This is a genomic window from Streptococcus australis, assembly GCF_901543175.1.
In the GTDB taxonomy this organism is placed as follows: Bacteria; Bacillota; Bacilli; order Lactobacillales; family Streptococcaceae; genus Streptococcus; species Streptococcus australis_A.
This window is the reverse complement of the sequence record NZ_LR594040.1, coordinates 634,388-749,730: the sequence shown is the minus strand read 5'-3', so window position 1 is coordinate 749,730 and position 115,343 is coordinate 634,388. Positions and strand designations below refer to the sequence as shown.

Below are 115,343 nucleotides of genomic sequence, written 5' to 3'. Positions count from 1 at the left end.
ATGCCTTCTTTCACCGTTTATCTATTACATTAGCTAAAAAGGATTCAGCCAGTCTGATCTGCTTTTCTCGTTCTTGTCTCACGAGTTCTAACTTGTCTGCCTCTTGGAGATTCCTCACTTTGATAGCATAATCAGAGGAAACGATGGCGTGTCCTCTCATATGGGCTGTTGAAATAGCTTGTACAAAGACTCTGGCAGCGTACTTAGCGATTTGATTTTGGGCATTTTTAGAGAGGAGATTTGCTGCGAAACCTGCTTTTCTCAACTCATGAGGTGAGATCTCATTTCTCAATCGTGCATCAAAAGCCTCATAAGCTTGCCGAATTATTTTATTTTTCTCACTTTCATCACCGATATCAATTAAAGATAAGAAATCTCGCGAGTTCTCTAATGCCCATTGAGCTAGTTCTTTCTGAGGAAGTCTTTCAAGTATTTGTTCTAGTTCCAATCTTTTCTCAGAATCATCCCAAACGGCAACTTTGTAAGGACTGGGCAGGTGATTCATTTTAGTCTTATAGGCAGTTCGTTCAAACTCATTCCATGCATAATCCTCTGGTTTCATGCTTTCTCTTTCTCTCTTACTAGCTAGTCTAAACAAGGTGAAAAACTCATTTATTACTGAAAAGAGATCATTCCTAGTTTTCTTGGAGATTTTCCAAAAATCCTTCTAAATTTGAAATCTATAGATATTTTTATCGAAACTACAAAATAGTATCATTGATATCTTCTAATATCTTAAAACTGAATGAGATAGTCTTATCACCTATGCTACATTGTATATTTCTATATTTTATTCTTTGCGTAATCAATTCTCTTTTATGATTTGATTGTGAAAGATTTAATAATTGATCAATAGTTGCTTCACCAGAATATAATTGAGGCAATATACCTATAGAGTGTATATTACCTTTTTCACTAATATGAATCTGAGGAGTTCTCCTATTCATAAAATTAGAAAAATCAATCTCATCAATAATATATACTTCACCTTGTTTCGAATTATACTGACTAACATTGGAAACCAACATATTTATCACTCGTTTAATATCACTACTATATATCCCAAGTTTTTTTGCCATTATTTTTTTCTCATTTTCAGTAAAATATTTAGAATTTCTTTTAAATTTTTCTATGTAATTATTTAACTCAACTTGATTCTTGTAGAACTCAATGATATTAGTTGGTTGATTTTGTGTTTTAGCTTCTAGAATAACTAATGTCCCATCTTTAAAAAAAATTCCGTCAATTTCAAATGTCTCCCCATCAATACTCCGTTTTATCCCACCAGACTGTTTAGAAAATTGTTTTTTTGCTAAGCTGTTAATATGAAGTTCAAAATTTCTTCCTTTTTGATTTATTCCAGTCTCTTTACTTTGTTGGTTTCTTGATATAACAGATAAAATTGTTCTTGAAAAATCTGTATACAAAACCAAACTAGATAGTAGAACATAAACTTCTTCAAACTCTATAAGTGGACTATCATACAAATCTCTAGAAGAAGTTTTAAAAATCAGTTGCTTAAGCAAGTATTCTGGCAGTCCTTTATCAAAAAATAGCTCTCTTAATTTGTTCTTTGAAATTACTACAATTCTTTCATCGGATTCAAAGCATAATTCGTATAAAAGCCAATAAGCATCCATCCACTGTCTTAGTTTAATGCCATCATATTCTTCTTCAAAATTTTTAGTATAAAAATATTCTTTAACCTGCTTCTCTAATAATTTATATAAATTTCGTTTTTCATCAAGTTTTTCTAATTTAGTATCAAAATCAAGATTAGGTTTTCTAGCCAAAAGAGCTCTAAAATCTTTTAAATCTAAATAAGTCGCTAAAGTATATAATCGTTTTATACTAAAATCACCTATCTCTTTAATATGAATTTGGTTATCATAAATCTTAAATTCAATGTCACTGTATGTCCATAAGTCAATTATTAAACTAAAAATATTTAAGCGACTAAAAATAGAAAAAATATTTTCAATTTCTGACTGAGTTAAACTAGCGCCTTTTTCCCATTTAAAGACTGTCTTTTTTCGAAGTGAGTCTTTTAAAACATCTCCTAATCTTAACCAAATTTCTTCAATTCCATCACTTAAATCTGTAAGCCTGTTGTTACCATTCTTAAAAGATTCATAGTACGCTTGTGCGTAGTATAATGATGACTGTAGAACATTTTTCTTTGTGCTATCTAAAAGAGATTTTTTTTCAATCTGAATCATCTCATAAAGTTGATTCAAGATTGAGACCTCATATAGAAATTTATTTACAATCTGTTCATTCAATATATAAAATTTCTTCACTAAAATATATTTAGCTATAAGTTTAGTACCATCACTAGAATTTCCACTTGTAAAAACCCCAGATAATTTCAATAACTTGATGTAGTCATTGACATCATGAGCCTCATATAAATGTTTATAAAATTCAACAGTATTAATTTTGTTTTTATATTTATTAGTATTCCAATATTTCATAAATTTTTAAAACCATAAAATAGCAAGAAAATAGCAAGAAAATAGCTTCCGCTCCTCACAAAAAAGCGAGACTTCTGTCCCGCTTTTCTTATTTTTCGTCGATAACGATTCTTACTTTCTTGTCTTCAGTTGGGACAGAGTAGACAATCGTTCTTATCGCAGAAATAGTGCGACCCTTACGACCGATTACACGACCTACATCGCTTTGATCAAGATCCAAATGATATTCCAAAAATTCTGGTGTGTCTTCAATCTTGATAGTTAAGGCATCTGGTTGTGAAATCAAAGGTTTCACAATCGCAATAATGAGATTTTCAATCGTATCCATCTGTCAACCTACTTTAAACTTATTTTGAGAATTTAGAATCGTGGAATTTTTTCAATACGCCTTCTTTTGAAAGAATGTTGCGTACTGTATCTGAAGGTTGAGCTCCATCAGCCAACCATGCAAGAACGCGGTCTTCTTTCAAAGTCACTTGGTTTTCAGCAACAAGTGGGTTGTAAGTTCCAACTGTTTCGATGAAACGTCCGTCACGTGGTGAACGTGAATCTGCTACGTTGATACGGTAGAAAGGTTTTTTCTTAGAACCCATACGAGTCAAACGGATTTTAACTGCCATTTTTTAATGTCTCTTTTCTTATTTTTTATTTCGGTGAAATAGCTGAGCTATTTAGCACATGTTCTATTATAGCAGATTTTTGACAGGTGTCAAGAAAAAAACTTGACAGTGTTTTATTTTTTTTTTAAACTTATGATATTCTCCTAAATCATTAACATTTGAAATCACCTCCCTTTTAGGGTACAATGATAGAAATGAATTTTTGAGAGGAAAACAATGAAAAAACTAGCAACCCTTCTTTTACTATCATCTATTGCCCTTGCTGGATGTACTAGTATCCAACGTGGTCTCCGTGGTGATGACTATGTCGATTCTAGTCTTGCAGCAGAAGAAAGCTCAAAAGCAGCTGCTCAGGCTGCCAAAGATTTGAATGACGCTTTAACAAATGAAAATGCCAACTTCCCTCAACTTTCTAAAGAAGTTGCCGAAGATGAAGCCGAGGTCATTTTACACACAAATCAAGGCGATATACGCATCAAACTCTTTCCAAAACTAGCACCTCTAGCAGTTGAAAATTTCCTTACTCACGCTAAGGAAGGCTACTATAACGACATCACCTTCCATCGTGTAATTGATGGCTTTATGGTCCAAACTGGAGATCCTAAGGGAGATGGTACAGGTGGCCAATCCATCTGGCATGATAAGGATAAAACGAAGGACAAGGGAACTGGTTTCAAAAACGAAATTTCTCCTTACCTATACAATATCCGCGGAGCTCTTGCTATGGCTAACACTGGTCAACCAAACACCAACGGTAGCCAATTCTTCATCAACCAAAACTCAACAGATATTTCAGCTAAACTCCCTACCAGCAAGTATCCTAAGAAAATCATCGAAGCCTATAAAGAGGGCGGAAATCCTAGCCTAGATGGCAAACATCCTGTCTTTGGGCAAGTGATTGAGGGCATGGATGTTGTCGACAAGATTGCCAAGGCTGAAAAAGATGAAAAAGATAAACCAACTACTGCTATCACCATTGACAGTATCAAAGTGGTTAAGGACTACGATTTCAGCAAAAAATAAGCCATCAACAGATAAGGAGACGATGTTATGATTCTATTTTGGGGTTCTAAAGGTTATGTAAAAGAATTAGGACATACACAAAGTTCTATTGAGTGCGGACACTGCAACAATACAGACACTTGGAAAATTGTAGAAACTGGACGCAAGTTTACACTCTACTGGATTCCACTCTTCCCATATGGAAAATCTTACTATGTCTCTTGTCCTGTATGCAAATATGGACATGAAATTGAAAAATCTGAAATTGAAAGCTATTTAAAATACTAGTTAAAAAGACCAAGTCTAATGACTTGGCCTTTTTTAGTACTTTTAAGTTAGCTTATTAAAGTCCCAGATTTGGTCCATCCAGCCTTCATAAAAGTCAGGCTCGTGGCAGACCATAAGGATACTACCTCTGTACTCTTTGAGAGCCCGTTTGAGTTCTTCCTTGGCATCCACATCCAAGTGGTTGGTCGGCTCGTCAAGTACTAAAACGTTGTTTTCACGATTCATCAAGAGACAGAAACGCACCTTGGCTTGTTCCCCACCTGACAAGACCTGGATCTGGCTTTCGATGTGCTTAGTCGTCAAACCACAACGAGCAAGGGCTGCCCGAACTTCTGCTTGGTTGAGAGCAGGAAAGGCATTCCAAACAGCTTCGAGTGGTGTCTGACGATTGCCCCCTTCTACTTCCTGCTCAAAGTAGCCGAGTTCAAGGTAGTCGCCACGTTCAACTTCTCCAGCGATTGGTGGAATAATCCCCAAGAGAGACTTCAAGAGAGTTGTTTTCCCAATACCATTTGCCCCAATAATGGCAACCTTTTGATTGCGTTCAAAGGTGAGGTTTAAGGGTTTGGTAAGTGGACGGTCATAACCAATCTGCAAGTCCTTGGCTTGGAAGATAAAGCGCCCAGGTGTACGAGCTGGTTTGAAATCAAAGGATGGTTTTGGCTTCTCACTTTGGAGTTCAATGATGTCCATCTTATCCAATTTCTTCTGACGAGACATGGCCATGTTTCGTGTTGCAACACGCGCTTTATTTCTAGCAACAAAGTCCTTAAGGTCAGCAATTTCTTTCTGCTGGCGTTCGTAGGCTGCCTCCAGCTGAGATTTCTTCATAGCATAGACTTCTTGGAACTGGTAGTAGTCTCCTGAGTAACGGGTCAGCTGTTGGTTTTCCACATGGTAGACGATATTGATAACATCATTCAGGAAAGGAATATCATGCGAAATAAGGACAAAGGCATTCTCATAGTTTTGGAGATAGCGTTTGAGCCAGTCAATGTGCTCGGCATCCAAGTAGTTGGTTGGCTCGTCCAGTAACAAGATATCTGGCTTTTCAAGGAGGAGTTTGGTTAAAAGCACCTTTGTTCTTTGTCCACCTGACAAGGCTGTTACGTCTGTATCCATACCATAGTCCATGACACCGAGGGCACGCGCTACTTCATCAATCTTGGCATCTAGAGTGTAAAAATCACGACTCTCCAAACGATCTTGAAGCTCCCCGACTTCTTCCATCAGCGCATCGATATCTGCTCCTTCTTCTGCCATTTCCATGTAGAGGTCATTGATACGAGCTTCTGCTTTAAAAAGCTCATCAAAGGCTGTACGCAAAACATCACGCACGGTTTGGCCTTCTTTTAGTACAGCGTGCTGGTCCAGATAGCCAGCAGTCACATACTTAGACCACTCCACCTTCCCTTCATCTGGTAGCATTTTACCAGTCACGATACTCATAAAGGTTGATTTTCCTTCACCGTTGGCACCGACAAGACCGATATGCTCTCCCTTGAGGAGACGGAAGGAGACATCTTCAAAAATTGCACGGTCACCAAAACCGTGACTCAGATTTTTAACTTCTAAAATACTCATGTTAATTCCTTTGTATGTTTAGTTACATTTAATTTTCTGTAAAGAACCCAAGCTAGGTAGCCCCCCAAGGTATTAGTCCATAAATCATCTATCTCAAACACACGATTAAAATCAAAGAAAAAGTCTAAAACTAGTTGTGTGCACTCGATTCCCAAGCTCAGTATAAAACTAAGAAGAAGAACCCTTTTAGTTTTTCTTAGAGAGGGAAAGAGATAGAGGAGTTGAAAGACCAGAGGGAAGAGCAAGAAGACATTTAAGATGTTCTGCAAAAAGATCCAAATAACTTGTCCCAAACTAGTCACTTCACCCAGATTCCTAAGGGAGTTTAAGGGAGTTAAAAGAAAAACCAGGCGTCCAAAAGTTTGAATACCTGGAGTTTCCACTCCTGTAGGAAGTTGAGGTTGGGGAGTAAAACAAAAACAGATAATGCAAAGGCTGTAAGTAGCCACTCCCAACCTTAAGATTAATTCTCTTTTTCTAGTCATTTTATGGATTCACCGCTGCGACTGCCTTCTGGCGGTCACGCTTCATAGTATTGGAACGCAATTGTCCACAAGCCGCATCAATATCTGTACCATGTTCCTGACGGACAACACAGTTGATTCCTTTTTTCTTTAGTGTATCATAGAAGGCCATCACGCGCTCTTTAGGACTACGGCTATATTGGTCATGTTCACTAACTGGGTTATAGGGAATCAAGTTTACATAAGACAATTTCTTGATGTTCTTGAGCAATTCAGCCAACTCCAAGGCTTGTTCAACACCATCATTGACTTCATTCAGCATGATGTATTCAAAGGTCACACGGCGATTGGTTGTTTCGATATAGTACTCAATAGCAGCAAAGAGCTTTTCAATCGGAAAGGCACGATTAATTTTCATGATGCTTGAGCGCAATTCATTATTGGGTGCGTGAAGGGAAACAGCGAGATTAACCTGAACACCTTCATTAGCAAAGTCACGAATTTTATGGGCCAAACCTGAGGTAGAAACAGTGATGTGACGGGCACCAATTGCCATCCCCTTGTCGTCATTGATGGTACGGACGAAATTCAAGACATTGTTGTAGTTATCAAATGGTTCACCAATTCCCATGACAACAATATGACTGACACGTTCATCCTGACCACGCTCATCAAAATATTTCTGAACCAGCATGATCTGCGCTACAATTTCCCCGTTATTAAGGTCACGTTGCTTCTTGATCAAGCCTGACGCACAGAAGGTACAACCAATATTACAGCCGACCTGAGTGGTCACACAGACTGACAGCCCATAGTGTTGACGCATCAGTACTGTCTCAATCAACATACCATCTGGCAGCTCAAAAAGATACTTAACAGTACCGTCGGCTGACTCTTGTACGATGCGTTGTTTCAAGGGATTTACCACAAACTGGTCATTGAGCTTGGCAATCAAATCCTTGGAAAGGTTGGTCATTTCCTCAAAGGACTGGACACGTTTACGGTAGAGCCATTCCCAGATCTGATCTGCTCGGAATTTCTTTTCTCCTTGTTCTAATACCCATTCTTGCATGGTTTGACGTGTTAAACTATAAATAGACGGTTTCATCTCTTCTCCTTATTCTCTATCTATTTCTGACGAATGACAAAATGGCGCTGTCCCTTGTCCTCTTTCTGAGACTTTTGTTCCTTATGACGACGTCTATTTCTCTTATCCGCATTTGGTTTTCTCTTGTTTTGCGAAGGTTTCTTTCCTCTTCTAGGAAGGTTTTCCTCTTCCTTTTTACGCATTTTCTTGTCAAATGACGCACGCTTAGGTGCTTGGTTTTCTAAGACAAAATAAGCACAACCATAACTACAGTACTCCAAAAGATAATCTTGTAAGCGACTAATCTTTTCAATTTTTGCCTCAGTACGTTCATCTTTGTAAAAACCTCGTAAGCGAAGCTGTTCATTGCTCCAGTCCCCCACGACATAATCAAACTTGGTCAACACTTCTGAGAAGCGCTGATTAAAGACGGTCACATCGAAAGCCTCCTTGATATTTTCAACCAAGGTAAAAGCAATCCCTTCAGTCTCAACCTTATCCCCATTTACCTGAAATTCTGGGCCAGGAAACTTGTTATAATTGTATAATTCAGGTGCAATTTCTTTACGCATAGTCTTCCTTTTCCATGATTACTTAACACTCTATTCTACCATATTTTCTACAAGTTGGCACGAATATCCTCTAAATGAAAAAAGTCTGACGATTCTGTCAGGCTTCTGCTTTATAACCTTAAAAAGAGAAGATTGACTCTCCCCTCCATATTTTATTATTTAGCTGCTGCGTATAGCTCGTCTACTTTGTTCCAGTTAATCACTGAGAAGAAAGCTTTGATGTAGTCAGGACGCACGTTGCGGTATTTCACGTAGTAAGCATGTTCCCAAACGTCCAAGCCCAAGATTGGTTTTTTACCTTCTGAGATTGGGGTGTCTTGGTTTGCTGTTGAAGTCACTTCAAGCTTCCCTTCTTTGTTAACAACCAACCAAGCCCATCCAGAACCAAAGCGAGTTGTAGCTGCTGCTGTAAAGGCTGCTTGGAACTCTTCAAATGAACCAAATGTTGCATCGATTGCTGCTGCAAGTTCTGCTGAAGGAGCTGTTTTTTCAGGAGTCATCAATTCCCAGAAAAGAGCGTGGTTCAAGTGCCCACCACCGTTGTTGATAAGCGCTTGGCGGATATCAGCTGGGATAGATTCTACATCAGCAAGCAAAGCTTCAAGGTCTTCACCGATTTCAGGGTGTTTTTCAAGAGCAGCATTCGCATTGTTGACGTAGGTTTGATGGTGCTTGTCATGGTGCAAGTGCATTGTTTCAGCATCGATATATGGTTCCAAGGCGTCATACGCGTATGGAAGGTCTGGTAAGATAATAGCCATCTGTAATACCTCTTTTTCTTTCTATATGAAAATGATAACGCAATCATCCTCTTTTTTCAAGTTTTTTGCTCAATTTGCCTCTGTCGCAATCTGCAAGAGTGCCTTTTCAAACAAGTAACTTTTTTCATAGACACCTGTCTTAATCTGGTAGTCCGTTTCAATCAAATAAGAAATCGCTCGCTTGAGAAAAGCCAAGGAAATTCCTCTCGAATCTCTTAATGCGAACTTGATTTGATAAGGATTAGGATTGCGTCCCAAATAAGTTCCCAGACTACTTACAATCTGTGATTCCGTCTGACCAGCCTCTGATAAAATCTTCACTTGGGTAAAGGTTCGGAACTGTCCTAACATGACAGCTATGAGCTTGATTTCATCCTCCCCTTGCAAGGTCAAGTCTCTAACCAAGTCACGGGCCTGATCAATCTTCTTAGCCAAGATAAACTGAGTTAAGTCGAAAATATTGTCTTGCAAAGTCTTTGGAATCGCTTCGACAATGTCCTTCTCCTCAATCAGGCCGTCTGACTTATAAGACTGTAAAAAGAGGAGATTTTTCTGGATTTCGCTAAATTGAAAACCAGATTTGATAAGGAGATTTTCAAAAGACTTTTCTGCAAACTGCATACCTTGTGTCTGGCTCCATTTTTGGAAATACTGGCGAAGTTCTTGTTCTTTAGCTTCTACTGCATCAAAGATCTTGGCATCACGCTTAAGTAATTTGACCAATCGTCTCTTGCTATCCAGTTTTCCTTCTGCAAAGATTAATAACTTGGTTGTTGGTGAAGGATTGTCAAGATATTCCTCAAATGACTTGAGCTCGTCATCTGTTAAAAAGCGTTTCTTGGCTGTTGTAATATCGACAAAATGGTCTAATATCACGATTTTCTCATCTGCAAAGAAAGGGAGACTGACTAGCTCCAGTTCCACATCCTTATAGGCTACTTCTTTCATATCAAAGTAGGCAAAATTGAGGTCGGCTGGATCATAACCGATCTGTTTCAGCACCTGGTCCTTCATAACTTCAAACTGACCTTGGTCCGAACCAGTAAATAAGGTCAGGCTAGATAAGTTTGATAGAGATAATGTCTGACTCTCCTCTACTGCTAGCATCTTCTCTCCTTTCTTCTTGATTTTCGAGTTCATTTAGTCAATATAGCGCAATTTCCCACGGAAATCTTCTAGGTTTTCATACCCTTTTTCCGCCATGATTGCCTTTAGTTCATTGGTAATGCGCTCAAAAGCACCGACGCCTTCTTTGTGAAGGGTGGTCCCCACCTGCACCATACTCGCTCCACAGAGGATATGTTCAAAGGCATCGCGACCAGTCAAAACGCCACCTGTTCCAATGATTTGGATTTGAGGATTGAGACGTTGGTAGAAAGCATGTACATTCGCTAGAGCGGTTGGTTTGATATACTCTCCACCAATGCCACCGAAACCATTTTTAGGACGAATAACAACCGATTCATCTTCAATATAAAGGCCGTTCCCGATAGAGTTAACACAGTTGACAAACTTGAGCGGGTACTTGTTGAAAATTGCTGCTGCTTGGTCAAAGTGAACAATATCAAAATAAGGAGGCAGTTTAATTCCAAGAGGTTTGGTAAAGTAGGCAAATACTTCAGACAAGATACGGTCTGTTGTCTCAAAATCATAGGCAATCTGAGGTTTACCTGGAACATTTGGACAGGAGAGATTGAGCTCAGTCAATCCTTTAAACTCACTCTCTTGGACTTTTTTCAAGATGGTATGTGTTTCCTCTGGAGACATGCCGACTAGAGAAAGGAAGAAGGTTCGGTTTGGCTCTTTTTCCTGCAAATCCAAAAGATAGTCCAAATAATAGTCTAAGCCATTATTTGGCAAGCCCATAGAGTTGATAGAACCAAGTGGAACATCTTGGTAACGTGGCTCAGGATTTCCCTGACGAAAGTCCAAAGTAGCTGTCTTCGTCACAAAGGTTCCTGCTGCTGAGTCTTTGACACCATCTAACTCCTCTATCGTCATACAAGCCACACCCGCTGCATTCATCAAGCAATTGTCAAACTCGAAGCCAGCTATTTGTGTTTTCGTTGATACCATGATTCTGATCCTCCAGATTCCTTTTATTTCTAATATTATACCATACTTTCAAATTTTCTCTTTGAGAAAGTTATTTCTAGAGAAAACGTTCGTTTTTTATCTGTTTTCAAAAAATCCGAAAAACTAAATTGAAAGAATTTTTAGAAAATTTCTGTTTTTTTCTTTACAGTAAAAAAAAATTCTGCTATAATGACTCACGTAATAAAATATGACAACAAAAGGAGAACGATATGACATCTGCTAAAGAATATATCCAAAGCGTGTTTGAAACTGTAAAAGCTCGTAACGGACACGAGGCTGAGTTCCTCCAAGCTGTTGAAGAATTCTTCAGTACCTTGGAGCCTGTATTTGAAAAACACCCTGAGTATATCGAAGAAAATATCTTGGCACGTATCACAGAACCTGAGCGCGTGATTTCTTTCCGTGTTCCTTGGGTTGACCGTGATGGAAAAGTACAAGTCAACCGTGGTTACCGTGTTCAATTCAACTCAGCTGTTGGACCATATAAAGGTGGACTTCGTTTCCATCCAACTGTAAACCAAGGAATTTTGAAATTCCTCGGATTTGAACAAATCTTTAAAAACGTCTTGACTGGACTTCCTATCGGTGGAGGTAAAGGTGGATCAGACTTCGATCCTAAAGGTAAAACAGATGCTGAAGTGATGCGCTTCTGCCAAAGCTTCATAACCGAATTGCAAAAATATATCGGACCATCTCTTGACGTACCTGCTGGTGATATCGGTGTTGGTGGACGTGAGATTGGTTACCTTTATGGTCAATACAAGCGTCTTAACCAATTTGATGCTGGTGTCTTGACTGGTAAACCTCTTGGATTTGGTGGTAGCTTGATTCGTCCAGAAGCAACTGGTTACGGTTTGGTCTACTACACTGAAGAAATGCTCAAGGCTAACGGTAACAGCTTTGCTGGTAAGAAAGTCGTGATTTCAGGTTCTGGTAACGTGGCTCAATACGCTCTTCAAAAAGCGACTGAACTCGGTGCAACTGTTATCTCTGTATCTGACTCAAACGGTTATGTCATCGATGAAAATGGTATTGACTTTGATCTCCTTACAGATGTTAAAGAGAAACGTCGCGCTCGTTTGACTGAGTATGCAGCTGAGAAAGCAACTGCTACTTACCATGAAGGCTCTGTCTGGACATACACTGGTAACTATGACATCGCTCTTCCATGTGCGACTCAAAATGAAATCAATGGTGAAGCAGCTAAACGATTGGTTGCCCAAGGGATCTTCTGTGTATCTGAAGGTGCCAACATGCCAAGTGACCTTGAAGCTATCAAAGTCTACAAAGAAAATGGTATCCTCTATGGACCAGCAAAAGCTGCCAACGCTGGTGGTGTTGCTGTATCTGCTCTTGAAATGAGCCAAAACAGCCTTCGCCTTTCATGGACCCGTGAAGAAGTTGATGGACGTCTAAAAGACATCATGACAAACATCTTCAACACAGCTAAAACAACTGCTGAAACATACGGTCTTGATAAAGACTACCTTGCAGGAGCTAACATTGCTGCCTTTGAAAATGTAGCAAACGCTATGATTGCCCAAGGTATTGTTTAATTAGTCGATACATCCTATCGGAGGACAAATGATGAACTTACGGCCGATGGAAGTAAGAGACAATACAGCTGTAGCGCAACTCATTCGAACTAGCCTAGAAGAATTCGGGCTTGACAAACCAGGAACTGTCTACTTTGATTCTCATCTAGATCATTTGGCCGACTATTATCAACATCAAGAGAGGGCAGCTTACTTTGTTCTGGAAGATGAAGGGCAACTGGTTGGTTGTGGGGGCTTTGCACCAGTGTCCGATAAGATTGCTGAATTACAAAAACTGTATGTCACTAAAAACAGTCGTGGCAAAGGTTATTCCAGTAGGTTGATAAAGCGCATATTCCAGGAAGCCCGTCTAGCTGGTTATGAACAGCTTTATCTAGAAACCTCTACTGAGCTGGTTACGGCTGTGGCCATCTATCAACACTATGGTTTTACAGCCTTGCAACAACCACTTTCTAACGCCGCCGGCCACCCAGCTATGAATATCTGGATGATAAAATCCCTCTCATCAGATGAATAGATGGCAGTATACTATGGTCGACTCAAGAGCATCATGACCAATATCTTTAATACAGCTAAAACAACTGCTGAAACATACGGTCTTGGTACAGACTACCTTGCAGGAGTCAATATCGTCGCCTTTGAAAATGTAGCCAATGCTATGATTGCTCAAGGTATTGTTTAAGATTCATTTGCTTAATCCTCAATCGCTATGATTGGGGATTTTTATGTTGGCTTCAAAAAAGCTCACTATTTAAAATAGTAAGCTTAAAATTAAGATTTATTTTACCTCTACTAAAGCAAAAGACAGGCATTCAACTATTTCATTTACTGCTTCATCTATGTCTAGGTCCTCATTATCATTCAACATCATTGGAAGAGCATAAGAAAGACTCAAAGCTAAAATATAGCGAACGATTCTTTCGTTTGACCAATCTCGGATAACACCTTTTTCTTTAAACTGATTCAGAACTGGACTAATTGGCTTAATGATAGAGTGAACAATAACATTCCCTAACTGGTCAGAAATCGTCCCATCAATAAAAGAACGGTTCAAGAGAATTTTAACTTGCATTTGATTCTCCTGAATGAAAACTAGTCTATCTCGAACTATGCTTCTTAAAAACACTGGAAAAGACTCTTGGTTTGCTGTAAATTTCTTCTCAGAAAAATCAGCAATCACATCTGGAATAACATGTTCGAGAAAAGTTGATAGAATAGCTTCTAAGATGCCTTCCTTGGTTTTAAAGTAACTAAAAACTGTTCCTTCTGAAACTCCTGCCTCCTTAGCAATAAGACTGGCTGTTGTATTTTCAAAACCAATTTCTGAAAATAACTTTAAACTTGATAACAGTACTCGACGTTGTTTTAAACTCAAATTGCTATTTTCTAATGTCTGGGCATACTTTTGTTCTAAACTTTCCATCACTAGCACCTCCCTGCTACCCTCTTACTTTTACGACTTTCTTACCTCGAGTGTGTCCCAATTTTAGACTACGGTATGCTTCTCTAACTGACTTTAGAGAAAAGTTATAAACCTGATCAATATTCAGCAGAACATTCCCATCTGAGACCATTTCCGCTAGAACTTTAAAGTCATCATATGTGGAATGTCTCGGACCAGTAAACTGGGCTCCTCTAATCATAACATATGGTGAAGGTACTAGAGTGGCAATAGCCGTACCCTTCAATCCCAAACTGAAAGCCAATTTAACATAATCACTTCCATAGCAATCCAAGAATTTTGTAATCGGCTTTGAACATGCTGATAGAAGATCATTCTGGATGTTCTCTTCGTAAGCTACTGGTATAGCACCTAAGGACTTCAGATAATCTGAATTTTTCTTACTTGCAATTCCAATAACTGTCGCTCCTTTAGAAACCGCATACTGTACTGCGATACTTCCAATACCTCCTGCCGCTGCTGAAATAACTACAACATCTTTAGAGTTTAGCTCAATCTTTCTAAAAGCACCTCCCACAGTTAAAGAGGCTACACCCATAGTAGCGGCGTGGTTCATATCAATCATCTCTGGTTTCAATACAATTTCCGATTCATTGACACAAATTTCTGTTGCCAAAGCTCCCCGCTTGGTCCCCAATCCAGGGTCACTGATCATTGTTCCAAAAACCTTATCGCCTACTGCAAACCGACTTATTTCTTCACCAATTTCTGTGATAACTCCAGCAAAATCCCGACCAACACCTCTTGGAAAAAGAGATGATTTTGACTCAAACCAACGACTTGGCTTCCTTAGTTTCGTCATGAAAGATAGAAAACGAAGTGGCTTTGCACCCTCAAAAGTCTTATAATCAATAGGATTCAAACCAACTGCATGAACTTCTATCCTAACTTGATTCACTTTCAAAGAATCAGATTTAATGTTCACTAAATCTAACACTTCTTCATCACCGAAACGACTATACTGTATTTCTTGAACAACCATTTCATGAACTCCTTTGTTTATTACAAATTGAGTGAGCACTCAATCATTTTTCTTAATTGTACGCTTATTCTTCATAGATGTCGACTATACTGTTACCACAACTTCTAACTAAGTGAGCTGTTCATAATAAAAATGGATCTAATTTCAGTATCTTGATAAGTTAAAAAATACTGCTGGTTCAATAGCTCTATATTTCCTCATGAAAGATTATTAAACTATAACTCAAAGAAATCCGACTGCTTATAAAAGCAACCGGATTTTTATATATCTAATTTTTCAAAAAACTTGCCTGCTAACTGTTTTTCTTTTAGCTTCTCCAGCAGCTCGTTCTCTAGAAAAGGACACAGCTCGTCAAAAGCTTGACAAACCTTAAAGACAGTTTCTCTGTCCAACTGGTCATAAGCTAGTTCGTAATAGTCCTTATTATGATGCCAGTTCTGGTCATAGTTGACATCTTTCCGTTGATAGTAAACGATGTTTTGCTTCGGAGTCAGGTAAATCTTCTGTGTTAGAATACTTTTCTGATCTTTGGACAGCGTGCTGCGGCTAAAAATTCTAACACCTTGAAAAATCTTGCGCTCATGAATTCCTTGATCTGTCACCTTCAATTCAATTCTTTTATAGTGCATATAGTCACCTCCAGAAATTACCTACATTATATCAGGTTTTGGCAGATTTTCAAGCAAAAATGTATCATTGCCAAAAGTCTTCAGTCGCCTCTAAAATCTCTTCTGTTGGTGTTACTGTGGCCTCAATAATGCTCTTGCCTGTCCTTTTCAGATAAGCTTGTATCAGATGATAGCCATAAGCATAGCCCGCAGCATAAGGCATACCAACCGGTATCTGACCTTGAAGCTCTGCAATTTCATCACCGTAGAGATAAGGAGCCATTTCTGCCATCCCTGTTAGCTGAAGCTGACTTGAGATGATGGGCTTAATCTCCTCTAATTGCTCTGGACTGGTTGAAGTAACCCAAGGTCCGATGAGCTCCTTGCCATAGAGTTCAGCAGCAAAAGACTCTGCCAATCCTTCACTGACTACCCAGTCTGCTAGTGTCGTCTGCTGGTTCCATTTGATAAATTGGAAGCGGACATTGTGGTTGCACTCGTGAGCCAGTGCCGCTTGAATACGTGGTAAAGTATAGTCATTAGGCAGTATGCTTAACATGAGATAACCTGGAATTCCGCCATCTCCACTGTAACCCTTATTGAGTTGTAACATTGGTTTTTCAGGGTTTCCTAATAAAACAGTGAAATGATAATCCTCAACCTCTAAGTCATAACCAGCTTGTTCAAAGAGACCAAGACTTCTCTTGATGGTATCCTGACAGTCTTTCCAAAACTGATCTGAACTGAGGGCATCAATAGCTGGTCTATCCTTTTCTGAGAGAGTTGCGGGCAACTGATTCATAAAACCAAGTAGAAACAGAGCATCAAATCCTCCAGGATACTTCGCCTTCAAAGGAATGTGTTGAGTTTGGTATTTGGAAGCAAAAGGCGCTAACAATTTAGCTCGAAAACAGCCTTCCCTTTTTTCAAAGGGTAATTCGAGCAACTCCTGATAAACTTTATCTGAACGAATGATATTGATGTGCATAGTAATCTCCTTTTCTAATTTTTACCAGTATACACCCTCCTCTAAGGTCAGAGTCAAGAAGAAGATTGAATTTCTATCAAGATTCTAGTAACTGTTAGAAAAAAAGACACCCTAGAACTTTCGTATCAGACTATAATTTAGAGGTAGATTTAGCATTCTAAACAGAAAAAACCGCTACTCCTAAGAATAGCGGTTTATTCATGTTTTTAAGCTACTAATGTAGTTGCTCTATTATTTAAGAGTAACTGAAGCTCCAGCTTCTTCCAATTTAGCTTTGATTTCTTCAGCTTCTGCTGCTGCAACGCCTTCTTTGATGACACCTGGTGCACCATCAACAAGTTCTTTAGCTTCTTTAAGTCCAAGACCAGTGATTTCACGCACAACTTTGATAACGCCGACTTTCTTGTCACCAGCTGCAGTCAATTCAACGTCAAATGAATCTTTAGCAGCAGCAGCTTCACCAGCACCAGCAGCAGCTACAGCTACAGGAGCAGCTGCAGTTACACCAAATTCTTCTTCGATAGCTTTTACAAGGTCGTTCAATTCAAGGATTGAAGCTTCTTTAATTTCAGCAATAATGTTTTCAATGTTCAATGCCATTGTTATTTCCTCCAAATAAGTTTTAAATTTTATAATAGTTTTTTTCGTAGCTAGGCTACGCTGCGTAGCTTAAGATTAAGCTGCGTCTTCTTTGCTTTCTGCAACCGCTTTGACTGCAAGAGCAACGTTGCGCACTGGCGCTTGAAGTACAGAAAGGAGCATAGAAAGAAGTCCCTCGCGGTTTGGAAGAGTTGCAAGAGCAACGATTTCTTCTTTAGATGCGACAGCGCCTTCGATTGCACCACCTTTGATTTCAAGTGCTTCAGCGTTTTTAGCAAAATCGTTCAAGATTTTCGCTGGTGCGATAACATCTTCGTTAGAAAATGCTACTGCAGATGGTCCAACAAATACTGATGCAAGATCTTCAAGACCAGCTTTTTCAGCTGCACGACGTAAGATTGAGTTTTTAATAACTTTATACTCAACTTCGCTTCCACGAAGCTCACGACGAAGAACTGTATCTTGCTCAACTGTCAAACCACGAGCGTCTACAACGACGATAGATGCAGCAGCTTTCATTTTTTCAGCTACTACGTCAACTAGTTCCGCTTTTTTAGCAATAATTGCTTCACTCATTAGTGTGTTCACCTCCGTAATTATTTTGCTTGGGGAATTTTTCCAAAAGAAAAACGCGCCCAAACCTAGACACGAAAGTACAATACGCTTCTTTTTACATGATACGTTTTGTCCTCGGTAGGATACTTATGAGTCGAGCTCCCCTACTGTCTTAGGCAGTTTTTTCAAACCGTATATAAGTATAGCATAGACAAAAAAAGAATGCAAGATTTTTGCAGACTTTTTTTGATTTTTTTAGAAATATTTTTAACCTATCTTTAAGAAAAGGACAAAAGAAGTCAAACTCCTTTCATCCTTTTCATTAGTCTTGACGTTGACCAAAGTCTGCAATCATCTGCTCCATCTCTTGACGACTTGGAGTTGTCAGCATATAAAGGTAATCCCCTTGTAGCTCTGCAAAAGCTGCTGGCATGATTTTTTTGACCTTGAATTGTTGGCTATACTTGGCAAGCAAGTCTTCTTCTGAATAAACATAGTTAGCATTAGCACGACGTGATGTAGCTAAACAGTATTGAGGTTCAAACTCTGATGCTGGGAACTCTTCACCTGCGACAATCGCCGCATAACCTCGGTAGAGATCCAAGGAGTGAGCGAAGTTATAAACATCAATGGTAAAGCCACCTGCAGGGCGGTTATTGTACTCAATGGCGATGTAATCATCCCCTTCACGGAAGAACTCGATATGGAAAAAGCGTTCTCTCATTCCAAATTCCTTGACAATGGCTTCACCATACTTGCGCAGTTTAGGATCTATATCCTTGAGGACATAGTAGGAATTGTCCATCTTATAAATCATTAGATCAAGTGGTGTATGGGCGTAGTCAAAGGTTGTTGAGAAGACAATCTTTCCATCCTTGTCCACTAGTCCATCAAAGGTACAGATTTCGCTGGAAGTGACAAATTTCTCAAAGAAATAAACGGTAGAATGGTCCCATTCAGCCTTGAAGTGATTTACATCGTCTTCTGTCTCAAGCTTAAAGGTTGCTGCCGCTCCCACTCCGTTATCAGGTTTGGCAATCATTGGTAGACCAATCGTCTCAACTGCTCTATCCACATCTGCTTCCGTATGGATAACAGCTCCAGGTACCACAGGGACGCCTGCTTTTTTGAAAAGTTTCTTCATCTCAGACTTAAACTTGGTCTTTTTGAGATCCTCTGGTTTGGCACCAAAAATATTGAATTGTTCTCTTAGGGTTGCGTCTAGTTCAAGCCAGTATTCATTGTGCGACTCGATGCGGTCGATAGGGCCATGCTTGTAGAAAAGAAAGGCAACTGCGCGTTTAACTTCATCTATATTCTCAAGATTGTCTACACGGAAATACTCGGTCAGGCTATTGCGCAGAGGCTCATCCAGTTGCTCGTAGGGTTCTTGACCAATTCCCAAGACTGTGATGCCTTTACTAGCAAGTTCAATAGTAAACTGTTGAAAGTTTTGTGGATAGTAGGGAGAGATAACAAGGTAATTCATAGGCAACTCCTTTTATAGATACAGGTGTCCAAGAAAATAGGGCATTTGTTTCCGCCACCATTCCCAATCATGGGCGACATCATGTCCCCATTCCGCAAACCAGGCTGGAATTTGTTTCTGATCAAAGGCTTCTTTGAGCTTGTAGAAGGATGGCAGACCATCTTGTTCCCAGGCACCGAGACCCGTACAAACGACAATCTCCGTCTGACGGTAACGATCGATAAACCAGCCGTCATTCTGATTCCAAATATAATCTACTGGCGAGTTTTGGTAAATGGCTTCGTCATTGTAGTAATCTCCAACGAAGAAACGCGCGTCGTAAACACCACTGAGAGCAATCACCTTGGTAAAGACATCTGGATGCTGGAGAAAGAAATTAAGTGCATGGTAGGCCCCCATCGAACAACCCGTCGTCATCATACCATCAAACCAACCTGTCTTATGCTTGATAAAAGGAATCGCCTCCTCAATCACATAGCGTTCGTAGGCGCGGTGCATCTCTGCCTGGTCATGAGCATTTTTCCAAGTAGCCAGCCAGCTCTCACTGTCCACACTGGATAGGGTAAAGAACTGAACACGACCTTCTTCTATAAAGGAAGCACAGGCATCAATCATGCCAAAATCGTAGTATTCATTGTGACTGCCACCAGATGAAGCAAAAACAACAACTGGAATCCCAGCATGTCCATAACGGTTTAGGTACATTTCACGGTTGAGATTGCCACTCCAGTGGCTGAGGTTTTCAATATGCATTGGCTTTCTCCTTTCCTAACTTACCATTTCTCTGCAAAAAATCGGAGACAGTCTGGTAAATTTTCCGACCAAGGGATTTCACTATGGATGGCACCAGACTGAACTTTCAAGACAAGATTATCCAAGTGTACTCCACCTGCAATCAAATCATGATAATAACGAAGCGACGAGTCAATATAGGCTTGCTTGATATTGCCAGCCATCAAGGTCTTGTCCGTATCATCCGCTTCTTCCGTTCCAACATAGATAAAAATGCGTTGTTCAGGCGATAGTTTCTTACGCTCGATGTAACGGTTAAAGGCTTCTTGGTGAAGCCAGTTGGCAGATGAAAAGACACCTAGACAACCAATTCGGTCTTGGTATTCTAGTCCGATAAACTGGGTAATATTGCCCCCTAATGAAGAACCAATCATAGCCGTATGTTGCCGATCAGCTTTGGTACGGTAGGTCTCATCGATAAAAGGCTTGACCACTTCCATGACAAACTCAGCATACTCCACGCCCTTACCACCAAACTGCTGGCCTGGAATGGGAGACTCTTGGAACTTCCAAGCCGCGTACTCATGCATCCGCCCCAAACCATCATTGTCGATGGCTACAACAATCATGCGGCTGATGTCAGGGTTCCGCTTAATGGCTGGAATAATCTTCCATGAGTGTCCGATATAGGATTCCTTGCTGTAAAAGACATTTTGCCCATCATGAAAATAAACAACAGGATAAAAACGGTCTGTGTCTTTCTCGTAGTCCTTAGGCAGAAGAACACGCACACGACGCTCCTTTCCTGTATAAGGAACCTTGAGTTTGTGTTCTTTCATTTTTAAGTAAAAGTAGGAATGATTCATTGTCAGAAAACTCTCTATATTCAAAATTTTATCTCATTATACCATAAAAATAGAAAAAAAGTCAGTAATTGTCCATTTTAAGGATAAATAACTAACTTTTTTCATTTACTATTCTAAATTCTTCTGGTTTTTCTGATTAAAGGAGATTGTCAATCAAGTCATCCACTTCATCTTTTTCGGCTTGAGGTGTAATCTCAGTAATCATGATACCAGCCACTGCACGCTCAACCAAACCTTCAACATCCATCCGTTTTTCATACTGTTCAGCATTCTTAATTTTAGGATTGGTCTTAGGACGATCAGGCGCAAAAATAGTACAGCAGTCCTCAAAAGGCTGAATAGAAATTTCAAAGGTATCAATTTCCTGAGCGATGTCAATGATTTCCAACTTGTCCATAGTAACAACTGGACGGATAATTGGTGTATTGGTCACAGCGTTGATAGCCTGCATGCTCTCCAAGGTTTGGCTTGCTACTTGGCCAAGGCTTTCTCCATTGATAATGACCAGACCCTTTCTCACTTCACGAATACGGTCGGTAATCCGCATCATAAACCGACGCGTCAAGGTCATGAGGTAGGCTTCTGGCGCCTTAGCCTTGATTTCTTCTTGAATCTCAGTGAAAGGCACTTCGATAAATTGGATATTGCCACCAAACTTGGTCAATTTGCGTGTCAAATCTTGGGCTTTCTTGAGGGCACCAGGACTAGTATATGGTGGACTAGCAAAGTGAACCGCCTCAATATCTACCCCACGCTTGAGAGCCAAATAGCCCGCTACTGGTGAGTCAATCCCCCCTGACAACATGAGCATCCCCTTACCAGAAGTACCCACAGGCAAACCACCTGCTCCACGAATAGTTTCATAAGAAAGATAAGCCGCTTCCTCACGAATCTCCACCTGAAGATTGATATCAGGATTTTTCATTTGAACTTGGACATTTGGAATTGCCTCAAATACAGCTCCACCAAGTGTTTGGTTGAGTTCACGACTATCGAGCTCAAAGTTGTGATCGCTACGCTTACTAGAAATCTTAAAGGTCATGCCTTCCTTGTAGATATCTGTCATAATCTCTTGGACAGAAGACTTCAGAACTTCCACAGATTTTTCAACCTTATATACTGGAGAAAAATTCTGAATCCCGAAGACTTGTTTGAGAGATTCTGCAACTGCTGTGTAGTCGGCTCCATTGAGGTAAACGTGGGCACGGTCGCGATCGGCAGTTACCTTAACTTGGGGATAGATGGACAAAACGCCCGAAATATTATTGCGAAGTTTATTGATGAAACGCATACGGTTTTTGCCCTTAGTTGACAACTCTCCGTAGCGAATCATAATTTCTGAATACTGCATGAATGCTCCTATCTTACTTTTCTAGTTTGATTGTAAATTAATTTTAGCTTGGTCAAAAACTGCTCAACCTGACTCATATCATTTTCAAGGTCTAGGCTAAGACGCACAGCTGACTGGGCCTTATCCTTGTCCACTCCCATGGCAATCAAGGTTCCCGCAGGTTTTCCAGCCTTAGATGAACAAGCAGAGGTTGTGGAGATGAAAATATCATAGTCTTCAAATGCGTGAACAATGACTTCACCACGAACACCCTTGATTCCAAAAGTCAGGATATGAGGGGCAAAGTCTTCCTCATCTGAAAAGACAAAAATATCTGGATAGTCCAAAAGCGCTTGGCGAATGACTGATTTCATCTGCCCTGCCTTGCTAGTAAAGAGATCTAACTTTTCCATAGCCAAACGGAGAGCCTTGGCTGTCGCGGAAATTCCTGCTACATTTTCAGTTGTCGAACGATAGTCTCCCTCTTGACCACCACCAGTTAAAAGAGGCGTAATCTTCTTTCCAGACTTGATATAGACAAAGCCAACACCTCTGACACCGTGGAACTTATGACTCGAGAAGGTCGCGAAATCCACTCGTTCTGACAGATACTTTTCAGTCGGAATTTTAGCAAGTGCTTGAACTGCATCCACATGGAAGGAAATAGTTGGTTTATCAGCTAAAAGTTCTGAAATAGCTTGAATAGGCTGGATAGAGCCGATTTCATTGTTAACTGCCATGACCGAAACGAGGATCGTATCTGATCGAATCAAACTTGCTAGAGCCTTGACATCTACAAATCCTTTCTCATCAACTGGGGCAATATCCACCTCAAAACCTTGACTTTTTAGCCAGAGGGCTGACTCCTTGACTGCTGGATGCTCAATAGCTGATACGATGATGTGCTTGCCAAACTGGGCTTTTTCAAAGGCCACACCCTTGATGACCCAGTTATCCCCTTCTGTTCCGCCAGAGGTAAAGAAGATTTCATCACTTTTCTTGCCAATCAAATCTGCAATTTGCTGCCGGGAAGCATCTAAAATTCGTGTCGCCTGGTCTCCCAAACGATGGAGACTGGATGGATTTCCTACAATTTTTGAAGCGACCTGCATATAGGTCTCAAGTGCTTCAGGATAAGGCTTGGTCGTTGCCGAATTATCAAAGTAGATCATGTTTTCTCACGCTTTCTAAAATCACTCCCTCTATTGTATCACGAAAAGAGACCTGCGACAAGAAAGGGAAGTTGCTCTTTTTTTAAGATTTTTTTAAAGAAATGAGGTATAATAAATCATAATCAAAGGAGAGTATCATGTCTAACTATCGTAGAACTTCTAATAAATCAAAAACAGAACACATTAAAAAAGGATTCACTGTCTTTCAAAAAACGATTGCTACCATCGGTAGTATCCTTGGTCTGATCACCGCTACTATCACCATCATGAACGCCATGGATAATAATAAAAACAACAAAAAAGAACCGACGACAACTCAAACAACTGTTGTCAAAGAAATCCAAAAGGAATCTCCTCAGGAGAACACTACTCCAAACAAGAACGACACATCCACCAAAGAAAATACCCCGCAAGAAGAAACTTCTCAATCCAACAAGAAAGAGGAGAAAAAAGAAGAGCAGAAAACAACAACTCAGGACTCTTCTACACCTGCTACAAATAAAGAAACAAGCGATAGCGGTACACAGTCAAATACGACGAGTTCAGAAAATAAAACGAACCAGTAGTCACTAAAATAGCTTCCTTCCAAACTTGGAAAGAAGCTATTTTTTATTGTTGCAATACTTTTCGCGGTTTGGTTCCTTCAGCTGGACCGATAACACCTGCCATCTCAAGTTCTTCCATCAGGCGGGTCGCACGGTTAAATCCAACTGACAAACGACGTTGAATCATGGAAGCACTGGCTTTCTGCGTCTCAATAACCAGAGCCTTGGCTTCCTCAAAGAGCGGATCGCCACCAGCTTCACCATCTGAAAATTCTCCTTCATTTTCAGAAACCTCACCTGGGTCAAAACTCTCATCATAGTCCGCATCAGCCTGAGCCTTGATAAAGTTTACGATGCGTTCGACATCATCATCCGAGATAAAGGATCCTTGCAGACGGACTGGGTGATTTTCATCAATTGGTTTAAAGAGCATATCTCCTCGACCAAGCAGTTTTTCTGCCCCATTTTCATCCAAGATGGTTCGTGAATCAGTACCTGATGAAACTGCAAAAGCTACACGAGATGGGACATTGGCCTTGATGAGACCAGAGATGACATCAACGGATGGGCGTTGCGTTGCGAGAATCATATGAATCCCTGCAGCACGCGCCTTCTGTCCAAGACGAATGATGGCATCTTCCACTTCTTTGCTGGCCACCATCATGAGGTCAGCCAACTCGTCTACAATGACAACAATCAAAGGCAGCGGTACTTGTTTGTACTCGGATTGGCTATTAAATTCCTCGACCTTAGCATTGTAACCAGCGATATTTCGCACACCAACCTTAGCAAAGAGTTCATAACGGTTTTCCATCTCATCCACAACCTTTTGCAGAGCCTTGCTGGCCTTGCGCGGATTGGTTACGACTGGAATCAAGAGGTGAGGAATGTCGTTGTAAACGGATAACTCAACCATCTTTGGATCCACCATCATAAACTTGACCTGGTCTGGTCTCGCCTTCATGAGAATGCTGGCGATAATACCGTTAACTGCGACTGACTTCCCTGATCCCGTTGAACCTGCAACAAGTAAGTGGGGCATTTTGGAAAGGTCAAAGGTGCGAGCAGTTCCATTGACAGCCTTACCTAGAGGTATTTCAAGGAGATTTTCTGGTTTAGTCTGAGACTGTTCCCAGAGCTCACGGAAGGAAACGGTCGCAATTTCAGAGTTAGGAACCTCAATCCCGACTAAGGATTTACCAGGAATAGGAGCCTCAATCCGAACATCCTTGGCTGCTAGAGCTAGCGCTAAGTCGTCTGCCAAATTGGAAATGCGGTTAACCCGTACACCAACTGCTGGTTTGACTTCATATTTTGTAACAGATGGGCCGATTTCAGCCCGTTCAACCGTTACCTTGATCCCAAAGCTAGCAAAGGTTTCTTCTAGGATTTTGATATTTTCTCGAACAATCTTCTTTTCCTTGGACTGATCTTTGGGTTTATCTGGCGCAAAAAGCTGCAAGCTTGGGAGTTTGTACTCAAGGGTTTCCTTGGTAGAAAAATCGACCTGTACCTCCTCATCCTCAAAGTCTTCTTCCACATCTGGAACTTCAAAGCCAGCTTGAGGGAGGATAATCTCCGGTTCAATCCATTCTTCCTCAGGAATTGGTGAGAGATCGTAGTCTGGTACTTCTGGTAAGATTTCTCCAGTTTCAGGATCTACAGGAGGAAGCGGTAATGCATCCTGTTCTTCTTGTTCTCGCTGAATTCTGGCTGCTTCTTCAGCTTCTTGACGAGCCTTCTCTTCTTCTCTCTTGATGAAGCGTTCCTGTTTTCTCTGTTCCTGTTTTTCCATGAAAGATCTGAACTGCGCTCCAATAAAGGTTGCAACATCGTAAATAGACCAAGGACTAACCAAGAGTGCCCCAACTAGAATCAAAAGAACTCCAATAAAGTACGATCCGATATTTGAGAAAAGAAAGGCAATGGGGATATAAAGTCCAACACCAAGCAGGCCTCCACCAGCAAAGCTCGTCACCCGCATACCAGTCAGGTCCGTCATAACTTGAGCCAAGGTTCCTTTTAAAACTGACTGCTCCAAGCCATATTTCCATACCAAGTAGGCCTCAAAAATCAAGAGCAAGCCAGCAAAGATACAAAGAAATCCTGACAGAAGCCCCTCCTTCTTGCGTATCCATTTAAAAAGAAAAAGATAGATGAGGAGGGCACCAATGGCCACATAGGCCAAACTTCCGACCACCAGTCGAATGAGATTATAAAGAGTAATACCCGCCGCACCAAGTTTGAGGGCTGCAATAATCAACAATAAGGCAATTCCTAAGGAAATCAGCATCCTCTGGATAGCCTGTTTTCTTTCAAGTTCTGCTTTAGACGGTCTCCGTCTTGTTTTTGTAGTATTCTTGTTTGCCATTCTTCTATTATACCATATTTTACAGCCATTTCGAACAGAGAAAAAGATTGCACCAAAGGGTACAATCTTTCTATTTTGATACTTTTTTATGCTTGTGGTTTGCGTAAGTAACCATAAACCACACCACTTACGATTGCACCAATCAAGACAAAGACTAGGTAAAGAAGGGCATTTGAAGTAAGGGCAATTACGAAGATTCCTCCGTGTGGCGCCATGAGTTTGATACCAGCAAGACCAACGAGTCCGCCTGCCACCGCAGAACCAAGGATGAAGCTTGGGATCGCACGAGCTGGGTCAGCGGCACCAAATGGAATCGCTCCCTCGGTGATAAATGACAAGCCCATGATGATGTTTGTCAAACCAGAGTTGCGTTCTTCTTTGGTAAATTTATCTTTGAAAAGAAGAGTTGCGACGAAGATGGCAAGTGGTGGAACCATTCCTCCAGCCATAACTGCCGCCATAGCTACAGAACCACCTGAAGAAACAGTCGCTGCAAGCGTACCTGTACCAAAGACATAGGCAGCTTTGTTGACTGGTCCACCCATATCAACAGCCATCATTCCACCAAGAACGATACCAAGAAGGACAGCTGAACCTCCTCCAAGACCGCCTAGGAAGTCATTCATAGCAGTGTTGATTGCTGCCATTGGGATGTTAACAGCTAGCATGACAAATCCAGTCAAGATTGTTCCAAGAAGTGGCAAGAGAAGGATTGATTTAGCACCTTCAAGTGAACGAGGAACTTTAACGTATTTCTTGATAGCAAGAACCAAGGCTCCTGCGATAAATCCACCAACAAGGGCACCTAGGAAACCAGATGAGACACCTGCAAGAGTTGAAGTTGCTTCACCACCTGCAGCATAAGGGATTTTACCAAAGGCAAAACCTTCTTTGGCAATAGCACCTGCCACGAAACCTGCTACCAAACCTGGTTTTTCAGCGATAGAGTAGGCTACATAACCTGCAAAGACTGGGAGCATCAAGCCAAAGGCAGCGCCACCAATTTTCATGAACATAGAAGCTAGTTCATGGTAGGATCCGAGATTGCCAAGATTTTCATTTGGAACACCCAAAGCTCCGTCGATCAAGAAAGCAAGGGCAATCATGATACCACCACCGATAACGAATGGCAACATTTGTGATACACCACTCATCAAGTGTTTGTAGAAGGCACCACCAAGGCTTTGTTTTTCATTAGATGCTGTTGCAGCTTTTGCTCCATTAGCAGCACGATAAACTTCAGCATCTCCTGAAAGAGCCAAGTTAATCAACTCTTCTGTCTTACGGATACCGTCTGCAACTGGACGATTGATCAATGGTTTGCCATCGAAACGATCCATCTCAACAGCCTTGTCTGCTGCGATGATAACAGCTTTAGCCTTGCGAATGTCCTCTGCAGTCAATTGATTCCCAACACCGCTGGCACCGTTGGTTTCTACCTTAATTCCAACACCCATTTCAGCAGCCACTTTTTGAAGGGCTTCTTGGGCCATGTAAGTGTGGGCGATACCTGTTGTACAAGCTGTAACAGCTACGATAAAGTCGCCAGATTCATTGGCAGGTGTTTGAACAGGCTCCTCAGCTTTTTCTGAAGCTTGGTCAAAGAGTTCAATAACTTGATCTGCAGATGTTACTTGACGAAGTTTGTCAGCAAAACCATCTTTCATCAAGTATTGAGACAATTCTGCCAAGGCTGCTAAGTGAGTATCATTGGCACCTTCTGGAGCAGCAATCATGAAGAAGAGGTCAGTTGCTTGCCCATCCAAGCTTTCGTAGTCAACACCCTTGTTTGACTTAGCAAAGAGAACTGTCGCTTCTTTGACAGCAGAGTTTTTACTGTGAGGCATAGCAATTCCGTCACCCAAACCAGTGGAAGTTAGAGCTTCACGCGCTAAGATTCCTTCTTTAAAGGTTTCAAAATCCGTCACATAACCGTGATCTACCAAGCTATGAATCATCTCTTCGATAGCTGCTGTTTTTTCAGTCGCCTGCAAATCCAGCAACATGACATCTTTTCTCAATAGGTCTTGAATTTTCATCGTTTTTCTACCTCAACTTTTTCATAAGTTTCTTTTATAAATGCTGCAGTTGCCAAGTCATCAGAGAAAGTAGTTGCTGTCCCACAAGCCACTCCCCATTTGAAGGCCTCTACTGCGTCTTTTGATTTGACAAATTCACCGGTAAATCCAGCAACCATAGAGTCACCAGCACCAACTGAATTTTTGACTGTTCCCTTGATAGGTTTTGCGAAGTAAGCTCCTTCAGATGTGACAAGAAGGGCACCATCGCCAGCCATAGAGATGATAACGTTTTGAGCACCTTTAGCCAGCAATTCTCGAGCATATTTCTCGATTTCATCTAAACTTTCGAGTTTCACTCCAAAGATAGCTCCAAGTTCGTGATTGTTTGGTTTAACCAAAAGTGGCTGGTAGTCTAAACTATCAATCAGGGTCTGTCCTTCAAAGTCACAAACCACTTGCGCACCAGTCTGGCGTGTCAAAGCAATCAAATCCTTATAGATAACATTGCCTAGGTTCTTAGCACTCGAACCCGCAAACACAACCGTATCTTCTGCTGTCAAACTTGCTAAAATCGATTTTAACTCTTCTAGCTGAGCCGGTTCGACGGTTGGACCCGTTCCGTTGATTTCTGTTTCTTGGTCTGCTTTGATTTTAACATTGATGCGCGTATCTTCTGCCACTTGAACAAATCGAGTTTCGATTTCTTCCTCTGCTAGAGTATCTGTGATAAATTTACCAGTAAAACCTCCGATAAATCCAGTCGCTGTATTTGGAATATTCAAGCGTTTCAAAACACGGCTAACATTGATTCCTTTCCCACCAGCAAACTTATCATCACTGTCCATACGATTGACACTACCGACTTGAACTTGGTCCAAGCGCACGATATAGTCAATGGATGGATTGAGTGTGACTGTATAAATCATACTTCTATTACCTCCGTTTTCTTCTTAATAGCCTGCAAGAGCTCATGCCCTTGACTTGTGATGACAATAGCGCGTTTGAGAGGTGCTACCTTGGCAAAGCAAGTTTGACCAATCTTTGACGAATCAACCAAGACATAGGTTTGTTTGGCATTCTCTAAAATAGCACGCTTAACGGCTCCCTCCTCCATATCAGGAGTCGTATAATAGCCATCATCTACACCATTCATCCCGATAAAGGCACGGTCAAAGTGCAATTGATTGATTTGGTTAAGAGCAACACCACCGATACATGCATCTGTTGCCATTTTGACACTTCCTCCAACCATGACTGTTGGAATCTGCTTTTCAACCAACTGAGCCGCATGGTGAATGGAGTTGGTCACAACTGTGATATTCTTATCAACCAATTCCTTGATTAAAAAAGCAGTTGTTGTGCCAGCATCGATAAAGATAACATCTTTCTCCTTGATGAGAGAGGCCGCCTTCTGAGCTAGCAACTTCTTCTCTTGAAGGTTTTTGACAGATTTTTCTTGGATGGTTTCTTCTTCCTGCAAGGAGTGAGGTAATTCTGCTCCACCATGCACACGGCGAAGCTTGTTTTCTGCCTCCAACTCATCCAAATCTCTTCGTACTGTCGATTCTGATGTTTCTAATAGACTAACCAATTTTTCTAGGGAAACTACATGATGTTGATTTAACTCCTCTAAAATCAGTTGCTTCCGCTCAGTTTTTAACACCAAACCACCTCCTGTTATCGTTTACACTAATTATTCTAGCACAATTTCCGGCAAAGTCAAGCATTTTTTATCATTTTCTTTCAAATTCTATCATTTTTTCTTATTTCCAAAATTTTTATTGCAAGATAAGTGGCTTTATGGTAGACTATTTGAGTAAGTATTGGAAGATTACTCAAGAGGCTTAAGAGGCCGTGTTGGAAACGCGGTAGGCGTGTAACAGCGTGCGTGGGTTCGAATCCCATGTCTTCCGTAGAAAAACAAAAACTGCATTTCGGTGCAGTTTTTTTATCGCAAGCATTTAAAAATCAAATAATACAAACACTATATGATTTCATAAAACAAAAGGATATAGATTTCTAGGATACGACAAAAATGTTGTATCCTTTGTTATATCCTTTTTTAGCAAAAGAATACCAAGGAATACAAAAGGCAAAAACAAAAAACGTTGATTTAACAACGTTTTACCAAGGAATGCGAAAGAATGCAAAGGAATAATGGAGCCGGTGGGAGTCGAACCCACGTCCAAACACCTGCCAACATATTTGTCTACAACCATAGGTTATGTATTGTTTTAACAGTCCCTCGACACATAACTCAAGCCTAGCAACTGCGAGTCTATTAATCTCTTATCAAACCACTAGACAAGGCTTGATCGTATCTCGCTAATCATAAGACCTGTCATTGAACACGAGCAATCCAAATCGGGTCACGCCTGCTGGTTTTTAGGCAGCTAGAGCGTAAGAAGTGTTATTTTTTGCAGTTATATTTAACTGAGCGTTTACGTCGCCACACGGGTTGCAAAATATGCCTCATAATGCCTGTCGAATCCGTAACGACCCCAAAAGACAATAAAACCATTATACCTTATCTAAATCAAAAATGCAAAATCAAGCCACCTCTTTAGAAAAGATACTCTTTTAAGGCTTCCGATAGGACTTGATAACCGGCTACACTTAGATGGAGACCATCCGTTGTATAGGCTGATTGAAGCTGTCCTTCTGAATCTATCAAACTATCATAAACAGGCACAAAATCTACCTGCATATAGGCGGATGTTAGAGCCTCATAGGCTTGATTCCATTCTCTAATCTTTTCATTGGTTCGGATATAAACTGTCTGCTTGTATTCTTTTCCTTCATTGACTGGCAAAATGGAAAGGAGCTTTATTTGTGACAGCGGATAATCTCGGTTAATCGATTGAATCACACGCTCAAGATTATCCAAGGATTCATTCATAGGAACATCTTTTCCGATATCATTTGTCCCAATTAAGAGAACAATTTGATCCACAGCATCACCATAAAGATGGGCATCAAGATTCTCTAGCAAAAGTCCCGTCTGATAGCCTCGGATACCACGATTAACAATCGTCTTGGCAACCCCAAACAACTCTTGAAGAGGGTAATACTCCACTATCGAATCACCAATAAAGATGATATATGGCTCTAGAACAGATACTTGATTCAATTCACGATACTTGGTTTGAATTTTTTCCTGCTCCTTTAAGAGCCAATTCTCTAATAACTGTACTGCCACCTTATCCCTCTTTCTCTAACCAATTCTCTAGAACTTGATAAACACCTGCCTGGCTGTTAGCTGGTGCTAGGGCAGTCGCAACTGCCTTGACCTCATCAGCTGCATTTTGCATCGCATAGGCAATTCCAGCCAGCTCTAGCATTTCGACATCGTTTTCGCTATCACCAAAGGCCATGATTTGTTCCGATTTCAAATTCCAGCGCTTGAGTAATTCTTCCAATCCCCAGGCCTTGTGAATCCCAGCTTGGAGTATGTCAATGCACCCATAACCGCTGGAAACAGCTCTTACGCGTCCATTAAATAGGTCATTGATTTCCTGCAAAACAGAACTAGAGCGTTCCTCTCCAACAACCATGCTCATCTTTAACACTCCACCGAAGAGGTCTGTGTGCAAGTCTTCCACAAAATTCATTCGTTGATAAAGTCTTTCAATCATCTCTGGAGTCATAAATTTATCAAGTTCTGTAAAAACAGTTCCTTCCTTGACAAAACCACCATTCATACCAGTTACGACGAACTGATCTCGGCACTCTCTCCCCTTAAAATGAACTAAAGCCGTGTCAACCATAGCATCATCCCAGGTCTGAGCTTGAATCAGTTTATTGTTTTCAAAAATTCGCGCCCCATTGGCAACGACTAGGACAACTCTACTCGCCAAGTGTCCCAATAGTTCTCTCATACGATGGATTTCATTTCCCGTCGCAATGACAAAACGGATGCCCCGCTGATCCAGCTGATCTAAAATCTTTTCCAAGCGGGGCAGATCCAGCTGGCCTCTCGGATCCAGCAAGGTTCCATCCATATCTGTCGCAATAATCTTAATCGTCATCTCGTCTCCTTTAGGGTGAGCGCCTACCATTTCAACCCTACATGTTCATTCATTTCTTTATAGGCCGTGTCAATTCGTTCCTTGGTCGCCTCATCCAACTTGTCACGGTGACTGCCCCCCTCAATGAAGTCCTCTAGGATATAGGTTTGATAGAGGAAGAGCGGATAGCCTTCTGGAGAGTAAGTTCCTTTAGGTGTTCGATTAACCCAAGTCGGATGCGCTTTGGCAGTTTCAATCCTTGTCTTACCATCTTTTTTCTTAATAGTCACATCCATGAGAACACCGCGCTCTGTCCACTTGGCATTTTCCTCGTCTTGCATGGTTTCAATACGTTGATTTGAGAGGAAATTTCCCATGGAGTAGATGATCAGTTTTTTGTCACCATCTTTTTCAACTGTTTCAGCAGGTTCAACGACGTGAGGATGCCCTCCAAAGATAATATCAGCTCCCCAGTCAATCATCTTGTGGTACAGTGTTTTCTGTTCTTCCGTTGGTTCTAGCTGATACTCAATTCCCATCTGAGGCATGATGACAGTAATATCTGCTTCCTTCTCTGCACGCTCGATTTCTGCCTTCATCTTATCTTCGTTCAAATCAGAAAGATAGCGATTATAGTCCTCTTGAGAGATATACTGCTCAATGCCATTAAAACCGTAGGAATAGGCCAGGAGAGCTACCTTGATACCATTGACTTCCTTGATGACTATAGGTGCTTGGTCTCGGGATTCATGTGTGTAGACTCCGATGGGTGTCATTCCAGCCTTTTCAATAGCTTGAGCCGTTGAAACTACTCCCTCTATCTGTGAATCTAGGATGTGATTGTGAGCTAGATCTAAAACCTGATAGCCTGCATCCTTAATCGCATCCATCACCTCACCAGGTGCATTAAAAAGAGGATAACCTGCCAAATAGTGGTCCTTGTTCACAGTTCCTTCAAAGTCGCCAATCACCAAATCCGCTTGCTTGAGCCAAGGTTTGACATACTCAAAATTTTCATGGAAATCATAGGTCCCGTCTTCTTTTAGAGCTGTTCGGTAGATGGGTATATGGTAGAGAAGATCACCATTTGCCATGATACGCGCTGTCGTTTCACCAGTCTGATTTTCCTTGGATTGACTAGATGTTGTAGTCTGACTGTTAGAACTTGTTGTCTTGTTACCTTGTACTGCTCGAACCAGCAAGTTCAATCCCATGGACAAGGCAACTGCAAGTAGCAATACCGTAATAAACTGGGCATTGGTCCAAGATTTATAATTTCGAAAGAAACCAACACTAGTTCTCAACACCCCATAAAGAGAACCACGAGACCGTCTATCTTGTCGCTTTTCCATCTTTATCCCTCCTTGCTTCTTGATGCAAGTCTTTTCTTTAATTATACCACAGACAAAAGGGGAATATCGTTTATTATATTATTTTTTAGAAACTTCTACGACTTTCTTTCTCGCCTATTTTGTGTTATCATGTAGAGGTAATGAAAGGAGAGAAAATGTCTGCTATAGAACGTATTACAAAAGCTGCTCATTTGATTGATATGAAAGATATTATCCGTGAGGGAAACCCAACTCTACGTGCGGTTGCTGAGGAGGTCACTTTCCCACTGTCTGACCAGGAAATCATCCTTGGTGAAAAAATGATGCAATTCCTCAAACATTCTCAGGATCCTGTTATGGCTGAGAAAATGGGCTTGCGTGGTGGTGTTGGACTTGCTGCTCCCCAGCTGGATATCTCAAAACGTATTATTGCTGTTTTGGTACCAAATATTGTAGAAGAAGGTGAAACTCCACAGGAAGCCTACGATTTGCAAGCTGTTATGTACAATCCAAAAATCGTCTCCCACTCTGTTCAAGATGCTGCTCTTGGCGAAGGAGAAGGTTGCCTATCTGTTGACCGTAACGTACCAGGCTATGTTGTCCGCCATGCCCGCGTCACTGTTGATTACTTTGACAAGGACGGCGAAAAACACCGTATCAAGCTCAAAGGCTACAACTCCATCGTTGTCCAACATGAAATTGATCACCTAAACGGAATCATGTTTTACGATCGTATCAATGAGAAAGATCCATTTGCAGTTAAAGATGGACTCCTCATCCTCGAATAAAGAAAATCCCGTTTCAAGACGGGGTTTTGTGTTATAATAGAGGCATGAAAACAAATGATATTGTCTATGGCGTCCACGCCGTTACCGAAGCCCTCCTTGCAAATACAGGAAACAAACTCTATCTCCAAGAAGATCTAAGGGGAAAGAATGTTGAGAAAGTCAAGGAACTTGCTGCTGAGAAAAAGGTCTCCATCTCTTGGACCTCAAAAAAATCCCTCTCTGAAATGACCGAAGGCGCTGTCCATCAAGGATTTGTCCTTCGAGTTTCCGAATTTGCCTATAGCGAGCTAGATCACATTCTTGCCAAAACGCGTCAAGAAGAAAATCCTTTGCTATTGATTCTGGACGGATTAACTGACCCCCATAATCTGGGTTCTATCTTGAGAACTGCTGACGCGACCAATGTTTCAGGTGTCATCATTCCCAAGCACCGTGCTGTCGGTGTAACTCCAGTCGTTGCCAAAACGGCTACTGGGGCTATTGAGCATGTACCGATTGCCCGAGTGACCAATCTGAGTCAAACTCTAGACAAACTCAAGGATGAAGGTTTCTGGACCTTTGGAACGGATATGAACGGTACTCCTTGCCACAAGTGGAATACAAAAGGGAAAATCGCCCTCATCATCGGAAATGAAGGAAAAGGAATCTCTAGCAACATCAAAAAACAGGTTGACGAGATGATTACCATTCCGATGAATGGGCATGTTCAAAGTCTCAATGCCAGTGTTGCTGCAGCCATTCTCATGTACGAAGTTTTCCGAAACCGACTATAAAAAAGTTTCCAATCAGTTGATTGGAAACTTTTTTGCTTAACTATGTTCTGTGATAAATTTATAGACTTCTTGACCAGCGATAGCCCCATCTCCAACTGCTGTTGTTACTTGACGAAGATCTTTCTGACGAACATCTCCAACCGCAAAAATACCATCAACTGAAGTCTTCATGTGGTTGTCTGTCACAATCCATCCCGTCTGGTCTTGAATATTCAATTCTTTAACAAAATCACTAACAGGGTCCAGTCCAACATAGATAAAGACACCACCGAAGGCTTGCTCTGTCACTTGACCAGTTTTTACATTTTCAAATACGACAGATTCGACTCGGTTTTCACCTTTAATTTCCTTGACGACAGAGTCCCAGATAAAGTTGACTTTCTCATTAGCAAAGGCACGGTCTTGCAAAACCTTTTGGGCACGAAGTTGGTCGCGACGGTGAACAATAGTGACAGTCTTGGCAAAGCGTGTCAAGAAGAGGGCTTCTTCTACCGCTGAATCTCCACCACCGACTACGAGCAAGTCTTGGTCACGGAAGAAAGCTCCATCACAGACTGCACAGTAAGAAACACCTCGGCTATTTAGTTCTTCTTCTCCGGGAACTCCCAAGAGACGGTGTTTTGACCCCGTTGCCACGATGACAGTACGGGTTTCGTAAACTTGATCATCAGTGATTACCTTCTTATAGTCACCTTGGTCTTCAATATTTTCAACATAGCCATAAAGGTGCTCTACTCCAAGATTTTCAAGAGGTTCAAACATCTTCTCTGCCAATTCAGGGCCACTGATGTTAGCATAACCTGGATAGTTTTCAATATCAGATGTGTTATTCATTTGCCCGCCTGGCAGACCACCTTCAATCAAAGCCACTTTCAGATTGCTGCGAGCGGCATATAAGGCAGCGGTCATTCCCGCAGGTCCAGCACCGACAATAATCGTATCGTACATTTCGATTCCTTCTTTCTTGTTGTAGCTATCTTTATTCTAACTCATCCTTGCTAGTCACGCAAGGATTATGCCTTGAAAACCAAGAGCAAACTCATGACGGCAAAGGATAACACCGGAACAACCAAAACTCCAATCATAATCATATCATAAAGATGAGCTTGACGGGCCTTGGCAGTCTTGTCCACACCAGACATAGCTCTCAATCCAATCCAAATCCCTAAAAAAATCACGACGAGAATGGTCGTTAAGATCAAACTCTCGAAATATAAAGAAAATAGTTGCAGCAGCATGATCTCTCTCGTTTCTATCTTTTTTAAAGAGTAAACTCAGCTAGTCCAACTAACTGAGTTTTCCTTTTACTATTATATCAAATATAAGTCCGTTTGTAACTAGCGAAGAATTCTTTTGTCCGTTCTTCTTTCGGATGGTGGATAATCTCATCCGGTGTGCCTGACTCAATGATTTTCCCCTTATCTAGGAACAAAATCTTATCTGCCACTTGGGCTACAAAAGACATATCATGACTGACCAAAATCATGGTCTGACCAGACTTAGCGGCGTCTGCAATAGACTTTTCCACTTCTCCGACCAATTCTGGGTCAAGAGCTGATGTTGGTTCGTCCAAGAGCAAGACGTCTGGTTTCATAGCGAGCGCGCGCGCTAGGGCAACCCGTTGCTTTTGCCCACCCGACAAATGGCGAGGGTAATGTTGCTCCTTATCAGAAAGACCGACCTTAGCCAACTCTTCCTTGGCGATTTTGGTTGCTTCCTCATCTGATAATTTCTTAACAACGACCAAGCCTTCCTTGACATTGTCAAGGGCTGTTCGGCGTTCAAACAAGTTAAACTGTTGAAAAACCATGGACAACTTGCGACGAAGGGTCAAAATCTCCTCTTGGCTAATCTGAGAAAAATCAACTGTAAAATTGTCAATCTGGATGGATCCGCTATCTGGTGTTTCAAGATAGTTGAGGCTACGCAAGAAAGTTGATTTCCCTGCTCCAGATGAACCAATCAAGGCTACTACTTCTCCCTTTTGGATATCCAAGTCTAGATGATCCAAGACAGTCTGACCTGAAAAGGATTTGCTTAAATTCGAAATCTTAATCATTAACGAAGGTCTCCTTTCACATCTGTAGTTACTGCATCCGGCGCTAAAATGGTCATTTTCTTCTCAATAAAGCGACCGAGGCTTTCGATTCCGATATTGACTACCCAGTAAACAAGAGCAACGGAGATGAATCGCTCAAAGTAACGATAATCCGCTCCACCCAAAATCTGAGCCTGGGCAAAAACTTCGACAACACCCGCACTAAAAGCTAGAGAAGTTCCTTTGGTCAAACCGATGAGGGAATTGATCAAGGTTGGAGTAGCTACCACCGCTGCATTAGGAATAATCACACGACGATAAACTTGCGCACGGGTCATTCCCAGACTGCGCGCCGCTTCAATCTCACCAGGATTGACAGAAAGGATGGCTGCACGAATGGTTTCGCTGGCATAAGCCGCCTCATTAAAGGCAAAAGCTACAATCGCAAAGGTTGCTGCTGGAATAGCATTGATATTGAAGCTGGTTCCCCATTGTTGATTGAGGGCTTTCAGAGCAAGTGGAATCCCGTAGTAGGTCAACATAAGCTGAACCAAAATCGGTGTCCCTTTTAAAAAGCTGACAAAAAAGGCCTGCAAGGGATATAAAATCTTAACACGGTTGATTTTTACAATGGCGAAAACCAAGGCCAGCACCAAACCAAAAATCGCACCACTAAGCGTCAACATAATAGTTGTGGGAAGTTGTTGGACAATTCTTGGAATCCCATCAAAAACCGAACGCAAGCTAAAGAGCTTACCATCTGGAATCAGCTGCATCAAGCTCTGGTACCAATCTGATACTAAAAGTGTTGTAACAGTCATAAAAACATCCTCTCCTGATAATGATTCATTCTACCATACTTCTGCTCGCAAGCAAATTATTTGCTACGGATAAAGCAGACTTTGTCTACCTTCTAGTTTATCACACTTTAAAACAGGGAAGTTATATATTTTACCTATCAAGGAGATAGATAAAAACTATTTCAAGCCCAGTTCCCCGTAGGATTTTCTATAGCCAATTTGCTTAACAGCACCATTTTCCAATAAGATTGGACGTTTTAACAACATGCCATCACTTGCCAGAAGCTTGGCTGCTTCTTGGTTGGATAGGCTTCCTACCTTATCTTTCAGGCCCAGTTCACGATATTTGATCCCGCTGGTATTGAAAAATTGTTTCACTTCAAAACCAGAAGTTTCTAACCAGTTCAAAATCACGTCTTCACTTGGTGTTTCTTCTACAATATGGACGTCTTGGTAGTCAAGTCCGAGTTGGTCAAGTTCATTTTTTGCTTTCTTACAAGTTGAACATTTTGGGTATTCGATAAATTCTAACATTTTCTTTTCTTTCTATTCTTTATTTTCTTGAAAAATCGCACCTTCATGCTGCAAGAGCCAGGCTTTCTTTTCGACTCCCGAAGCATAGCCTGTCAGACGATTGTCTGCCCCTAGCACTCGATGACAGGGGACGAGGATGGACCAGGGATTACGCCCCACTGCTCCGCCAATAGCTTGGGCAGAGGGCACCTGCAAATCTTTAGCTATTTGACCGTAAGTCACTGTTTGCCCATAAGGAATACTCTGTAAGTAGGTCCAGACTCGCTTTTCAAAATCCGTCCCAATGGGAGCCAAGGGCAAGAGAGACAAGTCTTGAACTCTCCCATCGAAATAAGCATCTAAATAGGAAATAACTTTGTCGTGGACAGGATGCTCCTTAACGATTTCTATCCCATCCGTATCGATACCTCTCTCAAAATGAGTTTGGTCCTGCACCCAAATTCCATAAAGATATTGCTCATCAGCGACCAAGGACAAGGTTCCGATTGGCGACAAGTAGAGTATTTTAAAGTATTTTTTCTGCGTCATTATTTTAATTTCTGATAAGCCAAGCGTTCCCCATCAACTGGAACTTTTCCGACCTGACTAAATCCAAGTTTTTCAAAGATATGCTGCATGGCCTTGTTTTCAACATGTGTATCTGAACGAAAATCTAGGTAATCAAATCCTTCAATCAAGCCTTCTAGGAAAGTCTGAGCAACTCCCTGCCCTTGTACATCTGCTGCTACGGCGATACGGTGAAAGACCAGATATTCTGATTCTTCCCCCTGCCAACTTCCTTCATAAATGGCTTCATAGGCTTCCTCTGGGTTCTTGGTCACAGCAGCATAGGCTAGTAATTCTCCTTCTTCCAAGGCTACATAGGCTTGACCAGAGATAATATCATCAATAATGATGTCGGCATTTGGATAGCCATTTTGCCACTGGTCACTTCCTGACTTGGCTAAGCATTTTTTGGCATCCTCCATCACCTGCATAATCGCCTCTACTTCGTTTGGAAAAGCTAAACGAATCTCCATCTTTTCTCCTCTCTTCTTACTAGTTTCTCTCATCATAGCATAATTTAGGGCTTTCTACAAGCAGTTGAAACTTGACTTTTGTTTTTTATTATTTTATAATCTAGTTATTAAAACTAGATAAAAAGGAGTTGGAAATGAATTCTATCTTTTCCTACCCAAAATGGGAAGAAATTCCAAACATTGACCTCTATCTGGATCAGGTTTTGCTTTATGTCAATCAAGTCTGCGCCCCTATCTCTCCAGATAAAGAAAAGGGCCTGACCGCATCTATGGTCAATAACTATGTCAAACATGGTTACCTGACAAAGCCTGACAAGAAGAAATACCAACGCAAACAGATTGCCCGTTTAATTGCTATCACTACTCTCAAATCTGTCTTTTCGATTCAAGAAATCGCTCAGACACTGAATACTCTACACACTTATGCAAGCTCAGACCAGCTCTACGATGCTTTTGTGGACTATATGAACCATGGGATTGATCCAGAGAATCCTATTATCCAAACCAGCTGCCAAACGGTTAAACTCTATCATCAAACTCTAGACTTAATCCTTAGCAAAGAAGAGGAGGAAATCCAATGAATACCAGCCTAAAGCTCAGTAAAAAACTCAGTTTTGGAGAAGAAATCGCCAATAGCGTAACCCATGCTGTGGGCGCAGTTATCATGCTCATCTTACTCCCCATTTCATCCACCTATAGTTACGAAGTACATGGATTTTTATCATCTTTTGGTGTTTCTATCTTTGTTATCAGTCTATTTCTCATGTTCCTTTCGTCAACCATTTACCATTCTATGGCCTATGGTTCGACCCACAAATACGTCTTACGAATCATCGACCACTCTATGATTTATGTGGCCATAGCAGGCTCTTATACACCAGTCGTATTGACTTTGATGAATAACTGGTTTGGCTATCTGATTATTGCCATTCAGTGGGGAACGACCATTTTCGGCATCCTCTATAAAATCTTTGCTAAAAAGGTCAATGAGAAATTCAGTCTTGCTCTTTACCTGATTATGGGCTGGTTGGTTCTGGCAATTATTCCTGCCATTATCAGTCAAACAACGCCAGTCTTTTGGAGCCTCATGGTAACTGGCGGACTCTGTTATACAGTTGGAGCTGGATTTTACGCTAAGAAAAAACCTTATTTCCACATGATCTGGCATCTCTTTATCTTAGCTGCGTCTGCTCTCCAATATATTGCTATTGTTTATTACATGTAAAAAAGTTGAGAAAATTTCTTCTCAACTTTTTTTCATATTCAAATAACAATTCTATTATTTTTCAGCTGTAAGAGCAGCCATTGTGATGTAGTTGTATGGTTTGTTAAAGTGTGGCAAGAAGAACAGGTCTGTCAGAGCCAACTTGTCAATTGTCACATGTTCTTGGATAGCAAGTGAGAACATGTGGATTCCCATACTGATAGCTGAATCACGTGATACCATTTGAGCGCCAAGAATTTCGCGGCTGTCTTTGTCAAAAACAATCTTGATGGCAACTTCATGGTTGTCATGCTTCATAAATTCTGGTTTTTGAAGGTCGTTAAAGCCTGTTTCAGTTGCGTTGTAACCAGCAGCTTTAGCTTTTTCAAGAGTCAAACCAGTTGAAACCATGTGAAGACCGTAGATTGAGATACCGTTTGATCCTTGTACACCAATTCCTTCCAATTCATGTCCACAAGCATTGTAAGCACCAACGATACCAGTACGAACAGCGTTTGAAGCAAGCGCGATGTAGCTAGTGTCTTTACGAGCGTTGTCATAAACAGTCGCACAGTCACCTACTGCATAAACACCTGGAATTGATGTCTCTTGTTTCTTGTCAACAAGGAAGGCACCGTTGCGGAATAGTTCAATCTTACCATCAGCAAGAGCTGTATTTGGACGGAAACCAACAGCAAGAACAACCATATCCACATCAAATGTTTCTTTGTCTGTTACCAAGCGTTCAACTTTACCATCACCTTGGATAGCTTTTACTGTTTGACCAAGTGCCAAGCGGATGTTGTTGTCTTCCAAGTTCTTAGCCATCATTTGAGTGAAGTCTTTGTCGTAGTAGCCGTTCAAAACAGTGTCTACGATATCAACAAGGACAACTTCTTTTCCAAGACGTTCGAAAGCTTCAGCAAGTTCAACACCGATGTAACCACCACCAACTACAGCGATGCGTTCAAGGTGTTTGCTCTTGTCAGCAAGTTTTTCGATGACTTCTTCTGCGTTTTGGTACAACTTAACAAATTGAACATTTTCAAGTGTTGCTTTGAACTCACGGTTGCCCTTAACGATTTCAACACCTTCGATTGGAGGCAAGATTGGAGTTGAACCAGTCGCAAAGATCAATTTGTCGTAAGACTCTTTGTGTTCTTGACCTTCAACTTCTGCAGTCACAACTTTATTGTCATAGTCGATTGAAAGAACAGGTGAGTTCATGTAAACTTTTGCACCCTTTGCTTCCAATTTTTCTTTATCAGAGTAGAAGAGACCTTCTGGACCATCAATTTGTTCCCCGATCCAAAGCGCCATTCCACAACCAAGGAATGAAATATTTGAGTTTTGGTCAAATACAACGATTTCATTTTCATGTCCAAAGTTGTCCAACATAGTATTGATACATGCTGTACCAGCGTGGTTAGCACCAACTACAACGATTTTACTCATAGAATAATTCCACCTTTAAAATTTAATTTACCCTCCTAGTATAACATTTGCTGTTAGCGTTTACAAGGTATTTGCTTAGAATTCTCATATTTTAAGTAATTTTAAGCTTTATTATATTATTTATTTGAGTTTCTATCCTTATTTTAATATTTTTTAAGCATATTTCTTGACTTTTTGTTAAAATTTATTTGTGAAAACGCTGACTTTATGTTATGCTAGAAACATGGAAAGAAAATGTAAGGGGTTCAATTCTCATAAATTTAACCTAACTTGAATATTTCCTATGAAGTAGAAAGGAGTTGGTAGCTTGCCTCTTCGTTCACGTTCTGAACGGCTAATGGGAACAACTATCACGATTTCATTAGTAGATGAGCGGGCAGAAATCCTGCTTCAGGGCGCTTTTGACTTGCTCAAGGAGCTCGAATACCGCTTCAACGCCAATAGTCAAGAATCCGAACTGATGGAAATCAACTACCAGGCTGGAATCGCACCTGTTAAGGTTCATCCTGACCTATTTGAACTGATTGCTCTTGGACTAGAGCACAGCCTAGCTCCCTCTAGCCATCTAAATATCAGTATCGGTCCCTTGATTCAAACCTGGCGAATCGGATTTGCAGATGCACGACTTCCAGAGTTAAACGAAATCGAAGCTGTCTTGCCCCTAGTTGACCCGCATTTTATCAAGTTGGATCCGACTAGCTCTACTGTTTTTTTAGAGAAGAAAGGAATGAAGCTTGATCTAGGTTGCTTAGCCAAAGGCTATAGTGCAGATAAGGTTTCCCAGTATTTAAAAGCACACGGTGTCACCTCTGCCTTGATCAATCTCGGAGGAAATATCCTCACCATCGGGAATAACCAAGCTAAAGAAGGGAAAGCCTGGCAGATTGGGATTCAAGATCCGCAAAATCCTCGTGGCAATCATCTCCTAACCATTCCTGCGTCTAACAAATCCGTTGTCACTTCAGGTATCTATGAACGCCACCTGACAGTAGATGGAAAAGACTATCACCATATCTTTGATAGTGAGACAGGATTTCCTGTCGAAACAGACCTCGCTAGCCTAACGATTATCTCAGATAAATCTGTCGATGGTGAGATTTGGACAACCCGCCTATTCGGAGAACGTAGCGCTTCTATCCTCTGGCAAGTCGAAAGTTTAGATGGTATCGAAGCCATCCTCATCGACAAAGAGGGGAACCTTACTTGTTCTTCAGGCCTTTAAATTTGTATTATGTAAAAAGAGAAAGGAAATCTCATGCTAAAACTTATTGCCATTGTTGGAACGAACTCTAAACGTTCTACAAACCGCCAATTGCTCCAATACATGCAAAAACACTTCGCCGATAAGGCTGAGATTGAACTCGTTGAAATCAAAGACATCCCTGTTTTCAACAAACCAGCAGACAAACTTCTTCCTGCTGAAATTCTTGAAATTGCTGCTAAAATTGAAGCAGCTGATGGTGTCATTATCGGTACTCCTGAGTACGACCACTCTATTCCTGCAGTTTTGATGAGCGCTCTTGCTTGGCTATCCTATGGTATCTACCCACTTTTGAACAAACCAATCATGATCACTGGTGCTTCTTACGGTACTCTTGGTTCATCTCGTGCCCAACTGCAACTTCGTCAAATCTTGAACGCTCCTGAAATTAAGGCAAATGTTCTACCAGATGAATTCTTGCTTTCTCACTCTCTTCAAGCATTTAACCCAAGTGGAGACTTGGTTGACCTTGATGTTATCAAGAAATTGGATGCCATCTTTGATGACTTCCGTATCTTTGTGAAGATTACTGAGAAATTGCGCAATGCACAAGAATTGCTTCGCAAAGATGCTGAAGAATTCGACTGGGAAAATTTGTAAGATAGGAGACCGAAAGAATGAAATTTGTTGGACTTGTTGGATCAAACTACGATCAATCATATAACCGCAAACTCTTGGAATTTATCCGTCGCAATTTCAAATTCAAATTTGAATTAGAAGTTCTTGAAATCGACGAAGTTCCAATGTTTAACCAAGACGAAAAATGGGACGAAAGTTTCCAATTGCGCTTCTTGTATAACAAGATTACACGTGCTGATGGTGTCATTATCGCGACTCCTGAGCACAACCACACTATCTCAGCTTCTCTCAAATCTGTGCTTGAATGGCTTTCATACGAAGTTCATCCATTTGAAAACAAACCTGTTATGATTGTGGGAGCATCATACTACGACCAAGGAACTTCACGTGCCCAAGTTCACCTTCGTAAGATCCTAGACGCTCCAGGTGTCAACGCCTACACACTTCCAGGAAATGAATTCCTTCTTGGTAAAGCCAAAGAAGCTTTTGATAACAATGGAAACATCACCAACGAAGGAACTGTTAAATTCCTTGAAACTTGCTTAGATAACTTTGTTAAATACGTAGGAGTCGTTTCAAAATTGAAAAAACCAAAACCAATCGAACCAGAAGACTTGGATTGTGGAAAACCAATTGCTACAACCATCACAGAAGTTGACCCTGACGATCCAGAATGGGTAGAAAAAGTTGCAGCAATCACTGGTGCTGTTTCTGGTGATACCTATGTCAAATTGGACCATGGTATCCTTACAGTTAACCAAATCGATATGTTCTTGAAAGCTATGCCATTTGAATTGACATATGCTGATGACAACAACCAATTCCTCTACTACAACAACGCTCACCAAGATCCAGACACCATGTTTGCTAAACGTGTACCACCTCAATCAGGTAGCCGTATGTCAACTGTGCATGCTTCTCTTCCGCCAGCACGCATGAAGAATGTAGAGTGGGTTATCGGAACACTTCGCAACGGAAACCAAGAATACGTCCGTACGATCGTTCCAGGTTCGCCTGCAGGTGTTATCAACACTCACAACTACCAAGCTATGTACTATCCTGATGGATCATACGCTGGTATCAATGAAATCGTCTTTAACTTCCAACCATGGCTTGACTGGTACCTACAAGAAACTGGTCAACGTTTGGTAGGTGGTAGTGGGCCATTCGCTCCTGCTGCTGGAGGTCATGGAGACGCTGATGCTACTTCTGGTGCTTCTGATGCTGGAGGCGATGGTGGTCACGGAGGCGGCGCTGACGCTACTTCTGGTGCGAGCAACTAAGAAATCAAAAAGGAGCCACTTGGCTCCTTCTTTTTTGTTATTAGCAAAAAAAGGTTTTGTAAATCATCTACAAAACCCTTGAATGTTATGAATTTGGATCATCAAGACTACGGCCGTGCAAACCTTTTTCACGTTGTACTTGGCGTAGTTTTTCTGGTGTAACGTCGTTTCCTTGTTCATCCACGATTTTGATTCCCTCGATGTGGTGACGAACTGAACGACGATAGCCTTCGATGTATTCCTCACGAAGCTTAGCTTGTTCCACTTTTTCAGCAGAAGTTAGACCTTCTGTTTTTTTCTTTCTAGCAAGCTCATTGATACGAGCTATTTTTTTCGGATCCATTTCTTCTCCTTTGTGATAAGATACAGTCCGTTCGACTGAATTTATTTAGTATTGATTTGGTTAAAACGAGCGAGCTTAGCTGCTTTCTTGGTTAGTAGTGATAAGATTGCCAAACGATTTTGACGGACAGCCTGATCTTCGGCCATTACCATGGTATTTTCAAAGAAAGCATCAATAACTGGACTAAGCGCAAAGAGTTGTTCTAATTGCTGGCTTGCAGTTTCTGATAGGACTAATGATTCTACTGCCTCCGCCAAAGCTTTTTCTTCTTCATTCTCAAAGAGGGCAGGATCAACCGTGTCAGAACCTTCTGCCTTCTCAGCCAAGTTAAAGGCACGTGAGAGAGATTCAACAGACGATTTGAAAGCTTCTTTTTTACTTGCTTCTACGAGAGCACTTGCTGCTTCCAACATATCCGCCACAACAAAGTTCGAACTTGCAAGGACTGCTTCCTTAATGTCTTTTGGAGTAGAACCCATCATCTTATCGACACGAGCCTTGATAAAATCCATGACCTCTGCTTTATTTTCATAAGTTAAACTGTCGAATTTCAAAGCATAAAGGCTATTGATCAGCTCATCCATAGCAATGTGCCAACCAAAGGCATCCAAGATACGAACAACACCTTGCGTCGCGCGACGAAGAGCATAAGGGTCATTAGAACCTGATGGAATCAAGCCTACTGAGAAGAAACTCAAAATCGTGTCCAATTTGTCTGCAAGAGCAAGAACGGCTCCAACCTTAGTTTCTGGAAGTTCTCCTTCAGCTGATGTCGGCATGTAGTGTTCACGAATGGCAGCTGCAACTGCTGGAGTTTCACCTGCTAGAAGTGCATATTTCTCTCCCATAATCCCTTGAAGTTCATCAAACTCACCAACCATCCCCGTCAACAAATCAAACTTGTAAATGGCTGCTGCACGAGCAAGGTCAAGGGTTTCATCCATTGATAAACCAGCTTTTTCTGCCAAGAGAGTGGCTATCTGACCAGTACGAATCATGTGTTCACGAAGAGAACCAATCTTTTCGTGGAAGGTGACGTTGTTTAATTTTTCGATAAGGTCTGAGATAACCAATTTTTGGTCTTCACGCCAGAAGAATTCTCCGTCTTCCAAGCGGGCTACCAAGACTTTTTCATTTCCTTTGATAACATTTTCCAAATGCTCTGCGTTTCCGTTACGGACTGAAATGAAGTTTGGCAAGAGTTTTCCATCTTGATCACGGACAACAAAGTAGCGTTGGTGTTCCTTCATCGAAGTCACCAAGACTTCTTCTGGCACTTCAAGGTATTTTGCGTCAAAACTTCCCATGAAGGCAGTTGGGTATTCAACCAAGTTCAAGACCTCGTTAAGCAAGTCCTCATCAATTTCGATACGTACACCATGTTTTGCCTCAATTTCCTTGATTTGGTCAACAATCATTTGTTCACGTTCACGTGGATCCGCGATTACAAACTGTGCACGAAGATCTTCTTCGTAGCTAACTGCTGACTGAATCTTGGTTTCTTGTCCTAAGAAACGATGACCACGGCTCACACGATCCCCCTTGATATCAAGGAAGTCCAAGTCAAACTCTTGTTCGTCTAAGAGAACTGTCAAAGTATGAACGGGGCGGATGTATTCAAAACTATTTCCAGCCCAGTGCATGCTGACTGGGAAAGTTAGGGATTTCAAGACATCCACGACACCAGGAATGATAGATTCAACTGGTTGACCAACTTCCTCCTTGGTAACATAGACATACTCTTCACCCTTGATTTCACGGAATTCAATATCTTCAACAGTCAAACCTTTCCCACGGACAAATCCTTGGGCTGCTTTGGTGAAGTTTCCATCACTATCCAAGGCGATTTTCTTAGCTGGTCCCTTGAAATCTTCTGTCAAATCAGACTGTTTGTCTGCAAGCCCAATCACACGAACAGCCAAACGACGGGGTGTTGAGAAGGTTTGGATAGCTTCAAAGGACAGGCGGTTTTCCTTGAGGAAGGCTGCCATTTTTTCACCTAGTTGCTTTTCACTTGGAGTTACTACGTAGGCTGGTAACTCTTCAAGACCGAGTTCTACTAATAAGTTTTTTGTCATGTTATTTCCTTTACATCTTCTTCAATCTTTTTTTGATATGCACCTTAAGTACTGGGGACGTCGCTAACTAACTTTGTGAGTCTGTATGGAAATCTTATACCAAATAAACCAAGATTTCCAACAGTCTCATCAAAGTGGATTTAGCTGACTAATTTTTGAACCTAAAGTTTCAAAAATCCCCACATACCAGTACAGCGGTGCATATCCCTCTAGCAAGTCTTCGACTTGCCTTCAACGATTTTAGAGCATAGTATTACTTACTACTCTCCGTCTTCTGCTAGTAGTTGGGCACGTGTTGCTTCATCCAAAAGTGGGTAACCTAGGCGTTTGCGTTCTGCGACAAAGGTTTTGGCTACGACACGGGCCAAGTTACGAATACGAGCGATATAGCCTGCGCGTTCGGTTACAGAAACAGCTCCACGCGCGTCAAGTAAGTTAAAGGTGTGTGAACATTTGAGAACATAGTCGTAGGCAGGGTGAACCAAGCCTTCTGCTAGTGCACGACCGGCTTCTTTTTCAAACTTATCAAAGTTTTCCAGCAACATTTCTTGGTCCGAAATTTCAAATGAATATTTTGAATGCTCGTACTCAGGCTGGATGAAGATTTCTCCGTATTTTACACCATCAGCCCACTCAATATCATAGACAGAGTCTACTTCTTGGATGTAAGAAGCCAAGCGTTCCAAACCATAAGTAACTTCTGCAGTCACAGGACCAGTTGCCAATCCACCTACTTGTTGGAAATAAGTAAACTGAGTGATTTCCATCCCATCGAGCCAAACTTCCCAACCAAGACCAGCTGAACCAGTTGATGGGTTTTCCCAGTTGTCCTCGACAAAACGAATATCGTGTTCCAAAGGATTAATGCCCAATTTTTCCAAGGATTCTAGGTAAAGCTCTTGGATATTTGATGGAGAAGGCTTCATGACCACTTGGAATTGGTGGTGTTGGTAAAGACGGTTAGGGTTTTCCCCATAACGGCCGTCAGCAGGACGACGTGATGGCTCGACATAAGCCGCATTCCATGGCTCAGGCCCGATGGCACGCAGGAAGGTGTAAGGACTCATTGTACCTGCACCTTTTTCATTGTCATAAGCCTGCATGAGCATACAACCTTGGTCATTCCAAAATTGTTGCAAAGTCAAAATAATTTCTTGAAATGTTAATTTCTTAGACATTGTTTACTCCTTTAATTTATATTATCTTTTTAGATTTATTCATCAAGCAGCCAAGAAAAAGCTGGGTCCTGAAAAATATGACGTTTGGGAACCGTTTGTAAATTCTGATCGCATTCATCTATTGTTCCTAATTTCAAAGCACAGACTTCTGGTATATTTTCTTGAGCAGTGAAAATTTGACTGTGACAGTTCTGGCAGTAATAACGTTGTTTCCCTGGAGATGAACTATAGCTAACCAAATTCTCTTTTCCATACAATACCAGATTTTTGCTGCTAACTTTGGCATTAACTGTGTAGGCCGACGCAGTTGCTTTCCGACAGAATGAGCAATGGCAAAAAACTATTTCCGACAATTCTTCATCTAAAGTGTAGGTGACTGCTTTACATAAACAAGATCCTTTAATCATTATGTTCCTTTCCTCTTGGGTGTTTGACGAAATTCAAAAAGAACCGAATTTTAACACCCAAGCCTTGCGACTAGGGGCGTTGAAACGCGGTTCCACCCTAATTTATTACTTCATTGTTTTTAAAAAATACGACAGAAAGCGCCAGTTTCTTACCTTGTTCTACTTGGCTCCCACTGTCCCAAGCTCGCTTGAAGAACGCCATAAGACTTTCTTTCCTGTTGAATATTATATCAGAAAGGCACGAAATTTACAATTCTTTTTCTTACTTTCTAAAAATCCATCTCATCCACACGTGGTGCACCAGAAGTCACCGAGATTTTCTTCAAGATTTCTCGTTCTTCTTTGCTGAGTTCAATCCCAAAACAGTCAAGATTGCTCTGGATGCGAGAGGCTGTCACTGACTTAGGTAGAGGCAAGAAACCTTCTGCCAAACTCCATGCCAAGGCGACTTGAGCCACTGATTTCCCATGCTTTGCAGCAATTTCTTGGACTTCTTTCTTGTCAAACAACTCTCCTTGCCCAAAAGGTCCCCAGGCCTCTAGGAGAATTCCCTTCTCTCTACAATAGGTAACCACTTCCTCTTGATAAACTCCAGGGGCCAAGCGCACCTGATTGACTGCAGGAATGATTCTTGCTGTCTCAAGCAAGGCATCCAAATGCTTGGGAAGGAAATTACTAACTCCGATAGCACGGATTTTGCCTTCTTGGTAAAGGTCCTCCATCGCTCTCCAGACTTCAGCATTACGAGTTTTCCACGCGTCATTTTCTCTTAGTGGTTTTGGATTTGGCCAATGGATAAGGTACAAATCTAAATAGTCCAATCCCAGTTTTTCCATTGATTGCTCAAAAGCTTGGCGAGCTTCTTCATAGCTGTGATTGCTATTCCAGAGTTTGGTCGTTACAAAGATTTCTTGGCGTGGAATATCGCTATCCCGAATAGCGCGACCAACACTCTCCTCATTTTTGTAGATAGCTGCAGTATCGATATGGCGGTAGCCAGCTTTCAAGGCGTCTAAAACAGCTTGGTAGGCCACTTCTCCATTTTCAGCTTTCCATGTTCCAAATCCTAAAACTGGGATTGAAACTCCGTTATTAAGGGTATAAGCTTTCATCATTTTTCCTTTCTATGTGAAGAAAATCTAAAGAAACAAAGCCAGATTAACAGAACACTTGCTCCTTTAGATTTTAATAATTATTGATCACGGTCATAATACATTTCGTGAGCTTTCAAGCGAGAGTTGAGCATTTCCGGAATCGTCACAAATGTATAACCTTGCTCTTTCAGATATTCTATAATCTTTGGAAGAGCATTAACCGTAGCGCCATGAATATCATGCATAAGAACAATGGATCCATTACGAACTTGATGCTGAATCTCTGTTAAAATGGCTGTCTCATTCTTACTCTTCCAGTCCAAACTATCCACATTCCACATGATAAAGCTCAAGTCCAGACTATTACGGATATCATCTGTAATGGCACCATAAGGCGGGCGCATGAGTTTAGAACTCGAACCTAAGACCTTGGTCAAGGAATCTTCTGTATCCGTAATTTGCTTTTTAGCATCTTCAAGAGTCAATTTTGAAAGAACAGGATGATTCCAGCTATGGTTTCCCACAACATGCCCTTCTGATTTCATTCGTTTCAGAAGATCTTCATTGCCAGCAATATTTTTACCAAGTACAAAGAAGGTCGCCTTTACATTGTACTTAGCCAATGTATCCAAAGCTTGTGTAGTTGTAGCTGGATTTGGTCCATCATCAAAGGTCAAGGCTACAACTTTTTTATTTTTCTGAGCAAAGTAAGCTTGATAGAGTTCAGCATCCTTTTCTAAAAGATAAGAGGACTCCAAGACATCAAAGAAACTGGATATTGGTAGAGCAATTTCCTCCAGAGTCTCCCCTAGGTCAGCAGGATAAAGGATGATTTGACTATCTTTATAATCAAAGCTCCATGACGACAAATCTTGGTCTGTAAAGTTTTTTAGGACCTGATCAATTTTTGTCTGGTCAAGTTTCTTATCTTCTAGAGTTGATTTGATTTGACTCAGTAGGAGTTCCTTAGCCTTGCTTGCATCCTTGAAGAGTTGACTAAGAGTAAAAAGTTTACCATCTTCTGTCAAGTAAACTTTCCCCAAAGAAGTATTTTCTTTTTCTTCAACCTTTCTTGCAGACAAATCGTAGACTTGCTTACTGATATTACGAGCCACAACTCCCTTTAAAACAGGATCCAATTGCTCGGTATAATAAAAGACCAAATCCTCTTTATCTTCCAGCTTTTCTTTAATATCCTGGTTGATTTTTTCCCTAACAGGTGCAATGACTTCCTCCCCTTGAAGAGGGTAGTAGGCAAACACCTCAGCTTGACCTTTTCGGAAATGGTCTTTCTGACTGCCTGCGTTGAACTGTTGGTCTTTTTCGTTTTTTAAGGCTTCAATTTTTTGTTCATAGGATTGTTTCTGCAAAATCTTGTACCCAATCACGCCACCTAGGCAGATCATAGCAAGACTTAAAATACCGACTAAAACAAGTAATACATTTCTCTTTTTATCGTGGGAAACACGCTTCTCTCTATTTTTCTTCATACCTCCATCATATCAAATCAGAACTATAATTTCAATGATAAATCGATATTCTTCTATTTTTGAAAGAAATAATAAAAAGCCTAGATGATCTAAGCTTTTCAGGTATTAGAAGCGAATCGCTTCACGTGTTTTTTCATAAGAAGAAACAAAGCGATTTGTAACTCCTGGCTCTGCAACTTCCAAGGCCTGCGAAATCTTTTCAAATGATGTTTTATAGTCAAAATCTTTCTCAAAAATTTCAAGAGCTTCATTGAAAGCATCTTGGATACGTTCATCAAATGAACGGTAACGGTTTGAGTATTGCAAGAGTTGCTCCGTCAATGTTGCATATTTAACGATGTCATATGTTTCTGTTTCAAGTGCTTCCATATCATTGGTTGCGACTTCAAGAATTCGTTTAACGGATTCAATATTCACTTGTGGTTGCTCTAACTCTGCCATCAAATCCTCTGTGTTGTGACTTGCAGTAAAGAAGAGTTTCAAGAAACTTTGAGGAATACCTGGCAAGTTTCTCTTCTCCATGTATCGTTTAATGGTATGCAAACGATTCACATAAATATTTGCTTTTTGACGAGCATTGAGGTCGTCTTTTTCAATTTTGGCAAGTCGTTCGCTCACAGAGATTTGCTCATCTTCAATATCCTTAAGGTTGCTTTGCAGCATTTCCATCTGTTCTTGAAGAACAGAGAAGGCTTGAGTTGGCTCACCTTGATCCTCTGTTACCTCTAAGATAGCTGTATCAAGTGCTGCCAATTCTGCTTGAAGACGGCGAACATGATTTCCATCACTTTCTGGAAGAAGATAGGTTTTATTTAAGCGTTCAAGATCTTGAACAAGAACTTGGTTGTTTTCTTTCAGGTGATTGAGATAGGTTGGAAGCGTTGAAAGAAGACTTTCAACGACTTTTTGAGCAGCAATTTCACGCGTGAAAATATCGTAGAGCGCATTAATCTCTTCTTGGATTTGTGTATTTTCATACTCCGCATTGTCCAATTCCAACTGGCGGATGTTTTCTTGATTATTTTTCAAGGATTCATGTAAAAGTTGGAAGCGTGACTCAATGTCCGTTTCAGTAAAGTGGAAGTTAGCATCTAAGAGTTTACGGTAGCCTTCCTCCAAATCTTCCAATTGTCCTGGCAGTTCCTTTGTCAAGGTTTCAACAAGAGCTGGAATTCGTTCAACGATATGTGTCAAAGCGAGAATATGATTTTCAGTTGAATCAAGAATTGCTGCAGCTTCAACTGGGTCACCTGAAGAGTTCAATGTTACAAATTGAGAGAATTCCGACTGAATCATTTCCAATTGCTTCTCAATTTCAGGTAGCGCCACACCATACTGTTCTGAATTTTCTGCTACCGTATGTTGCAGACTTTCAAATAAGTCCAAAGCATGCAGAACACGTCCGCTATTCTTAGACTCTTGTTTTTCAAGTTCTGAGAGGGCATTGCGAATAGCTGCAATGTCTTCTTCGATTAAGTCGATTTGGCTCTCAATTTGATCAATTTTGTGTGTTGCCTTAAAGAAACGGAAAGAATTGTTGTAGCTTTCAGCTTCAAACAGGTTATTTTCAATATCAGCAAATGAGTTAAGAGATAAATCGACCCATTTTTGATTCCATTCACGGAAGGTTACCTGACTTTGACCAATCAAGTGCATGTTTTTAACGGCTTCAACCTCATCATTAACTGGGAGGTTGTAGAGTTCTTCTTTTCTTTCTTCGAGGGCCGTCAATCTACTTACATTACGCTTACGTAGGAAGATTGCCGCTACATAAGCCAAAATCAAAATGACTGCAATCGCAACCATTAGATAAATTAGTTGTCCATTAGACATATCAAACTCCTTTTATACTAGAAACAATCGTAATGATTATATCATATTTTTTAAACCAAGGGAACTATTTCCCACAATTTTTAGACGTCAAGTGTACTGTAAACAGCATTTTCTTCGATAAATTCACGACGAGGTTCTACTCGATCCCCCATCAACATATCAAAGATTTTATCAGCTTCTGCTGCATCATCTACTGAAACACGCGCCATCAAGCGATGTTCTGGATCCATGGTGGTTTCCCACAATTGGTGGTCATCCATTTCTCCCAGACCTTTATATCGTTGGATGGTTGGTTTTGAGCGCCCTTCACTATGACGTGCTAAGGCTTCTTGGAGTTTAATTTCTTGATCCGCACCTGGCTGAATGTATTCTTTGATCTCACTTCCAACTTTAACCCCATAAATCGGTGGTTGGGCAATGTAGACATAACCAGCCTCTAGGATTGGTTTCATGTAGCGGTAAATCAGAGTCAGTAAGAGGGTTCGAATGTGGGCTCCATCGACATCGGCATCAGTCATCAAAACGAGTTTTTGGTAACGAGCCTTAGTAACATCAAATTCTGCCCCAAAACCTGTTCCCATGGCAGTGAAAAGGCTCCGAATTTCTTCGTTGGCAAGAATTTTATCCATGCTAGCTTTTTCAACGTTCAAGATCTTACCACGAATTGGTAAGATAGCCTGGAATTCACGGTTACGACCTGATTTAGCTGATCCACCAGCTGAGTCTCCTTCGACGATGAAGAGTTCGGTTTCAGCGGGATTGTTTGAAGAACAGTCTGCTAATTTCCCTGGTAAATTGGAAATTTCCAAGCCTGATTTCTTACGAGTGACTTCACGCGCACGCTTGGCAGCTACACGAGCCTTGGCAGCCAAAATCCCTTTTTCCACGATGCGCTTGGCAATCTGCGGATTCTCCATGAGAAAATCAGAAAAGGCATCGCTAAAAAGACGATTGGTGATCTTAACTACTTCGCTATTTCCCAGTTTGGTCTTGGTTTGTCCTTCAAACTGCGGATTTGGATGCTTGACAGAGATCACTGCAGTCAATCCTTCACGGACATCTTCTCCTGTCAGGTTATCTTCATTGTCTTTTAGCAGTTTATTCTTGCGGGCATAATCATTGATAACACGAGTCAGAGCCGTACGGAAACCTTGCTCATGTGTTCCACCTTCATGGGTATGAATGTTATTGGCGAAACTCATGACATTTTCGTGGTAACCAGTTGTGTACTGCATGGCTACTTCAACTGTGATATCATCCATCTCACCGTCTGTGTAGATTGGCGTATCAAAGATCACATCCTTATTCTCGTTGATATACTCAACGTAGCTAGCAATCCCACCCTCATAATGGTAATGCTTGGTTTGTTCGAGACCTTCACGCTTGTCTGTGATGGAGATTCGAAGTCCTCGATTCAAAAAGGCTAATTCTTGAACACGTTTGTTTAATTTTTCAAAGTCAAAAGTCGTTGTTTCTGTAAAAATCTCTGGGTCGGGTGTGAAGTGAACTGTTGTTCCTGTTTTATCTGTATCTCCAACGACCTCAAGATCAGCAACAACATGACCACGACGGTATTCTTGGTAATGAATTTTGCCATTTTTATGAACATAGACATCTAGTTGCGTTGAAAGAGCGTTTACTACTGATGAACCCACTCCGTGGAGACCACCTGATACCTTATATCCGCCACCGCCGAATTTTCCTCCAGCATGAAGAACCGTAAAGACTGTCTCAACAGCAGGACGTCCCGTCTTTTCTTGAATATCAACAGGAATTCCACGACCGTCATCCACAACAGTAATGGAATCATCTGGTTCGATAAAGACTTGGATGTGACTGGCAAATCCAGCCAAGGCCTCGTCAATAGAGTTATCAACAATTTCCCAGACTAGGTGGTGAAGCCCCTCTTTAGCAGTCGATCCGATATACATACCTGGACGCATACGAACGGCTTCCAGACCTTCTAAAACTTGAATTTGACTGGCATCATAATCCTGTGCCTGTTGGTTTTTGATTTCTTCTGTCATTTTTTTCCTTTTTCTTACATGTCTATTGATCGTCTCAATGTTGCAACATTGTCAAAAAGATAGGCATCTAGGCCTGCAGCTTTACCTGCTTCTACATCAATGTTTCTGTCTCCGATGACCAAACCGGATGTAATATGATATTTATCACGTAAATAAATCATGGACTCAGGATCTGGTTTTCGTTTAAAACCTGAACTGGCAGTCACTACTTCGGTGAAGTAGTTGGCTATTCGAGTCTTAGAAAGAAGTTCCAGAACTTGGTCATTTCGATGAGAAACCAAGAAATGACGTCCACCTTTATCAGAGATGTCTTTGAGTAACTCTGGAATTCCCTCAAACAAAACTGGGTGCTCTAGCTCACGTGCTTCATTTTCTTTGTAGTTCTCTAAAAAATCCTCGATATCTGGGGCAAATTTCTCAATGGCAAAAGCTGTCGAAACCTTCAAGGCTTCGTAAACACGGTCGTGTTCTTGCTCAATTCCATATTGGGCCAAGGTTTCTACAAAAGCAGCTGTAGAAGTCTCGTAATTGTCCAATAGGGTACCACCTAAATCCCATATGTAGTCGTGATATTTCATACCCTTCATTATACCATTTTTTTATGAAAAAAGCGATGATTTCCTAGATTTTTCCAAGTAAAAAACGAGAGTTTACCTCTCGTTTTATTGCTGATTTCCAAAGACATCTCGATAGAGCATGCCAACTCGTAAACTTTCAGCATCTCCTCCCAACTGCTCCACCAATTCATAGGCAAAGGCAAGTGCAGTTGACGGTCCTCGGCTGGTTATTAGATTACCATCCACAACAACTGTTTCCTTTTGGTAAATCCCGTTAGTAATTTGCGCCTGAACACCATCATAACAGGTAAAACGCTTGTCTTTTAAAACACCTGCTTGATGGAGGGCGATTGGGGCTGCACAGATAGCCGAGATCTTCTTTCCCTCTTGGTTAAAGGCTTGAATCTCAGAAATGAGGGCTTGATTATCCCGTAGATTTGCTGATCCAGGCATGCCACCTGGAAGAACGAGCAAGTCATAGTCGGATAAATCACCATCAAAGACACGATCGGCTTTTACCTGAATGTCATGTGATCCTGTCACCTGCTCCTCAAATCCTACCATATCACAAGAAATGTTTGCTCGACGCAAGACATCGACTACTGTCAAGGCTTCGATTTCTTCAAAGCCATTTGCTAAGATAACTGCAACTTTTGCCATAGTGGCCTCCTTATTTGATTTGTTTTAGGACGACTTTCTTTCGTTTGAATGGAACTTTTCCACTTTTCTCTTCTGCTAGATTAGTCTGGTAACTCATAGACAAGAGGAGACCGACACCGATGAGGTTACTAATAATTGCGGAACCCCCTTGAGAAATGAATGGTAAGGGAATCCCTGTCAAAGGAAGTAAGCCTGTCACGGCACCGATATTTTCAAAAATATGGAAGAGCAACATCATGATAAATCCAGTCGAGATGTAGGTGTAGAACTGGTTATTTGATCTGAGCGTAATCTTCAACATCCGATAAATAAGAAGTAAGTATAAAGCAATGACAAAGACTGAACCAATGAAACCAAAATCTTCAGCAATCACTGTGAAAATCATATCACTCTCACGTACTGGAATGAGGAGATTGGACACATTGAACCCTTGTCCAAACAAGCCACCACTTCCAATAGCAATTTGCCCCTGCGCCTGTTGGTAAGTCGTTGTTTGTGCAAAGTCGAAGGGATTGAGCCAAGCCAAAATACGGTTAATCTGGTAGGTCGGCATCCCAATCTGATGCAAGAAAGCACGTCCATCTTTACTGATAAAAATCGCTAAGAAGCCTGCTACTGCAGTCACTCCTGTAGCAAAAACTGGAATGATAATCTTCCACGAAACACCTGAAAGGAGGACCATGCCTGCAAAAATAGCTACGAAGACCAAGGCAGTCCCCAAGTCACTTTGTAGGGCTAGAAGGATCAAGACTGGGATGGTAAAGGCAATCATCCAACCAATCAATAGGAAATCCAAGGGAATAGTTCGTCGCCATTCCTTGTGTTTTTGAGTGAATTGTACAATGACTCGAGCCAATATCAAGATATAGGAAATCTTCATGAACTCAGATGGTTGAAAAAGTGTTGTCCCTCCAATTGACACCCAGTTTTTAGCACCCGTAGAAGCTACTAAACTCGGATTGTAAAAAACAAGGGGGAGAACCATCAAAGCCAAACCTAAGACATAAAGATAGGGAGTCACCTTCCATAAAAACTCGGTATTGAAGAACATGACGACAAAGCCAATGACAAGCCCTAAAGCAATCCAGGCGATTTGTTGACCTAGAATTGGAAGTACATTATTGGGATAGTCATGGCTAACTGCTATATAAATAGCCACTACTCCAATCACCAGTAGACAAAATACTGGTAGAAGAAGACTATAGTCGACTCGAGAGTCGAAGGAACGTTTCATATTTTTTACCTTTTCTCTTTCTTGGATTTTTCTTTCATTCTATTGCGACGGGATTGTAGAAAATCTGCTACTGCAGACCCTAGCTGATCTCTAGCAAGAACCCGAACCGTTCTTTCTTTTGACAAGGTTTGGGCGATTTGTTTGCCATAGCGCTTGCTGACAACACGACTGTCTAAGATTACAGCAACCGAACCTTGGTCAGGCCGTCTAACAGTACGACCTAAGGCTTGTTTTAGCCGAATAATAGCCATCGGCAATTGATAATCATAGAAGGGATTTTTTCCTTCACGACGTAGTTCTTGGTTTAATTTTTTGGTTAAAGGTTCTTGGGGATTTTGGAAAGGCAATCTCGGAATCACTTGGATTACAAATGGATGGGTAGAAAAGTCAACTCCTTCCCAGAAACTACCTGTTCCAAGCAAGATCTGGCGTTCGCCTTTTTCAAAACGTTTTTTCAGTTGGCTTGGTTCCCCATTTTTGTACTGAGCCAGATGAGGTTGGTCTAGCAAGTCTGAAACTGCCAGCAACATTTCTTTTGAGGTAAACAAAACCAATAAGGGTTCTTGAAAGGCTTGTAACCTTCGGATAACAGAGGCCACTTCATTAGCATAGTCAAAAGGTGAAACTTCTGTCACAAGGGGAAAGTCATCGATTAGAAAGACTTCTTGTTGCTCCTGCTTTGCTACATCAAGTCTAACAAGCGGAACACCTGGAAATCCCAATAGATCTGCTAAGGAAACCCGATTGCTGATTTCAAGAGTGGCAGATACTCCTAGAAGTCTACAATCTTCTGGCAATAAGTCTGCTAGTATAAAGCGACCGTTTTTGCTTGAACAAATCAAGACATCCTTGCTCGATTTCTCTGCTGTAGCAAGCCAAAATTCACGGTCCGACGTGAAAAAGTTTGCAATCTCTCTGTACTCTGGGAGACCTAACTCTGAAAAATGTTGGCGCAACTGTTCGAGAGAATCCAACCACTTTCCATTCTTAAGGCCTGACTGGTAGTGCTCTATCAAGTAACGACATTCAAAACCTATACTCTCAAGCAAACGTTTCTGAATCAAATCTTCCTCTGTCTCCAAGGACTTTTCAATTTGAGTAACAAGATCCTCAAGGCGATAAGCCTGCTGGGCTAGATTTTCAAGAGCTAACAGCATTTTTTGAGCTTCATCCAAGATCACCAAACGGTTGTCGACAAACTCTGGATTGTCCTCCAAGCGAGTGACCAGATAGGCATGATTGGTCAAGAGGACGCGACTGGTCTTGGCCTTGTCCTGCCCTCGTTTCCAAAAATCCTCTGTAGCAAATAAACTTTTCTTTGAAAGCTTGCCATCGTGGACTAGTTCAGGTAGAAAGTGCTGATAGCGATAAAGTTGCCCGATTTCGTCCAAGTCACCAGTCTCTGTCTCCGTAAGCCAGATGAGCAGTTGCATTTTAAAGCGTGTGAAAAGGCGATTGGGCTCAGATCGATGGAGAACTCGGTGAAAGGCATCCAGTTTTAAATAATTTTGAGGACCCTTTAGACTATGAATCTCCAGATGGAAAACCTCTTTTAAACGCTGACCTTCTTCTTGCATAATCTGATTTTGAAGAATCTTGGTCGGAACACTCACTAAAATCCCTGCATCACTCTTCAAATTCAAAGCTGGAAGGAGATATCCGTAAGTCTTGCCCAGTCCCGTTTGAGCTTGGATAAAGGAAGTCTGGTGCTCTTCCAATAATTGCTCAACCTTCTCCGCAAATTCCAACTGTTGCGGACGCTCCTCCAGTCCCAATAAGGAAATGTTTTTAGCAAAATCTTCGGATAATTTGCGTGGGGTTAAGGCTTTGCTTTCCTTTTTCAGGAAAAGCCCATGTAGTTCCATCAATTCTGGTGAAGACAGGAGTGATTGTTGCTGATAGACCTCCTCAATCACCAGATAGCTTTCGTAGAGAAGGTTATCTGCAAGATCTAACAAGCTTTCTAAGAGCCCTTTAGGTAGCTCAAAGAGTTTTTGACGCATGTAGAGCAAGAGTTCTGCTGTTGCCTGAGCATCAGACAGGGCAGTATGGGCCTGTTCTAGTTCAATTCCCAACTCTTGACAAAGGATACCTAGGTTATACTTTTCAAACTGAGGATATAGAACTTGGGCTAGCTCAACAGTATCCACCCGCGGTGTACGCAATTCATATCCTTCAAAAAAAAGAAATTCCGCAAGGAGGTTGGCATCAAATTGAACATTATGCGCAACAAAAACACCGTCCTTAACCAATTCAAAAATTTTTCCAGCCACCTGAGAAAACTCTGGTGCCGCAGCCAAACGCTGATCGGTCAGACCTGTTAATTCTTTGATATGAGAATCCAAGGGTTCATGGGGATTGACATCAGTCGCATACTGATCGACAATTTCGCCATTCTCAATCACCACAATGCCTACTTGAATAATTTTTGCCTTGCTTCCGGTGCTGGTCGCCTCTAAATCAACGACCACATACCGATCATTTCTCGCATTCATCATTAAAAATTATATCAAAAAAAGCATGATTTGACACCCCTCAACTTCGATAACAATCTCGCTTCATTTGTGAGTTTAATAAAAAATCAAGACCTTAAAAGTGAGAATTTCTCGCAAGTTCAGCAGTTGGTTGCTGGTTCTAATGTATTTAAAAATCTTACCAGAAAAATAAATCAACTGTAAAAACATAAAAAAGGCAATTAAGATTTCAATTGCCTTTTTGGGATATTTTTTTCATTGTTTTTGGAATTTCACAGCTAATCTGACTTGGTAAAACCACATAGTGTTCTTGAGCTAGTTCTTGGGCAATGGCTGAGTGCAGATGAGTCGCTACCACCACACGTTCATAGAGACTGGCCTGTCGGAATTGGCCTGCAAATCCTGCAATCATCCCAGCCAGTGTATCTCCCATCCCACCAGTTGCTTGATAGGGGCCCCCAACCTGTAATTGATAGTATTCAGGTTTGCCAGCTTGCCAGATACGAGTCGCTGGACCTTTCTCCACCAAAATTGTTCCTTGAGGAAAGGAAGTCAGGGCACTAGCCGTTGCAGCTTCGTTTTGCTTTTCAATCGCAATACCAGACAGTCTTTCCCATTCCTTTTGGTGGGGAGTTAGGATGAGCTGACTAGGAGGTATAGACAAATGAGCTTTTGCTAAGATGCCCAAAGCACCTCCATCTACAATCAAAATCTGATTTTGGCTTAAATTAACAAAGACTTGTTTTACTAGATATTCTCCAAAAGCATCGTCCCGTAAACCAGGCCCCACTAAGACAACTTCTGCCTTCTCCAATTGCTCTTTCAACAATTGCTGGTCTTGAAGAGAAAAGACCATAGCTTCAGGTAAATGGCTGTGCAGAGCTGGGATATTCTCCTTATCCGTCCCGACAGTCACCAAACCAGCCCCACTTTTAACAGCTGCAATGGCTGACATGATAATAGCTCCCCCATAAGGATAGGTCCCTCCCAGTAAGAGCAGACGACCGTAATCTCCCTTATGACTGTGATGAGAACGTTCCACAATGACTTTTTCTAGTAAAGTTTGATCAATCACCTTCATCGTTATTTTCCTCTCTATTCATTATACTATAAAGTCTATACACCTTGCATCTTGAACATAAATCTATTCGTTCATATAGAAAAAGAGGGGACAAAGCCCCTCTACTCTCCTTTCGTCCAAACACGAAAGTAAACGATCCCATTTTTACTAGTAAAGACGGAGAGGCCTAATCGGTCTTCTCCATCTCTTCGACACATTTATCGATTCATTTTTATCTTCTACTAATCTGGTATTAAGCGAATAGACTAATCCTCTTTGCGTTTTGCAGTTAATAAGGCTGCTGACAAGGCCAAGGTAACACTTGCCAAGAAAATAGCTGTTTCTGACTGTTTTTCACCAGTTTCTGGTAATCTCTTTCCTTCCTTGGCAACTTGAACTGGTGCTTCTGGATTCTGAGATTTTTCTACCGAACTTAGTTTAAACTCTGGTTTTTCTACTGTCGGTGCTGGTTGATTGCCTACTGTAGCTAGAACACCACGGTACTCTGGAAGTTTATGTTCTAGAGCCATTACAGCATTAACGCCACCCTTAAATTCAGGTTTCTCTACTGTCGGTGCTGGTTGGTCGCCTACGGTTGATACCGGACCTGTGTACTCTGGGAGTTCGTGTTTCAAGGCCATAACAGAGTTGACTCCACCCTTGAACTCAGGCTTCTCTACTGTCGGAGCGGCTTGGTCGCCTACAGTGGCAAGAATTCCTGTGTATTCTGGAACTTCGTTTACTGCTGCTTCTACAAAGTTAACTCCGCCTTTGAATTCTGGAACTTCGTTGACTGGCGCAGGTTCCTCACCCTTACTATTTGAAATAGATGGTTTTACTCCTACCTCAATAATACGATCTTGAGCTTTTCTTTGTTCAGTATGAACAAGAGTTCTGGTAGTTCCTGATACTTGAATATAGTCAACTTTTTCTCCATCTTGTCCTTCAGAAACTACACGACGTTTACCTTGAGCAAGCGCAGGGGTTTCACGAACAACTTCTTTAAACGGAAGTGGAGTCTTTTCAATTTCCAAACTTGGAGCTTCTGCAACTAAGTTCTTAACGCCTTCTGTTGGTGTTGTTTGGAAGGTAGACTTAAAGTGTAAACGATATTCTTTCACCAGATTTCCATCTTTGGAAATAAGACGAACAAGTGTTGGAAGATTTGTATTTCCATGATCCACAACTGTGACTACTCCATGTCCACTAGTTGTCGCAGTGACTTTTGGTTTGGATCCCATTGTTGTTAGGGTGTACTCTGTCACATTTGGATCAAAGTTTTCCAATGCTTTTCCATCAATCGAAATAGTCGCTGATGGTGTTTCGACTTCTGCTCCCTTGCCTGCAGAGTAGGCTGTAAATTCTACAAGTGCTAGACCATTAGTAGTAGCCTTACGAGTCATACGCGCACGAATAGCTGTTGTTTGAACTGGATCAAAGTTAAACTCGATTGGTTTACCAGCCACTAATTCTCCAGAAGACTTGTAAGGAATTGGTGCCCAATTTTCTGCCTTGTTGAATGGATGGTCAGCATTTTCTTCATAACGAGAAATCGTACTTGGCTCTGTAAAGGCAGGACCAATATATCTTTCTAGAACCATTTTCTCTGGGGCATCTGTGCCACTATCTTTAAAGAACTGAATGGCTACTTTTCCAATAGATTGAGAAGTAATTTTTCCATCCTTCTTAAAGAGTAGTCCGACAGAAGTTTCTTGATTTTTCGGAGTACGAGTCCAGTTTGTCCAACGCCCATCTTCATTGTATTTTCCATCATTGATATAGAAAATTCTATCATGTGAAGCTGCTTGTGTATCGTTCGTTATCGAAGCAAAGGCTTTAGAATCAGTTTCATTGTTGTTTGGATTTTCTGAAATGACTTGATTGCCTTTAGAAACAACTGTCACCTGCATTTTAGTGGTTAGATTTGTACCAATGACATGACCGGTAACTTCAAATGTTCCCTCATGCTCTGTCGCATGTTCAGGAATAGCATCCCACTTCACTGCAAGTTTTTCTGTAGTCCAAGTAGTTGAAGTTGGGTAATAAACGTCTACCTCTGAAGGAAGTTGAAGATTGTCTCCAACATTCAAGATTTTAGCACCATTTTCTGCAGCAAGCGGTTGACTAGTTTCTCTCTCATCATTGCGGAAGATTCGATATTCTTTCAATACCGTACCATCTTCTGCTTTTAAGATGAGACGTGTTGCACCTTTTGGACTAGTTGCAGGCACAACTGTTACCAAACCATTATTGCTAGCTGTTGCAGTGATTTGTTTGCTAGATTGAGGAATATAGTAATCAGTCTTAGATGGATTAAAGTGTTCAAGATCCTTGCCATCTACCCTGATAGAAATCTCTGAACTTGTAGAGCTTACTACCTTATTTCCAAGGACAGTTAGTTCTGTCAGACCAACACCTGAAGTTCCATCTGCTTTCTTCATACGAATACGAACAGCATAAGTTTCTACCTTGTCAAATGTGAAATGATTTGTTTGAGTTGCAGATAGCTGACTTGGAGCATGCAAGTTTTCAACTGCTTTCCAATTTTCTGGATTATTAAATGGATGATTGCTATCACGCTGAGCATTGCTGACATCACTTGGTAAATCTGGAATTTCTTTACCTACATAATATTCAACTACATATTCTTTTGGAAGACCAATTGCTCCATCAGTATAGAAATCAACTGATAAATTGTTGACAAAACGTTTCGTCAAATCTCCTGAATTACCAAACAAGATAGAAGCCCAGTCATTATCAGTATTTGTTCTCCAAGTAGTCCATCTATTTTTAGCGTCTGTTGGCGTTCTTGACACAGTCAGGTCGTTCAAGGTATTAGCTGAGTCATCTCCTCCTGTATTGGATACAATGGCAGCTGGCAATTGCGAACCTGTCCATTGTTTAGAGATATTATTTCCAGCAACAACTTGGCTAGACACTCGAACATGGGCTTTAGTGGTCAAATTGCTACCTATTAAGCGACCATTGATTTCATAGACTCCTTCAGTTTGACTAAAGTTGGCTGGAACCTGATCCCAAACCACATCTTTGTAGACAGTTGTTCCGTTAGAATGGTAAGCACGCACATTAGCTGGCAATTGAACTGTCTCACCCTTAGGAAGAGTAAGGCTGATTTCCTCTGCAACTTGCAATCCTTCAACTGTTACAGTCGCTTGAGCTTCAATATCTGTACCTTCTACACGTCCTTTAAGCGTAAAGCTATGATAATGCCCCAATTCTTTTTCATCTACCTTGTCCCAAGTTACAGATACTTTGCGTGGTAATCCCTTATCAAATTCTGCTCCAACTTCTTTAGGTAGATTCGGTTGCTGATTAATGTCTATAGAAACAGATACAGGATGAAGTTTCACAATCTTCTTGCTGACTTTATTTTCTTTAATCACCACTTCAGTAGTTACAGATTCTGTTTTCTCTGTTTGATTATCGATTCGAGGTGTCAAAGCCACTCTTCCCTTAGTATAGAGTAATAGATTCTGACCATTTACCTCAAGATGCCCACCATCAGATGATTTAGCTTCTAAGTGAATATCTGATGCTGAGAATTCTGTTTGTGAACCATCCTCATAACTACCAATGACACGATAAGTTAAGACTTGATCTTCAGTAGCAGTTTCTTTTCCTTCCACAACTACTTCCAAACGTTTCAAGGCAGGAGCTTCCTTCACAAACTGAATTAAATAAGTTTGAACCAAGTCACCCTTTTGATCACTCAAGAAGACCGAAGCCTGATAACCATTATCAGCAGAAGCTTGCTGAACAGTTACTTGATAACCAGTAGTCTGAGCTCCAACACTTGGAATTGTTCCAGTGTAAGGAAGGGATACACGGTAATAAGTCTTGCCAGACTCGAAGTTCTCAAGAGCTTTATCCCCAACAGTAAGTCCTGTAATGCTACTTGTTGTTTCCTTACTGCTTGCGATAAAGGTTGCAGTTACTTCACGATCGTCATCTACCAATTTACCAGTAGCCTCCGTACGTCCCCCTTCCTTGGTTAAAGCAGCAGGATCTTTTAAAGTCCAAGAAACAACATCTGTATCAATCAAACTACCATCTGTCAGAACAGCTGTGACCGTTTTATCCAAATCAGCTGCAGTTGTACCAACCGGTACTGTAGCAACTTTTGGTAACCATCTATCTAAAGCAATCACTTTCACAAGTGCCTCAGCTTTGGTTTCCAAACCTTCTACACGTCCAGATACTTTTTTCTCACCTGCGCTTGTAAGCAAGTCAGCTGGCACATCCCATGTTACAGTCTTTTCCTCAACACTACCGTCGCTATAAATAGCTGTTACTGTTTGAGGCAATTCAGGATTTGTAGTCACATCAGTTGTTGCTTTTACAGGAGCAAAGGCTACAAAGTGACGGTTTTCTTTCTTACCAGACACAGTTGCGACCGTTGCGCTATCAGAAGTTAAACCAGCAGAATCTGCATAAAGAGTAAATTTACCTTCTTTTTCTGTTGATTTTACAATGACAACTCCTTTACCATTGAAAGCACGTCTTTGCCATGTTCCATCTGCTTGAGCTTTGTAGCGCTCACGGCTAGCTTGTTCTCCATTATCCACACCAACTATTTGTCCTTGACCATGAAGATTGAAATGAACAAGATTATTCGCTGTCGGAACCACATTCCCTTCGCTATCAACAATTTCGTAATGGATGTAGGATAGGTCTTTTCCATCTGCAGTGATAACATGCTCTTCTTTAGTCAGACGAACCCTTGCTGGCTCCCCAGCAGTTGTCACACTATCACGCGCAATTTCGTTGCCTTTTTCATCTCGAGCAATCGCAGTCAGTGTGCCTGGTTGGTATTTCACAAGCCATTCAAGATACAATTCACTTGGTTTAGCCCCCTCATGATATGGACGTCCGTCTTCTGTCGTTTTCTTAGTAAATTCCTTTTTACCAAGTGACTCTCCATTTAAGAACAATTCGACGCTTGCAGCATTTGAGAAGGTACGAACCGGAACCTTTCCATCAACCCGCATCTTGCGATCCTTAAGGGTCTCTTCAGTCCAGTTCCAATGTGGTAAAATGCGAACAGTTGGCTTTTCTTTAGCACTATACCATTCACTACGGTAAAGGTAAAAATCATTCTTCGGTAAACCAGCCGTATCGATGATACCAAAGTAAGAGCTCTTGACAGGTGTATTATCTTGGTTATGCCATGGAGTTGGTTCTCCAATATAGTCAATTCCTGTCCAGATAAATTGTCCAGCATAGCCAGCACGATCACGGTCAAAAGTCCATGATTCAGTAGCTGTTCTTCCCCATCCAACACGGTCATTACCATAGTCAGATTGTTCATAATGACGATTTAGACGGTTATCATGTCCAAGGATTTGAGTAGGATTGTAATAAGAATCACGCGTTCTAGTAGCTGAAGAAGTTTCAGAACCATAAATGAGCCAGTCTGGATGAGCACTACGAACCGCATCATAAAAACGTTCACCATAGTTCATCCCCACAGCATCCATGATTTCTGCAAGTTTCAAGAAATCACCTGTCGCTGCACGACTAAATTTATTTTCACCCATGGTGACATAACGTTCAGTATCAATCGCTTTGATAACTGCCTTCAGGCGCTTAGCAGTTTCGATAGAGCGAGGACTACCATTTGCCTCTTCTACCTCATTTCCAAGAGACCACATGACGATCGACGGATTGTTCTTATCACGTTCTACCATTGTTCTAAGATCAAAATCAGACCACTTCTCACCCTTCTTAGCTTCAGGATGGGTTGCATCTTGATCAAAGAACCGTCCATAGTCGTAAGTCTTCTTGCCACCATACCAAGTATCAAAAGCTTCCTCTTGAACCAAAAGACCTAAACTAGCCGCAGCATCAAGCAACTGAGGGCTAGCTGGATTGTGGGTTGTTCGAATAGAGTTAACCCCCATATCTTTCAAGAGTTTTAATTTACGATAAGTAGCCTTATAATTCTCTTCTGCACCCAAGGCTCCATTGTCATGGTGAATACTTACTCCGTGGAATTTCATGCGTTCACCATTCAGAGAGAAACCATCCTTAGCAGTCCAATTGAAATAGCGGTAACCAAATGTATCTTCTGTTACATCAACTAGTTGACCTTCTTTATAAACCTTTGTTTTCAGCACATACAGTTGAGGATGATAACTTTTTGTCGTCCAAAGAGTTGGTTTATTAACTAGGATTGTTTGTCTGAAATCTGCAACTTCATTTTCTGCTAAATTCTTCGTTTCAGAGCGCACTAATTCTGAAACAACCTTACCTTCCTTAGTAAAAATTTGTTGTTCCACAAAGACTTTAGCAGCCTTCTTATCCGTATTTTTAATCTTACTTTGAACCTGTGTTTCAACATTCCCTTCTTTCTGCTCAGCAAGTTTTGGAGTAGTGATATGATTACCATTTTCGGCAACATGGACTTTATCACGATAACTAAGAGTTACATCACGATAAATCCCACTTCCTGAATACCAACGACTACTTGGTTGCTTATTGGTCACTTGAACAGTAATTGAATTTTCACTACCATCCTTGTTTAAAAATTCTGTAATATCATATGAAAAATGATTATATCCACTTGGATAATGTCCTACAAATTTACCATTTACATAGACCTTTGAATCCATGTAAACCCCATCAAAATTGATACGAACATCCTTATTCTTGTCTGCTTCATTTAATATGAAAGTCTTACGATACCAAGCTGTTCCACCATTTAACTGGCCACCTTCATTACGTGCGGGAGACTTGTGATCGAAATCAAAATAAATACTCCAATCATGAGGAAGATTCAATTTAGACCAATCATGAACATCCACATCTTTTTTTGAAAAATCTCCTTGGGCATTTAGTTTAAAATACCAATCTTTATTAAAATCTTGTTTTCGCTCCGATAATAGCTGTTTTTCTTTTTCAACTTCGGCTTTGTTCGACTCTCCAGACAGTGCTTGCAATTTTTCAGAAGAAGGTTTGCGCTCTGTATCTGCTTTTACCTGGTCATTTCCGGAAGTTTTTTTAGAATCCTCTTTCAGTTCTGTTCCAGCTGTTGCTGCAGATTCAATAGGCTTTGGATTTGTCTCTTCAGGTTTCTGTTTGTTCTCAGCTTTGTTTCCTTCTTCTTTGTTTGGAGTTTCCACTTTAGGTCTAGCCAATTCATGACTACCCTCATTAGCAGGTCTAGTAGGTTCCGTATCCTTAGTCACTTTGTCTTCTGTCGAATCAGCTTTTGGTTTTACAAACTCACGCCCACCATTCTCATCAGCCTTTGCGATTGCAGCTGCCACATCATCGGGAAGCTTATCTAAAGGCTGAGCTTGATGAACAATTGTTTCTTCTGTTTGAGTATTGGATGAAGCCACCTCCTCAGCTTGTACAGTTGAAATACCACATATACTGGCCCCAATCATTACAGATGCTGCACCTATTGCAAATTTACGAATGCTATAATGACAACGTTTATCAAAAAGTCTTTTGTTCATTAAAATCCTCATTTCTTTTCCTTGATACAAAGTAAGCGTTTACTTCATTTTAAAAAATAACCTCCTTCTGAATACACAAACAAGTACCAAGTTCGATAATATATTTTATATATTAAATATATCAAAATGCACCTAAAATTGCAATCACTTTCATCGTTTTTTCCTCAACTATCCTTTACCTGATTGTTTTAAGACAATCCGATACACTTTTTTAGTCCACTCTTCCAAACCTTCTCCATCATGGTCAAGATAATACACCCTATCTAGTAATCGACTTGGAATAATATTTTCAAATTGGCACTTATTATGAGTTGGAATAATGCAAATATACAACTCACTTAATAAATTAAGCATGTCCTTAATTTTTGCAACATGGTAACCATCAAAAATATAACCAGGAACTTTAATCAAATCTGTATAGATAAAATGAAAACTTACTCCAGGAATAAACTTATCTTGTAATTCTTTCTCTAAAGGAGCTCGACCTAATAAACGCTCCATCGCCAATCGATAACCAGAACTTGTATTTGACCATCCCAACATGACATAGTCAAAATAATCTTTCGGATCAGATGCAGCATTTCGACTATCCAAAACCAACTCCTCAGCATCTCGACCAAAGGCTTTCACAGCAGATAACAGCTGACCTGTTTTAAAAATAGAAATCGCTGCATCTATTGTCGTAGTATGACTACAGTAGTCTGAAGTCACTAACCTCTTATGTAGATCATAAGTCGAAGCTACTCTTTTATCTGTAGGGGTAAATGGTGGCAGAAAGGGATGCTGACAGATGTAATCTAAAATCTCTTTTTTTAAACAAGAATCAGCACACTCGATACTTGTTTGACGTTTATGAAGTTTTTCGTAAGCTATAAATTTAGCAATTTTTTCTAATTCCCACTCTTGAATATTTGGATAATCAATTAGTGCTAAGTGATATATTCCATCCCATTGCAAACTATATTCTCCATTATAAATTTTTAAAATCATCTAATCACCTCACTTTATTATACAACAAAAAGGAGGGGTAAACCTCCTTCTATCTATTTTCCCTTAAATTCCGCAAAGGTCTGTAAGATTTTAGCTGCCACTGCTGGAGAAGGTTCTCCTTTTAGCTCTAACGTTTCATCTGCATATGGACTAAGGCCAGCAAAATCTCCTATCTGAACAGAATAGAGAGATGTTTTAAACAGTTCAATATCATTTTGGTCATTTCCAAAAGCAATGAAGTTCTCTCCACACAACTTTTCAACAGTTGTCGCCTTATGGGTATCCCAGGGGTTGACATAAAGGCACTTTTCATGGGCATGATAGGACAGATGAGCCTGCCCCAGTCTTTCTAACTGACCAAGCAGGTCATCAAGCAAATCCTCATGCTCTCCCATATAAACGACTACCTTAATCGGAGTACCCAAGTCCTCGAGTTTCTGATGACGAGCTACCTTTAGGGGATCCACGCTAGAGATAAATGGAATCTTCTCCACGATCTGACCACTATAGTCAAAGCAATCATCTGCAAAGAAAGGAAGATTATAGGTCTGGCAATAATCCACTAGCGCCTGATAAACTCTAGCATCGAGATTTCTTTCATAGATAGCTTTCCCCAGATAATAGGCTACGCCACCATTCAAACCTATAACCAAACGCTGACTGAGATCGCTACCTAATAAGCCCAAACAATCCCGATAAGAGCGAGCTGAGGCAAAGACAACCTCATGCCCATAATCTTCAGCCTTTAAAAGAACCTGTTTAATCTCTTCATCTATAGTCATATAGTCAAAAGACAGCGTCCCATCCAGATCAAATACGAATTTCATTTTCTTAGTCCTTGTTTAGTGTACGAAGCGCTGCTTCATAGGTTTGTTCCATTAGCATGGTAATGGTCATAGGACCAACTCCACCAGGTACTGGTGTGATATGACTGGCAAGTGGTACAACAGCATCATAGTCAACATCTCCACAGAGCTTACCGTTTTCATCTCGGTTCATCCCTACATCAATGACAACTGCACCTGGCTTGACAAAGTCAGCAGTCACAAACTTGGCGCGACCGATAGCTACAACAAGAATATCCGCTTGCGATGCTACTTGAGCTAAATCTTTTGTACGGGAATGAGTTAAAGTAACAGTAGCATTCTTGTCTAAAAGAAGTTGAGCCATCGGTTTCCCAACAATATTCGAACGACCAATAACAACCGCATTTTTACCTTCCAACTCAATCCCATATTCATGAAACATCTCCATAATCCCAGCAGGTGTTGAGGGAATCATAACTGGGTGCCCAGACCAAAGGCGGCCCATATTTAGAGGATGGAAACCATCCACATCCTTTTCTGGGTCAATGGCTAATAATACTGCCTCTTCGTCAATATGTTTAGGTAAAGGCAACTGGACCAAAATCCCATGCCAAGCTGGATCTTGATTGTATCTGGCGATCAAGTCCAACAATTCTTCTTGTGTTATAGTTTCTGGAACTCGCACAACTTCACTACGGAAACCAGCCGCAAGAGCTGAACGTTCCTTGTTACGGACGTAGACTTGGCTGGCTGGATTGTCCCCGACCAAAATCACCACCAATCCTGGAACTAGACCTGTTTCTTCTTTTAGTTTGGCAGTATTTTCAGCCAACTGTCCTTGTAACTTAGCTGCAAGAGCCTTCCCATCAATAATCTGTGCCATATTTCTTCTCTTTTCTATCAAATATACTCTATTATATCAAAAAATACCTTGTCATTCTAACACTTCTTGACTAATGGACCTTATAGTCTGAGACTATAAGAAAAAGCCCCTATCTAGCTTTTATACCTATTTACATTAGGTAAATCTGTCATGCTTTCTTTTTAACTTTTGGAGCCGGTAAGAATTCATACATATCCTTGATTAGTCTCGCTAGAAATGACTTATCTTCAAGGTCTTCTAGTAAAATCATCTCCTTGGCTCCTTCATAAGGACGTTCAAGCCTAGTCTGTCCCAGTTGATCCATAACCACCTTCACAGGCTTTAGTAACAAACGATTATCATAGATTCCACCAATAACCTTCTCACGATAATATAGGATATACTCTCCCATCATAGGATGATAAGTAATATCTTCTAATTCAGATAGTTGGTCTAAAATATAAGTCAAATATTCTTTACTAGATGCCATTAGCTACTCCTTATTGGTATAAAACTTCGCAACCCTCTTCATTCTATTTTTCAAGAAGCGCTCAAATTTACCATATTTTGGCAACTGGCTATCTTCAAAAAACGAGGCAAGGAGTTGGATAAAAAGAAAAATAGGCCATTTTTTAAATGTAGTCATGAATAATTATATCATGATTCGATCTCAAATCCAATCCTTTCTATTATTTAGAAAAAATATTGCCAAGAGATAGAGAAATAGCAAGAAATCTTAGTTTTTTCTAGTCAAGTACCCGTTGTTTATGGTAAAATAGTAACGATAAGAAATGGAGGAGAATCATAATGGAATCACATTTGGTTAGAATCATCAACCGCCTAGAAGCTATGACAAAAGATGGCGGAAATCTAAAACGTAATTTTGAACGTGAAGGAGTTGTTGTTGCAGAAGTTGCTTACAGCTATGACGAAGAAAATGGATCACTCTTCACCCTTCGCGATGTTGAAGCACGTGAAACCTATACCTTTGATAGCATTGACTTGATTGCAATGGAGATCTACGAACTCCTTTACTAATAGAATAACAGCAGGGAAACCTGACTGATGAATGAGAATCCTTTTTGTCCCTGCAAATAGGATTTTTTCTTATTATCAGCGGCAGAGATTTTCATAAAGAACTTCTCTCGAAATCTCCCTAGGCCAATCTTTTTACTTGCTTTACACCTTAATCATGCTATAATGAGAGTATAAAACTTTGACTATTTTTGACCTTTTTATTAAGCCAAGAATAAGAATGAAATGAGGTAGATGTATGCTCTGTCAAAACTGTAAAATTAACGACTCAACAATTCATCTGTATACCAATATCAATGGACAGCAAAAGCAAATTGATCTCTGTCAAAATTGCTATAAAATTATCAAAACAGATCCAAATAATACCCTCTTTAAAGGAATGACTGACCTAAACAATCGAGACTTTGATCCTTTTGGAGACTTTTTCAATGATTTGAATAATTTCAGGGTTTCTTCAAATAACGTTCCCCCAACTCAATCAGGTGGAGGATATGGGGGCGATGGGGGATACGGACCTCAAAACCGTGGTCCACTTCAAACACCTCCTAGCCAAGAAAGAGGGCTCCTAGAGGAATATGGTATCAACATTACTGAGATTGCTCGTAGAGGAGATATTGACCCTGTTATCGGTCGAGATGAGGAGATTATCCGTGTTATCGAAATCCTCAACCGTCGAACCAAAAACAATCCTGTCCTCATCGGAGAACCAGGTGTGGGTAAAACAGCCGTTGTTGAAGGTCTAGCTCAAAAAATTGTCGATGGTGATGTTCCCCATAAACTCCAAGGCAAGCAAGTCATCCGTCTGGATGTGGTCAGTCTAGTCCAAGGAACAGGGATTCGAGGCCAATTTGAAGAACGTATGCAAAAGCTCATGGAAGAAATTCGCAAACGCGAGGACATTATACTCTTTATCGACGAAATCCATGAAATTGTTGGTGCAGGATCTGCGGGCGATGGCAATATGGATGCAGGAAATATCCTCAAACCAGCCCTTGCCCGTGGTGAATTGCAAATGGTCGGTGCTACTACTCTCAATGAATACCGTATCATTGAAAAAGATGCTGCCCTAGAGCGCCGTATGCAGCCTGTCAAGGTAGATGAACCAACTGTCGAAGAAACCATAACTATTCTCAAAGGGATTCAAAAGAAATACGAAGACTACCATCACGTCAAGTATACTGATGCGGCTATAGAAGCTGCTGCAAATCTTTCCAATCGCTATATCCAAGACCGCTTCTTACCTGACAAGGCTATTGACCTCTTGGATGAAGCCGGTTCAAAGATGAATCTGACTCTTAACTTTGTGGATCCCAAAGTGATCGACCAGCGTTTAATTGAGGCTGAGAATCTCAAGGCCCAAGCTACACGAGAGGAAGACTTTGAAAAAGCTGCCTACTTCCGTGATCAGATTGCCAAGTACAAGGAAATGCAAAAAAACAAGGTGACCGATCAGGATACTCCAATCATTAGCGAGAAAACGATTGAACACATCATCGAGCAGAAAACCAATATCCCTGTTGGAGAACTAAAAGAAAAAGAACAGTCTCAACTCATCCATCTAGCAGAAGACCTAAAGGCCCATGTTATCGGACAAGACGAGGCTGTCGACAAGATTGCCAAAGCCATCCGTCGTAATCGTGTTGGACTTGGTACTCCCAACCGTCCAATCGGAAGTTTCCTCTTTGTCGGACCAACTGGTGTCGGTAAGACAGAACTTTCCAAACAACTAGCCATTGAACTTTTTGGTTCAGCTGATAGCATGATTCGCTTTGATATGAGTGAATACATGGAAAAACACAGCGTTGCTAAATTGGTCGGAGCCCCTCCAGGCTATGTAGGCTACGATGAAGCAGGGCAATTAACAGAAAAAGTGCGTCGTAATCCCTATTCTCTCATCCTTCTCGATGAAGTGGAAAAAGCTCACCCTGATGTCATGCACATGTTCCTTCAAGTCTTGGACGATGGTCGTTTGACAGATGGGCAAGGACGGACTGTTAGCTTCAAAGATGCCATCATTATCATGACTTCAAATGCTGGGACTGGTAAGGCCGAAGCCAGCGTTGGTTTTGGAGCTGCTCGTGAAGGTCGAACCAACTCTGTTCTCGGTGAACTCGGCAACTTCTTTAGTCCAGAGTTTATGAACCGTTTTGACGGCATCATCGAGTTCAAAGCTCTCAGCAAGGACAACCTCCTCCAAATCGTCGAACTCATGCTAGCAGATGTTAACAAACGCCTCTCTAGCAACAACATCCATCTCGATGTAACTGACAAAGTCAAGGAAAAGTTGGTTGACCTAGGTTATGATCCAAAAATGGGGGCTCGCCCACTCCGTCGTACCATTCAAGACCATATCGAGGATGCTATCACCGATTACTACCTTGAAAACCCAAGTGAGAAAGACCTCAAGGCAGTTATGACAAGTAATGGCAAGATTCAAATCAAATCTGCCAAAAAAACTGAAAAAACAGAAGAGATTGCTTCTGAAAAAGAAGAATAAAACGATCTAACAGGTGCAGAAAGTCTATCAATTTCTGCACCTTTTTTACTAAAATAACTGTAAATTCTTGACAGCTTGCCCCTCGTCCATTATGATAATAATAAAGATACTAAAGAACGAGGAAAGTTCAATGGCAAACCCAACTTTTGGTGAAAAACAAGAGAATGTGACCTACCAGCACCGCTATGGCGTTTACGTAGTTATTCCTGATCCTGAAAAAAAACAAATCGTTCTAGTTCAAGCTCCCAATGGTGCTTGGTTCTTACCAGGTGGAGAGATTGAAGCAGGAGAAAACCAGCAAGAAGCGCTGAAGAGAGAACTCATCGAGGAACTAGGCTTTACTGCTGAAATCGGAAGCTATTACGGACAAGCTGATGAGTATTTCTACTCTCGTCACCGTGATACCTACTACTACAACCCAGCTTATCTCTATGAAGCTACTTCTTTCCAAGAAGTACAAAAACCATTGGAAGATTTTAATCATATTGCTTGGTTTCCTATTGACGAGGCAATAGAAAAACTCAAACGGGGTAGCCACAAATGGGGAATTGAAGCTTGGAAAATCCAGTATGGAATTGACTAAAATACACGATTTTATCCAAAAAGTGCTATAATAGAGTTAGAAAATCGGAGGAACTATTATGAAGCTTATCAACACGACTAATTCACACTCGCAACTTGTTAAAAGCCAATTAGAAAGTACTGACGCGACCCTTGTTGAGGTCTATTCTGCTGGAAACACAGATGTGATTTTCACACAAGCCCCGCTTCACTATGAAATCCTCATTTCCAACAAACACCGCGCTATTCGTGAACCAGAAATCGAAACCATCCAAGATTTCTTCATGAAACGCAAAATCGATAAAGATAAGATCGATGAAGCCAATATCAAGACCCTCTACTCTGATAAATTGATTGAAATTTCTATTCCTACAAAATAAGAAAGCCAGCCAAAAGCTGGTTTTCTTTTGCAAAAAAGATTAGTAGTTCCTACCAATCTTTTAATTTTATTTCACAGCTTCTTTCAAAGCATCTACCTTATCCAAACGTTCCCACGGAAGGTCAATATCTGTACGTCCCATGTGTCCATAAGCCGCTGTTTGACGGTAAATTGGACGTTTGAGGTCTAGCATTTGGATAATTCCTGCTGGGCGAAGGTCAAAGATTTGACGCGCTGCTTTTTCAAGCTTGCTTTCAGCTGCTGTTCCTGTACCAAAAGTATCGATACGAACAGAAACTGGCTGCGCAACACCGATAGCGTAAGCCAATTGCACTTCTGCCTTCTTAGCAAGACCTGCTGCAACGATATTCTTGGCAATATAGCGAGCTGCATAAGAAGCTGAACGGTCCACCTTAGTTGCATCCTTACCAGAGAAGGCACCACCACCATGACGAGAGTAGCCACCATACGTATCCACGATGATCTTACGACCAGTCAAACCTGAGTCTCCTTGAGGTCCTCCGATTACAAAACGACCAGTCGGATTGATGAAGAATTTTGTTTGCTCATCCAAGTAAGAGGCTGGGATAACCTCTTTGATAACCTTGTTAATCACATCATTGTGAATTTGTTCATTGCTGACTTCTGGGTCGTGCTGAGTTGAAATAACGACTGTGTCCACACGTACTGGACGATCATTTTCATCATACTCAACTGTAACTTGTGATTTGGCATCTGGACGGAGATAGCTGATTTCACCAGACTTGCGAAGTTCTGCCAAACGACGAACCAGTTTGTGACTAAGTGAAATTGGCAATGGCATGAGTTCCTCTGTCTCATCCACTGCAAATCCAAACATGAGACCTTGGTCACCCGCTCCAATCAAGTCAAGCGGATCTTGATCTGCATTTCCACGAACCTCCAAGGCTTCGTTAACCCCTTGAGCAATATCTGGTGACTGCTCAACAAGTGACGGATGAACTCCAACTGTTTCCGCAGAAAAACCATATTCTGCATTCGTATAACCAATCTCTGCAATGGTATCACGAACCACGCGGTTAATATCCACATAGGCATTTGTAGAAATTTCACCAAAAACGTGGACAGAACCAGTGTATACAGCTGTCTCAGCAGCAACGTGCGCCTCTGGATCCTTTGCTAAAATAGCATCCAAAATCGCATCTGAAATTTGGTCTGCAATCTTATCTGGATGCCCCTCAGATACAGATTCAGACGTGAATAATTTACGTTCTGACATAAAAATGTCCCCCCTTAAAAAATATTGTTATAGAGTTACAAAGTACTGATAGAAATTTCTACCATCTTATCGGGACTATATAACCTTATCATTATACCACTTTTTATTTTTTTTTGCAGTATTTTTGAAAATTCATAAAACGAAGTTAGAAAAAGGAGCCATACAGCTCCAATTTTGTCCTTAAAATGTTTGGCGTTTGGCTTTACGCTCGGCACGACCACGTGCACGATTTTCAGCACGCTTGGTTTTGCGACGTTTTTCATCCACCGCCCATTGAATCTTCTTCTTATAGCCTGGTTTGATTTTTTTCTTTTTCTTTTTAACCAAGCCAATCATTTCAATATCAAGTTTATCCTGCTTCTTTTCACGGTTGGCACGACGATCACGATCGTAGGTATCTTGGAACTCTCCGTCTTTGACCATCTTAGGAATAAACTTGATTCCTAATTTTTCCAACTCACGGATATCCGAGTCATCACTTGGCTGGTAAAGGGTAATAGCTGTACCAGGTAGACCATTACGTCCAGTCCGTCCAACACGGTGTACAAAGAAAGATAAGTCCTGCGGAATCGCGTCATTAATGACATGACTGACACCTTCAATGTCAATTCCACGCGCTGCTAAGTCCGTTGCGACAATGTACTCAAAATCGAGATTTTTCACCTGATTCATGATCCGCTTACGTTCACGAGGAGCAATATCCCCATGAATCTTAGCTACTTTTAAACCTTGAGCTGTTAGGTATGTATGCAATTCATCCGCACGCGTTTTGGTATTTACAAAAATCATAGCCAGATAAGGTTGCATGACCTGAGTCAATTCATAAATCTGAGCATTCTTGTCGCGTCCCTTGGTCGAAATCAACCAGTTATCAATGGTATCAGAGATGACTGTTTTTGTTTTGATTTTTTCCATAACAGGATTTGACAAGTATTTTTTCAGGAACGGTTGCAACTTCTGTGGAATAGTTGCTGAAAAGACCATGAATTGCAAGTCCTTAGGAAGACTTCCTGCAATTTTATCGACTGTCTCCAAGAACCCCATATCCAAGGTCATATCGGCTTCATCGACAACAAAGGTCTTGGCCTTGTGAATAGCCAAATCACCAGATTTGACCAGGTCATAGATACGACCTGGAGTCCCGATGACAATGTGGGGCTGATTGCTCGCGAGCTTATCAATCTGACGAGCCTTGTCCGTACCACCAACATAGTTGACCACACGGACTTCGACATCTGAGTGGGCTGCAATCTGACGAGCCGCTTGATAGATTTGAGTAGCTAACTCACGACTTGGAGCAGTAATGACCGCTTGCACACTATCACTTTTTTCATCCAATTGCTGGAAAATGGGGAGCAAAAAAGTGTGGGTCTTTCCTGAACCTGTTTTTGACTCACCGACCAAATCACGACCTGCCAAGACAATGGGAATTAACTTTTCCTGAACTTCGGTAGGAGTTGTAAAATTCAACTCCTCCAAAGCCTTTTCTATATAGTTTTTTAACTGAAATTTCGTAAATGACATATTATCCTCGATTCTATTCATCTAACCATTATACCATATTTTGAACATTTTCAGTAGTCCAACTCCTCTGGCCTATCACAAGGCTCTCAATTTCTCCAAATACCACTCTTAGACTTGAAATTAAACATTTGATTTCTAACAAAAATACAAAAAGAGAAAAAGAGAAGACCAAATTAGTCTTCTCTCAGCCTCAAAGCTTGTGACTCAGATCGATTTGTCAAACAGTCAACTACCTGCTTAATAATCTTATAAAAGTCGATATACTCTAGATAAAATCAGTACTTAATCATCTTTCCGCTTGCGACCAAAAAGTAGTGCTCCTAGACCTGCAAGAAGAGAGCTTGTCATTAGTCCAATGAGTGAAAGCGGTGCAGTGCTACCTGTATTTGGCAATGTAGCTTGTTTTACCTTTTCTCCTGCTGGACTTTGAACTGGTGGATTCTCTTCAGGTTTTCTTGGTTGAAGTCTATTTGCCTGATTATTATCAGCCCCCTGCTCTTCTCCTGGATTCACTGGTGGAACTGGATTTGGTTGAGGTGCCGGCTGTGGTTGCGGAACTGGTTGTGGTTGTGGTTGCGGTGCTGGCTCCGGCTGTGGCTGCGGTTGTGGCTGCGGTTGTGGCTGCGGTGCTGGTGCTGGCTGTGGTTGCGGAACTGGTTGTGGTTGTGGTTCCGGTTGTGGCTGCGGTTGCGGCTGCGGCGCTGGTGCCGGCTGTGGTGCTGGTTCCGGTTGTGGCTGCGGTTGCGGTTGCGGCGCTGGTTCCGGTTGTGGCTGCGGTTGCGGTTGCGGCGCTGGTGCCGGTTGCGAACTAGGAGCTTGCTTAGCTTCAAAGGCCCATTTACCGACGAAGGTTAGATTTGCTCCCTCTTCCACTTCTTGATAACCTAGGAACGTCCATGTACCATTTGCAACAGCAACTTCTACAGGCATCGGTGCTTCTGGAACAAAAGTAATTGCTGCAGAAGTACTTGTCGTATATGTTCCACTTTGCGGAAGTAAGCTCAATACTTCTGCTGGCAGGTTGCTGTCTACCGTGGCACTTTCGAAGCGGTAAGTCACTTTATAGGTTTCAGTTACCGGTGCAGGCAAAACATTAACTGGTACAGAAACTTCAGCAGAAGAACCATCTGGATAATCAACACGAACTGTACCGCTATAAGTACCTGGTTTTGTAGTATCTATTTGACCCGCAGGTGTGATATCAACTACCTTAGTGCCAGCTGGAAGGCTTGGCAAGTTCGTCACATTATCGGTCAAGTCAGGTGTTTGACCAACCTTGATAGTTTCTTCCGTTACCTGAGGCGTAAAAGTTTCCGCATTTGTCGGATTCGCCTTGAATTCCCATTTACCTACAAACTCTACATCAGCCTTGTTGACAACGGCGCTAGCTGTGTCATAACCCTTGAAGGTCCAAGTGCCATCATTCACAGTATCTGTGTAGGTGGTTTGAGATGGTTGCTGAGCTGAAACAGAATCACCATTCACATATGTTGCACTGTCGCTTGGAAGCAGCGTTGCGATACCTGCTGGAAGTTGCTTACCTGCTGTGGCGCTCTCGAAGCGATAAGTAGCTTGGTACTTGTTGGCTTCAAAGGTCCACTTACCTACAAACTCTACATCAGCCTTGTTGACAACGGCGCTAGCTGTGTCGTAACCCTTGAAGATCCATGTACCATCATTCACAGTATCTGTGTATGTGGTTTGCGCCGGTTGTTGAGCGGAAACAGTATTACCATTTTCATAAGTTGCACTGTCGCTTGGGGTCCATGCGACGATGGCTGCTGGAAGTTGCTTACCTGCTGTTGCGCTTGCGAAGCTGTAAGTAGCTTGGTACTTGTTGGCTTTAAAGGTCCACTTACCTACAAACTCTACATTAGCCTTGTTGACAACGGCGCTAGCTGTGTCGTAACCTTTGAAGGTCCAAGTGCCATCGTTCACAGTATCTGTGTAGGTCGTTTGCGCTGGTTGTTGAGCGGAAACAGTATTACCATTTTCATAAGTTGCACTGTCGCTTGGAAGCAGCGTTGCGATACCGGCTGGAAGTTGCTTACCTGCTGTTGCGCTTGCAAAGCTGTAAGTAGCTTGGTACTTGTTGGCTTCAAAGGACCACTTACCTACAAACTCTACATCAGCCTTGTTGACAACGGCGCTAGCTGCGTCATAACCCTTGAAGGTCCAAGTGCCATCGTTCACAGTATCTGTGTAGGTCGTTTGCGCTGGTTGTTGAGCGGAAACAGAATCACCATTCACATATGTTGCACTGTCGCTTGGGGTCAAATCTGTGATAGCTGCTGGAAGTGCTTTACTTGTTCCTTCGCTCTCGAAGCGATAAGTAGCTTGGTACTTGTTAGCTACAAAGGCCCACTTACCTACAAACTCTACATCTGCCTTGTTGACAACGGCGCTAGCTGCGTCGTAACCCTTGAAGGTCCATGTGCCGTCGTTCACAGTATCTGTGTATGTGATTTGAGATGGTTGCTTAGCGGAAACACTATTACCATTTTCATAAGTTGTACTGTCACTTGGAAGCAGTGTTGCGATACCTGCTGGAAGTTGCTTACCTGCCGTTGCGCTTGCGAAGCTGTAAGTAGCTTGATACTTGTTAGCTACAAAGGCCCATTTTCCTACAAACTCTACATCACCCTTGTTGACAACGGCGCTAGCTGCGTCATAGCCCTTGAAGGTCCAAGTGCCATCATTCACAGTATCTGCGTATGTGGTTTGAGATGGTTGCTTAGCGGAAACAGTATTACCATTTTCATAAGTTGCACTGTCGCTTGGGGTCAATGCGGCGATGGCTGCTGGAAGTTGCTTACCTGATGTTGCGCTTGCGAAGCTGTAAGTAGCTTGATACTTGTTGGCTTCGAAGGACCATTTACCTACAAACTCTACATCAGCCTTGTTGACAACGGCGCTAGCTGCGCCGTAACCCTTGAAGGTCCATGTGCCATCATTCACTGGGTCTGTGTAGGTGGTTTGAGATGGTTGCTGAGCGGAAATAGAGTTACCATTCACATAAGTTGCACTGTCGCTTGGTGTCAAATCTGTGATGGCTGCTGGAAGTGCTTTACCTGCTGTGGCGCTTGCGAAGCTGTAAGTAGCTTGGTACTTGTTGGCTTCAAAGACCCATTTTCCTACAAACTTTACATCTGCCTTGTTGACAACGGCGCTAGCTGCGTCGTAACCCTTGAAGGTCCAAGTGCCATCGTTCACAGTATCTGTGTAAGTCGTTTGTGCTGGTTGCTGAGCGGAAACAGTATCACCATTCACATATGTTGCACTGTCGCTTGGTGTCAAATCTGCGATGGCTGTTGGAAGAGCTTTATCTGCTGTCTCGCTCTCGAAGCGGTAAGTAGCTTGATACTTGTTGGCTTCGAAGGCCCACTTACCTACAAACTCTACATCTGCCTTGTTGACAACGGCGCTAGCTGCGTCGTAACCCTTGAAGGTCCATGTGCCGTCGTTCACACTATCTGTGTAGGTCTTTGTTGTCGGCTCTTCTGGTACAACTTTTTGCGTGTTGTAATAGCTTGAGCTATCTTTTGGTGCTTTCTTCTGGATAAATTCAGGCAAATCAACACCAGCCGTAATGCTTACAAAAGTATAGCTTACATGATGCGGTCTAGGCGTTACTTCCCAGATACCTGTGAATGTCACGCGCTTGCCATTATACGTCGCATTCTTCTGATCGTAACCTTTGAAGGTCCAGACATAATCTTTTTCTTCTTCAACTACTGATTCTTTATCAGGTTGTTTGGCTACAATGGTGTCACCAACCTTATAAGAAGCCTCATCATTTGGAAGCATTCCCAAAATACTTTGTGGCAATGGAACACCTGCTTTAGAAGATTTGAATACATATTCTGGATTTGGAGTAGGCACCCAGCTTCCAAGGAAAGTCTGTCTACCTTTTGCTACAACGATTTTTTCTTTATCGTATCCTGCAAATGTCCAAGTTACCTTGTTTGCTTTGTCAACATAAGTCGTTTCACTTGGTTGCTCAGCGTCTACTTCTGTAAGGAACAGACCGCCCATCTTATAATCAATTGGGTTTTTCGGAGTCAACTTGGTGATATGATCTGGTAATACGAAATCAGGATTAGTTGATTGGAACTGATAGTCTATACCATTTGGCGTAAAGCTCCAAGATCCTGTGATAGTCTTCACTTGCGTACCTGCAATAGCTTTTCCGTATTTATCCGCATCAAAACCATGGAAGGTCCATGTACCTGTCGGAACAGTTACTGTAGATGTGTCAAGCTTGCTGGCATCTTTGTAATCGTCAGCTCGTGCAACGAAATCAGTGCCAGCTGGAAGCATATCGCGAATCTTACTTGGAAGAGGATAGGCAGGAGTCGAGTTAGTAAACTTATACTCTAGTCGGTAGATCTTATCCGCCTGATCGGTAGGAACCAAGATCCATTTTCCTCTAAAGGTAACGTCTGCGTTCTCTACTGTTTTCACACGTGGAGAAATAGTCGTATTATCATCTTCATAGTAGTCATCAAATACCCAAGTTCCTCGGCCATCAGGATCCTCAAATCTTGTTTTAGATGGCATTTTAACGCGAGCTTTTTCACCCTTGACAAATTCTCTTTCGTAAGTGATTAGATCATACAAAGTTGATGGCGGATAAATCGTTTGACCAGAATCATCTTTTGAATCTGTATAGAAATCATAGTAGACACTATGCTTGGTCGGCTCAAATTTCCAATGAACAGTGTAGGTAGAATCCTCATCGTCAGCTGGTTTCTCAACGTCCTCCTTTCGCTGAGGAATCTGCTGAGGAACCCATGTACCATCATTTTCATTATCGACATATGAACTGAGATATTGAATTTCATTATAGACATTATCAGAATAATCTGATGGAGAAGTCGTGATAGGGGCAGGGATTTGTGCCTTCAAATCATCAGGAATGGTCTTCCCTGGAGTATCACTGACAAAGTCAAAGGAAACTGTCTTATCGCGGTGTGGTGTGAAGGACCAAGTGCCTGTAAAGAGAACTTTATCTTGATTAACTACCTTGCTATTAGCGTCATAGCCTTCAAATTTCCAAGTACCTTTATTCTCAAAGTCCATGTAGGTCGTCTTCAGGGGAGCTGTTGCAAGGACAGTATCGCCATTACTATAGTTTTTTCCAGTGCTTGGAATATAGGTCGTGATTTCCTCTGGGAGAGACAGGCTAGGGTCTTTGCTGACAAACTTATAGTTTTCTGGATAGGTTCCTGGTGTAAATGTCCAAGTACCTGTGAACTTGAGATTCCATCCATCGTGCTCCCAGTCGCTCACTGGTTTTTTATCAAAATCATAGCCCGAAAAGTTCCAAGTACCACCGTTAGCTGCATCATAGTAGGAATCATTAAGCGGTTTAACAGACTGAACTATATCCTTGCCTTTCGGATATGTCTTCCTATCCATATATGTCCATTCACTTGGTGCATATACTGGCTTCAGATTATTGATCTCAGCAGGTAGTGCTTTGCCAGCCGTTCCACTGATAAACTCATAGGTCGGTTTCCGAGGAACTGGTTTAAATGTAAACGTCAATGGCATTGTAACTTTTGGCAATTCCCCATATGTAGCCGCCCGCTCCAGTTCACGATTGAAGGTTAAATCTACTATATCTTCCTCGAAAGTCCAATTCCCTTCATGTTCTGCATCATAAAAGGGTTTGTAGACGCCTTGAACTTCATCGTAGCGGTACAAAGCAGCTAGCGTATCCAGTATATCTTTAGGTAAATACTTATTGCGTTGATCAAACTGATTGAGAGAAAGCTTGTAATCGTATAGCTTGCTTTCTAGATCCTTTATCTCCTTAGGAAGAGGTAATCTATATTTGTCATAGTTTGAGGTCTTAGGACTACTTGGTAACTTATAAAAATTCTCCCAATCTTGCTCGTTCACAGCCTTGTAGGATACAATGACATCCTCAAAGTATTTCCAAGTTCCTACGAACTCCACATCACCATTATTTACCACTTTACTTGGAGCATCAAAGCCAGTCAAAGCCCAGTAACCTTTTCGGTTAGGAAATTCTTCTGAAGTATAAAAAACCCAGTGAAATTCTTGTGCTTTTACTACTTCACCCTCAGCAAATCTTCTTTTATCTTCTGGACTCCAGTTTGCAACATAAGGTGGCGGAGTTTTTCCAGGTGAACCATTAACCGCTCTATAGGTAGCCTTGTATGGTGTTGGTGTATATTCCCACTTACCTGTGAAGTAAACATCATCTTTGTCAATCACCTGACTATCATAGTCATAGCCCTTAAAGGTCCATCTACCACTTCCATCATTCTCTACATAAGTTGTTTCAGTTGGCTGGATGGCCTTTACTTTATCACCCTTTTTGTAGATTTTTGTGTCTTCTGGCTTCAAGTAGTTCAGAGCAAGCGGAGTTGTTTTTCCTGGTGTAGCACTTTCAAACTCATAAAGTGCCGAATGAGGAGTCTTATCCTTGTCTGGGATGACTTTCGGATTTTTATCACGAAGACCTGAATTGACAAAAGTCACTAGATTGCGATAAACTTTATCAATTTCTTCTTGCTTTGTTGCAGTTTGAAGCACACCATCGGCAGCTGTCATTACGCCATTCAAGATTTCTAGACTATCGTCTGTCTTACTTGAAAAGTCCTTGCTGCGCAAGTTTTTGAGGTAGTTCTCCAAAGTGCTCTTGTTTAGACTAGCATTTGCTGACGCTGGTTGAGCAGTGGTTGTAGCTGGCTGGCTTGTGCCTGTAGCTGGCTGAGCATTTTTAAAAGCAGTCGAATCTGTCGCTTGACTTGTCTCTGCTACCTCAGATGCAGTAGATTTCAAAGCAACTTGGCTTTCTTTCTGAGGCTCTGCTTGCTCTGTTGCAGAAGAGCCCACCGAGACCTGATTCTCTGCTTTATTCTCCACTTGTTCAGCAGCTACAAGCTCATCAGCTTGAGCCACTTGAGCGGCTCCAAGCGCCGCAGGTGCAAACAAAAATCCAATCGCAAGTGATACAGTAGCAACTGACAATTTGCGAATTGAATATTTTATCTCTCTGTCCTGAAAAAACATTTCAGTCCTCCTTTTCTTTTATAACTTTTATTCTACCATAAATGCTTGCTCTTATCGATTCTTTTGGCTCAGAATCTTTAAAAAATTATCTATCTTTTTTTACTCATATATATGCAAATATACAAAGAATTTTAGTACATTTTTCTTTTTAAAATACTAAACTTTCAGAAAAAATGAAAGGGTTTTCCCCTTTCACTCTAAGTTCTTATTTCCAATTTAAAATCGCATTCAAACCATAGTGATCACTGACTTGCGGACTATTCTGACCATCAAAAACTACATGCAAGCTTTCTACTTCTAACTCTTTCGTTGTAAAGACATAGTCAATTCGAAGCGGTTCGGTATTGCCTTTCCAACCATCAATTTCTGGTGGAACTGTATAGCTACCGCTTCTCTCTTTAGCAACTTCAAAAGCATCTTGTAACTCTAGAGGACTAGCTAGAATCGCTTGGTAGCCTTCCTGACCAGCTGGGTTATTGAAATCACCAGCTAAAATCAGAGGTTTGTTCAAATCTTTCAGCACAGCCTCAAATCGTGCCCATTCCTCCTGGAAACCTTTATTCCACCAAGAAAGATGGACACTTGCAAGAGCAAGCTCCTTCCCTTCAACTTCTGTCTCTGCCAAGGCGACACGGCGAGTATGGTAGTCAGTTGGATCATCCACATCTGAAACTAAAATCTCTCTGGCTTCAATAGGCGTTTTAGATAAGATTGCCACACCTTCATGGTAGCGGTCATAGCCGATATGATTGTAAGCCCAAGTCCAGTAGTAGGTCTTCTCCTTCTCAGCCAACTTTTCAACCAAAAGTCTCACATAGTGGTCTTGATGAATGGGTTCTGCCGCTGGTAAAGCTTGATAAAGATGATCAACCTCCACTTCTGGAGAAGTAATTTCTTGATTGATTTCTTGGAAACAAATCAAATCATAGTCTTTTTCAAGAATATCCTGGAGCAAGAGCTGGAATTTTTCCTCTGCTTCCTTCTCCATCCAACTGTGGGTATTGAGTGTTAAAAATTTCATGCTTTTCTCCTAAAACAAGAGGTTGGAAAACAGCTTCCAACCTCAAGTATATTACAATTCTACTTTAGCAACTGCTGTTTTAGCTGCAAGAGAACCAGTTTGTTCTAATTTAACAGATTTGAGAACATCTCCATTTGTGAAGACAACCACTGTTGAAGTTTCACGACCTGCTGCACGGATAGCATCCAAGTCAGCTGTAACAAGAAGATCACCAGCAGCAACCTTTTGTCCTTCAGCTACGTGAACTGTGAATGGTTTTCCTTCAAGGCTTACAGTATCTAAACCGATGTGAACAAGTACTTCAAGACCTGCTTCAGTCACAAGACCAAGAGCATGTTTTGTAGGGAAGATACTTGATACAGTACCTGTAACTGGAGATACGATATTTCCATTTGCTGGTTCTACCGCAAATCCGTCACCCATCATTTTTTGAGCAAAAACTGGGTCTTTCACTTGTTCCAAGGCAATGACTTGACCATCAGCTACTGAGTAAACTTCCTCAGTTACACCCTTGAAATGTACAGTATTTTGTTGAGCTTCTGTCATTTGACTTGGAAGAGTTTCAGGAATGATTTCACCTGAATCAAGGATATCTTGGATATCAGATTTCAACACGTCAGCTTTTGGTCCGTAGATAGCTTGGACACCTTGTCCTTTCATGACAAGTCCCATAGCCCCTTCAGCTTTCCATTCTTCCTCAGTACCAACACGATCTGCATCTTTAACAGTTACACGAAGACGAGTCATACATGCATCCACATCAACGATGTTTGCACGTCCACCAAGAAGGTTAATGATATTTACAGCTTGAGAAGCAGCTGCAACTTTTGTTTCACCTGAAGCAGCTCCTTCTGAAGCTCCTTCAGCAGTTTCATAGTTTCCGTTACGTCCTGGGGTTGCATAGTTGAATTTTTGAATCATGAAGTTTGCGATAAAGTACATGATTACAGCAAAGAGAACAGTTACCCAGATAAAGTTAACGATATCCATACCAATACCAGCATTAATTGCTAGTGGTGTACGAGTCAAGAATTCAATTGAACCGAATGAGTGGACACGAAGGTGAACAATATCTGCCATAGCAAAGGCAGCACCTTGAACTACTGCATAAACAAGGTAAAGCGGTGTTGCGATGAACATGAACATATACTCGATTGGTTCAGTAACCCCTGTCAAGAATGTTGCAAGAGCTGTCGCAATCATCATACCTTTATATTGATGTTTCTTATCAGCATCGACATTACGGTAGATAGCCACGATCACACCCATCAAAATACCGAATGAACCGATCATTTGTCCAACTTTGAAACGAGCTGGGTGAACAGTATCTAACAATTGTTGGTAGTGACTTGCATCTGTACCTTTAAGGTTAACAAGGTCTGTTACCCATGCAAGCCATAGTGGGTCTTGACCAAATACTTGAGTACCTTTAGCTGCACCAGTTAAAATGTCATAAGTACCACCAAGAGCTGTGTAGTTCATTGGGATAGTCAACATATGGTGAAGACCAAATGGCAAGAGCAAACGTTCCAAGGTACCATACAAGAATGGTGCGAGAACTGGCGCAGTTTCTTGTGAGTTGGCAATCCAGATACCAAAGCTATTGATACCTGTTTGAACTACTGGCCAGAAAGCTGCAAGTACAATTGCTGCAATAGCTGAACGAAGAATAACAACAAACGGTACAAAACGTTTTCCATTAAAGAATGAAAGTGCGTCTGGAAGTTTACGGTAGTTGTAGTATTTGTTATAGGCAGTTGCCCCTACAAAACCTGAGATAATCCCTACGAATACACCCATGTTAAGGGCTGGTGCTTCAAGAACACTGATAAAGTAATCAGCAACTTTGATTGAACCACCAAAGAAAGTAGTTACCATAGCCTCAGGGTTTTTCAACATATCACCTGATACACCAAAGATTGTACCAGTGATACGGTTAATCAAGATGAAGGCAAGACCAGCGGCGAAAGCACCACCAGCGCGCTCTTTAGCCCAGCTTCCTCCAATAGCGAGGGCAAACAAAATATGAAGGTTACCGATAACCCCCCAACCAATTTGCTCTAGTACGCCACCAGTAATAACTAGGGGAGCAAGGTTTGGGTCAATCATTGCAAGTGACTTACCGATTGAAATCATCAATCCAGCGGCTGGCATAACCGCGATAACCACCATCAAAGCCTTACCGAATTTCTGCCAAAACTCGAAAGACAAGACATTTTTGAATGTAGCTTTCATCATTCAAATCTCCTTTATTTTATTTAGGCAAACGTTTTACGAAAACGTTTGCACTTGTTTATAATTTAATTATACCACTTTATTTTTTTTTGTAAAGGTTTTTATAAAAAAATTTTCCGTTTTTCTTAAATTTTTATACAAGTGCTAAAAGAAAAAAGAGAAGCTCAAGAAAACTTCTCTTTTAAAATTGTATTATTTTTGATTTGGTCTGTAAGTTGCATTTATATCCAACTAGATCTTCAAGAATCGACGCATAGAAATGCCTGATCCGATTGCCCCAATGAAAATACCAATTACAAACAATAGGACTGTCATCAAAGGGATAAACACATCTGGTGTAATCATTGACAAGTTTTGCCCCACCAAAGATTTATTGACAGATTGATAAACCATATTATAAACAAAGAATACAAGGACTGAAGGAATCGCTGCACCTAGTAAGCCGATAAAGGCACCTTCTAGCAAGAATGGACCACGAATATAGCCATTTTTAGCTCCTACTAGACGCATGATTTGAATTTCACGGCTCCGAGAAATAATGGTAATACGGATGGTATTGGAAATGAGGAAGACTGCGATAAAAATCAAGAGCCCTGCAATAACCAATCCCCAAACACGGATAAAGGAAGCCAGTTCAAAGAGTCGTTGAGTGTTGGCTCCACCATCTTGAACTTCTGATACTCCCTCAATTTTCTTAGCTTCTTCAGCCACCGTTTTAACATCACTCGGAGTATTAGTATCAACGATATAGGCATCATAGAGTGGGTTGGCGTCTCCTTCAAAGACCTTCCAATCGTCTCCCATCGTTTCAGTCAATTTTTGATACTGCTCTTCCTTGCTTGAAAAAGTGACATTCTTAACACCTTGCATGGCTTTTAAGGCATCATAAACCTTGTGATAGTCATTATTGGTAACTGTCTGACCTTCTTTTTCAATCGTTTCACTATTATCCGCCACATCCTTACGAATGTAAACCATGACACGAACGTTGTTTTCAATATCGGTAGCCAGTTTCGCTGTATTAAAAATTACGGATGCAAACAGGGCAACTAGAGTCAAAGTAATCATAACCGAGCTCACAGCTGCTACTGTCATCCAGCCATTTCGTTTTAAACTTTTTAATGATTCAAATAAATGGCGAAAAAATCTACTAATCATCGTATCCATATTCTCCTTTTGCTTCGTCACGAACGACACGGCCATTTTCAATGGCAATGACACGGTGGCGCAAGGTATTTACAATCTGGCTATTATGGGTAGCCATCAATACTGTAGTACCTTGGAGATTGATGCGTTCCAACAGATTCATAATTTCCCAAGAATTATCTGGGTCCAAGTTTCCTGTCGGCTCATCGGCAATCAAGACTTTTGGATTGTTGACAATCGCGCGGGCAATCGCAATCCGTTGCTGCTCTCCACCTGAGAGTTCATTAGGGAAAGAGCGAACCTTGTGTTTCAAACCAACTAGGTCCAAAACTTCCATAACACGTTTCTTAATATGACGACGGTTCTCACCAATAACTTCCATTGCGTAAGCAATATTCTCATAAACGGTTTTCTTAGGCAAGAGTTTATAATCCTGGAAGACAACCCCTACACTACGACGGAGCAGAGGGATGTCTTTCTTCTTGATTTTAACTAGATTAAAGCCTGCCACTTTTAAACTGCCTTTTTCGACTTTGACCTCGCGATACAAGGAACGAATAAAGGTTGATTTCCCTGCTCCTGAAGGTCCTACGATGTAGGCAAACTCTCCTGATTCAATGGTAACAGAGACGCCACGCAAGGCAGTCGTCCCGTTATCATATTTTTTGACAACATCTCGCATTTCAATAATTGACATGTGAGTTCCTTTCTATTCTTAGCTGATTCGCCATTTGAGATAGGCATCGATGAAACCATCTAGATCTCCATCCATAACCTTATCTACCTGCGCAACTTCAAAGCTCGTACGGTGATCTTTCACCATCGTATAAGGTGTGAAGACATAAGAACGGATCTGACTTCCCCAAGTGATTTCTTTTTTCTCACCTTTAAGGGAATCGACTTCCGCTGCTTTCTTTTCTTGCTCCATTTGATAGAGTTTAGCTTGCAACATCTTCATAGCACGATCTCTATTTCCATACTGGGTACGATCGACTGTCGATTGAACGACTGTCCCCGTAGGAATGTGCGTCAAACGCACACCAGTTGAAACCTTATTGACGTTCTGTCCACCAGCACCACCTGAACGGAAGGTATCCATTTTGATATCATCTTCACGAATCTCCACTTCGATGGTATCATCTAACTCAGGCATAACCTCAACAGATGTAAAAGAGGTATGGCGACGTTTGGCTGAGTCAAATGGTGAAATACGGACCAAACGGTGAACACCCATTTCCGACTTGAGTAGGCCATAAGCATTTGGACCTTCGAAGGACAAGGTCACCGACTTGATACCTGCTTCATCACCAGCCTGGTAATCCAAGACTTCTACTTTAAAACCTTTGGCATTTCCATAACGAGTATACATACGGAGCAACATATCGCCCCAGTCCTGCGCCTCAGTACCACCAGAACCTGGATGAATTTCCAAGATTGCATTATTATGGTCATAAGGTTCTGACAAGAGAAGCGTCATTTCGTAACTGGTCATCATCTTATCCAGTTCTGTCAACTGTTCAACCAGCTCATCACGTACAGACTCGTCTTCTACTAAAAAGTCCAATAAAATTTCAACTTCATCCTGCAACTCTTCCATCTTACGGAAGGTGTTGTAGGTGTTTTTTAATTCATTTAATTCTTGCGACGTTTTTTGGGCCGCGATATTATCGTTCCAAAAATCAGGTTCTGTCATCTTGTTCTCCAAGATGGCAATCTCTTCCTCTAAGCCTTCGAGGTCAAAGAGACCCCCTGAAAGAAGCTAATTTTTCACGATTTGCGTCAATTTTTTGACGAATTTCTGAAATGTCCATAAATACTCCTTTATCACATCGTTTCATTATACCACATTCTCTCATTTCTTTCCATATTTTGCTTGATATTTCAATTTGTATACAAAAAAGAGGGCCTTCACCCTCCATTTTATAACTTTTTAGCAGATGTTCGAGCAATTTCCTCTACTTGGATGCCTTGCGCTTCAAATTTCTCCTTCAGGGCAGTTAAATCAATCGTTCCATCAATTTGAACCTCAATGACAACCTTACCATCCTTACGAGGGATATTAACCGTGTGAGAAATATTCAAATTTTCCTCAGCAATCAAGTTCACAATCTTGCCCAAAACCCCGACTTCATTTTCCGTAATAAACCGAACACGAATCCCTTCTTCTCCATAACCTGCAATTTCCAAAAAGGCTTGGAAGACATCGCGGTCCGTAATCACTCCATATACCTGCTGGTTATCAACAACTGGTAAAATACCAATCTTGTTTTTCAACATCAGGTAGGTCGCATCCTCTAGACTAGCATAACCTGAGACTGTTATAACATTGCGAATCATGACGTCTTTAACTTTGGTCTTATTGAGAAGATAATTCATCTCGTAAATTGAAAGACTGGTTGCTTTAGATGGACTTGCCTCTGCGATGGTTCCTTCTGTTACAAGACCAACCAATTGATCATTTTCGATAACAGGTAATCGGTGCAAGCCCTGCTCGCGCATCAAATCTGCTGCATGTGCTACAGTCGTATCAGGACTGATATAAACTACCTTGCGGGTCATAAAATCTTTAACTGCCATGAGACTTCTCCTTCTTTATTGCTACTATAATTATACACTTTCTTACAAAAACTATCAAACGCTTTCATCTCTTTTTCAAGATTTTGTAACATTCAATCACAAAAAAGAGAGAAACAGCCTTCTCTCTTAAACTTAAATCGTAACGGAATCTCTATCCTTAATCATATAGCGTTTTAACGGAGTTAAGCTAGCTAGCCAGTACAATAAACCACCAAAGATCGCAGTAAAGCCACTACCAGTTGTGAGCAAAAACATAGGACTCTGGATATGCTTTGTTATAGGATTGTAAACAAATAATACCGTAACTAATAAGGAAATGATTACACAAGATAATCCCACTAAGTTAAAACCATCTGTAAACTCATAGGCGTCATGTCCTTCAAGGAAATAGGCTGAACGCAAATCAAGTTTTCGTTTTCTTAAGATAAAGTAGTCAACAACAATCATTCCGATAATGGGGCCTTGAATATAGGCAGCCAGCGAGATGAAGGAACCGAAGTATTCATCCACTCCTCCCCAGATGGTGAGTAGGCTCACATAAATCATGGCAATCCAAACCATTAGCTTATAGCTTACTTTGGGCATCCCACTTTTTACAATCATACAGTTCACGTACGATCCTGTACCCTGGGTTCCAATATTGGCGAAGGCTACTAATAGTAGACTTAAGAGAGCAAAGGCTGGAGTGCTCAACGTTGAAAGCATTGTCGTTGGGTCACTTTCATAGACACCTGTTTTGACAAACATGGCTAGAGCCATCACTCCACCTGTCGCAGCAAAGAATGGCGCAACAACCCCATATGACAAGGCTGTAGCCCAATAGCCACTACGTTCTGATTTTGCCAAACGTGGCAAGACAAAGGCTTGTGTAGACCAAGAAAAGGCTACGGCCACATTTCCTTCCCCTGACATCATAAAACGTTCAATCGGTGTCAAATTTTCTTGAATGGCAGGTTGGACATTCATAATATCCCTAATCGGAACCGCAACAAAACAGATCCCAACGATGATTAGCCCAACAAATAACAAGGCTACCACTAGAAAGCGATTAGTGCCTTTAATCACCTCTGGACCCCCAAGAGCAATCAGCGTTCCAAGGAGAACACAGAGAGTGCCTAGAATCGGTGCCCATACTCCCTTATCTAAACCAAGTCCAAAATTATTTCCCAAATGAATCATGGAGCTGGCAAAAAGATTGGCGGTCACGGCGTACCAACCAAAATTTGCCAGACTAATCACAGTTGATAGAACAGCTACCCCTTTTCTACCTAGAACAGCTCTCAACCAAATCCATAAATCAATTCCATATTTAACTGCAAACAAGATTGGGAGACATTCGATAAAAACCCAGATAATGTTGAAACTAAAAATATTAATCAACATTTGATTAAAGGTCAAATATTGAGCTACATAAGCTCCTTGGGTATAACACCAAGTTGCGATGGCAAAACCACTTGTCGATAAGAAGAGATCCCAGAAAGAATACTGACGATCCTTGTTGGTCATGGGAACGATTCCCGTTATCGTCTCCTGTTGAATGAAATCATTCATCTTGGACATTTTATTGAATACCTCCTGTCATGGCTAAGATGATCAGAATATGATTGACTAGAATCATATCAATTACTTATGTAAAATAAACTTTTAAGAAAGGGGAGATAAATACACATAGATTAAGGCTTTCATTTTTTAGTTTCACCTACAACTAATTGCTCAAGTTCAATACCAATTCTCATATTGTCAGTTCTCCGACTAAAAATTAATTTCAATTGACCATACTGCCCACTATTGTGGTACCAAATATAGAAAAACTCCCCTAATAGATTTACAGACACTCTCCTGAAATAATCCTCACAAAAGAGTAATAGTATGATGCCCAAAAACTTGAGCTAGATAGCTGTATTTCGTTTTCACGTTTGGAATTTCTTCTACAGAAATTTCAAGTACCTGCTCAGCCTATTCTACCGTATCAATAAAGATTTTCTAAAGCCCTCCAGCAGGAGGCATACTAGAGTATTTCTAATCAATCCTATATCCTTAAATAGTAACTGAGTCCCGATCCTTGATCATATAGCGTTTTAACGGGGTTAAGCTAGCTAGCCAGTACAATAAACCACCAAAGATCGCAGTAAAGCCACTACCAGTCGTGATTAAAAAGATTGAACTTTGAATTTGTGCAGTTACAGGGTTGTAAACAAATAGTACTGCTACCAATAAGGAGATAAATACGCAAGATAAGCCAACTAGGTTAAATCCCTTAGTGAATTCATAGGCGTCATGCCCTTCAAGGAAATAGGCTGAACGCAAATCGAGTTTTCGTTTTCTTAAGATAAAGTAGTCAACAACAATCATTCCGATAATGGGACCCTGAATATAAGCGGCTAGTGAGATGAAGGAACCGAAGTACTCTTCCACTCCTCCCCAGATTGTAAGTAGGCTCACGTATACCATGGCAATCCAAACCATTAGTTTATAGCTTACTTTTGGCATCCCACTTTTTACAATCATACAGTTCACGTACGATCCTGTACCCTGGGTTCCAATATTGGCAAAGGCTACTAGTAGTAGACTTAAGAGAGCAAAGGCTGGGGTGCTTAGAGTTGAAAGCATCGTCGTTGGATCACTTTCATAGACACCTGTTTTGACAAACATGGCTAGAGCCATTACTCCACCTGTCGCAACAAAGAATGGAGCGACAACCCCGTATGATAAAGCTGTAGCCCAATAGCCACTGCGTTCTGATTTTGCCAAACGTGGCAAGACCAGCGCCTGTGTAGACCAAGAGAAGGCAAAGGCTACATTTCCTTCCCCAGAAAGCATGAAGCGTTCTAGTGGAGTTAAATCTCCTTGGGTCGCTGGTTGAATGTTCATAATGTCAGTAATAGGAACGGCTACAAAACAGATTCCAACGATAATCAGACCGACAATCAACAAGGCGATTACCAAGAATCGATTGGTCCATTTAATCACTTCTGGACCTCCCAGCGCAATCAGCGTTCCAAGGAGAACACAGAGAGTGCCTAGAATCGGTGCCCATACTCCCTTGTCTAAGCCAAGTCCAAAATTATTCCCTAAATGAATCATGGAACTGGCAAAAAGATTGGCCGCAACGGCATACCAGCCAAAGTTAGCCAAACTAATAATGGTTGATAGCAAGGCTACCCCTTTTTTTCCTAAGACAGCCCTCAACCAAATCCACAAATCAATTCCATATTTAACCGCAAACAAAATTGGGAGACATTCGATAAAAACCCAAATAATGTTGAAACTAAAAATATTAATCAACATTTGATTAAAGGTCAAATATTGAGCCACATAGGCTCCTTGGGTATAACACCAAGTCGCAATGGCAAAACCACTTGTCGACAGAAAGAGATCCCAGAAAGAATACTGACGATCCTTGTTGGTCATGGGAACAATTCCCGTTATGGTCTCCTGTTGAATAAAGTCATTCATCTTAGACATTTTATTGAATACCCCCTGTCATGGCTAGTATAATCAAAATGAGGTTGACTATGACTAGGGCGATGACTATAGTAAAATCACTTTTTAGAAATGGCCGAGCAAACACATAGTTTGGAGATTCCATTTCTTCTAGCCTTCTTTTCGTTTCGTGTGCTACTAATTCTTCAATTTCAGATGTCGGTTTCATCTCAATTCTCCTCTAAGTATAAATCTAATGCAAGTTTTCCATACTGCTTGGTATAACGATACCAGATATAAAGAAATTCACCTACTGGTTTTCCAACGCTTTCTTGGAACAAGGCCCACAAAAACCAATAATATGAAGTCACTGATACATAGGCCAAGTAGTGGCGTTTGGTTTTCTTGTCTGGAACTTCTTGTAAATAGATTTCAAGCACCTTTTCAGCTTCTTCCAATGTATAATTTGAACACCCGATAAAGGTTCCTAAATCTCCTGCTGGATCTCCCATACCAGAATATTCCCAATCAATCAAGCTCATTTCTCCAGCTTCATTCAACAAGAAATTCGGACTATAAGAATCTCCATGGCAGAGAACCTTTTTCGCTTGATCTTCTTGTAGAAGCTTCTCGAGAACTGAGACATTCTTATCCAACTCTTCAAGCCCATCAAATTCAAAACGATTGCTGGCTTTTAATTTTTGTCTAAAATCACCAATTCCCTCAAATTGATCAAAGGAATGTCCCGTTTTTTCTCCAGATTGGTGCAAGCGTCTCAAGAGATCCATTGCTTTTGCCACATGATCCCAATTATCATAATCTAGTTGCTTGGCATTAGGGATAAATTCTGAAATTTTCCAGCCCTCATCCTTGTTCATAGCGACAAAAGTACGGTCAATCTTTAATTTTGCAGCAATTTCCATGGAAGCCGCTTCACTAGCACGATCAATATAATTTTCAGTCCCCCTACCCGGATGACGGTAAACATATTTCTTTCCTAGGCAGTCAAATGAAAACGAAGTGTTGGTTAGACCATCTTTTAGAGGTTTGATATTGACAATATCTGAAGCTACACATCCCAATGTCTTACAGATATTATCGATAATTTCCGAATTCGTATTCACCAAATAGTGTTCATCAAACTGACGCAACTCATCTAGTGAATCAAACTCCTTAACAATATCTGCTGAATAATGCCGAGCTTCCAAAGGAAGCTCCTTGACGTGACGGCTATAATAATCTTCCCAGAGCTGTTCGCGATATGGTTCGTGCTTAAACTCAGTTTCTAAAATGCCTACGAATTTTTCACTAAATGCGCGATCAAAATAAACGTGCCCCACCATAGCCCAAGTATTCGTCCCACCGATTTGAACATCAATAATCGTGTGATTGGAGTCTTCCTTAGCGCAGTATTCGTCTGTGTCCCCTTCTGCAAATATAGTAGAATAATAACCTCTGTAAATATATCGTTCAAACGGATTTTCCACAAAATAATTATCCGACGAGCAAATGTAAGTGTTAGAAATTTGGTCTCTGACTAGCATGAGAGAAGAGCAGTTATTGTACTTATAGTAATCATTATTCACAACGATTTTAACACCAAATTTTTCTGCTAGATAGAACATTTTTTCTTGCAGATATCCTACAATAACTGTAATGTCCTCTATCCCAACATCTTGCAATTGCTTGATTTCTCTCTCAATCAAACGCTCACCTTTGACTTGAAGCAATCCTTTAGGTAGCTCATAAGACAGAGGAGCAAAGCGGCTACTCATACCAGCAGCCATGATAATGGCATTCTTCACCTGATACGGAGTTAAAGCCTCCTCACCTAGGTCAGTTAAATGATTTTCCTCACTGATCCACTTCTTTTCTTTACATTCCTTGAGAAGGTTATTCACCGCCCCTAAAGAGATGTCTAGCTGTTCAGCCAATTGTCTCTGCGTAAAGTTTTCGTCTTTATGAGTCAACAAAAAACGTAAAAGTTTAAATTGTTTTTCTGATAGCATATCTTCAGCCTCTTTTGTTCAATATTGTTATTTACTTAATTATATAATGAACAAATGCTTTTGTCAAGTTAGATTCCATATCAAGAAAACGGATACTCAAATCAATTCCATCAAAATAGCGGTAAAACAAAGAAAAAGCCCCAAATTTGGAGCTCTTCAAATTCATCTACAAAACAATCCACTGGATTTTGATGATTGCTTACGCAATCTTTATCTGCCAACTAAAACAATCCACTGGATTGTTTTAGCCACCTAGGTATGCTTTTCTGACTTCATCTGATGCTGCGAGTTCTTTTCCTGTTCCTGATAGGACAATCTTTCCTGTTTCAAGTACATAACCTCGGTCAGAGATAGCAAGGGCCTTGTTAGCGTTCTGTTCAATTAGGAGAACCGTTGTTCCTTGCTTCTGAATATCTTGGATGATATCAAAAATTTCTTGGATAAAGATCGGGGCAAGTCCCATTGACGGCTCATCCAAGAGAAGGAGCTTAGGTGTTGACATGAGCGCGCGTCCCATAGCCAGCATCTGCTGTTCACCACCTGAAAGAGTTGCCGCATCTTGGTTTTTGCGTTCTTCCAGACGAGGGAAACGTGAAAAGACTTTTTTCAAGTTGGCTTGATTTTCTTCACGATTTTTCTTTAAAAAGGCTCCCATTTCTAAGTTTTCCATAACAGTCAATCCTGGAAAAACATGGCGTCCTTCAGGAACTTGTGAAAGGCCACCTGCCACGATTTTTTGCGCTGGTATCTTTTGAATTTCTTTTCCTAAAAATTGAATTTTACCAGCACTTGGACGAACCAAACCTGAAAGGGTGCGAAGAATGGTTGTTTTACCAGCACCATTGGCACCAATCAAGGAAACAACTTCACCTTCATTAACCTCGAAACTTACATCACGAACTGCTTGGATCATACCGTAATGCACAGAGAGGTTTTCAACTTTTAACATAGACATTAGGCTTCACCTCCTAGATAAGCTTCGATAACGCGTTTGTTGTTCTTGATCTCATCCGGAGTACCATGAGCAATCAAACGACCATATTCAAGAACATAGATACGCTCAGTAACTTCCATAACCAAGTTCATATCGTGTTCGATGAGCATGATGGTAATTTTAAATTCGTCTTTGATACGGCGAATCAATTCTGTCAATTCAGCTGTTTCTTGTGGATTCATCCCAGCTGCAGGTTCATCCAAAAAGAGGATTTTAGGTTCGGTTGCCAGAGCACGAACGATTTCTAATCGACGTTGTTGGCCATAGGCCAGATTCTTAGCAAGAGTATCTGCGTCACCATCCAAATCAAAGATTTTAAGCAAGTCCAAAGCTTTATTTTTTAATTCTTCCTCATTCTTATAGAAAGCGGGTAGACGTAGAAAGCTCGCAAGGACATGTTGTTTATGATGATTGCTAAACGCAATCAAAACATTTTCCAAAACTGTCAGATCCTTGAACAAACGAATATTTTGGAAAGTACGACTGAGTCCAAGTGAAGCAATCTTATAAGGAGTTTTCCCATTTAGGAGATGACCATCTAGTGTCACAGTACCTTCGCTTGGTTCATAAACACCCGTCAAGAGATTGAAAAGAGTTGTTTTACCAGCCCCGTTTGGTCCAATCAGACCAACCAATTCTCCCTCGTTCAATTCAAGAGTGACATCTCCAACAGCTGTTAGGCCGCCAAAATGTTTGGTTAACTGTTTAACTTCAAGTAATGCCATTAGTTTTGTCCCTCCTTCTTAGATTTTTTAAAGAAACGTGATAGACTCAATTCCCATGTCCCAAGAAGTCCACCTGGTCTGAAAATCATCACCAATACAAGAGCCAAAGCGTAGATGATCATACGTACGCTAGCTACATCTTGAAGGAGCATATTTAAAATTCCTAAAACAATCGCTGAAACGATGGTACCTGTAATAGAACCAAGTCCACCAAATACAACGATAATCAATACGTTGATGGAATTAATAAAGGTGTAATCTTTTGGCACAACAGATCCGATAAAACCAGCCTGAAGTGAGCCAGCAATACTTGCTGTAATAGCACCAAAGACAAAAGCGATAATCTTGATCTTTGTAGTGTTTACCCCAACGGACTCCGCAGCAATCTCATCCTCACGAACAGATAGAGTAGAGCGTCCGATTGGACTGCGTAAGAAGTTGAGAGTTGCAATAGTTGTGATCACCACAAATAGATAAACCATTTGCCAGTTGGTAAAGTTTGGAATACCCAAGATACCAGCGGCACCGTTGGTCAAACTTCCACCATTAATGATAAAGATACGAATGATTTCTGAAACACCTAGTGTTGCAACAGCCAGATAGTCCCCCTTCAAGCGTAGAGTTGGAATCCCAACAAGCAAAGCTACTGCACCAGAAATCAAGGCACCCAAGACCATTGCTTCAAAGAAGGCACCATAGGTTGGTGATTTTGAGCCAATAATCGCTGCTGCATAAGCTCCAATCGCCATAAAACCTGCATGACCAAGTGAGAATTGTCCTGAAAAACCGACAATTAGGTTCAAACCTACTGCAAGGATGATATTAATCCCAATTTGTTCTAAAATTTGGATATGGAATAGATTGAGAACACCAGCAGAAACCAGTACACTGATCAACCCATAACCCGCTAACAGAAGGAATAACCAGAGAATATTTACTTTAAGATTTGTCTTCATTGTTTACACCTTCTCTTTCACATTCTTACCAAGGATACCTGCAGGTCGAACAATCAGAATCAAAAGTAAGATTCCATATACGATAGCATCACGGAAATCAGACATACCGAAGGCAGTTGCAAATGTTTCCAACAAGCCAATCACAAATCCCCCTAGAGCTGCACCAGGAATAATCCCGATACCACCAAGAACGGCCGCAACGAATGATTTTAGACCTGGAGTCACACCCATCAAAGGTTCAAGAGAGTTGTAGTAAAGGGCAATGAGAACACCTGCCGCTCCAGCAAGGGCTGAACCCAAGGCAAATGTAAAGCTGATAGTACGGTTTACGTTGATTCCCATCAATTGAGCCGCGTCACTATCAACTGATACCGCACGCATGGCTTTCCCCATTTTTGTTTTTTGAACAATCACTTGCAATAAAATCATCAGGAGTAAGGAAACTGCTAAAATCATTAACTGGACGTTTGTCAAGCTGATTGGCCCCAAATCATAGCGAACTGTTTGAATGGCTTGAGGAAAGGCACGAGTATTGGCACCGACTAAGTAAACCATCCCGTATTCCAGTAGGAAAGACACTCCGATGGCAGTAATCAATACAGCAATACGTGTAGAGTGTCGCAAAGGACGGTAGGCAAGAAATTCAATCACAACACCAAGTAGTGCGGTTCCTACCATTGAAATAATCAAAGCTAAAAAGAAATTCATTTGGAAAGAATTAATCAAAAAGTAACCAATAAAGGCTCCCATCATATAAATATCACCGTGGGCGAAGTTGATGAGTTTGATAATTCCATAAACCATGGTGTAACCCAGAGCCAAAAGTGCATAAACACTACCCAGAATTAAACCATTCACAAGTTGTTGGAGCATAGCATTCACTCTTTTCTATTGTTATTTTTTAGAAAATTTCTCAATTTTCACAAGTTCATAAACATCGAAACAGGGAGTGAGTCAAAGGCTCATTCCCTATTTCAACTACTATTCTTATGTTATGGTTTTACAACTTCTGCTGCTTCCACTTTACCATTGTTCATGGTCATCATGTAAGCCGTTTTCACTGTGTTGTGGTCTGCATCGAAGCTTGTTTGACCAGTTACACCTTCAAAGTCTTTTGTTTTAGCAAGGTTATCCTTGATCTCACCTGAGTTTTTAGCACCTTTTGCTGCGTTTGCTACAAGGTGAACTGAATCATAAGCCAAGGCTGCAAATGTTGAAGGTTCTTCATTGTACTTAGCACGGTAAGCATCAAGGAAGGCTTTTGCTTTAGCTGAAACTTCTACAGTAGTTGAGAAGCCTGAGATAAAGTAGATGTTTGATGCTTTTTCAGCAGTTGCTTGTTGCACAAACTCTTCACCGTTGAATCCATCACCACCAACGATTGGTTTGTCAATTCCCATACCACGCGCTTGGTTTACGATTTTACCAGCTTCAGTGTAGTAACCAGGAACAACGATAGCGTCAAAGTCTTTCCCTTTCATTTTAGTAAGGGCTGCTTGGAAGTCTGTGTCACCTGCTACGAAAGTTTCATCTGCAACGATTTCACCTTTGTAAGATTCACGGAAAGCTTTGGCAATACCTTTAGCATAGTCGCTAGCGTTATCTGTGTACAAGACAACTTTTTTAGCATTCAATTTGTTTGTTACATAGTTAGAAATAATCTTCCCTTGGAAGCTATCCTGGAAGGTTCCGATAAATAGGTAATCTTGACCTTTGGTCAAACCATCTTGAGTAGCACTTGGTGAAATCAATGGCACTCCAGCTTTAGTAGCGTTAGCTACAGCTGCGGCAGTTGCACCAGATGTCGCAGGTCCTACAATAGCTGCTACTTTTGATTGGGTAACAAGGTTTGTTGTAACAGAAGCTGCTTCAGCAGTTTCAGATTTGTTGTCTTTGTCTACAACTTCGATTTGTTTTCCATCGATACCACCAGCAGCATTGATCTCATCAACCGCTAGCTGAGCACCTTTTTGCTCAGAAGTACCGTAGGCAGCAACCGCACCAGTTTCTTCAAAGTTGAAACCGATTTTGATAGTCTTTTCATCAACTGGGTTACCAGTTGTATTTGACGCTCCTGATTTAACCTCTCCACAGGCAGCGAGAAGAGCTACGCTAGCAAGAGCCACAAAAGATAGGGCAAATTTTTTCTTCATTTTTAATCTCCTTATAGTTGTTTCAAAAATAGTATGTTAAGAATATACCGAATTATCAGAAAATTGTCAACACATTTATTTAATTTTTTAAATGATAACGTTTTCCTTTTCTCGATAGAGATTGCCAACAAAGGGAGTCTCTAACTCTTGAATATGACAAGGCCTTACCTTTTTGATAAATCGTTCCTTAGCTAATTTCTCAACCAAGCTTTCTAGATTCTCAGTCGGAACATAAAGTTGCAGGTAACGATGCTTTTTGGAATGATAGAAAACATCTCCATATTCCTGTAGTTTTTTTGCATCTCTGTTATAGTAAAGATAGATGATTAATCCTGATCGGTTTGTCTTTTCAAACATGAGGAATCCTCTTTCTAAGAAATCTTATCCTATTATATCAAAAAAAGCAAACCCCGTCGAGTTTGCTTTCATGCTTTATTAGTTCAAAGAATTGTTAGCCATGATTTCATCAATGAAACCATACTCAAGTGTTTCTTGGGCACTCATCCAGTAATCACGTTCAGCATCTGCATGAATTTGCTCAACTGATTTACCAGAGTTATCTGCAAGAATTTTCTCCAATGTCTTACGGGTTTTAAGCAAGTGTTCTGCAGCGATTGCCATATCTGTTTGTTGGGTACCGCCACCTGTTCCACCCATTGGTTGGTGAATCATGTACTCTGCATTTGGAAGCATGAAGCGTTTGCCTTTTGCTCCACTTGATGCAATAACAGTTCCCATAGATGCAGCCATTCCCATCACGATAGTTTGGACATCAGCCTTGATAAAGTTCATAGTGTCAACGATTGCCAAACCAGCTGACACAGAACCTCCAGGTGTGTTGACATAAAGGTAAATATCTTTTGTGCTATCTTGGGCATCCAAGAAAAGCAACTGGGCAATAACTGAGTTAGCCATATTGTCTTCGACTGGACCTGTCAGCATGATGATGCGGTCTTTCAAAAGACGGGAGTAAATATCATATGAACGTTCTCCACGACTTGTTTGTTCAATAACTACAGGAATCATTCATTTCTCCTTTAACTTCTATTTTTATTAGTCATATGACTGAAGATATGACTATTATAATATTTTAGTCAAAAAAGGTCAAATCTTTGCTCTATACTATCGACAGAACCAAAAATTCAACCTCCTCGCGAAATTAGAGACATCCTCTAATTTCATCTTCAAAACTCTATCTGAGTCTTATTTGGTACCGAACAAGCGGTCTCCAGCATCTCCGAGACCTGGGACAATATAGCCATGTTCGTTCAAACGTTCATCCAAGGCTGCTGTAAAGATTTCTACATCTGGGTGAGCTTCTTGAAGAGCTTTCACTCCTTCTGGAGCAGCTACAAGGCAGACAAACTTGATGTTTGATGCCCCACGTTTTTTAAGGGAGTCAACAGCCAAGATAGCTGAACCACCTGTTGCCAACATTGGATCCACTACAAAGATTTGACGTTGGTCAATGTCCTCAGGCAATTTCACCAAGTATTCAACTGGTTGAAGGGTTTCTTCATCACGGTACATACCAATGTGTCCAACTTTTGCTGCTGGAACCAAGCTCAATAGTCCATCGACCATTCCGATACCTGCACGCAAAATTGGGACAATCGCCAATTTTTTACCAGCCAATTGTTTTTGAACTGTTTTTGTGATTGGTGTTTCGATTTCCACATCTTCAAGTGGAAGATCACGAAGTACTTCATATCCCATCAACATTGCAATCTCATCTACTAGCTCACGAAAAGCTTTTGTAGAAGTGTCTGTACGACGCAAGATTGACAATTTGTGTTGAACCAGAGGATGATTAATGACTTCAAGTTTTCCCATTTTCTGAATTCCTTCTTTCAATTTATTCTTCTTATTATACCAAAAAATGGTTTAAAAATCTCTCTAAACCATTCATTTTTTATAAATTCTAAATGACATTGGCTTCCTGGATAGCTCTTTGAACAGTTTCAAGCGGCAAATGCGTCAGCTCGGTCCCTTTTTCTTGATAGAGGTATTTGGCATAGTCGTCCATACGATACTGATTGATATAGACTACACGTTCGCAACCGACTTGTAAGAGTTGTTTGGTACAGTTCAGACAAGGAAAATGGGTCACATAAGCTGTAAATCCTTTCGGAACCCCTCGTTCGGCTCCTTGTAAAATGGCATTGACCTCAGCGTGAAGGGTTCGGACACAGTGTCCTTCAATGACTAGACATTCGTGGTCGATACAGTGCTCCGTTCCTGATACGGAACCATTGTAGCCTGTTGAAATGACTTTATTGTCCTTGACTAGGACAGCTCCTACTTTGGCGCGTTTACAAGTAGAACGATTGGCAATTAGTAAGGCTTGAGCCGCAAAGTACTCATCCCAAGCCAGTCTTTTTTCTGTCATAAGTCTTCTCCTTTTCCTCTATTTTTTGAAAAATGGCAAGCGCAAATCAGCAATCTTTTCAGCTGGAACCTTCATGCCATCCTTGATCCACTTGAGTAGAACCGATACGATGGCAGAACTCCAAAAGGAATGAAGATAGCTGCTGACGCCTTTTGATTTTCCGTGGTATTTTTCCAGAAATTCCTGCATAGCTTGGACAAAAATCCTTTCCAAGTGGTAGTCCAGAGCAAGTTGGATAACCTTAGCTTCCTTCTTAGCTGCTCGGAAAAGGTGAACCCAGACCAGATAAAGGTCGGTTTTAACATCGTAGTGGCTCAACTGTTCCATGATATTATGAACACTGCGTTTGAAAACACTGTCTAAAATTGCTTCTTTAGAGTCATAATTGCGATAGAAGGCAGCTCGAGAGACACCCGCCCGCTTGACCAACTCTGAAATACTAATCTTAGCCAAGTCTTTTTTTTCCAGAAGTTGCAAAAGAGCAGTCTCAATCGCTTCTCTGGTCAAGAAATTGGATTCTTGATTTGATTTTCTGAGATTTTCAAGAGATTTTTCAGATATTTTGCGTTCAGACATAACAATTTCTTTCTACTTGTGACAACAGAGAGGTGGTACTTTTGTTTCAAGAACTTTCATGATATAATTGTAAAAAAAGACAGAACCTTTGTCAATGTATAAGTGACAAAGATGGAGAATTTCTATGACTTGGAAGATTGTGGCTGACTCGGGTTGTGATTATCGTCAACTAGCAACTCCTGCTATCGATACTGAATTTGTTAGTGTTCCTTTAACCATTCAAGTAGCTGATCAGGTCTTTATTGACGATGCCAATCTCGACATTGATCACATGATGGGAACTATGTATGCGACTTCTGAGGCTTCAAAATCTGCCTGTCCTAGCCCTGATGATTACTTGCGTGCATTCGAAGGTGCCAAGCATATCTTTGTCGTTACCATCACTGGTGCTCTTTCTGGTAGCCATAACAGTGCACAGCTCGCTAAAAATATCTACCTTGAAGAACATCCTGACACTCAGATTCATGTTATTGATAGTTTATCTGCGGGTGGGGAAGTTGACTTGATTGTCGAAAAAATCAATGAATTGATTGATCAAGGACTTTCTTTTGAAGAGATTGTTGAAGCTATCACAGCCTACCAAGAAAAAACGAAGTTGCTCTTTGTCCTCGCCAAGGTTGATAACTTGGTAAAAAATGGCCGTTTGAGCAAACTTATCGGTACAGTCGTTGGTCTTCTCAACATTCGTATGGTCGGAGAGGCGAGTAATACTGGAACCCTAGAACTGCTCCAAAAGGCTCGTGGACCCAAAAAATCCCTTCAAGCAGCCTATGAAGAACTCATCAAGGCTGGTTATGCTGGTGGCCGTATCGTCATGGCTCACCGCAGCAATGAAAAATTCTGTCAACAATTGTCAGAACGCTTGCTGGAAACATTCCCCCAAGCTAAAATTAGGATTCTTCCAACATCTGGTCTATGCAGTTTTTATGCAGAAGATGGCGGACTTCTCATGGGATATGAAATTGACTAATAATCATGACCACCCGTCTAACGGGTGGTTTGCACCAGGGCTATAAGCCCAAATTACCAGCCAGCGCCTAAAGACGCTGGCTTTCACGTTGTTCAAGCCTTATTGCTCTTGACTCGTCACTTGCCTCTCAAAGAGGCTTTAGTATTACTTACCACTATCCCTAAAGGGATCCTCATATTCTTTTACACTCATTTTATCTAGTGCTATATCATGCTTTACTCGTTCTCGAATTTTTATACTCGTGAAGAAATCATCCACTGGATAATTTCTTTAATCTTGAATATATTTCTTAATTATGGCTTCGTTAAGTCCTACTGTACTTACATAATAACCTTCCGCCCAGAAATGCCGATTCCCAAACTTGTACTTGAGGTTGGCGTGTTTATCAAACATCATGAGTGCACTTTTGCCTTTTAAATACCCCATGAAACTCGAAATACTTATCCTTGGTGGAATACTTACTAACATATGTACATGATCAGGCATTAAATGGCCTTCGATAATCTCAACACCTTTATAACTACATAATCGGCGAAATATTTCTCCCAAACTGCTTCGATATTGATTATAAATGACTTTTCGTCTATACTTAGGGGTGAACACAATGTGATATTTACACATCCACTTTGTGTGTGATAAACTATGTGCCTTTTGTGCCATATTTTTCTCCTTTCGCTTTAAAATTGGCTTGAACACCTTTATTGTATCGCGTTTGGAGTTTTTTGGTATAACCTTCGACGCGCACCCGCATAGCGGGTGGTTTATTTGTCTCGCACCTAACGGAGCGAGACGGACTAATAGTCACATAATAAAACAGACAAGAGATGCAAAACATCTCTTGTTTTTTGTGGTACAATATTCTTATGAAACACTTTGATACTATTGTTATCGGTGGGGGACCTGCTGGCATGATGGCTACGATTTCCAGTAGCTTTTATGGTCAGAAAACTCTACTCATCGAAAAAAATCGCAAACTTGGAAAAAAATTAGCTGGAACAGGCGGGGGACGTTGCAATGTGACCAACAACGGAACTCTAGACGACCTACTAGCTGGCATCCCTGGAAATGGACGCTTTCTATACAGTGTCTTTTCCCAGTTTGATAACCATGATATCATTAACTTTTTCACGGAAAACGGTGTTAAACTAAAGGTTGAGGACCACGGACGTGTCTTTCCTGCTAGCGACAAATCGCGGACCATTATCGAAGCCTTAGAAAAGAAAATCACTGAGCTAGGAGGTCAAGTTGCTACTCAAACGGAGATTGTTTCAGTCAAAAAGATAGACGACCAGTTTGTCTTGAAGTCCGCGGACCAGACCTTCACTTGTGATAAACTCATTGTCACAACTGGTGGAAAATCCTATCCTTCTACAGGTTCGACCGGATTTGGTCACGAGATTGCCCGCCATTTTAAGCACACCATTACCGAGCTTGAAGCCGCCGAGAGCCCATTGTTGACTGATTTTCCACATAAGGCCTTACAGGGAATATCCCTAGATGATGTGACCTTAAGCTATGGCAAGCATGTCATCACTCATGATCTACTCTTTACCCACTTTGGTTTGTCCGGCCCTGCTGCTCTGCGTATGTCTAGTTTTGTCAAGGGTGGAGAAGTTCTTTCACTGGATGTCTTACCTCAACTTTCTGAGAGCGACTTGGTGGCATTTCTAGAAGAAAATCGGGAAAAAACCTTGAAAAATGCTTTAAAAACCTTGTTGCCAGAACGCTTGGCAGAATTTTTTGTGCAAGAATATCCTGACAAAGTCAAACAGCTAACTGAAAAAGAACGTGACCAGCTTGTCCAATCTATCAAGGCTCTCAAAATTCCTGTCACTGGTAAAATGTCATTGGCTAAGTCCTTTGTGACCAAAGGTGGTGTTAGTCTCAAGGAAATCAATCCTAAAACCCTTGAAAGTAAACTGGTACCTGGCCTTCACTTTGCAGGTGAAGTACTAGATATCAATGCCCACACAGGTGGTTTCAACATCACTTCTGCCCTCTGTACTGGCTGGGTGGCAGGATCAAATTTAATCTATAAATGATTTAGTATCTAAGGATGTTAGATAAGAAAGGAGCTATTTTGGAACATATTATTTTACTAAGAGGCGTTACTCCTAATGGAAAAAATGCTATCCCTAGAATGTCTTATCTAGCAGATATCTTGACAGAGGCTGGTTTTAAACACGTTCGAACTTATATTCAAAGTGGAAATATCATTCTTGAAAGTGACTTAACCCTAGAAGAAATACGAGAACAGGTTCATGCTCTAATAAAGGAAAAAATTGGTGCTGACTTAAAAATGGTAATCAAGAATAAAAGTGATTTTACGAAAATTGTCCATGAAAACCCATTTAAAGAAGGCTATCTTCATGATCGTGTACATGTGATTCTTTATCAGGGATTTATCCAAAGTCTGTCACTAGAAAAATTGAAAGCTGACTATGGCGAGGAAGAAATTTGTCTAGGCGATCACTGTCTCTACCTCTATCTCCCGAGAACTGCAAAACGAAAAAAGCTCAATACCAACTATCTTGAAAAGCTTTTTAATGTAGATTTGACCATGCGAAAGTTAAACGTGGTAGAAAAATTGCTAACAAAATAAGTGAAAGAAAATGAACAAAAGAGAATCAGTCGAATTTGTCAACATGTGCATGATTAAAAACGGAAACAAGGTTCTGGTCCAAGACCGAGTTAGTCCTGACTGGCCTGGTATTACTTCTCCTAGCGGGCATGTTGAACGTGGCGAATCCTTTGTCGATGCTGTCATTCGTGAAGTGAAGGAAGAAACGGGTCTAACCATTTCCAAACCCCAACTCTGTGGTATCAAAGATTGGTATGATGATGAGGATTACCGTTATGTTGTCCTTTTTTTCAAGACAGAACACTTTACTGGTAAACTCCAATCTTCAGACGAAGGAAAGGTTTGGTGGGAGGATTTTGAAAATCTATCTCAACTAAAACTAGCAACTAAGGATATGTCCGACATGCTTCGTGTATTTATAGAGGAAGATCTGAGTGAATTCTTTTACTACAGAGACGGTGATGACTGGCTTTATGAGCTAAAATAAAAGAGCAGAAGAAAATGACCTGAGCTTCAAAATTTAACTTTTGAAGCTCAGGTCATTTCTTAGTTCTTTTTAATCTGATAATAAGTAAGGTCCGCAACATAGTCTTTTCTCTCCACACCATTGGCAATGGTTTTTAGATAGGACATTCCAGCCTTCTCCATCACACGACCTGAAGCTGGGTTGAGACTGGCATATCTTGCTCTGACCTTTTGAAATCCTGCTCGAGTAAAACAGAAGTCTAAGACAGCTTTCAAAGCCTCCGTCATCATACCACGGCCCCAATAATTCTTTCCTAAAATATAGCCAATTTCACAAGAAGAATCGTTCTCATCCATTGCAACGATGCTGATATCTCCAATCACTTGCTCTGGGTTTTCTTTGAGACAAATCGCCCATTTGTAATAGTTGGAATCGGCATAAGAGGCAACCCAATTGCGAATCGAGTTTCGAGTCACCTCAAGATTCGGATGAGGATCCCAGGTGACATAGGCTAGATTCTCAGCAGATGAAGCCCAATTTTGAAACATAGCTTCTGCATCACTCTCCACAAATCTTCTCAAAATTAAACGATCTGTCTGTAAGGTTTGCGTACCGATTGCTTTCACGATGTTACCTCACTTTCTATCCTTGGGATTAGGTTTATACTCCCATTGTTCTACCTTACTTCTCTATTCAAGACCAGAAGCGAAGAAGGTCCACTGGACCTGCCTCGTTTTCTTATTTTTAGACTCGGGGTAAAAAGGCTAAACTCAGTAACAGATAGGAAACGAGTTTTTCATCTAATTCCTTGACGCAGTCGCTGTCTGGTTTGAAATACGCTTTACCAAGCTTTTTCAAACCTAGTCATCGTTGCGGGGGTAAGACAAGGAAAATCGAACTCTTCGAGTTACCGGACCTACTCTCACTTTATTATTTCAAAGTGAGAGGCTGAAAACCTCCACTGGAGGTTCCTCGTTTTCCTGTTTTTAGACTCGGGGTAAAAAGGTCCCCCGGACCTTTTTACTCCCAAAAGTCATCAAATACGGTGATGGGTAAGTGGCGTTTGTGTTGGCCTTTATGCCACCAGTTTTCGATCCTTGCTTGAGCTTCTGGGCTGATTCTTTTGCCTTCTAGGTAGTCATCAATCTCTGCATAAGTGACTCCGAGAGCGACTTCGTCAGCCAAGCCCGGCTTATCTTCTTCAAGGTCTGCGATAGGTACTTTTTCATAGAGGGTAGGATCTGCGCCAAGCTCTTTCAAAAGTTGTTTCCCTTGGCGTTTATTGAGTCGGTAAAGAGGGAGAATATCCGCACCGCCGTCACCAAACTTAGTAAAGAAACCTGTGATATTTTCCGCAGCATGATCTGTCCCAATAACTGCTCCACTATGTGCTCCTGCTAGCGCATATTGAGCGATCATACGGCTACGAGCCTTGATATTTCCTTTATTAAAATCCGTCATTTGACTGCCTGTAGCTTCTACCGCTAAGGCCATAGCATCTACAGAGTCCTTGATATTGACCACCACACTGACATCTGGTTGGATGAAAGCAAGGGCTTTTTGGGCGTCCTCTTCGTCAGCTTGGACTCCATAAGGTAGGCGAACAGCGATAAATTTGTAACTGTCATCTCCAGTTTCTGCTCGCATTTCTTCCATAGCTAATTGCGCCAAGCGTCCCGCTAAAGTCGAGTCCTGTCCTCCAGAAATTCCTAGTACAAAACTTTTAAGGAAGGGATGTTTTTTCAGGTATTTTTTTAAGAAGTCAATGGAACGACGGATTTCTTCCTGGGCGTCAATCACTGGCTTGACACCTAGTTGCTGGATAATGGTCTCTTGCAAACTCATTCTTCTTCTCCTTCGCCAAGGGCTTCCTTGCGCATCTTATCAATCAAGTCCATCTTATCTTGCCAAATATCACGCGCCAAATCTACTGGGTAATGTTGCGGATTGAGAACACGTTTGTACTCATCCCATAGCTTGTCGAATTCCTTACGGGCATAATCCTGAATGTCATTCAAACTAGGCAAGTTGTAAACTAATGTTCCTTCTTTGAAAATATCCACCAAGAGAGGAACGGCATCAAAATTACGAACGGTCTTTTTGATGTAGGTATAAGTTGGATGGAACATCTTGATTTCTGTCATGTCACTCACATCCACACCATCATAAGTAATGTAGTCACCTTCTGACTTGCCTTTTTCACGACTGGTAATGCGCCATACCTGTTTCTTACCTGGCGTAGACACTTTTTCCGCATTATTAGACAGTTTGATGGTATTGCGCATCTGACCATTTTCATCTTCAATAGCCACAATCTTATAAACTGCACCAAGAGCAGGCTGGTCATAGGCTGTAATCAACTTGGTTCCCACACCCCAGACATCAATTTTAGCCTTTTGCATCTTGAGATTGAGGATCGTATTTTCATCTAGATCATTAGAAGCATAGATCTTAGCCTCTGTGAATCCAGCCTCGTCCAGTTGCTGACGGACTTTCTTGGAAATGTAGGCAATATCCCCAGAGTCAATCCGTACACCCATAAAGTTAATCTGATCACGCAGCTCACGCGCCACCTGAATGGCAGCTGGCACACCGATTCGCAACGTATCATAAGTATCTACTAGAAAGACACAGTCACGATGGGTTGACGCATAGGCCTTAAAGGCTTCATAGTCGTTCCCATAAACTTGTACCAAGGCATGGGCATGAGTCCCCAAGACAGGGATACCAAAGAGCTTCCCTGCTCGCACGTTGCTAGTTCCGTTGGCTCCACCAATCACGGCTGCGCGTGTTCCCCAGATAGCCGCATCCATTTCTTGCGCACGACGTGTTCCGAACTCCATCAAGGGTTCATCCTCAATGACCGAACGAATACGTGCTGCCTTGGTCGCTATCAAGGTTTGAAAGTTAACGATGTTTAAGAGAGCCGTTTCAACCAATTGACATTGGGCTAGAGGCCCTTCCACCTGCACAATCGGTTCATTGGCAAAAACCAAATCCCCTTCCTGGGCAGAACGAACCGTCAACTCCAACTTGAAATTGCGGAGGTAATCTAAGAACGCCCCATGATATCCAAGCGATTCCAAGTAGGCAATATCGCTATCAGAAAAGCGCAAGTCTTCAAGATAATGTACAATTCTCTCCAGACCAGCGAAAACTGCATAACCGTTCTGAAAAGGTTGCTGGCGGAAATAAACTTCAAAAACCGCCTTCTTATTGTGAATTCCTTGGTCAAAATAAACCTGCATCATGTTGATCTGGTACAAGTCTGTGTGCAAAGTTAAACTATCATCTGGATACATCTGTTTTCCTTCTTCCTTGTTTATAAGCCATGAAAGCCTTTAGTAGCTTTCCCACCATCTGATAAATTAGTACTATTATAACACATTTTATCGATATTGATAAAAAGCTAACAAACTATTCTCCACTCTCAAGTTCATCCATATCTTGCTCAAACTTTTTTTGAGCCCATTCGCCATAACTTTTAAGCCCGAGATTGCCGATAAAAACCCAAGGAAGGTAAATCAGGTAAGTAATCACCCAAGCAGACAAGTATTTAAAGTTCAAAGGATTGTGCTGATAAATTTCTATGTTGAATTGATAATTCTGCACCATCAAGAGAGTTGTAATAGCGAGAGTTACCAGCAAACACCCTATAATTGTAAAATGAAAACGACTATAGTAGTTCACACCCAAATCTCGAGCACGGCCGAAAAAGTAAGAAGTTCCAATAATGATAATGATGAGAATCATTCTCGGATTAAAAAGACTTGGTGCTAATACTGCAATCATATAAGATAAAAGCAAGAAAGCTATAGATATATAGAAACTTTCAGCCCCCGCTTTATTCATCAGTTGCTCTTCCCTTTCGTCTAATAATTGATAATAAAAAAATCTATTTTTCATCTTCTTCCTCCCAAACTTGCTGATTTCTGCGATTCAAGTATAGGATAACTCTATCCATAGAATAACTCCCAACGAGATAGATGACAACTGCTAGGACCACTTTTAGGGAGTACTTCCAAGTCAATAGACTGACCAGTTCCTCGCGATTACCTACGATATCAATCAGTAAAATCACTATAGAAAATCCCAAAGCAGATAAAATTCTTTCTTTTCCAGTCTCAACAATATCTCGAATATCAATTCCTACATACATGCGGCGAATAATGGCATACAAACCAACTCCGATCAATAAAAGTAATTCTGGCAAATAGGACAGAAGCGTTAAATTAAAAATATAAACTTTGGCAAAAATTTCCAGTGCCAAAAATAGGCACATTCCCAAAAGAATTTCTCCTGAAATATTTCCATCCAATTTTTCCGTACGTTCATCTTTGATAACAAGTTTTTTTCTATTTTTCATCTTCTTCCTCCCAAAATAGTTGATCTAATGTTTTTCCTAAGCATCTGCAAATGGACTGGCAAAGGGAGAGACTAGGATTATATTTCCCAGCTTCTATCAAGCCTATAGTCTGCCTAGTAACACCAACAGCCTCTGCCAAATCCCCTTGTGTCATATCAAGCTCCACACGAGCTAGTTTTAACTTTAAATTTTTAGCCACTAGCATCCTCCTTCTATTTTTAAAAAGTTGCGCTTCTTTTAAAAACATTATACCATATATCTAACTTAATGCAATATATAAATGTCATTTTGTAACATTTTATTAACAAAAAAACTCTCTATCGTCTTTCATGACAAAGAGTTTTCGTTCTTTTTTGCTACTTAGCTAAGCTCCTCTTCAAAGGAAGGTAATCTGGGTCACAAATCCTTTTGGTAATAGTATCTTTGTCCTGTATAGGGATAGTCTTGCAAGGTAAAAACTTCCTTGTAGCCATGACTTAGATAAAAATCTGGCGCTTGAAACTGGTAAGTATTCACAAAAGCAAAACGACAGTTTCGATTCTTGGCTTCATTTTCTGCTTGCTGCAGTAGTTTCGAACCA

Annotated in this window: 105 protein-coding genes, 1 tRNA gene, 1 other RNA gene, 2 pseudogenes and 1 other annotated feature (1 of these 110 cut by a window edge); of the genes and pseudogenes, 22 read left to right on the top strand and 87 right to left on the bottom strand. The window is 41.1% G+C overall.

Translation table 11 applies throughout. The features are described from left to right. Window positions 1–10: 10 nt before the first annotated feature. The 4 genes from FGK98_RS03660 to rpsP form a co-directional block, all read right to left on the bottom strand. Entirely contained in the window at window positions 11–562 is a 552-nt protein-coding gene (locus FGK98_RS03660; protein ID WP_138100064.1) for a putative immunity protein, read from the bottom strand. A gap of 139 nt (window positions 563–701) precedes the next feature. Continuing rightward, the gene (locus FGK98_RS03655) at window positions 702–2,474 is read right to left on the bottom strand and encodes a hypothetical protein (RefSeq protein ID WP_138100063.1); all 1,773 of its coding nucleotides are present in this window, start codon (window positions 2,472–2,474) and stop codon (window positions 702–704) included. Between the two features lie 88 nt (window positions 2,475–2,562). Further along, window positions 2,563–2,802 (bottom strand): RNA-binding protein KphA, encoded by a 240-nt coding sequence (gene kphA / locus FGK98_RS03650; RefSeq protein WP_000379617.1) that lies wholly within the window; start codon window positions 2,800–2,802, stop codon window positions 2,563–2,565. A gap of 19 nt (window positions 2,803–2,821) precedes the next feature. Then, window positions 2,822–3,094: a 30S ribosomal protein S16 gene (rpsP, locus tag FGK98_RS03645; protein ID WP_000268760.1), complete on the bottom strand. Its 273-nt coding sequence runs from the start codon at window positions 3,092–3,094 to the stop codon at window positions 2,822–2,824. A gap of 216 nt (window positions 3,095–3,310) precedes the next feature. On the opposite strand from rpsP, the gene FGK98_RS03640 reads away from it, so the two are divergent. Both FGK98_RS03640 and FGK98_RS03635 read left to right on the top strand, forming a co-directional pair. Continuing rightward, window positions 3,311–4,117, top strand: coding sequence for a peptidylprolyl isomerase (locus FGK98_RS03640; RefSeq protein ID WP_138100062.1), 807 nt, complete (start codon window positions 3,311–3,313; stop codon window positions 4,115–4,117). Window positions 4,118–4,144: 27 nt separating this feature from the next. Beyond that, window positions 4,145–4,384, top strand: a complete 240-nt coding sequence (locus FGK98_RS03635; protein ID WP_138100061.1) for a zinc-ribbon domain-containing protein — start codon at window positions 4,145–4,147, stop codon at window positions 4,382–4,384. A gap of 42 nt (window positions 4,385–4,426) precedes the next feature. Here the strand turns inward: FGK98_RS03635 and FGK98_RS03630 are convergent, their stop codons facing one another. The 7 genes from FGK98_RS03630 to FGK98_RS03600 all read right to left on the bottom strand — a co-directional run bounded on the left by FGK98_RS03630 (window position 4,427) and on the right by FGK98_RS03600 (window position 10,928). Beyond that, window positions 4,427–5,968 (bottom strand): ABC-F family ATP-binding cassette domain-containing protein, encoded by a 1,542-nt coding sequence (locus FGK98_RS03630; RefSeq protein ID WP_138100060.1) that lies wholly within the window; start codon window positions 5,966–5,968, stop codon window positions 4,427–4,429. After that, window positions 5,965–6,453, bottom strand: a complete 489-nt coding sequence (locus FGK98_RS03625; protein WP_138100059.1) for a VanZ family protein — start codon at window positions 6,451–6,453, stop codon at window positions 5,965–5,967. The genes FGK98_RS03630 and FGK98_RS03625 overlap by 4 nt, the downstream gene beginning before the upstream one ends. Window position 6,454: 1 nt before the next feature. Further along, complete coding sequence (gene rlmN / locus FGK98_RS03620; RefSeq protein WP_061599238.1) at window positions 6,455–7,540, bottom strand: 23S rRNA (adenine(2503)-C(2))-methyltransferase RlmN; 1,086 nt, start codon at window positions 7,538–7,540, stop codon at window positions 6,455–6,457. 20 nt (window positions 7,541–7,560) lie between these two features. Continuing rightward, complete coding sequence (locus FGK98_RS03615; RefSeq protein ID WP_138100058.1) at window positions 7,561–8,091, bottom strand: YutD family protein; 531 nt, start codon at window positions 8,089–8,091, stop codon at window positions 7,561–7,563. 155 nt (window positions 8,092–8,246) lie between these two features. Then, a complete protein-coding gene (sodA, locus tag FGK98_RS03610; RefSeq protein WP_000974733.1) occupies window positions 8,247–8,852 on the bottom strand; it encodes a superoxide dismutase SodA in 606 nt (201 codons plus the stop codon). Between the two features lie 69 nt (window positions 8,853–8,921). Next, window positions 8,922–9,959 carry a DNA polymerase III subunit delta gene (holA, locus tag FGK98_RS03605; protein ID WP_138100057.1) on the bottom strand — a complete coding sequence of 346 codons (1,038 nt, stop codon included), beginning with the start codon at window positions 9,957–9,959 and terminating at the stop codon, window positions 8,922–8,924. 33 nt (window positions 9,960–9,992) lie between these two features. Further along, window positions 9,993–10,928: a dihydroorotate oxidase gene (locus FGK98_RS03600; protein WP_138100056.1), complete on the bottom strand. Its 936-nt coding sequence runs from the start codon at window positions 10,926–10,928 to the stop codon at window positions 9,993–9,995. A 230-nt stretch (window positions 10,929–11,158) separates the two neighbouring features. Here FGK98_RS03600 and gdhA point away from each other — a divergent pair, with 230 nt between their 5' ends. The 3 genes and pseudogenes from gdhA to FGK98_RS03585 all read left to right on the top strand — a co-directional run. Then, window positions 11,159–12,505, top strand: coding sequence for an NADP-specific glutamate dehydrogenase (gene gdhA / locus FGK98_RS03595; RefSeq protein ID WP_138100055.1), 1,347 nt, complete (start codon window positions 11,159–11,161; stop codon window positions 12,503–12,505). A gap of 31 nt (window positions 12,506–12,536) precedes the next feature. Beyond that, on the top strand, window positions 12,537–13,022 hold the full coding sequence (locus FGK98_RS03590; protein ID WP_138101027.1) for a GNAT family N-acetyltransferase: 486 nt from the start codon (window positions 12,537–12,539) through the stop codon (window positions 13,020–13,022). Between the two features lie 15 nt (window positions 13,023–13,037). Continuing rightward, window positions 13,038–13,187 (top strand): annotated as a pseudogene (locus FGK98_RS03585) (NADP-specific glutamate dehydrogenase); the annotation flags it as partial. Between the two features lie 96 nt (window positions 13,188–13,283). On the opposite strand, the gene FGK98_RS03580 reads toward FGK98_RS03585, so the two are convergent. The 11 genes from FGK98_RS03580 to FGK98_RS03525 form a co-directional block, all read right to left on the bottom strand. Next, a complete protein-coding gene (locus tag FGK98_RS03580; protein WP_138100053.1) occupies window positions 13,284–13,928 on the bottom strand; it encodes a TetR/AcrR family transcriptional regulator in 645 nt (214 codons plus the stop codon). Window positions 13,929–13,944: 16 nt separating this feature from the next. Continuing rightward, window positions 13,945–14,949, bottom strand: a complete 1,005-nt coding sequence (locus FGK98_RS03575) for an NADP-dependent oxidoreductase (protein WP_138100052.1) — start codon at window positions 14,947–14,949, stop codon at window positions 13,945–13,947. 260 nt (window positions 14,950–15,209) lie between these two features. Further along, on the bottom strand, window positions 15,210–15,578 hold the full coding sequence (locus tag FGK98_RS03570; RefSeq protein WP_138100051.1) for an EXLDI protein: 369 nt from the start codon (window positions 15,576–15,578) through the stop codon (window positions 15,210–15,212). Between the two features lie 64 nt (window positions 15,579–15,642). Next, entirely contained in the window at window positions 15,643–16,545 is a 903-nt protein-coding gene (locus FGK98_RS03565; RefSeq protein WP_138100050.1) for a DUF2268 domain-containing protein, read from the bottom strand. A 231-nt stretch (window positions 16,546–16,776) separates the two neighbouring features. Continuing rightward, entirely contained in the window at window positions 16,777–17,145 is a 369-nt protein-coding gene (gene rplL / locus FGK98_RS03560) for a 50S ribosomal protein L7/L12 (protein WP_138100049.1), read from the bottom strand. Between the two features lie 75 nt (window positions 17,146–17,220). Continuing rightward, on the bottom strand, window positions 17,221–17,721 hold the full coding sequence (gene rplJ, locus FGK98_RS03555) for a 50S ribosomal protein L10 (protein WP_070567620.1): 501 nt from the start codon (window positions 17,719–17,721) through the stop codon (window positions 17,221–17,223). A 38-nt stretch (window positions 17,722–17,759) separates the two neighbouring features. Beyond that, window positions 17,760–17,895: a sequence feature (ribosomal protein L10 leader region), on the bottom strand. A 127-nt stretch (window positions 17,896–18,022) separates the two neighbouring features. Continuing rightward, entirely contained in the window at window positions 18,023–19,189 is a 1,167-nt protein-coding gene (locus FGK98_RS03545) for an ATP-grasp domain-containing protein (protein ID WP_138100048.1), read from the bottom strand. A 12-nt stretch (window positions 19,190–19,201) separates the two neighbouring features. Further along, entirely contained in the window at window positions 19,202–19,942 is a 741-nt protein-coding gene (locus FGK98_RS03540; protein ID WP_138100047.1) for an esterase family protein, read from the bottom strand. A 20-nt stretch (window positions 19,943–19,962) separates the two neighbouring features. Continuing rightward, the gene (locus FGK98_RS03535) at window positions 19,963–20,787 is read right to left on the bottom strand and encodes an alpha/beta hydrolase (protein ID WP_138100046.1); all 825 of its coding nucleotides are present in this window, start codon (window positions 20,785–20,787) and stop codon (window positions 19,963–19,965) included. Between the two features lie 136 nt (window positions 20,788–20,923). Continuing rightward, complete coding sequence (thiI, locus tag FGK98_RS03530; RefSeq protein ID WP_138100045.1) at window positions 20,924–22,138, bottom strand: tRNA uracil 4-sulfurtransferase ThiI; 1,215 nt, start codon at window positions 22,136–22,138, stop codon at window positions 20,924–20,926. A gap of 8 nt (window positions 22,139–22,146) precedes the next feature. Continuing rightward, window positions 22,147–23,289, bottom strand: coding sequence for a cysteine desulfurase family protein (locus FGK98_RS03525; protein WP_138100044.1), 1,143 nt, complete (start codon window positions 23,287–23,289; stop codon window positions 22,147–22,149). 137 nt (window positions 23,290–23,426) lie between these two features. On the opposite strand from FGK98_RS03525, the gene FGK98_RS03520 reads away from it, so the two are divergent. Next, the gene (locus tag FGK98_RS03520) at window positions 23,427–23,855 is read left to right on the top strand and encodes a DUF6556 family protein (RefSeq protein ID WP_138100043.1); all 429 of its coding nucleotides are present in this window, start codon (window positions 23,427–23,429) and stop codon (window positions 23,853–23,855) included. Between the two features lie 43 nt (window positions 23,856–23,898). Here the strand turns inward: FGK98_RS03520 and FGK98_RS03515 are convergent, their stop codons facing one another. From FGK98_RS03515 to FGK98_RS03500, 4 genes are all read right to left on the bottom strand, one after another. Next, window positions 23,899–26,205 (bottom strand): DNA translocase FtsK, encoded by a 2,307-nt coding sequence (locus FGK98_RS03515; protein ID WP_138100042.1) that lies wholly within the window; start codon window positions 26,203–26,205, stop codon window positions 23,899–23,901. 86 nt (window positions 26,206–26,291) lie between these two features. Beyond that, the gene (locus tag FGK98_RS03510) at window positions 26,292–28,244 is read right to left on the bottom strand and encodes a fructose-specific PTS transporter subunit EIIC (RefSeq protein WP_138100041.1); all 1,953 of its coding nucleotides are present in this window, start codon (window positions 28,242–28,244) and stop codon (window positions 26,292–26,294) included. Beyond that, window positions 28,241–29,152, bottom strand: a complete 912-nt coding sequence (pfkB, locus tag FGK98_RS03505) for a 1-phosphofructokinase (RefSeq protein WP_138100040.1) — start codon at window positions 29,150–29,152, stop codon at window positions 28,241–28,243. Before pfkB ends, FGK98_RS03510 begins: the two co-directional genes overlap by 4 nt. Next, window positions 29,149–29,889: a DeoR/GlpR family DNA-binding transcription regulator gene (locus FGK98_RS03500; protein WP_138100039.1), complete on the bottom strand. Its 741-nt coding sequence runs from the start codon at window positions 29,887–29,889 to the stop codon at window positions 29,149–29,151. Before FGK98_RS03500 ends, pfkB begins: the two co-directional genes overlap by 4 nt. Window positions 29,890–30,051: 162 nt before the next feature. On the opposite strand from FGK98_RS03500, the gene FGK98_RS03495 reads away from it, so the two are divergent. Then, window positions 30,052–30,139, top strand: a tRNA-Ser gene (locus FGK98_RS03495). 242 nt (window positions 30,140–30,381) lie between these two features. On the opposite strand, the gene ssrA is transcribed toward FGK98_RS03495, so the two are convergent. The 4 genes from ssrA to FGK98_RS03475 all read right to left on the bottom strand — a co-directional run bounded on the left by ssrA (window position 30,382) and on the right by FGK98_RS03475 (window position 33,585). Next, window positions 30,382–30,729, bottom strand: a transfer-messenger RNA (tmRNA) gene (gene ssrA / locus FGK98_RS03490). A gap of 60 nt (window positions 30,730–30,789) precedes the next feature. After that, window positions 30,790–31,425, bottom strand: coding sequence for an SGNH/GDSL hydrolase family protein (locus FGK98_RS03485; RefSeq protein WP_138100038.1), 636 nt, complete (start codon window positions 31,423–31,425; stop codon window positions 30,790–30,792). A gap of 1 nt (window position 31,426) precedes the next feature. Continuing rightward, window positions 31,427–32,254: a Cof-type HAD-IIB family hydrolase gene (locus FGK98_RS03480; RefSeq protein ID WP_138100037.1), complete on the bottom strand. Its 828-nt coding sequence runs from the start codon at window positions 32,252–32,254 to the stop codon at window positions 31,427–31,429. Between the two features lie 23 nt (window positions 32,255–32,277). Next, on the bottom strand, window positions 32,278–33,585 hold the full coding sequence (locus tag FGK98_RS03475; protein ID WP_138100036.1) for a CapA family protein: 1,308 nt from the start codon (window positions 33,583–33,585) through the stop codon (window positions 32,278–32,280). A gap of 155 nt (window positions 33,586–33,740) precedes the next feature. Between FGK98_RS03475 and def the strand changes: the two genes are divergently transcribed. Together def and rlmB are read left to right on the top strand one after the other, a co-directional pair. Beyond that, window positions 33,741–34,352: a peptide deformylase gene (def, locus tag FGK98_RS03470; RefSeq protein ID WP_138100035.1), complete on the top strand. Its 612-nt coding sequence runs from the start codon at window positions 33,741–33,743 to the stop codon at window positions 34,350–34,352. Window positions 34,353–34,396: 44 nt separating this feature from the next. Further along, entirely contained in the window at window positions 34,397–35,125 is a 729-nt protein-coding gene (gene rlmB / locus FGK98_RS03465; protein ID WP_000855729.1) for a 23S rRNA (guanosine(2251)-2'-O)-methyltransferase RlmB, read from the top strand. A gap of 36 nt (window positions 35,126–35,161) precedes the next feature. Here rlmB and trxB read toward each other — a convergent pair whose 3' ends face one another. The 7 genes from trxB to FGK98_RS03430 all read right to left on the bottom strand — a co-directional run bounded on the left by trxB (window position 35,162) and on the right by FGK98_RS03430 (window position 39,516). Then, on the bottom strand, window positions 35,162–36,073 hold the full coding sequence (trxB, locus tag FGK98_RS03460) for a thioredoxin-disulfide reductase (protein WP_138100034.1): 912 nt from the start codon (window positions 36,071–36,073) through the stop codon (window positions 35,162–35,164). Window positions 36,074–36,138: 65 nt separating this feature from the next. After that, the gene (locus FGK98_RS03455) at window positions 36,139–36,363 is read right to left on the bottom strand and encodes a DUF4059 family protein (protein ID WP_000926603.1); all 225 of its coding nucleotides are present in this window, start codon (window positions 36,361–36,363) and stop codon (window positions 36,139–36,141) included. 77 nt (window positions 36,364–36,440) lie between these two features. Further along, window positions 36,441–37,184, bottom strand: coding sequence for an amino acid ABC transporter ATP-binding protein (locus FGK98_RS03450; RefSeq protein ID WP_138100033.1), 744 nt, complete (start codon window positions 37,182–37,184; stop codon window positions 36,441–36,443). After that, window positions 37,184–37,984 (bottom strand): amino acid ABC transporter permease, encoded by an 801-nt coding sequence (locus FGK98_RS03445; protein WP_138100032.1) that lies wholly within the window; start codon window positions 37,982–37,984, stop codon window positions 37,184–37,186. Before FGK98_RS03445 ends, FGK98_RS03450 begins: the two co-directional genes overlap by 1 nt. Window positions 37,985–38,140: 156 nt before the next feature. Further along, window positions 38,141–38,497 (bottom strand): arsenate reductase family protein, encoded by a 357-nt coding sequence (locus tag FGK98_RS03440; protein ID WP_138100031.1) that lies wholly within the window; start codon window positions 38,495–38,497, stop codon window positions 38,141–38,143. 12 nt (window positions 38,498–38,509) lie between these two features. After that, window positions 38,510–39,025, bottom strand: coding sequence for a methylated-DNA--[protein]-cysteine S-methyltransferase (locus tag FGK98_RS03435; protein WP_138100030.1), 516 nt, complete (start codon window positions 39,023–39,025; stop codon window positions 38,510–38,512). Beyond that, window positions 39,025–39,516, bottom strand: coding sequence for a GNAT family N-acetyltransferase (locus tag FGK98_RS03430; protein WP_138100029.1), 492 nt, complete (start codon window positions 39,514–39,516; stop codon window positions 39,025–39,027). Before FGK98_RS03430 ends, FGK98_RS03435 begins: the two co-directional genes overlap by 1 nt. A 134-nt stretch (window positions 39,517–39,650) precedes the next feature. Between FGK98_RS03430 and FGK98_RS03425 the strand changes: the two genes are divergently transcribed. Both FGK98_RS03425 and trhA read left to right on the top strand, forming a co-directional pair. Further along, window positions 39,651–40,097 carry a DUF1836 domain-containing protein gene (locus FGK98_RS03425; RefSeq protein WP_138100028.1) on the top strand — a complete coding sequence of 149 codons (447 nt, stop codon included), beginning with the start codon at window positions 39,651–39,653 and terminating at the stop codon, window positions 40,095–40,097. Next, window positions 40,094–40,741 carry a PAQR family membrane homeostasis protein TrhA gene (trhA, locus tag FGK98_RS03420; protein ID WP_049537232.1) on the top strand — a complete coding sequence of 216 codons (648 nt, stop codon included), beginning with the start codon at window positions 40,094–40,096 and terminating at the stop codon, window positions 40,739–40,741. Before FGK98_RS03425 ends, trhA begins: the two co-directional genes overlap by 4 nt. Window positions 40,742–40,795: 54 nt before the next feature. On the opposite strand, the gene nox is transcribed toward trhA, so the two are convergent. Continuing rightward, a complete protein-coding gene (gene nox, locus FGK98_RS03415; protein WP_138100027.1) occupies window positions 40,796–42,175 on the bottom strand; it encodes a H2O-forming NADH oxidase in 1,380 nt (459 codons plus the stop codon). A gap of 307 nt (window positions 42,176–42,482) precedes the next feature. Between nox and FGK98_RS03410 the strand changes: the two genes are divergently transcribed. Genes FGK98_RS03410 through FGK98_RS03400 form a run of 3 tightly spaced genes read left to right on the top strand, consistent with a single transcriptional unit; the run spans window position 42,483 to window position 45,298 of the window. Then, window positions 42,483–43,397, top strand: coding sequence for an FAD:protein FMN transferase (locus tag FGK98_RS03410; RefSeq protein ID WP_138100026.1), 915 nt, complete (start codon window positions 42,483–42,485; stop codon window positions 43,395–43,397). Between the two features lie 33 nt (window positions 43,398–43,430). Continuing rightward, a complete protein-coding gene (locus tag FGK98_RS03405; RefSeq protein WP_138100025.1) occupies window positions 43,431–44,036 on the top strand; it encodes an NADPH-dependent FMN reductase in 606 nt (201 codons plus the stop codon). A gap of 17 nt (window positions 44,037–44,053) precedes the next feature. Continuing rightward, window positions 44,054–45,298 (top strand): NAD(P)H-dependent oxidoreductase, encoded by a 1,245-nt coding sequence (locus FGK98_RS03400; RefSeq protein ID WP_138100024.1) that lies wholly within the window; start codon window positions 44,054–44,056, stop codon window positions 45,296–45,298. Between the two features lie 85 nt (window positions 45,299–45,383). Here the strand turns inward: FGK98_RS03400 and FGK98_RS03395 are convergent, their stop codons facing one another. The 18 genes from FGK98_RS03395 to FGK98_RS03310 all read right to left on the bottom strand — a co-directional run bounded on the left by FGK98_RS03395 (window position 45,384) and on the right by FGK98_RS03310 (window position 72,365). Then, window positions 45,384–45,641 carry a DUF896 family protein gene (locus FGK98_RS03395; RefSeq protein ID WP_138100023.1) on the bottom strand — a complete coding sequence of 86 codons (258 nt, stop codon included), beginning with the start codon at window positions 45,639–45,641 and terminating at the stop codon, window positions 45,384–45,386. Between the two features lie 41 nt (window positions 45,642–45,682). Next, window positions 45,683–47,719 (bottom strand): glycine--tRNA ligase subunit beta, encoded by a 2,037-nt coding sequence (glyS, locus tag FGK98_RS03390; RefSeq protein WP_138100022.1) that lies wholly within the window; start codon window positions 47,717–47,719, stop codon window positions 45,683–45,685. Window positions 47,720–47,979: 260 nt separating this feature from the next. Beyond that, window positions 47,980–48,897 (bottom strand): glycine--tRNA ligase subunit alpha, encoded by a 918-nt coding sequence (glyQ, locus tag FGK98_RS03385; protein ID WP_138100021.1) that lies wholly within the window; start codon window positions 48,895–48,897, stop codon window positions 47,980–47,982. 35 nt (window positions 48,898–48,932) lie between these two features. Further along, the gene (locus FGK98_RS03380) at window positions 48,933–49,304 is read right to left on the bottom strand and encodes a GFA family protein (RefSeq protein ID WP_138100020.1); all 372 of its coding nucleotides are present in this window, start codon (window positions 49,302–49,304) and stop codon (window positions 48,933–48,935) included. A gap of 269 nt (window positions 49,305–49,573) precedes the next feature. Next, window positions 49,574–50,416 (bottom strand): aldo/keto reductase, encoded by an 843-nt coding sequence (locus tag FGK98_RS03375; RefSeq protein ID WP_138101026.1) that lies wholly within the window; start codon window positions 50,414–50,416, stop codon window positions 49,574–49,576. Between the two features lie 80 nt (window positions 50,417–50,496). Then, window positions 50,497–51,888 (bottom strand): peptidoglycan-N-acetylglucosamine deacetylase PgdA, encoded by a 1,392-nt coding sequence (gene pgdA, locus FGK98_RS03370; protein ID WP_138100019.1) that lies wholly within the window; start codon window positions 51,886–51,888, stop codon window positions 50,497–50,499. Window positions 51,889–51,993: 105 nt separating this feature from the next. Continuing rightward, entirely contained in the window at window positions 51,994–53,721 is a 1,728-nt protein-coding gene (ezrA, locus tag FGK98_RS03365) for a septation ring formation regulator EzrA (RefSeq protein WP_138100018.1), read from the bottom strand. A gap of 80 nt (window positions 53,722–53,801) precedes the next feature. After that, entirely contained in the window at window positions 53,802–55,748 is a 1,947-nt protein-coding gene (gyrB, locus tag FGK98_RS03360) for a DNA topoisomerase (ATP-hydrolyzing) subunit B (RefSeq protein ID WP_138100017.1), read from the bottom strand. A gap of 14 nt (window positions 55,749–55,762) precedes the next feature. Next, window positions 55,763–56,326 carry an HAD-IA family hydrolase gene (locus FGK98_RS03355; protein WP_347233053.1) on the bottom strand — a complete coding sequence of 188 codons (564 nt, stop codon included), beginning with the start codon at window positions 56,324–56,326 and terminating at the stop codon, window positions 55,763–55,765. Window positions 56,327–56,410: 84 nt separating this feature from the next. Then, window positions 56,411–56,965 (bottom strand): DJ-1 family glyoxalase III, encoded by a 555-nt coding sequence (locus tag FGK98_RS03350; protein WP_138100015.1) that lies wholly within the window; start codon window positions 56,963–56,965, stop codon window positions 56,411–56,413. A gap of 10 nt (window positions 56,966–56,975) precedes the next feature. Continuing rightward, complete coding sequence (locus FGK98_RS03345; protein ID WP_138100014.1) at window positions 56,976–58,199, bottom strand: FtsW/RodA/SpoVE family cell cycle protein; 1,224 nt, start codon at window positions 58,197–58,199, stop codon at window positions 56,976–56,978. A gap of 5 nt (window positions 58,200–58,204) precedes the next feature. Further along, the gene (locus FGK98_RS03340) at window positions 58,205–60,694 is read right to left on the bottom strand and encodes a bifunctional DnaQ family exonuclease/ATP-dependent helicase (protein WP_455164704.1); all 2,490 of its coding nucleotides are present in this window, start codon (window positions 60,692–60,694) and stop codon (window positions 58,205–58,207) included. 208 nt (window positions 60,695–60,902) lie between these two features. After that, on the bottom strand, window positions 60,903–61,754 hold the full coding sequence (locus tag FGK98_RS03335) for an NAD(P)H-hydrate dehydratase (RefSeq protein WP_138100012.1): 852 nt from the start codon (window positions 61,752–61,754) through the stop codon (window positions 60,903–60,905). Between the two features lie 245 nt (window positions 61,755–61,999). After that, entirely contained in the window at window positions 62,000–69,217 is a 7,218-nt protein-coding gene (locus FGK98_RS03330) for an SIALI-17 repeat-containing surface protein (RefSeq protein ID WP_138100011.1), read from the bottom strand. 168 nt (window positions 69,218–69,385) lie between these two features. Continuing rightward, a complete protein-coding gene (locus FGK98_RS03325) occupies window positions 69,386–70,207 on the bottom strand; it encodes a phosphate ABC transporter ATPase (protein ID WP_138100010.1) in 822 nt (273 codons plus the stop codon). A 53-nt stretch (window positions 70,208–70,260) separates the two neighbouring features. After that, the gene (locus FGK98_RS03320) at window positions 70,261–71,034 is read right to left on the bottom strand and encodes an HAD hydrolase family protein (protein ID WP_138100009.1); all 774 of its coding nucleotides are present in this window, start codon (window positions 71,032–71,034) and stop codon (window positions 70,261–70,263) included. A 4-nt stretch (window positions 71,035–71,038) separates the two neighbouring features. Next, complete coding sequence (locus FGK98_RS03315; RefSeq protein ID WP_171011107.1) at window positions 71,039–71,896, bottom strand: bifunctional methylenetetrahydrofolate dehydrogenase/methenyltetrahydrofolate cyclohydrolase; 858 nt, start codon at window positions 71,894–71,896, stop codon at window positions 71,039–71,041. A 148-nt stretch (window positions 71,897–72,044) separates the two neighbouring features. Further along, the gene (locus FGK98_RS03310) at window positions 72,045–72,365 is read right to left on the bottom strand and encodes a TfoX/Sxy family protein (RefSeq protein ID WP_138100007.1); all 321 of its coding nucleotides are present in this window, start codon (window positions 72,363–72,365) and stop codon (window positions 72,045–72,047) included. Between the two features lie 317 nt (window positions 72,366–72,682). Here FGK98_RS03310 and FGK98_RS03305 point away from each other — a divergent pair, with 317 nt between their 5' ends. From FGK98_RS03305 to FGK98_RS03290, 4 genes are all read left to right on the top strand, one after another. After that, window positions 72,683–72,913 (top strand): DUF1797 family protein, encoded by a 231-nt coding sequence (locus FGK98_RS03305; RefSeq protein WP_000443579.1) that lies wholly within the window; start codon window positions 72,683–72,685, stop codon window positions 72,911–72,913. A gap of 235 nt (window positions 72,914–73,148) precedes the next feature. Beyond that, the gene (locus FGK98_RS03300; RefSeq protein ID WP_138100006.1) at window positions 73,149–75,407 is read left to right on the top strand and encodes an ATP-dependent Clp protease ATP-binding subunit; all 2,259 of its coding nucleotides are present in this window, start codon (window positions 73,149–73,151) and stop codon (window positions 75,405–75,407) included. 130 nt (window positions 75,408–75,537) lie between these two features. Next, window positions 75,538–75,990, top strand: coding sequence for an NUDIX hydrolase (locus FGK98_RS03295; protein ID WP_138100005.1), 453 nt, complete (start codon window positions 75,538–75,540; stop codon window positions 75,988–75,990). A 58-nt stretch (window positions 75,991–76,048) separates the two neighbouring features. Then, a complete protein-coding gene (locus tag FGK98_RS03290) occupies window positions 76,049–76,348 on the top strand; it encodes a DUF1827 family protein (protein WP_000767190.1) in 300 nt (99 codons plus the stop codon). A gap of 66 nt (window positions 76,349–76,414) precedes the next feature. On the opposite strand, the gene metK is transcribed toward FGK98_RS03290, so the two are convergent. The 23 genes from metK to FGK98_RS03165 all read right to left on the bottom strand — a co-directional run bounded on the left by metK (window position 76,415) and on the right by FGK98_RS03165 (window position 106,380). Beyond that, window positions 76,415–77,605: a methionine adenosyltransferase gene (gene metK / locus FGK98_RS03285; RefSeq protein WP_138100004.1), complete on the bottom strand. Its 1,191-nt coding sequence runs from the start codon at window positions 77,603–77,605 to the stop codon at window positions 76,415–76,417. A 180-nt stretch (window positions 77,606–77,785) separates the two neighbouring features. Next, window positions 77,786–79,129 carry a DEAD/DEAH box helicase gene (locus FGK98_RS03280; protein WP_138101025.1) on the bottom strand — a complete coding sequence of 448 codons (1,344 nt, stop codon included), beginning with the start codon at window positions 79,127–79,129 and terminating at the stop codon, window positions 77,786–77,788. A 282-nt stretch (window positions 79,130–79,411) separates the two neighbouring features. Then, window positions 79,412–86,176 (bottom strand): SHIRT domain-containing protein, encoded by a 6,765-nt coding sequence (locus tag FGK98_RS03275; protein WP_138100003.1) that lies wholly within the window; start codon window positions 86,174–86,176, stop codon window positions 79,412–79,414. Window positions 86,177–86,381: 205 nt separating this feature from the next. Then, window positions 86,382–87,197: an endonuclease/exonuclease/phosphatase family protein gene (locus FGK98_RS03270; protein WP_138100002.1), complete on the bottom strand. Its 816-nt coding sequence runs from the start codon at window positions 87,195–87,197 to the stop codon at window positions 86,382–86,384. A gap of 51 nt (window positions 87,198–87,248) precedes the next feature. Next, window positions 87,249–89,435 (bottom strand): PTS transporter subunit IIBC, encoded by a 2,187-nt coding sequence (locus FGK98_RS03265; RefSeq protein WP_138100001.1) that lies wholly within the window; start codon window positions 89,433–89,435, stop codon window positions 87,249–87,251. 228 nt (window positions 89,436–89,663) lie between these two features. After that, window positions 89,664–90,590, bottom strand: a complete 927-nt coding sequence (ftsX, locus tag FGK98_RS03260; protein ID WP_125449938.1) for a permease-like cell division protein FtsX — start codon at window positions 90,588–90,590, stop codon at window positions 89,664–89,666. Next, window positions 90,583–91,275, bottom strand: a complete 693-nt coding sequence (gene ftsE, locus FGK98_RS03255) for a cell division ATP-binding protein FtsE (RefSeq protein WP_138100000.1) — start codon at window positions 91,273–91,275, stop codon at window positions 90,583–90,585. Before ftsE ends, ftsX begins: the two co-directional genes overlap by 8 nt. Window positions 91,276–91,293: 18 nt before the next feature. Next, window positions 91,294–92,389 (bottom strand): peptide chain release factor 2 gene (gene prfB / locus FGK98_RS03250; protein WP_125449940.1). Its coding sequence is split into 2 segments (ribosomal slippage): window positions 91,294–92,316 and window positions 92,318–92,389, totalling 1,095 coding nucleotides; the frame shifts between segments, so codons are not numbered across the junction. A gap of 109 nt (window positions 92,390–92,498) precedes the next feature. Further along, on the bottom strand, window positions 92,499–93,155 hold the full coding sequence (locus tag FGK98_RS03240) for a CBS domain-containing protein (RefSeq protein WP_138099999.1): 657 nt from the start codon (window positions 93,153–93,155) through the stop codon (window positions 92,499–92,501). A gap of 132 nt (window positions 93,156–93,287) precedes the next feature. Further along, on the bottom strand, window positions 93,288–94,715 hold the full coding sequence (locus FGK98_RS03235; protein ID WP_138099998.1) for a cytosine permease: 1,428 nt from the start codon (window positions 94,713–94,715) through the stop codon (window positions 93,288–93,290). Window positions 94,716–95,192: 477 nt separating this feature from the next. Beyond that, window positions 95,193–96,620 (bottom strand): cytosine permease, encoded by a 1,428-nt coding sequence (locus tag FGK98_RS03230; RefSeq protein ID WP_125415024.1) that lies wholly within the window; start codon window positions 96,618–96,620, stop codon window positions 95,193–95,195. A gap of 1 nt (window position 96,621) precedes the next feature. Then, complete coding sequence (locus FGK98_RS03225; protein ID WP_138099997.1) at window positions 96,622–96,807, bottom strand: hypothetical protein; 186 nt, start codon at window positions 96,805–96,807, stop codon at window positions 96,622–96,624. Window position 96,808: 1 nt separating this feature from the next. After that, on the bottom strand, window positions 96,809–98,587 hold the full coding sequence (locus FGK98_RS03220; RefSeq protein ID WP_138099996.1) for a phosphotransferase: 1,779 nt from the start codon (window positions 98,585–98,587) through the stop codon (window positions 96,809–96,811). A 244-nt stretch (window positions 98,588–98,831) separates the two neighbouring features. After that, window positions 98,832–99,542: an ABC transporter ATP-binding protein gene (locus tag FGK98_RS03215; RefSeq protein WP_138099995.1), complete on the bottom strand. Its 711-nt coding sequence runs from the start codon at window positions 99,540–99,542 to the stop codon at window positions 98,832–98,834. Then, window positions 99,542–100,306 (bottom strand): ABC transporter ATP-binding protein, encoded by a 765-nt coding sequence (locus FGK98_RS03210; RefSeq protein ID WP_084943777.1) that lies wholly within the window; start codon window positions 100,304–100,306, stop codon window positions 99,542–99,544. Before FGK98_RS03210 ends, FGK98_RS03215 begins: the two co-directional genes overlap by 1 nt. Beyond that, complete coding sequence (locus FGK98_RS03205) at window positions 100,306–101,262, bottom strand: branched-chain amino acid ABC transporter permease (RefSeq protein ID WP_138099994.1); 957 nt, start codon at window positions 101,260–101,262, stop codon at window positions 100,306–100,308. Before FGK98_RS03205 ends, FGK98_RS03210 begins: the two co-directional genes overlap by 1 nt. Window positions 101,263–101,265: 3 nt before the next feature. After that, a complete protein-coding gene (locus FGK98_RS03200) occupies window positions 101,266–102,135 on the bottom strand; it encodes a branched-chain amino acid ABC transporter permease (protein WP_000941418.1) in 870 nt (289 codons plus the stop codon). 119 nt (window positions 102,136–102,254) lie between these two features. Beyond that, the gene (locus FGK98_RS03195) at window positions 102,255–103,415 is read right to left on the bottom strand and encodes an ABC transporter substrate-binding protein (protein WP_138099993.1); all 1,161 of its coding nucleotides are present in this window, start codon (window positions 103,413–103,415) and stop codon (window positions 102,255–102,257) included. An 87-nt stretch (window positions 103,416–103,502) separates the two neighbouring features. Further along, window positions 103,503–103,772 carry a YlbG family protein gene (locus tag FGK98_RS03190; protein WP_138099992.1) on the bottom strand — a complete coding sequence of 90 codons (270 nt, stop codon included), beginning with the start codon at window positions 103,770–103,772 and terminating at the stop codon, window positions 103,503–103,505. A gap of 78 nt (window positions 103,773–103,850) precedes the next feature. Continuing rightward, window positions 103,851–104,441, bottom strand: coding sequence for an ATP-dependent Clp protease proteolytic subunit ClpP (clpP, locus tag FGK98_RS03180; protein WP_000613463.1), 591 nt, complete (start codon window positions 104,439–104,441; stop codon window positions 103,851–103,853). A gap of 177 nt (window positions 104,442–104,618) precedes the next feature. After that, a complete protein-coding gene (gene upp / locus FGK98_RS03175; protein ID WP_138099990.1) occupies window positions 104,619–105,248 on the bottom strand; it encodes a uracil phosphoribosyltransferase in 630 nt (209 codons plus the stop codon). Window positions 105,249–105,336: 88 nt separating this feature from the next. After that, on the bottom strand, window positions 105,337–105,804 hold the full coding sequence (locus tag FGK98_RS03170; protein ID WP_138099989.1) for a deoxycytidylate deaminase: 468 nt from the start codon (window positions 105,802–105,804) through the stop codon (window positions 105,337–105,339). Between the two features lie 18 nt (window positions 105,805–105,822). Then, window positions 105,823–106,380: a TetR/AcrR family transcriptional regulator gene (locus FGK98_RS03165; RefSeq protein ID WP_138099988.1), complete on the bottom strand. Its 558-nt coding sequence runs from the start codon at window positions 106,378–106,380 to the stop codon at window positions 105,823–105,825. Between the two features lie 124 nt (window positions 106,381–106,504). On the opposite strand from FGK98_RS03165, the gene FGK98_RS03160 reads away from it, so the two are divergent. Then, window positions 106,505–107,350 carry a DegV family protein gene (locus FGK98_RS03160; protein ID WP_138099987.1) on the top strand — a complete coding sequence of 282 codons (846 nt, stop codon included), beginning with the start codon at window positions 106,505–106,507 and terminating at the stop codon, window positions 107,348–107,350. A gap of 144 nt (window positions 107,351–107,494) precedes the next feature. On the opposite strand, the pseudogene tnpA reads toward FGK98_RS03160, so the two are convergent. Next, window positions 107,495–108,010 (bottom strand): annotated as a pseudogene (tnpA, locus tag FGK98_RS03155) (IS200/IS605 family transposase). 203 nt (window positions 108,011–108,213) lie between these two features. On the opposite strand from tnpA, the gene FGK98_RS03150 reads away from it, so the two are divergent. The 3 genes from FGK98_RS03150 to FGK98_RS03140 are packed head-to-tail and all read left to right on the top strand — an operon-like array spanning window position 108,214 to window position 110,418. Next, window positions 108,214–109,392 (top strand): BaiN/RdsA family NAD(P)/FAD-dependent oxidoreductase, encoded by a 1,179-nt coding sequence (locus FGK98_RS03150; RefSeq protein ID WP_138099986.1) that lies wholly within the window; start codon window positions 108,214–108,216, stop codon window positions 109,390–109,392. A 38-nt stretch (window positions 109,393–109,430) separates the two neighbouring features. Beyond that, on the top strand, window positions 109,431–109,952 hold the full coding sequence (locus FGK98_RS03145; protein ID WP_138101024.1) for a DUF1697 domain-containing protein: 522 nt from the start codon (window positions 109,431–109,433) through the stop codon (window positions 109,950–109,952). A 10-nt stretch (window positions 109,953–109,962) separates the two neighbouring features. Continuing rightward, on the top strand, window positions 109,963–110,418 hold the full coding sequence (locus tag FGK98_RS03140; protein ID WP_138099985.1) for an 8-oxo-dGTP diphosphatase: 456 nt from the start codon (window positions 109,963–109,965) through the stop codon (window positions 110,416–110,418). A gap of 59 nt (window positions 110,419–110,477) precedes the next feature. Here FGK98_RS03140 and FGK98_RS03135 read toward each other — a convergent pair whose 3' ends face one another. The 7 genes from FGK98_RS03135 to FGK98_RS03105 all read right to left on the bottom strand — a co-directional run. Next, window positions 110,478–111,023 (bottom strand): GNAT family N-acetyltransferase, encoded by a 546-nt coding sequence (locus tag FGK98_RS03135; protein ID WP_138099984.1) that lies wholly within the window; start codon window positions 111,021–111,023, stop codon window positions 110,478–110,480. 394 nt (window positions 111,024–111,417) lie between these two features. After that, the gene (gene nadE, locus FGK98_RS03130; RefSeq protein ID WP_138099983.1) at window positions 111,418–112,242 is read right to left on the bottom strand and encodes an ammonia-dependent NAD(+) synthetase; all 825 of its coding nucleotides are present in this window, start codon (window positions 112,240–112,242) and stop codon (window positions 111,418–111,420) included. Further along, window positions 112,239–113,699 (bottom strand): nicotinate phosphoribosyltransferase, encoded by a 1,461-nt coding sequence (locus tag FGK98_RS03125; RefSeq protein WP_138099982.1) that lies wholly within the window; start codon window positions 113,697–113,699, stop codon window positions 112,239–112,241. The genes nadE and FGK98_RS03125 overlap by 4 nt, the downstream gene beginning before the upstream one ends. 115 nt (window positions 113,700–113,814) lie before the next feature. Continuing rightward, entirely contained in the window at window positions 113,815–114,303 is a 489-nt protein-coding gene (locus FGK98_RS03120) for a DUF6773 family protein (protein ID WP_138099981.1), read from the bottom strand. Continuing rightward, a complete protein-coding gene (locus FGK98_RS03115) occupies window positions 114,293–114,763 on the bottom strand; it encodes a DUF6773 family protein (protein WP_138099980.1) in 471 nt (156 codons plus the stop codon). The genes FGK98_RS03120 and FGK98_RS03115 overlap by 11 nt, the downstream gene beginning before the upstream one ends. Further along, window positions 114,753–114,962, bottom strand: a complete 210-nt coding sequence (locus FGK98_RS03110; RefSeq protein WP_001107501.1) for a helix-turn-helix transcriptional regulator — start codon at window positions 114,960–114,962, stop codon at window positions 114,753–114,755. Before FGK98_RS03110 ends, FGK98_RS03115 begins: the two co-directional genes overlap by 11 nt. A 197-nt stretch (window positions 114,963–115,159) precedes the next feature. Then, a protein-coding gene (locus FGK98_RS03105) for a GNAT family N-acetyltransferase (protein ID WP_138099979.1) crosses the window boundary here: on the bottom strand, window positions 115,160–115,343 show its end. The gene runs 227 nt beyond the window's last position; only the last 184 of its 411 coding nucleotides appear in the window; the start codon falls outside the window, past its right edge; the stop codon is at window positions 115,160–115,162.

Bases quoted from the DNA above. Each gene is read 5' to 3' on its own strand.
- FGK98_RS03660 (WP_138100064.1), bottom strand. From the start codon at position 562: ATGAAACCAGAGGATTATGCATGGAATGAGTTTGAACGAACTGCCTAT.
- FGK98_RS03655 (WP_138100063.1), bottom strand. From the start codon at position 2,474: ATGAAATATTGGAATACTAATAAATATAAAAACAAAATTAATACTGTT.
- kphA (WP_000379617.1), bottom strand. From the start codon at position 2,802: ATGGATACGATTGAAAATCTCATTATTGCGATTGTGAAACCTTTGATT.
- rpsP (WP_000268760.1), bottom strand. From the start codon at position 3,094: ATGGCAGTTAAAATCCGTTTGACTCGTATGGGTTCTAAGAAAAAACCT.
- FGK98_RS03640 (WP_138100062.1), top strand. From the start codon at position 3,311: ATGAAAAAACTAGCAACCCTTCTTTTACTATCATCTATTGCCCTTGCT.
- FGK98_RS03635 (WP_138100061.1), top strand. From the start codon at position 4,145: ATGATTCTATTTTGGGGTTCTAAAGGTTATGTAAAAGAATTAGGACAT.
- FGK98_RS03630 (WP_138100060.1), bottom strand. From the start codon at position 5,968: ATGAGTATTTTAGAAGTTAAAAATCTGAGTCACGGTTTTGGTGACCGT.
- FGK98_RS03625 (WP_138100059.1), bottom strand. From the start codon at position 6,453: ATGACTAGAAAAAGAGAATTAATCTTAAGGTTGGGAGTGGCTACTTAC.
- rlmN (WP_061599238.1), bottom strand. From the start codon at position 7,540: ATGAAACCGTCTATTTATAGTTTAACACGTCAAACCATGCAAGAATGG.
- FGK98_RS03615 (WP_138100058.1), bottom strand. From the start codon at position 8,091: ATGCGTAAAGAAATTGCACCTGAATTATACAATTATAACAAGTTTCCT.
- sodA (WP_000974733.1), bottom strand. From the start codon at position 8,852: ATGGCTATTATCTTACCAGACCTTCCATACGCGTATGACGCCTTGGAA.
- holA (WP_138100057.1), bottom strand. From the start codon at position 9,959: ATGCTAGCAGTAGAGGAGAGTCAGACATTATCTCTATCAAACTTATCT.
- FGK98_RS03600 (WP_138100056.1), bottom strand. From the start codon at position 10,928: ATGGTATCAACGAAAACACAAATAGCTGGCTTCGAGTTTGACAATTGC.
- gdhA (WP_138100055.1), top strand. From the start codon at position 11,159: ATGACATCTGCTAAAGAATATATCCAAAGCGTGTTTGAAACTGTAAAA.
- FGK98_RS03590 (WP_138101027.1), top strand. From the start codon at position 12,537: ATGAACTTACGGCCGATGGAAGTAAGAGACAATACAGCTGTAGCGCAA.
- FGK98_RS03580 (WP_138100053.1), bottom strand. From the start codon at position 13,928: ATGGAAAGTTTAGAACAAAAGTATGCCCAGACATTAGAAAATAGCAAT.
- FGK98_RS03575 (WP_138100052.1), bottom strand. From the start codon at position 14,949: ATGGTTGTTCAAGAAATACAGTATAGTCGTTTCGGTGATGAAGAAGTG.
- FGK98_RS03570 (WP_138100051.1), bottom strand. From the start codon at position 15,578: ATGCACTATAAAAGAATTGAATTGAAGGTGACAGATCAAGGAATTCAT.
- FGK98_RS03565 (WP_138100050.1), bottom strand. From the start codon at position 16,545: ATGCACATCAATATCATTCGTTCAGATAAAGTTTATCAGGAGTTGCTC.
- rplL (WP_138100049.1), bottom strand. From the start codon at position 17,145: ATGGCATTGAACATTGAAAACATTATTGCTGAAATTAAAGAAGCTTCA.
- rplJ (WP_070567620.1), bottom strand. From the start codon at position 17,721: ATGAGTGAAGCAATTATTGCTAAAAAAGCGGAACTAGTTGACGTAGTA.
- FGK98_RS03545 (WP_138100048.1), bottom strand. From the start codon at position 19,189: ATGAATTACCTTGTTATCTCTCCCTACTATCCACAAAACTTTCAACAG.
- FGK98_RS03540 (WP_138100047.1), bottom strand. From the start codon at position 19,942: ATGCATATTGAAAACCTCAGCCACTGGAGTGGCAATCTCAACCGTGAA.
- FGK98_RS03535 (WP_138100046.1), bottom strand. From the start codon at position 20,787: ATGAATCATTCCTACTTTTACTTAAAAATGAAAGAACACAAACTCAAG.
- thiI (WP_138100045.1), bottom strand. From the start codon at position 22,138: ATGCAGTATTCAGAAATTATGATTCGCTACGGAGAGTTGTCAACTAAG.
- FGK98_RS03525 (WP_138100044.1), bottom strand. From the start codon at position 23,289: ATGATCTACTTTGATAATTCGGCAACGACCAAGCCTTATCCTGAAGCA.
- FGK98_RS03520 (WP_138100043.1), top strand. From the start codon at position 23,427: ATGTCTAACTATCGTAGAACTTCTAATAAATCAAAAACAGAACACATT.
- FGK98_RS03515 (WP_138100042.1), bottom strand. From the start codon at position 26,205: ATGGCAAACAAGAATACTACAAAAACAAGACGGAGACCGTCTAAAGCA.
- FGK98_RS03510 (WP_138100041.1), bottom strand. From the start codon at position 28,244: ATGAAAATTCAAGACCTATTGAGAAAAGATGTCATGTTGCTGGATTTG.
- pfkB (WP_138100040.1), bottom strand. From the start codon at position 29,152: ATGATTTATACAGTCACACTCAATCCATCCATTGACTATATCGTGCGC.
- FGK98_RS03480 (WP_138100037.1), bottom strand. From the start codon at position 32,254: ATGACGATTAAGATTATTGCGACAGATATGGATGGAACCTTGCTGGAT.
- FGK98_RS03475 (WP_138100036.1), bottom strand. From the start codon at position 33,585: ATGGAAAAGCGACAAGATAGACGGTCTCGTGGTTCTCTTTATGGGGTG.
- def (WP_138100035.1), top strand. From the start codon at position 33,741: ATGTCTGCTATAGAACGTATTACAAAAGCTGCTCATTTGATTGATATG.
- rlmB (WP_000855729.1), top strand. From the start codon at position 34,397: ATGAAAACAAATGATATTGTCTATGGCGTCCACGCCGTTACCGAAGCC.
- trxB (WP_138100034.1), bottom strand. From the start codon at position 36,073: ATGTACGATACGATTATTGTCGGTGCTGGACCTGCGGGAATGACCGCT.
- FGK98_RS03455 (WP_000926603.1), bottom strand. From the start codon at position 36,363: ATGCTGCTGCAACTATTTTCTTTATATTTCGAGAGTTTGATCTTAACG.
- FGK98_RS03450 (WP_138100033.1), bottom strand. From the start codon at position 37,184: ATGATTAAGATTTCGAATTTAAGCAAATCCTTTTCAGGTCAGACTGTC.
- FGK98_RS03445 (WP_138100032.1), bottom strand. From the start codon at position 37,984: ATGACTGTTACAACACTTTTAGTATCAGATTGGTACCAGAGCTTGATG.
- FGK98_RS03440 (WP_138100031.1), bottom strand. From the start codon at position 38,497: ATGTTAGAATTTATCGAATACCCAAAATGTTCAACTTGTAAGAAAGCA.
- FGK98_RS03435 (WP_138100030.1), bottom strand. From the start codon at position 39,025: ATGACGCAGAAAAAATACTTTAAAATACTCTACTTGTCGCCAATCGGA.
- FGK98_RS03430 (WP_138100029.1), bottom strand. From the start codon at position 39,516: ATGGAGATTCGTTTAGCTTTTCCAAACGAAGTAGAGGCGATTATGCAG.
- FGK98_RS03425 (WP_138100028.1), top strand. From the start codon at position 39,651: ATGAATTCTATCTTTTCCTACCCAAAATGGGAAGAAATTCCAAACATT.
- trhA (WP_049537232.1), top strand. From the start codon at position 40,094: ATGAATACCAGCCTAAAGCTCAGTAAAAAACTCAGTTTTGGAGAAGAA.
- nox (WP_138100027.1), bottom strand. From the start codon at position 42,175: ATGAGTAAAATCGTTGTAGTTGGTGCTAACCACGCTGGTACAGCATGT.
- FGK98_RS03405 (WP_138100025.1), top strand. From the start codon at position 43,431: ATGCTAAAACTTATTGCCATTGTTGGAACGAACTCTAAACGTTCTACA.
- FGK98_RS03400 (WP_138100024.1), top strand. From the start codon at position 44,054: ATGAAATTTGTTGGACTTGTTGGATCAAACTACGATCAATCATATAAC.
- FGK98_RS03395 (WP_138100023.1), bottom strand. From the start codon at position 45,641: ATGGATCCGAAAAAAATAGCTCGTATCAATGAGCTTGCTAGAAAGAAA.
- glyS (WP_138100022.1), bottom strand. From the start codon at position 47,719: ATGACAAAAAACTTATTAGTAGAACTCGGTCTTGAAGAGTTACCAGCC.
- glyQ (WP_138100021.1), bottom strand. From the start codon at position 48,897: ATGTCTAAGAAATTAACATTTCAAGAAATTATTTTGACTTTGCAACAA.
- FGK98_RS03380 (WP_138100020.1), bottom strand. From the start codon at position 49,304: ATGATTAAAGGATCTTGTTTATGTAAAGCAGTCACCTACACTTTAGAT.
- FGK98_RS03375 (WP_138101026.1), bottom strand. From the start codon at position 50,416: ATGAAAGCTTATACCCTTAATAACGGAGTTTCAATCCCAGTTTTAGGA.
- pgdA (WP_138100019.1), bottom strand. From the start codon at position 51,888: ATGAAGAAAAATAGAGAGAAGCGTGTTTCCCACGATAAAAAGAGAAAT.
- ezrA (WP_138100018.1), bottom strand. From the start codon at position 53,721: ATGTCTAATGGACAACTAATTTATCTAATGGTTGCGATTGCAGTCATT.
- gyrB (WP_138100017.1), bottom strand. From the start codon at position 55,748: ATGACAGAAGAAATCAAAAACCAACAGGCACAGGATTATGATGCCAGT.
- FGK98_RS03355 (WP_347233053.1), bottom strand. From the start codon at position 56,326: ATGAAATATCACGACTACATATGGGATTTAGGTGGTACCCTATTGGAC.
- FGK98_RS03350 (WP_138100015.1), bottom strand. From the start codon at position 56,965: ATGGCAAAAGTTGCAGTTATCTTAGCAAATGGCTTTGAAGAAATCGAA.
- FGK98_RS03345 (WP_138100014.1), bottom strand. From the start codon at position 58,199: ATGAAACGTTCCTTCGACTCTCGAGTCGACTATAGTCTTCTTCTACCA.
- FGK98_RS03340 (WP_455164704.1), bottom strand. From the start codon at position 60,694: ATGAATGCGAGAAATGATCGGTATGTGGTCGTTGATTTAGAGGCGACC.
- FGK98_RS03335 (WP_138100012.1), bottom strand. From the start codon at position 61,754: ATGAAGGTGATTGATCAAACTTTACTAGAAAAAGTCATTGTGGAACGT.
- FGK98_RS03330 (WP_138100011.1), bottom strand. From the start codon at position 69,217: ATGAACAAAAGACTTTTTGATAAACGTTGTCATTATAGCATTCGTAAA.
- FGK98_RS03325 (WP_138100010.1), bottom strand. From the start codon at position 70,207: ATGATTTTAAAAATTTATAATGGAGAATATAGTTTGCAATGGGATGGA.
- FGK98_RS03320 (WP_138100009.1), bottom strand. From the start codon at position 71,034: ATGAAATTCGTATTTGATCTGGATGGGACGCTGTCTTTTGACTATATG.
- FGK98_RS03315 (WP_171011107.1), bottom strand. From the start codon at position 71,896: ATGGCACAGATTATTGATGGGAAGGCTCTTGCAGCTAAGTTACAAGGA.
- FGK98_RS03310 (WP_138100007.1), bottom strand. From the start codon at position 72,365: ATGGCATCTAGTAAAGAATATTTGACTTATATTTTAGACCAACTATCT.
- FGK98_RS03305 (WP_000443579.1), top strand. From the start codon at position 72,683: ATGGAATCACATTTGGTTAGAATCATCAACCGCCTAGAAGCTATGACA.
- FGK98_RS03300 (WP_138100006.1), top strand. From the start codon at position 73,149: ATGCTCTGTCAAAACTGTAAAATTAACGACTCAACAATTCATCTGTAT.
- FGK98_RS03295 (WP_138100005.1), top strand. From the start codon at position 75,538: ATGGCAAACCCAACTTTTGGTGAAAAACAAGAGAATGTGACCTACCAG.
- FGK98_RS03290 (WP_000767190.1), top strand. From the start codon at position 76,049: ATGAAGCTTATCAACACGACTAATTCACACTCGCAACTTGTTAAAAGC.
- metK (WP_138100004.1), bottom strand. From the start codon at position 77,605: ATGTCAGAACGTAAATTATTCACGTCTGAATCTGTATCTGAGGGGCAT.
- FGK98_RS03280 (WP_138101025.1), bottom strand. From the start codon at position 79,129: ATGTCATTTACGAAATTTCAGTTAAAAAACTATATAGAAAAGGCTTTG.
- FGK98_RS03275 (WP_138100003.1), bottom strand. From the start codon at position 86,176: ATGTTTTTTCAGGACAGAGAGATAAAATATTCAATTCGCAAATTGTCA.
- FGK98_RS03270 (WP_138100002.1), bottom strand. From the start codon at position 87,197: ATGAAATTTTTAACACTCAATACCCACAGTTGGATGGAGAAGGAAGCA.
- FGK98_RS03265 (WP_138100001.1), bottom strand. From the start codon at position 89,435: ATGATGAAAGCTACATTCAAAAATGTCTTGTCTTTCGAGTTTTGGCAG.
- ftsX (WP_125449938.1), bottom strand. From the start codon at position 90,590: ATGATTAGTAGATTTTTTCGCCATTTATTTGAATCATTAAAAAGTTTA.
- ftsE (WP_138100000.1), bottom strand. From the start codon at position 91,275: ATGTCAATTATTGAAATGCGAGATGTTGTCAAAAAATATGATAACGGG.
- FGK98_RS03240 (WP_138099999.1), bottom strand. From the start codon at position 93,155: ATGGCAGTTAAAGATTTTATGACCCGCAAGGTAGTTTATATCAGTCCT.
- FGK98_RS03235 (WP_138099998.1), bottom strand. From the start codon at position 94,715: ATGTCCAAGATGAATGATTTCATTCAACAGGAGACGATAACGGGAATC.
- FGK98_RS03230 (WP_125415024.1), bottom strand. From the start codon at position 96,620: ATGTCTAAGATGAATGACTTTATTCAACAGGAGACCATAACGGGAATT.
- FGK98_RS03225 (WP_138099997.1), bottom strand. From the start codon at position 96,807: ATGAAACCGACATCTGAAATTGAAGAATTAGTAGCACACGAAACGAAA.
- FGK98_RS03220 (WP_138099996.1), bottom strand. From the start codon at position 98,587: ATGCTATCAGAAAAACAATTTAAACTTTTACGTTTTTTGTTGACTCAT.
- FGK98_RS03215 (WP_138099995.1), bottom strand. From the start codon at position 99,542: ATGTCTATGTTAAAAGTTGAAAACCTCTCTGTGCATTACGGTATGATC.
- FGK98_RS03210 (WP_084943777.1), bottom strand. From the start codon at position 100,306: ATGGCATTACTTGAAGTTAAACAGTTAACCAAACATTTTGGCGGCCTA.
- FGK98_RS03205 (WP_138099994.1), bottom strand. From the start codon at position 101,262: ATGAAGACAAATCTTAAAGTAAATATTCTCTGGTTATTCCTTCTGTTA.
- FGK98_RS03200 (WP_000941418.1), bottom strand. From the start codon at position 102,135: ATGCTCCAACAACTTGTGAATGGTTTAATTCTGGGTAGTGTTTATGCA.
- FGK98_RS03195 (WP_138099993.1), bottom strand. From the start codon at position 103,415: ATGAAGAAAAAATTTGCCCTATCTTTTGTGGCTCTTGCTAGCGTAGCT.
- FGK98_RS03190 (WP_138099992.1), bottom strand. From the start codon at position 103,772: ATGTTTGAAAAGACAAACCGATCAGGATTAATCATCTATCTTTACTAT.
- clpP (WP_000613463.1), bottom strand. From the start codon at position 104,441: ATGATTCCTGTAGTTATTGAACAAACAAGTCGTGGAGAACGTTCATAT.
- upp (WP_138099990.1), bottom strand. From the start codon at position 105,248: ATGGGAAAACTTGAAGTCATTAATCATCCTCTGGTTCAACACAAATTG.
- FGK98_RS03170 (WP_138099989.1), bottom strand. From the start codon at position 105,804: ATGACAGAAAAAAGACTGGCTTGGGATGAGTACTTTGCGGCTCAAGCC.
- FGK98_RS03165 (WP_138099988.1), bottom strand. From the start codon at position 106,380: ATGTCTGAACGCAAAATATCTGAAAAATCTCTTGAAAATCTCAGAAAA.
- FGK98_RS03160 (WP_138099987.1), top strand. From the start codon at position 106,505: ATGACTTGGAAGATTGTGGCTGACTCGGGTTGTGATTATCGTCAACTA.
- FGK98_RS03150 (WP_138099986.1), top strand. From the start codon at position 108,214: ATGAAACACTTTGATACTATTGTTATCGGTGGGGGACCTGCTGGCATG.
- FGK98_RS03140 (WP_138099985.1), top strand. From the start codon at position 109,963: ATGAACAAAAGAGAATCAGTCGAATTTGTCAACATGTGCATGATTAAA.
- nadE (WP_138099983.1), bottom strand. From the start codon at position 112,242: ATGAGTTTGCAAGAGACCATTATCCAGCAACTAGGTGTCAAGCCAGTG.
- FGK98_RS03125 (WP_138099982.1), bottom strand. From the start codon at position 113,699: ATGTATCCAGATGATAGTTTAACTTTGCACACAGACTTGTACCAGATC.
- FGK98_RS03120 (WP_138099981.1), bottom strand. From the start codon at position 114,303: ATGAAAAATAGATTTTTTTATTATCAATTATTAGACGAAAGGGAAGAG.
- FGK98_RS03115 (WP_138099980.1), bottom strand. From the start codon at position 114,763: ATGAAAAATAGAAAAAAACTTGTTATCAAAGATGAACGTACGGAAAAA.